The sequence below is a fragment of the Nocardia sp. NPDC019219 genome (assembly GCF_040632645.1).
In the GTDB taxonomy this organism is placed as follows: Bacteria; Actinomycetota; Actinomycetes; order Mycobacteriales; family Mycobacteriaceae; genus Nocardia; species Nocardia sputorum.
Genome location: NZ_JBEYCG010000013.1, coordinates 137,254 through 218,158, shown reverse-complemented (window position 1 = coordinate 218,158; position 80,905 = coordinate 137,254). Strand labels below are relative to the sequence as shown.

The window sequence follows — 80,905 nt, the reverse complement described above, 5'->3', positions numbered from 1 at the left end:
GGCAGATCATCGTCGTCCTCCCGGGAGAACACCCGGATCCCGATCACCTTGCCGGACTCACCATGGGGCACCTTCAACGAGGTATCACGCACCTCGCGGGCCTTCTCCCCGAAGATCGCCCGCAACAACCGCTCCTCCGGAGTCAGCTCGGTCTCACCCTTCGGGGTCACCTTGCCCACCAGGATGTCACCGTCACGCACCTCCGCACCGATACGCACGATGCCACGCTCGTCCAGATCGGCGAGCACCTCATCGGAGACGTTCGGGATATCGCGGGTGATCTCCTCGGCACCCAGCTTGGTGTCACGAGCATCGATCTCGTGCTCCTCGATATGAATCGAAGTGAGCACGTCCTCCTCCACCAACCGCTGCGACAGGATGATCGCGTCCTCGTAGTTGTGCCCCTCCCACGGCATGATCGCCACCAACAGGTTCTTACCCAGCGCCATCTCACCGTTCTCGGTGCACGGACCATCGGCCAGCACCTGGCCGCGCTCCACCCGCTGACCCTCGTCCACGATCGGACGCTGGTTGGCGCACGTGCCCTGGTTGGACCGAGCGAACTTGCGCATCCGGTAGGACTTGCGGGTGCCGTCGTCGGCCATCACGGTGACGTAGTCGGCGGAGACCTCCTCGACCACACCGGCCTTCTCGTTCACCACGACGTCGCCCGCGTCCACGGCCGCGCGCAGCTCCATGCCGGTGCCGACGATCGGCGCCTCGGAACGGATCAGCGGAACCGCCTGACGCTGCATGTTCGCGCCCATGAGGGCGCGGTTGGCGTCATCGTGCTCGAGGAACGGGATCATCGCCGTCGCGACCGACACCATCTGGCGCGGCGAGACGTCCATGAAGTCGACCTCGGTGGCCGCGACGAGCTCGTTCTCCTCGTTGCCGCGGCGGCACAGCACCCGGTCCTCGAGGAAGCGGCCGTCCGCGTCGACCGGCGAGTTCGCCTGGGCGCGCACGTGGCGGTCCTCTTCGTCGGCGGTCAGGTAGACCACCTCGTCGGTGACCCGGCCGTCGACGACCTTGCGGTACGGGGTTTCGATGAAGCCGAACGGGTTGACCCGCGCGTACACCGACAGCGAGCCGATCAGGCCGATGTTCGGGCCTTCCGGGGTCTCGATCGGGCACATCCGGCCGTAGTGCGACGGGTGGACGTCACGGACTTCCAGGCCGGCGCGCTCACGAGACAGACCACCCGGGCCCAGCGCCGACAGGCGGCGCTTGTGGGTCAGACCCGACAGCGGGTTGTTCTGGTCCATGAACTGCGACAGCTGGGAGGTTCCGAAGAACTCCTTGATCGCGGCGACGACCGGGCGGATGTTGATCAGGGTCTGCGGCGTGATCGCCTCGACGTCCTGCGTGGTCATCCGCTCGCGGACCACGCGCTCCATGCGGGAGAGACCGACCCGGATCTGGTTCTGGATCAGCTCGCCGACGGTGCGCAGGCGACGGTTGCCGAAGTGGTCGATGTCGTCCACTTCCACCGGGACCTCGACGCCGCCGGGAGCGGTCATGGTCTTGTCACCGGAGTGCAGGCGCACCAGGTACTCGATGGTGTTGACGATGTCTTCCTTCGTCAGCACCGAACCGACGACCTGCTCGCCCAGGTGGATGCCCAGCTTCTTGTTGATCTTGTAGCGACCCACGCGCGCCAGGTCGTAGCGCTTCTCCTTGAAGAACAGGTTCTCCAGCAGGGTCTGCGCCGACTCCTTGGTCGGCGGCTCGCCCGGACGCAGCTTGCGGTAGATGTCCAGCAGCGCCTCGTCCTGGCCCGCGGTGTTGTCCTTCTCCAGGGTCGACATCATGATCTCGGAGAAGCCGAAGCGCTCGACGATCTCCTCGGTGGTCCACCCCAGCGCCTTGAGCAGCACGGTGACCGGCTGGCGGCGTTTGCGGTCGATGCGCACACCCACGGTGTCGCGCTTGTCCACGTCGAACTCCAGCCACGCACCGCGCGACGGGATCACCCGCACGCTGTGCAGGTCCTTCTCCGTGCCCTTGTCCACACTGTGGTCGAAGTACACACCCGGCGAACGCACCAGCTGCGACACCACGACGCGCTCGGTGCCGTTGATGATGAACGTGCCCTTGTCGGTCATCATCGGGAAATCACCCATGAAGACCGTCTGGCTCTTGATCTCACCGGTGTTGTTGTTGATGAACTCCGCCGTCACGAACAGCGGAGCCGCATACGTCATGTCCTTGTCTTTGCACTCGTCGATCGAGGCCTTGACCTCCTCGAAGCGCGGATCGGAGAAGGACAGCGACATGGAGCCGGAGAAGTCCTCGATCGGAGACAGCTCCTCGAGCACCTCCTCGAGGCCACCGACTAGGCCGACGTCGCCGCGAGCGGCCGCGCGCTCGCGCCAATCCGGCGAACCGATCAACCAGGCGAACGATTCCGTTTGTAGGTCGAGAAGCCCGGGCACCTCCAAGGGTTCACGGATCTTCGCGAAAGACACCCGCAACGGGGCTCCGGGGATTCCGGCAACTGCCTTGGTCTGGGTGGAGACTGCCAAGATGCGTCCTTCCAGCACCTCATGCGCGTCGCGTGGTGGTCCGCGACCGTCGCTCTGTCTGCTACGAATTCCGCTGGTTACTACCCGAACGAAACTCGAACAGGCAACGACGGAAGTAACACCGGAAGGGTGAACTTACGTGTGCGAATCGAGGTATGGACAGGAGGCAGCCAGCGCAACGTCCAAACCTACACCCAAGTACACGGGGATGTCAAAGTACCACCCGTGTGATCGTCCACATGGCTGGCGCGCCGGGCCGAATTCGCTGGCTGCGTCCTGAGCCGCGGTGCGCTGAGAGCCACTGTGACAGCTGCCGCTGTTGTGAATAGCGTGACGGTTCGGGCGAAACTCGTCAAGTGGCAGGCCCGGCGGGGCACCCGGCGAGATCGCCTGGCGCGCTGTGTCATCCCGGCCGATGTGGTGGCTGTTACTGATCGACGATGTCGCTGGCCAGCCAGCGGCCGTCCACCTTCTGCATGTGCAGGACCACCGGCCCCGCGACGCTCTGCTGCGCCACGCCGTCCTTGGTGGCGCTGACCACCAAGTTGACGATCAGCTCCGCGCGATCATCAGTGAGCAATGTCACAGCAATCGGGTCGGCTTTCGCATCCGCGCTGGTCTGAGCCTGTTTCACGGCCGAGATGGTGGTGTCGGCATACTTGTCCAGGTCGGCGAGCATCTTTCCGGTGAGCACCTGCTTCGCGGTGTCCCGATAGCCGTCGATGTGCTTGACGTCGTAGGCGTAGACGGTCCGCAACGCGTTGTCAGCCGCCGCCCGCACTTCTTGCGTCGCCTCGTTGTCCACGTACGCCTTGTTCGACGTGTCCACCCCCGGCTTCTGCGCGGCGAACCAGGCGAACCCACCGAGCAGGAGCGCGGCGAGCAACAAGGCCGCGGTGACGCCCCAGCGCGGTCGTCCGGTCGTGCGCCGCCGTGGACGGTCGTTGCCGCGCGACACGATCTTGCGCCACGACGAACCGGCCGCGTCCCTAGGACGCTGCTCGGCGGGGCGGGTGTCCGGCTCCGCGGCGGGCCGCGAAACGCCCGCCACGCGCGGTTTGCGGGCTGTTCCTGGCCGTTCGCTGCGCGGGGCGGCGGCGCGGGCCTGCTCCGTGGCGGGCCTGCGCTTGGAGGTGACCCGGTTGACCGGTCGGCGAGACGTCATGGGTTCCTCCTACGATCCCGGCTTCGGCGCGGCCGGCGGCTGGTCGGCCGCCGATGCGGGGGTCGGCGCGGTGGGGCCGCCGCTGAGCAACACCGGCTGGCTCAGCGAGGAGATCTGCTCGGCCTTCCAGACCTCGCCGTCCTTGGCCAGGTCGACCGTCCAGGTGTAGCGGTAGTCGGCGGACGGCTTGTCCTTGCCCTTCTCGGTGACCTGCAGCACGACCAGCGCCGATGCCTTGTCCTGCTCGCTGTTGAGCGAGGTGAGCGCGGCGCCGAGCACCTTCGAGGTCATCCCGACCCCGCTCTGCTGGGCCATCTGCTCGGCCTGGTCCTTGTTCTTCGTGGCCGAATCCAGCAGCGCGCCGGTCATCGAGGTCCGGGCCAGCGCCAGCGAGCCGGGCACGTCGTCGAGGTTCATCGAGGTCATGTTGAGCGCGGCTTGGCGCGCGGCGTCGAGCGCGGTGTCCCTGGCGTCACCGCGCGGGCCGTCGGTGAGCGCGGACCGCACCCAGCCCGCCCCGAACCATGCGGCGTTGATCAACGCGATCACCAGCAACACGGCCGAGCAGACCAAAGCCACTCGGCTCAGCGCGGACGCGCCACCCGGGTGCTCGGTCGCGCCGCCGGCCTGTTCGGCCGTGGCCTTCCGATCACCGGCGGCCGGCTGCGCGGACGACGCGGGCGCGGTCGTCTCGGTATCCGGCGATGCCTGGTCGGATCGCTTGGTCAGGTCGGCGGTCACGACAGCGTCTCGCCGTCGGTCGGCTCGGTCGCGCTCCAGGGCCGGGTGGCCGTGGTTCGCTCGCTCCAGTCACTCACGCGAGACACCCTAACGTCATTGCTCCTGGTCACCGCTTCGGCGTGACCCCCAGCAGGGTCGACAACTGCACAGCGACCGGATTCAGGTTCAGCTTTTCCGGATCGGTCTTCGGGTTGGAGTCCCAGGGCTGGACGATGGCCGGATCGGCCAGCTCGGCGCGCTCGCCACCCCGGACGGCGGTCGGATTACCAAACGGCACAAGACATTTGGCGTCCTTGTTGAACGGGAACTCGTCGCGCGTGTCGTCGAAGTTCGGGTTCTGCGCCTTCATCTGTTCCAAAATCCGGTGCGTGCCCTCGTAGCCCACCGTACAGGCGGGCGGATTGTTGGTCTCGAGCACCAGACCGAAGTGGCTGGTCCCGTCGCCGGGCGCGGTCGAGGACCCGCCCACCGACAGCTGCGGGAGCATCTGCAGCAGCGGCTTGATCGCGTAGAACTTCGGCGAGATCGCCTGCAACAGCAGCCGCAGGTTGGTCAGGTCCTGGGTGAGCGAGCCGCCGCTCTCGTCGATCAGCGCGCCGAGCTGCTCGCCCGCGTCGGTTCCGGTGCCGATGAGCCTGCGCACGTCGGGGTCGCTGGAGCGCAGCTGGGCGGTGAGCTTGTCCAGGCCGTCGCTGAACTCGCGGATGGCCGCGGACTGCTCGGCCTGGGTGCCGAGCGCGACGCGGCCGTCGCGGATCAGCTGGATCGTCTGCGGCAGGGTCGCGTGGAAGGTCTCGGTGAACTTGTTCAGCGAGTCGATCAGCACCTGCAGATCGTCGCCCTTGCCGTCGAACGCCTTGCCCAGCTCGCGGACCGTCGTGTTGAGCGCGGCCAGGTCCACCGAGCCCGCGAAGGTGTCCACGCTGGACACCAGTTCCTCGACCGGCACCGGCAGGGTCGCCGAGGTGATCACCGAGTTGTCCCGCAGATACGGGCCTTCGTCCGAATCGGGCTGCAAGTCGACGTACTGCTCGCCGATCGCCGATCGATTGGCCACCACGGCCTTCGCCGACGCCGGGATCTTCGGCGCGCTCGTGTCGATGACGAGATTCATCACCACGCCCTCGCCGGTGAGCTCCAGTTCACCGACCCGGCCGACCGGGACGCCGCGGTAGGTCACCTCGGCGCCCTTGTAGATGCCACCGGTCTGCGCCGCGCGCAGCTTCACCGTGTACTCGTTGAGCCCGAACATGTGGTCGAGCCGGATGTACTTGCCGCCGACATAGACGACACCGAGCACCGCGATCACCACGAACGCGATGAGCTGCCACCGCACCAGACGGGTCATCGCGGACCACTCCCTACGCCTAGTTGCTCGAGGATCGCCCCGACCGGACCGGGCACGCCGGGTGCGGGCGGCTGCGCCATCAGCGGCGGCAGCGGCAGGATCGACACCGTCGGCCAGCCCGGACGCGGGCCGTTGCCGTTGTAATACGGATTGGTCGGGTTCACCGGCACAGGCGGGCCGACCGGCGGGATGTACACCGGATCCGGTTTGCCCACACCGAGATTGCTCAGCGTGACACCGATCTGCTGGTCCACCGACAGCCAGGTGTTCACGCTGCCGCCGAAGGTGCTCTCCAGCGCCGAGTCGGGGAACGGATAGGTCGGGATCAGCGGGACCGCGGCGACCAGATCCGGCGCCGACCGGCCCAGCTCCTGCAAGGTCGGCCGCAGCGAGGTGAGATCGCGGATCAGGTCGTCCTTCGACGTGTTCAGCACGTCGAAGCCCGCCGCGCCGAGCCGGTCCAGCTGCGCGAGTAGCGCGACCAGTTGCGGGCGCTGCTCTTCCAGGATCTTGATGCCCTGGGGCAACTGGTCGAGGATCTTGCCGATCTGATCGGTCTGCTTGCTCACCCGGCTGCTGAGCACGTCGAGGCCGTCCAGCGCGCGGGTGATGTCGTCCACCTGCTGGTTCAGGCCGCCGATCAGCGTGTTCGCCTGCTCGATCAGCGAGCGCACCCGGTCTTCGCGACCGCCGAGGGTCTTGTTCAGTTCGGTGACGATCGGCTGCAACTGCGCGACGCCGCCGCCGTTGAGCAGCAGCGACAGCGCGCCCAGCACCTGCTCGACCTCGGTGGCGTGCCGGGTGCGGTCGACCGGGATGACCGAGCCGTCGGCCAGCCTGCGGGGCTCCGGATCGGCGGCGGGCTTGGACAGTTCGATGAACTTCTCGCCGAGCAGATTCGATTGCCGGACCTCGGCGCGCGCGTTCGCGGGCAGGTCCACCGACGAGTTGACCACGGTGCGCACCGTGGCGGTCCACTGGTCCTTGCCGATGCTGATCTTCTCGACCCGCCCGACCGGCACCCCCTCTACCTTGACCGCCGACTGCGGCACCAGGTCCAGGACGTCGTCGAACTGGATGTCGATGTGCATCGGGTGCTCGCCCACGTCCGCGCCGCCGGGCAGCGGCACGCTGTAGATGCCGTCGGCGGCGCACGAGGTGACCAGCGCGGCGGACAGTCCCAGCGCCACGGCCGCGCCCAGACCCCGTGCGACGAAACGGATTCGGATGCTCATCGCTCCCCTCCCTGCGACGGCGGAAGCCGGTCCGACGGCGTGCCCGGCACCGTGCCCGGCACCGGGTCACGCTGCTGGTTCTCGCCGCTGAGGATGCCGAACGGCAGATTCAGCGTCGGGGTCTGCACCCCGGCGGTGATCTGGTCGGTGATCTCCTTGCAGTGGTCGAGGATCGGCCGCATCTGCCTGCCGAGCGCCTCGAACTTGGGATCGCCGGGCTTCAGTTTGGACAGGTCGAGCATCTTGCACACCACGCCGAACGGGTCCTGCAGTTCAGGGAAGTTGGCGCGCATGTCCAGCGTGCCCGATTCGGCATTGTGCACGTTGATCAGGTTGCTCAACGCCACCGGCAGGACCGGCAGCAGGGCGGCCACGTCGTTGCGCTGATCGGACAACGTCTGGGTGAGCTGGATGAGCCCTTCGGCATTGCTCGCGATCAGGTCCCGGTTGTCGTCGATGAAGCGGGCGACGTCGCCCAGCGCGATCGACAGCAGATGCAGTGCCGCTCCGAGATCTTCGCGCTCGTCGGCGAGGAACGTCGACAGATCGGCCAGCTGGGTGTTGAACTGCCGCACCTGCTGGTCGTTCTGCGCCAACATGGTGATGAACGCCTGCAGGTTCTTGACCGTGTCGAAGATGTCGCCGCGCGCGTCCGAGAGGTAGCGGGCCGCCCTGGACAACTGGGTCAGGCTGTTGGCCAGCGCCTCGCCGTTGCCGGCCAGGTTCGCCGCGCCGGTGCGCACCAGCTCGTTCACCGCGCCCTCGGCGTTGGCGCCGTTGGGTCCCAGTGCGTCCGAGAGCTCGGTGATGCTCTTGTACAGCTGGTCCACTTCGACCGGCGTCGCCGTGCGCTCGCGCGGAATGGTCGCGTCCCGCGCCATCTTCGGGCCACCGGTGTAGGCGGGCGTGAGCTGGATGTAGCGGTCCGACACGATCGAGGGCGTGATCTGGGCGGCTCGCGCACCCGCGGGCACGTCGTACTTGCGGTCCACGCTCATCACGATCTTGACCTGATCGCCCTGCGGCTCCACCGAATCCACCGAGCCGACCGGCACGCCGAGAATCCGGACGTCCGAGCCCTCGTAGATGCCGACCGAGCGATCGAAGTACGCGGTGATCTTGGTGGTGGTCAGCCGGTTGAACAGCCACCACAGCACCACCGCCACCAGCACGGCGAGGACGAGCACCAGCGCGATGCCCACCTTGGCGCCGCGGCTGGAGCCGCGCACCGCACCGACCGGATCGCTACGCCAGTTGTCCGCCACGTCAGTTACCTCCCAAGGTGCGGATCGGCTGACGGTAGCCGGGGATTTCGGGCAGTGCGGGCGGCACCACGTTGACGATCACCGCGTCGAACCAGCGCCCGGTGCCGAGCACGCTGGCGTAGAGGCTGTAGAACGGCGCCGCGAGTTCGAGCGTCTTGGAGATGTTCTGCTGGTTGGCGTTGAGCAGATCGATGGAGGCGCGCAGATTCGTCAGCGCGGGCCCGATCTGCTGCTCGTTGTCGTGCACGAGCGCGCTCAACTCCGCCGATACCGTTCTGGCGCCCGCCAGCAGCTGCTTGATGGACTGCTGCCGGATGTTCAGCTCGGCCAGCAGCTGACCGCCGTTGCCGAGCAGTCGCTCGAACTGCGCGTTGCGGTCGGCCAGGATCTGGGTGGTCTGCCTGGTCGCGGCGAACAGCTTCTTCAGCTCCTGATCGCGCTTGGCCAGCGTCTCCGACAGCCGGGCCACACCGTCGATGGAGCCACGGATCTCCGGCGGCGTCGTCTCGAACGCCTCCGACAGCACCTGCATGCTCTTGGCCAGCTGCGTGGTGTCGATCTGATCGATGGTGCGCGCGGCGTCGGTGAACGCGTCCACCACGTCGTACGGGGACACCGTGCGCGAGAGCGGGATCCGCGAACTCGGCGTGGCCGGTTTCGAGCCCCTCGGGTCGAGCGCGAGGTACTTCTGTCCGAGCAGCGTCTTGATCTGGATGGACGCGGTGGTCTCGTTGCCGATCCAGGTGTCCTTGGTGCGGAAGTCCACGAGCACCCGGTCACCGTCGAGCCGGACGTCGGAGACCGAGCCGACCTTGACGCCCGCCACCCGGACTTCGTTGCCCTTCTTCAGACCCGCCGCCTCGCTGAATTCCGCGGTGTACTTGGTCCCGGCCCCGATGATCGGCAACCGATCCAGGAAGAAGGCCGACATCGTCACCAACAGCACGACGGCGATGCCGAGCGCGCCCAGGAACGCCGGGCTGCGCTTGCCGAGCAGAATGCGGTCGTCCATCAGCGAGCCTTCCCATGGCAGCGCGGCGCGGCGTTGGTGTACAACGGCTGGTTGATCGTCGGCAGGCCGGCGGGCAGGTTGAGCTGCGGCGCCTCGACGGCGCCCGGACCGACCACGATGTCGATGCCGCACAGGTAGAACTGGAACCAGGAGCCGTAACTCGCGGCGCGCCCGAGCTTCTCCATCTTCAGCGGCAGGTTGTACAGCGCCTCGTTCACCTCGTCCGAACGCTCGTCGAGCGTGCCGGTCAACTGGCTCAGACCCGCGATCGACCCTTGCAGCGTCGGACGCACGGGGACGAGCAGGTCCGAGGTCGCCGACGTCAGATTCGCCAGCGAGGTCACCGAGCGCCCGATCGTGTCGCGTTCGGCGTTCAGGCCGCTGATCAGCGCCTCGGTGTTCACGATCAACTGATCGAACTGGTCGTCGCGCTGGTTCACGGTGTCCAGCACGGCGGTCAGGTTGCGGGTCAGCTCACCGATCACGGCGTCCTTGTCCGCGATCTTGTTGGTCAGGTTCGCGGTGGTCGCGACCAGATCGTGGATGGTGCCCTGCTCGCCCTGGAAGACCTGGATGATCTCGAAGGACAGCTTGTTCACGTCCTCGGCGGTCAACGTCCGGAACAGCGGCCGGAAGCCGTTGAACAGCGTGGTCAGGTTCAGTGCGGGCCTGGTGCGCTCCAGCGGGATGGTGCCGCCCTTGTTCAGCTTGCGGCCCTGCTCCCCGGTCCCCTGCTCCAGCGCGATGTAGCGCTGGCCGACCAGGTTGCGGTACTTGATCGTGGCGGTGGTCGAGGCGGGCAGCCAATCACGGTCGGTGAGGTCGAATTCCACCTCGGCCAGCCGCTTGTCCACGATCGAGACGTCGGTGACCTTGCCGACCCGGACGCCGGCGATGCGGACCTCGTCGCCCGGGTTGAGCGCGGTGACGTCGGTGAATCTGGCCTTGAACCCGGTACCGCCGCCGCCGTAGTTCGCGATGGACAGCGCGAGCACGGTGGTCACGAACAGGGTCACCACGACGAAGATGATCAGCTTGGTCAGCGGACCGCCCAAGCCGCGCAGATGCTGCTTCATCGCACGCTCACCTCGCTTCCGCGGAACGCGGGCGCGCCGGCCCGGGTCACCCAGCCCGGCACCTGATCCGGGGCGACGCCGTTGGCCGCGCCGTAGATCGCGCCGAGCGACTGCTGCTCCATGGGGGAACCGGCGATCGTCGGCATCTTGCTCGCCGGGTGGACGCCGAACTGCGGCGGCTCCAGGTGGCCGGTCTCCTGGTCACCGGGGTTGCGGCTGGGCACGGCGTAGGAGCCGTCGTTGTTCGGGCCGCCGGTGTACTGGCCGGGGTCGACGCCCAGCGGCATCTCGGGGATGCACCACGGCCCCCGGGTGTCCAGCCAGCGCGGTTCGTCTTGGTTGGGCAGGTACTTGCCGCGGGTGTTGACCAGTTCGATGGTCACCCGCGAGCCGGGCAGATCGGTGCCCTTGCCGAAGATCCGGTCGATGCGCGGCTTCAGCTGCGCGAAGTTCGCCAGCGCGCAGGCGTAGTTCGGCGAGTAGTAGGCCAGCTGCTCCAGCGCGGGCCGGGAGTCGGCGGCCACGTCGACGATGTTGTCGCGGTTGGCGATCAGGAAATCGGTGGTGCTGGCCGAGGCCGGCGTGAGCGTCGCGTAGAGGGCGTCGATGTCGGTGCGCCGCTGCACGATCGTGGCGTTGGTCGTGCGCAGGTTGTCCAGAGCCTGGATCAGCTGCGGCGCCGCGTCGGAGTAGGTGGCCGCCACCTCGGCGAAGCTGCGCAGGTCGGCCTGCAGGTCCGGAAGCACGACGTTGACCTGGCGGAAGGCGTCGTCCAGCCTGTCCACGGTCTCGCCGAGCGCGAAGCCCTGACCGGCCAGCGCCTGCGACAGCGCGCCCAGCGTGGCCGCGAGATCCTGCGGCGGGATGGCCTGCAGCAACGGCAGCAGGTCGTCGAGAAGTTTGCTCAACTCGATGGCGTTGCCGCTGACGTCCTGGTGCAGCGTCAGGCCGTCGGTGAGGTGCTGCGGGCTCGGGTTCTCCGGGATCACCAGATCCACGTAGCGCTCGCCGAACAACGTCTTGGGCAGCAGGCGCGCGGTCGCGTTGGCCGGGATCTGCTGCGCCTTGTCCGGATTGATGGCCAGGTCCAAGGTCACCTCGCCGCCCTCGGACCTGCTCGAGCGCACCTCGCCGACGGTGATGCCGCGCACCTTCACGTCCGCGTTGCGGGTCAGCGCGTTGCCCACGCTGTCGGTGATCAGATCGACGTGCACAGTCTTCACGAACTGCTTGTTGTAGATCGCGATGGTGGTCCAGAGGAACAGTGCGACCACGACGAAGAAAGCGATGCCGAGCACTCGGGTTCGCAGCTTCGCGGTCGAGCGCCAGGCCTGCGTGCGGCTCATCCGGCCACCCGCACCGTGGTGGTGGTGCCCCAGATCGCGAGGCTGAGGAAGAAGTCGAGCACATTCACCAGGACGATCGCGGCGCGGACCGCGCGGCCGACCGCGACGCCGACGCCGGCGGGTCCGCCGGTGGCGTGGAACCCGTAGTAGCAGTGCACCATGATGATCACGAACGCGAAGACCAGCACCTTGAGGAACGAATAGAGCACGTCCTCCGGTGGCAGGAACAAACTGAAGTAGTGGTCGTAGGAACCGCTGGATTGGCCGTTGAACCAGATGCTGATCGACCGCGACGCCAGGAACGTGCCGAGCAGCCCGACGATGTAGAGCGGGATCACCGCGAGGAACCCGGCGATCACCCGGCTGGTCACCAGGAACGGCACGCCGGGCACCGCCATCACCTCGAGCGCGTCGATCTCCTCGGAGATCCGCATGGCACCCAGCTGCGCGGTGAAACCGCAGCCGACGGTGGCGGAGAGGGCGAGCGCGGCGACCAGCGGAGCGATCTCGCGGGTGTTGATGTAGGCGGTGAGGAAGCCGGTGAGCACCGAGCTGCCGAGCGCGTCGAGGGCCTTGAAGCCCTGCAGACCGACGACGACGCCGACGGAGCCGGACATGAACACGATGACGCCGATGGTGCCGCCGATCACCGCCAGCGCGCCGGAGCCGAAGGTGACCTCGGCGAGCAACCGCATGACTTCCTTGCGGTAATGCACCGCGGTCCGCGGGATCCACGCGATGGCCCGCGTGTAGAACGACATCTGCTCGCCCGCGCGATCGATGACGTTGAGCGGCATACGAGCGACTTCACCCACCCGGCGCATGGACTTGGCGACCGGGGTCCGGTACGACGTGGCCATCCGTCAGGCACCCTTGGCCGGGACGACCTGTAGGTACACCAGGGTCAGGATGAGGTTCACGAAGAACAGCACCATGAACGTGATCACCACGGATTGGTTCACCGCGTCACCGACTCCTTTCGGGCCCCCCTTGGGATGCAGCCCCTTGTACGCGGCGATGACGCCGGCGAGCAGGCCGAACACCGCCGCCTTGATCTCACCGATCCACAGGTCCGGCAGCTGGGCGAGGGCGGAGAACGACGCCAGGTAGGCGCCGGGCGTGCCGCCTTGCAGCAACACGTTGAAGAAGTACCCACCGGCGATGCCGACCACCGAGACCAGGCCGTTGAGCAGCAGCGCGACCAGCATCATGCCGAGTACGCGCGGCACCACCAGCTTTCGCACCGGATCGATGCCGAGCACTTCCATCGCGTCGATCTCCTCGCGGATGGTGCGCGAGCCGAGATCGGCGGCCACCGCCGAACCGGCCGCGCCCGCGATGATCAGGGCGGTCACGACGGGGGCGGCCTGCTGGACGGTTGCCAGCACACTGGTCGCGCCCGTGAAGGACTCCGCGCCCAGCTGCTTGATCAACGAGCCGGTCTGCAATGCCACGACCGCGCCGAACGGAATCGCGACCAGCGCGCTGGGCAGGATCGAGACACTCGCGATGAACCACGACTGCTCGATGAACTCCCGCCACTCGAACGGACGACGGAATGTCTTCCGCATAACGTCGATGAGCAGCGCAAATATATTGCCGGCCTGGGCAAACCCCGACTCCAGGGGAGTTCGCAATCGCGCCAGGGTCGAATTCACGATCGCAGATGTTACCCGTTAGTTGCGTTGTGCCGCACGGTGGTGTCGTACGCGCCGCCTTGATAATTAGCCAGGTCGCCGCTGTTGTATGCCATCACCTGCGTGTCGTCGTTTTCGGCAAGTGATTCGCGGATCGCGACCTGCGCGGCGTGCGGCAGCGTGTGCATGATCTCGCGGACGCGTTCCTTACGCCGCAGGACCGCCTGGCGCACCGGCATACCCGGGGTCGCGCGCATCTGCGGGATGATGCCTTCGACCTCCTCCGCGCCGCCGTGGTGGTGCCCGGCGTCCACCAACGCCTGCTCGCGCGCCATCTGCGCCTCGTCCTTCTCCTCGGACATGCCGATCGGGCCGATCATGCGGCCGTTGAGGAACTGCTTGACCACCGGCTCCTCGGAGGTGAGCAGCACCTCGCGCGGGCCGAACATGACCAGCTGGCGGCGGAACAGCATGCCGATGTTGTCCGGCACCGTGCGCGCGAGGTTGATGTTGTGCGTGACGATCAGGATCGTGGCGTCGATCTGCGCGTTGATGTCGATCAGCAGCTGCGACAGGTACGAGGTGCGCACCGGGTCCAGGCCGGAGTCGGGCTCGTCGACGAGGATGATCTGCGGATCCAGCACCAGGGCGCGGGCCAGCCCGGCGCGCTTGCGCATACCACCGGAGATCTCGCCGGGCAGCTTGCCCTCGGCCCCGAGCAGACCGGTGAGCTCCAGCTTCTCCATGACGATCTTCTTGATCTCGGCTTCGCTCTTCTTGGTGTGCTCGCGCAACGGGAAGGCCACGTTGTCGAACAGGTTCATCGAGCCGAACAGCGCGCCGTCCTGGAACAGCACGCCGAAGAGCTTGCGGATCTCGTAGAGCTCCTTGTTGGAGCAGGTGGTGATATCGGTGCCGTCGATGAAGATGGAGCCGCGTTCGGGGCGCAGCAGGCCGATCAGCGACTTCAGGAACACCGACTTACCGGTACCCGACGGGCCCAGCAGCGCACTGACCTCGCCCGAGGGCAACGTCAGAGACACATCCTGCCAAATTCGCTGGGAACCGAAAGACTTGGTTACACTCTCGGTCCTGACCTCGACGCCCACGCCAACCTCCACAATTCTCAGCGAGCTGCCCACCGGCGAACCGCGCGCTCGGTCATCACGGTGCGTCACGTGTGGGTTCGGTCACTGTAACTCATGAGCGAGACGGGGCACACCCCTACCTGACTGCGGAGTAACTCCGCAATCCTTTTGGTATCAGCAATAGCGGCGAGATAGCCGGAAAACGCGAACGGGCGGCCCCACGAAGGGGACCGCCCGTTCGGCGTGTTCGGTCGTGAATTACTTGACCGAGACCTTGGCGCCGGCCTCTTCCAGCTTCGCCTTGGCGGCCTCGGCGGCATCCTTGGCGACCTTCTCCAGGATCGGCTTCGGAGCGCTCTCGACGAGGTCCTTGGCCTCCTTCAGGCCCAGGCCGGAGACGATCTCGCGGACCACCTTGATGACCTGGATCTTCTTGTCGCCGGCACCCTCGAGGATGACGTCGAACTCGTCCTGCTCCTCGACGGCCTCGGCCGGAGCGGCGGCACCGCCGACGGCGGCGACGGCGACCGGAGCGGCCGCGGTGACCTCGAACTTCTCCTCGAACTTCTTCACGAAGTCCGACAGCTCGAGCAGGGTCATGTTGCCGAAGGTCTCGAGCAGTTCGTCAACGTTGGCCATTGTTGTTTTCCTTTCGGTAGTTGCTGTCTATGCGGGCGAGTCGTGCCGCACGGAATTACTCGGCGGCCGTTGCGCCTTCTTCGGCCTGCTTCTTCTCCTGCAGCGCGGCGGCCAGGCGGGCCACCTGCGAGGCGGGAGCGTTGAACAGACCGGCGGCCTTGGTGAGGTTGCCCTTGAGCGCGCCCGCCAGCTTGGCCAGCAGCACCTCGCGGGTCTCCAGGTCGGCGATCCGCTCGACCTCGGACACGGACAGCGGAGCGCCGTCCATGTAGCCGCCCTTGATGATGAGCGCCTTGTTGTCCTTCGCGAAGGTCTTCAGGGCCTTGGCCGCGTTGACCGGCTCACCCGTGATGAAGGTGATCGCGGTCGGCCCGACGAACAGGTCGTCGAGGCCTTCCACGCCCGCCTCAGCGGCGGCACGCTTGACCAGGGTGTTCTTGGCGACGGAGTACGTGGCGTCGGCGCCGAGCGCGCGCCGCAGCTCGGTGAGCTTGCCGACCGACAGGCCACGGTATTCCGTGACGACGGTGGCCGTCGAGCTCTTGAACTGCTCCGCGATCTCCTCGACCGCGGTGACCTTCTCGGGTTTTGCCATACTTCGCCTCCTCTCTGATTGGTCGGTTCGTGTACGCGAACTACCGATCAGGGGCCGGCGACAAAACAAACGCCCCGAACGCAGAGCGTTCCGGGGCGCAACAGAAAATCGATCCGGAGCATGCCCGGATCAATTCCCAGCCTCGGCTCTCCCTGCGTGGGCCGCCGGCAATGTCGCCGGACCTTCGACCGAACCCATACGGGATCGGCGACCAACGGTCTTCGGTAGAACGGATTGGGTAGCGATCGAACTCGTCGATAACTGACCTCCAATGTACCCGGAGGGATTCCCATCTGCCAAAACGGCCCCCGCGCGGAGCGCGATTGCCACTTCGCCACACTCTGACAATCGTGTCTGGCATCACATTTTCTGTGGACTGTGGCGGACATCGCCCAAGAATCTGTTACTTCGAGTGACATTTACCGCCTAGGCTTCGGGGCTATGGCAACCTCCATAGTCGATCCACCGATGCTGCTGGAACGACGTACCGCGCGCTTCGTCGCTCTGGCCGTGATCTGCCTGGCGGAACTGCTGGTCGTCCTGGACAACACCATCGTCAACGTGGCGCTGCCCTCCCTGGGAGTCGAACTCGGCACCGGCATCAGCGGCCTGCAATGGGTCGTCGACGCGTACACGCTGAGCTTCGCCGGGCTCTTGCTGGCCTTCGGCAACCTCGGCGATCGCTATGGCCGCCGCCGCGTCATGATGATCGGCCTGATCGGCGTGGCCGTCATGTCGATCGGCGGCGCGCTGTCGGACTCCATGGGAGCGGTCATCGCGGCACGCGCCGCCATGGGCGTCTTCGCCGCCGCCGTCTTCCCCGCGACGCTCGCCCTGATCATCAACGTCTTCACCGACCGCAGGGAGCGCGCGCTCGCCATCGCCGCGTGGACGGCCATGGCGGGCTTCGCGATCGCCATCGGCCCGATCTCGGGCGGATGGCTGCTCGAGCACTTCAGCTGGCACGCGGTGTTCTGGATCAACGTGCCCGCGGCGCTCATCGCCTTCGCGGCCACCCTGATCTGGGTACCCGAATCGCGATCGGATCGGGTGGGACGGCTCGACGTGCTCGGCATCGCGCTGTCCATCGCGGGCATCACGCTGGTGGTCTGGTCGATTATCGAAGCGCCGCGCCATGGCTGGCTGTCGGCGACCACACTCGGCGTCGGGGCGTTCGGCGTCGTGCTGATCGCCGCATTCGTCGCGTGGGAATTACGCACCGCCGCCCCCATTCTCGATATGCGGCTGTTCCGCGACCGCCGTTTCTCGATGCCCGCCTCGGCCATCGCGGTCTGCTATTTCTCGATGTTCGGATTCCTCTTCCTGATCACCCAGTACTTTCAGGGCGTCCGGGAGTACACGCCGCTCGAATTCGGCATCGCCTCTTTACCTTTCGCGTTTTCGGTGGCGATCGGCGCGCCGATCGCCACGCTGCTCGCCCAGCGCCTCAGCACCACGTCCATCATCGTGTTCGGTCTGCTGCTGACCGGTCTCGGCCTGTATCTCGGTGGGCAGGTGACCGTGGACAGCGCCTATGTGACCGATGTGCTGCCGTCCATGGTCTCGATGGCGCTCGGCTTGGCCATCGTGCAGGGCCCGGCCACCGAATCCATCATGGGCTCGCTTCCGCTGAACGAGGCGGGCGCCGGGTCGGCGGTCAACGACACCACCCGCGAGATCGGCGGCACGCTCGGCGTCGCCGTGCTCGGCTCGATCGTTGCCTCGTACTACAGCACCCGGATCGGGCCGCGTATCGATGCCGTACCGGCCGGGCTGATGAACGACACCGAGAAGGGCCTGGTGAAAGCCAGCCTGCTGAGCGTCATCGAAATGCGCAAACGACCGCTGGCCCCGTTCTTCGAGACCCAGCGGGAGAACCTGATCATCGCCATGAAGACGGCGATGCTCCAGGGTTCGCATGCCGCGTCGCTGGTGGCCGCGAGCGCGGTCGTCGGGTGCGCGGTCCTGGTAGCGATCTTCCTGCCCTGGGGCGTCCCGGACCGCGATTCCGTCCTGCTCGGATGGCGCAAATCCGCTGAGCCGCAGGAAGATCCGGCGCCATAGCGCCGACTCGACACCGCCGCCGACCCAGGATGCCGCGCCTGGGCTGGATACGGGCGGCGGGGCGCCGGTACACGGATTGCCCGTCCGTGTACCGGCGCGTGGCGTTCTCAGGACGTTGCGCGCTGCGCATGCCGGACGAGTCGGCGCAGCACCTCGGACGCACCGGACCGGAATTCGGCGCCGGCGATCAGTCCGTCCGGTCCGACGTCTTCACGAAGCACCGGTAGGCGCACGCAGGCGTCGAGATCGATGTCGGCGCCTACGTACCCGAGCACGCTGCGCAGCGTCGCCGACGCGCCCTCGCCCCGGCCGAGCGGCGCGACCGTGAGCCACGCGACCGGCTTCTCGTAGAGGTCACCGGTGCCCACTGTCCAGTCGAGCAGGTTCTTCAGACTGCCTGGCAGCGTGCCCGCGTATTCCGGGGTGCAGAACAGGACCGCATCCGATCCCGAAAGCTGTTCCCGCAGCGCGAGAACCGGCGGATGCGCCGAGCCGTCGTCGTCCGGGTTGAAGGCGGGCAATGCCGCGAGGCCGTCGTACCACCGGGTTCTGATCCCGTCCGGGGCAATCGCCGAGACCGTGCGCAATGCGGCGGAATTGGTGGACGCGGCGCGAGTGCTGCCGGATATCAACAGGACGACTGTCACATCGAACCCAACCACGTTGCCGGGCGAATTAGTCCGGAAACAGCAATGGCGGGAACGCGAAACGCGTTCCCGCCATTGCGGTGGTGCTCAGTCGCTGCTTACGCGTCCTCGTCGAGGAGGTTGCGGGTGCGGTTCGGGTCCACCGGGATGCCCGGTCCGGTGTTCGTCGAGACCGTCACCTTCTTGACGTAGCGGCCCTTGGCGGTCGACGGCTTGGCCCGCAGGATCTCGTCCAGCGCGGCGCCGTAGTTCTCCACCAGCTTGCTGTCGTCGAAAGACGCCTTGCCGATGACGAAGTGCAGGTTGGCCTGCTTGTCGACCCGGAAGTTGATCTTGCCGCCCTTGATGTCGTTGACGGCCTTGGTCACGTCGGTGGTGACCGTGCCCGTCTTCGGGTTCGGCATCAGGCCGCGCGGGCCGAGAACACGCGCGATCCGGCCGACCTTGGCCATCTGGTCCGGGGTGGCGATCGCGGCGTCGAAGTCCAGCCAGCCGCCCTGGATCCGCTCGATCAGGTCCTCGGCGCCGACGGCGTCCGCGCCGGCGGCCTCGGCCTCGGCGGCCTTCTCGCCCGCGGCGAACACGATGACGCGGGCGGTCTTACCGGTGCCGTGCGGCAGGTTGACCGTGCCGCGGACCATCTGGTCTGCCTTGCGGGGATCCACACCCAGACGCACGGCGACCTCGACGGTCGCGTCGGTCTTGGTGGTGGCGGTCTCCTTCGCCAGGCGCGCGGCGGCCAGCGGGGAGTAGAGCTTGGTGCGATCGACCTTCTCGGCCGCGGCGAGGTACGCCTTGCTTCGTTTTGCCATGATTCTCTGTCCTGTTCGATAGTTCAGACGTGGTTATCGGGCCTGGCCGGCCCTCCCACCAGGGAGCGATTCCGCTCAGCCTTCGATGGTGATGCCCATCGAACGCGCGGTACCCGCGATGATCTTGGCCGCCTGATCGAGGTCGTTGGCGTTCAAATCTTCCTGCTTGGTCTTGGCGATCTCGCGCACCTGGTCCATGGTCACCTTGGCGACCTTGTTGCGGTGCGGCTCGGCCGAGCCCTTCTGCACGCCTGCGGCCTTGAGCAGCAGCTTGGCGGCGGGCGGGGTCTTCAGCTTGAAGTCGAACGACCGGTCCTCGTACACCGAGATCTCGACCGGGATGACGTTGCCGCGCTGCGACTCGGTCGCGGCGTTGTACGCCTTGCAGAACTCCATGATGTTGACGCCGTGCTGACCGAGCGCGGGGCCGACCGGAGGGGCCGGGTTCGCCTGGCCGGCCTGGATCTGAAGCTTGATGATCCCGGCGAGCTTCTTCTTCTTGGGGGGCATCTTTCTTTCCTAGGTGTTGGTGTCCCTTGCTCTTTGCAAGTCTGCTGACTCGACCCGCGGCGCGGGCCGACTCATCCCGTCGTCGACGGAACGGATCTAGATCTTCGCGACCTGGGTGAACGCCAGCTCGACCGGAGTCTCGCGGCCGAAGATCGACACGAGCACCTTGAGCTTCTGCTGTTCGGCGTTGACCTCGGAGATGCTGGCGGGCAGCGTCGCGAACGGACCGTCCATCACGGTCACCGACTCGCCGACCTCGAAGTCGACCTCGATGACCGGCTTCGGCGCGACCTCGCCGCCCGCGGTCTCGGTGGACGCCGCCGCGGCCGCCGCGGCGGGCTTCTTCTGCTGCTGCGCGGCCGGGACGAGGAACTTCACCACGTCGTCGATGGACAGCGGCGACGGACGCGAGGTGGCGCCGACGAAGCCGGTGACGCCGGGCGTGTTGCGCACCGCGCCCCACGACTCGTCGTTGAGCTCCATGCGGACCAGGATGTAGCCGGGCAGCACCTTGCGGTTGACGTGCTTGCGCTGCCCGTTCTTGATCTCGGTGACCTCTTCGGTGGGCACCTCGACCTGGAAGATGTAGTCCTCCAGGTCCAGGTTCTGCACGCGGGTCTCGAGGTTGGCCTTCACCTTGTTCTCGTAGCCGGCGTAGGAGTGGATGACGTACCACTCGCCGGGGGCGCGCCGCAGCGCTGCCTTCATTTCGGCGACCGGATCGGCGGGCTCGGCATCGATCGGGGCGGCAGGGGCGGACTCAGCGGGCTCCGATTCCTCGACCGCGGGCTCGTCGGTCGCGAACTCCTCGACGGAGTCGGTGGGCTCGGCCACCGCGTCGTCGGCCGGGAACTTGTCGTGTGTGTCGTTCTCCGGGGTGCTCACTGGGGCACTCGCTTCCTGTGTCGTCACGTACATCCTCTGCGTGCCGGGCCGGGCGCGCGGCGACATCACTGCCACCCGTGTCCGCCCCGGGATCGGCTACCGGCGTCGGCGTCGTTCAGCTAGCCGAACAGCCAGTTGACACCCTTGATGAACGCCAGATCCAACCCGCTGATGAACGCGACCATGAAAATCACGAACACCAGAACAACGCTCGTATAGGTGACCATCTGCTTCCGGTTGGGCCAGATCACCTTGCGCAGTTCCGCGATGACCTCACGCAGGAACTTGATCAAACGCTTGAACGGATTACCCGACTTCTTGCGTTCGGCCCGATCGGTCGCCTTGGTTGCCTTCCGCGACGGACGGTCGAGCGTGGCGATAGCGCCCGTGTCGACCTGTGAGGATCCAGTGCGAGTCCGCCGGGCGGACCGCTTTCCGCTCGGTCGTGTCGCTGCGGCGGTGCCATCGCCTTCGTCGGCGGCATGTGCGCCGCGGCGAGTGTCCCGCTCGTCGCTCACGCCTTCTCCTCGCTCCGTTTGGTGCCGTCGTGCGCGATGCGCGCCGTGCGAATTGCTCGCTCGCTCACGTCGATCCTCTCTCGTCGCTGGCATCCAGGGCAGGGGCGACAGGACTTGAACCTGCAACCTGCGGTTTTGGAGACCGCTGCTCTGCCAGTTGAGCTACGCCCCTTCGGTTGGACGGTGTTGGCTGTCCAACCACTGTTCCGATATTCAGTTGTGTCCTGGTGTCACACAACACGCGCGCCGCTCCGGCAGTTGCCGGCCCCGTGGGCGATCCGCGCGGACCGCCTGGAACCAGCCCCTCAGAGCAGCGCGCAGCGGCTGGCGACCCCAGAAACCTGAGTGTACGTTACCGTGCGCGCCATTAGCCAATCCGGGTCGCTGTCCCTGGTCAGGCGAGCTGCACCGTCGCGGTGGCGCGGCCGAAGATCTTCTTCCCCGCCGACTTCGCCACGATGGCCACGACCGCGGTCCGGTTCTCCGGATCGACCGACTTCACCTTACCGGTGTACTCGATTTCGGCCGCCTCCTCGGAGCCCACGTAGACCGGGCTGGTGAAGCGGACGTTGTACTCCTTGACAGCGCCGGGATCGCCGAGCCACGAAGTGACGAATCCGCCGCCGAGACCCATGGTCAGCATGCCGTGCGCGACGACGTTCTCCAGGCCGACCAGCTTCACCACCTCGTCGCTCCAGTGGATCGGGTTGGCATCGCCGGAGACGCCCGCGTAGTTCACCAGGTCGCCGCGGGTGAGCCGGACGATGCGCGCGGGCAGCTCGTCGCCGACCGAGACATCCTCGAACCGGATGGCGTGCTTCGTGCGCACCCCTTCCGCGGGCGGTACGACCGGTGCGGGCGCCTCGGTCACCGCGAGCGAGGTGCGCGGGTGGTGCCCCGGCGCGTCCTCGCCGATGCCGTGCATGAGCACGTTGCGGACGGCGGCGTTGAGGTTCGGGTCGATGTCGCCGCCGCTGCGGCCGACGAGCGTGGTGTAGGTGGTGAGCACCAGTTCGTCGTTCTGCGCGGTGACGATGTTCTTGGTCACGATGATGTCGCCGCCGAAGGCCTGCCGGAACGAATGCAGGTGGACATCGCAGGTGAGCTGGTCGCCGACCCTGATCGGGCGATGGAATTCCAGGATCTGGTCGGTCTGCATGATCTGGCTGAGGTCGTAGCCGGTGACGACCTCTTCGAACAATTTGCGCTGCGCGAGAATCCCGACCAGGGAGATGAAGGTGACCGGCGCGAGCAGGTTGTCGTAGCCGTACTCCTGCGCCGCGTCCTCGTCCCAGTGCACCGGGTGGTAGTCCTGCACGGCGCGGGCGTATTCACGCACCTTCTCGCGGCCGACCTCGTAGTAGTCGTCGACGCGGTAGTGGTGACCGACCATCGCCGCGGCGTTCGCCGCGGGGTCGAGCGTCTCGCCCGCCTGGACCGCTTCGTCTGTACCGGTGTTGATTGTCACGGGAGGACTGTACCTATCTGACCCCGTCACCCGGAGTCTGCGGAGCGCTCACCACCGCACCCACACCGTGAAAATGCGTCAGGGCCGGACAGTTGTCCGGCCCTCGCGGTGCCACGGCCCGAGATACCGGGAGGCGACTCCCGGCGTTAGACCACGCGGTAGTTCACGCGTGGAGGACTAGCGGGATTCGCGGTGCGCCCGGTGCGTGCCGCAGTTCGGGCAGAACTTCTTCAACTCCAGACGATCCGGGTCGTTACGCCGGTTCTTCTTGGTGATGTAGTTGCGGTGCTTGCACTGCTCGCAGGCCAAGGTGATCTTTGGCCGGACATCGGTGGACTTCGCGGCCACGATATGCCTTCTTTCCGGTACCTGATGGGCTTGTATCGGTTGTGGTAGCGATGGCCGGACTTGAACCGGCGACACAACGATTATGAGTCGTTTGCTCTACCGACTGAGCTACACCGCCACGGCGTCGCATTGCCATGGTGCCGAGCCCGCACTACGGGAGCGATGCCGAGTCGGTCACCACCGGCAATCCGGCGAGCCCCCTAACGGAATCGAACCGTTGACCTTTTCCTTACCATGGAAACGCTCTGCCGACTGAGCTAAGGGGGCATGACTACTTCCGCACCGAGCCTCGAACACTCGACCTCAGCGCGGTGAAGTCTTGAACGAGGTTACACACTCACCGGTCTCAGCACCAAACCGGGTGGTCAAAGGCATGTTTTCGGGCGCGTGGCCGCAACTTTCCGCAGCCTCCGGGCCTTCACTCCAGTTCGCCAGCGCAACCCTCAGGTTATCGAACGCGAACGTGGCCGCCCTCGAACGCGAACATGACGTGCAGGCGATCACACGATGCCACGAAAATGCAATACGTCCCGACCGGAAGTCAGACGTCTCGACGAATCGAGCCAGATCGAAGCCAACGAGAAGAAGCTACGGTCCGCAGACCGGACCGATCAGTCGAACCGATCACTCGGTGAACGAAGCGGGTCGATGCAACGACGCGAAGACATGGGACATGCGTCGGGTTGTGCTGAGACATACAACGCGGCCGAGGAAAAAGTCGGTCGATCGCCACCACAAGACGACGCAACAGGCGTGACCGAAGCAACCACCGCGAGGGGGGTCCGGGGGGCGAAGCCCCGCCGGGCGGGGTGTGGGGGTTGCACCCCCACAGAACATTACGAAGCGAGCCCTGTACGCGCTTTTTGCGTACAGGGCTCGCCTGGTGAGCGGAGTGGCAGGTGTAGGATTCGAACCTACGTAGGCTTTCACCGACAGATTTACAGTCTGCTCCCATTGGCCGCTCGGGCAACCTGCCGTTCGCGCATTGTTTCGCGCGCTGAGCAGAATACATCGAACCCGCACCCTGAATGCAAACCGGCTGGCTATCGGCCCTGCGACGCGACTACCCTCGGGTCTCCGGGTAGAACTGACGGTGGCTGGAAGCATCGGGCTCAGCTCACCCGTCGGACTGTCAGAACAGGAGCGCAGCGTGGCTGATTCGTCTTTCGATGTTGTGAGCAAGGTCGACCGGCAGGAGGTCGACAACGCTCTGCATCAGGCGGAGAAGGAGCTCAACACCCGCTACGACTTCCGCGGTACCGGCGCGTCGATCGAATGGTCCGGCGAGGACAAGATCGTGCTCACCGCGGAGGCGGAGGAGCGTGTGAAGGCCGCGCTGGAGGTGTTCAAGGAGAAGCTGATCCGCCGCGACATCTCGCTGAAGGCGTTCGACGCGGGCGAGCCGGTCTCCTCCGGCAAGGTGTACAAGATCACCGGTTCGCTGGTGCAGGGCATCGATTCCGAGCACGCGAAGAAGATCTCCAAGAAGATCCGGGACGAAGGCCCCAAGGGCGTGAAGGCGCAGATCCAGGGCGACGAACTGCGGGTGAGCAGCAAGAAGCGCGATGATCTGCAGGCCGTCATCGCCCTGCTGAAGGGCGAGGATTTCGGCATCGCGCTGCAGTTCGTCAACTACCGCTGACCGCCGGCCCGCAGCGCGGCGGGATCGGTCGCGTTCAGCGTGTCCACGAGGGTGTCCTCCTCATAGGTGAAGTGGGTCTCCAGTTCCGTCGCGAGGCGATCGAAGTCCGCGCGCAGCCGGGCCGGATCGCCGGGTTCCGGCGCGTCGAGGAGTTCCCGTAGCTCGGTCAGCGCGGTGGCGACCACACCGTGCTCGCGGTTGAGCCGGTCGATCACGGGCGCGAGTTCGGGATGCAGCCGGACAAGGGCGGGAAAGACGCCGTCCTCGCTGGTGTGATGTTCGCCGAGCGCGCCGCAGAACGCGAGGCAATGGGCGCGTAGATCCCGCGGCAGCGCCGGTTTGCCCGCCACGCCCGGTGCCCGTACGTATTGCTCGAGACCCGTCCGGACGGTGGCGAGGTCACGGCGCAGCTGGGCATGCACGTGCCGGAGGTGATCGCCGACGGCCGCGGCGCGCTGCCGCGCGGGCGTGGCCCTGTCCGGCGATCCGGTCAGCGCTGTCGCACCCGCGACGCCCGCCACGGCGCCGGCGGTGGCTCCCGCTGCCGCCAGAAGGCGGCGCCTGCCGAGCCCAGGACGCGTGACCGGCTCCAACGCTACGACGGGGATAATCCGGTCGGTCGCCGCCTGATAGGCGGCGAAGGCGGGATCGTCGCCGGCTTGGGCGGCATAGTGCCGGTCCCGCTCGCCGCCCTCGAGCACTCGTGCGTTCGCGAGGTAGGTCTCGATCCGCTCCCCCGTGCCGATCTCGACGGTCACCTCGGGATTCGCACGCATGTTGTGGAACCAGGCCGGATGGGTGTCCGCGCCCGCGTTGGACCCGAACACCAGGACGCGCGCACCGTCGCGGCGGTAGACGATCGGCACCGTGTGCGCGCGTCCGGTTCTCGCGCCGACGGTGGTGAGCAGGAGCAGCGGCGCTCCCTCGAACATTCCGCCGACGCGGCCGGCGTTCGCGCGGAACTCCGCGATGATCGCCCGGTTGAACTCCTTCGGCCCGCTGCGCTCCGGATCAGTCATATCCGACACCCCTTCCGCGGCACGACGCAAACGCCGCGACCGCTGGTTATAGCCTGATGACGATGTGCGAGTTTTGCTTTGCAAGCAAAACTATTTTGTAGACAAAGGCTATTGGGAGGCGGTCGGCATGTCAACCGAGGAGCGGCCGGGACTCGGCGTGGACGAGGGCATCCGCACGCTGCTGCTGCTGATGCCGCGCGTGGTGGGACGGGCCAAGAAATTGGGCGTTCCGAAGGAACTGGAGTCGTTCTCGCTGGCGCCTCGGCACCTGTCGCTGCTGGCCAATCTGGTGTTCGACGGACCGACCACGGTGACGGATCTCGCCGCCCGCCTGGAGGTGGCGCCGACGACGGTGAGCCTGATGGTCGGCGAACTCAGCAAGCAGGGTGTGCTGGAACGCGGCGCGGACCCGGACGACCGCAGGCGCACCATCGTCGCCATCGCACCGGCGCACGAGCAAGCCGTGCACAAATGGCTGGGACGCAGCGCTCGCGCCTGGCGCACCGTGCTCGAGCCGCTCACCGCGCAGCAGCGGCAGTTGTTCGTCGAGACGTTTCGCGCCTACGAAGACCAGCTGGCCCTGGACGATTGAGCGTTCCCGGGCTCAGTGCCGGCGCGGGCCGCCCGCCATCTCCTCGAGCCGGGCGATGCGTTCGTTCATCGACGGATGCGTGGAGAACCAGCGCGCGACCCGCTCACCCGCACGGAACGGATTGGCGATCATCAGGTGCGACTGCGACGCCAGCCGCGGCTCGGGCGGAAGCGGGGCGGTCTGCACGCCGCGTTCGATCTTCCGCAGCGCGGACGCCAGCGCCAGCGGATCGCCGGTCAGCTCGGCGCCGGACTGGTCGGCCTGGAATTCGCGCGAACGCGAGACGGCCAGTTTGATCAGCGTCGCGGCGATCGGGCCGAGCAGCGAGACCAGCAGCACGGCCAGCACGTTCGGACCCTCGCCGTTGCGGTTGCCGCCGAACATGGACAGGTACATGGCCAGGTTCGCCACGCCGGAGATGACGGCCGCGAGGGCACCCGCGATCGAGGAGATGAGGATGTCGCGGTTGTAGACGTGCGAGAGTTCGTGACCGAGCACGGCCCGCAATTCCCGCTCGTCGAGGAGCTGCAGAATGCCGCTGGTGCAACAGACCGCGGCGTGACGAGGATTGCGTCCGGTGGCGAAGGCGTTGGGCGCGTTCGTCGGGCTGATGTACAGCCGGGGCATCGGCTGCCGCGCGATGGTGGCCAGCTCCCGCACGATCCGGTACATGACCGGGGCCTCCAGCTCGCTGACCGGCTGGGCGTGCATGGCCTTCAACGCGATCTTGTCGCTGTTGAAGTACGCGTAGGCGTTCATGCCCACCGCGAGCAGGATCGCGACGACGAGGATCGTCGGGTTGCGGAACAGCGCGCCGATCACCACGATCAGGGCCGACAGGCCCACCATCAGCCCGAAGGTCTTCAGCCCGTTCGCAAACCCGTGCCCGTGCATACGTCTCCCTTGCCGCTCCCCCGTTCACCGAGTCGCCTTACAGCAGATAAACGATAGAAGCTCCAGGCAAAGTTCCGGTGCATCCCCGCCGCGCTCACCCCACGCGTTCGATGGTGTAGCGAACCAGCCGCTCGAGCGCGTCGTTGGCGGGGCCGCCGGGCAGGGCGGACAGCTCGGCGTAGGCGAGGTCGGCGTAGCCCTGCAGTTTCTCCTTGGCCAGCGTCATGCCGCGCGAGTCGGCGAGCAGGGCGAGCGCCTCGTCCACCTCGTCGTCGGTTTCCAGCGGACGGGCCAGCAGCTTGCGCAGGCGATCGCCGTCGGCGCCCTCCTCGCGCAGCGCGTACAGCACCGGCAAGGTGTGCACGCCCTCGCGCAGGTCGGTGCCGGGAGTCTTGCCGGACTGCTCGGAGGCGGAGGAGATGTCGATGATGTCGTCGGAGATCTGGAAGGCGGTGCCGACCGCGTCACCGAGGCGGGCCAGACGCTCGACGTGCTCGGGGTCCGCCCCCGAGAAGGTGCCGCCGAAGCGGCCGGAAGCGGCGATCAGCGATCCGGTCTTCTCCCACACCACGCGCAGGTAGTGCTCGACCGGGTCCTGCGACTCCCGAGCGCCCATGGTCTCGCGCATTTGACCGGTGACCAGTTCGGCGAAGGTCTCGGCGATGATGCGCACCGCGTCGGGGCCGAGGGTGGAGGTGAGCCGGGACGCGTGCGCGAACAGGTAGTCGCCCGCGAGGATGGCGATGTTGTTGCCCCACCGCGAGTTGACGCTCGGAGCGCCGCGGCGCATGGGGGCCTCGTCCATCACGTCGTCGTGGTAGAGCGTGGCCAGGTGCACGAGCTCGACGACGGTGCCCGCCGTGATCAGCGCGGGGTCGGCGGGGCGCGGGCCGAGCTGCCCGGTGAGGATGGTGAAGAGCGGGCGGAAGCGCTTGCCGCCGGCCTTGGCCAGGTGCAGCGCGGCTTCCTGGAGGAATTCCGCACCGTCGGAGAGTTCGTCGACGAGGAGTCTCTCCACTTCGGCCAGCCCGTTGCGCACGGTGTCGGCCAGCGCGCGGTCACCGAGGTCGACTCCGGCCACGACCGTGCTCACGTCGCTCCCGGCTCCGCCGTGCGCCGTGTCCATGATTCGCTCGCTGCGCTCGCTCATGGCCGATGTGCTCATTTCTTCTCCCAGCGATGCGTCCGACCCCACGGTAGAGAACCTAGCGTGTCACCGCCGGATGGCCCATGAACACCGTCACTCTGTGGTGGATCGGCCACGATCGCGGCGCGTCGGCGGTGATCGTCCACGACGCGAGCGCGACCGCCGTCGACATGGGTGTGACGGCCCTGCGAGTATGGAGCGCATGGGTTCACCGGAAGCGAGTCCCGCGAGCGACGAGGACGCGTTGCCCAGCCGGGCCGAGGTGCTGGTCGTCGGCGCGGGCCCGGCCGGATCGGCGTCGGCGGCTTGGGCGGCTCGGGCGGGACGGGACGTGGTGCTCCTCGATTCCGCCGTCTTTCCCAGGGACAAGACCTGCGGCGACGGGCTGACCCCGCGCGCCACCGCGGAACTGGAGCAGCTCGGTCTCGGCGAGTGGGTGCGCGCGCACATCGTCAACCACGGCCTCCGGATGACCGGCTTCGGCCGCGAGGCGCTGCTGAGCTGGCCGGGCGGGTCCTTCCCGACGTACGGAAGCGCGGTTCCGCGTACCGAACTCGACGACAAACTGCGCGAAACGGCGGTCAAGTCCGGTGCGCGCATGGTGGACGGCACGAAAGTGGTCGATGTCACCCGCGAGGGCGACCGGGTCACGGGCGTGACGGTGCGGACGGCCGACGGCACGCGCGCGATCGCCTGCCGAACGCTGGTGGTCGCCGACGGCGTGCGTTCACCGATCGGGCGGCTGCTCGGCCGCGTCTGGCATCGGCAGTACGCGTACGGCACCGCGGCGCGGGCCTACATCCGGTCCGGCCGCAGCGACGACCAGTGGATCACCTCGCACCTGGAGTTGCGCGATGCCTCCGGCGAGCTGGTTCCCGGCTATGGCTGGGTGTTCCCGCTCGGCAACGGCGAGGTGAACATCGGTGTCGGGTCGCTGGCGACGGAACGCAGGCCCTCGCATATCGCGTTGAAGCCGCTGCTGGCGCACTACACCGCGCTGCGCAGGGAGGAATGGCAATTCGAAGGCTCGCTGCGCGCGGTGGCCTCGGCCCTGCTGCCGATGGGCGGGGCGGTCTCGAACGTCGCGGGCCGCAACTGGGTGCTCATCGGTGACGCCGCCGGGTGCGTGAACCCGCTCAACGGCGAGGGCATCGATTACGGCTTGGAGGGCGGTCACATGCTGGCCGACCTGCTGGACGAACCCGACCTCGGCGCGATCTGGCCGCAGGTGCTGCGCGCCCGCTACGGACGCACGTTCTCGGTCGCCCGGCGGATCGCGGGTCTGGCCACGCATCCGCGCATGGTGCCGCTGGGCGGCCCTCCCGTGCTGCGGTCGAAGTACTTGCAGCGCACGGCCGTCCGGGTGATGGGCAACCTGGTGACCGACGAGGACGTCGACCTGACCGCGCGCGCCTGGCGGATGGCGGGCCGGGCGTCGCTGCGCTTCGACGAGCGTCCGCCGTTCGCCTAGGCACGGGAGGCGCGATGAGCGGAGGACGAGCGCGCGGATCGCCCGCGCTGTATCTGCTGCCGCATCTGCGCCGCGCCAAGGACCTGGCCGACCGGCACTACGCCGACCCGCTGAATCTGGACGGGCTCGCGGCGGCCGCCGGGGTGTCGAAATACCACTTCCTGCGCGCGTTCGCCGCCGTCTACGGCCTGACCCCGGCCGCGTATCTGGCCGAGCGGCGCATCGAACGCGCCCAGGACCTGCTGCGCGCGACCAATCTCACCGTCACCGAGGTGTGCATGCTGGTCGGCTACAGCAGCCTCGGCTCGTTCAGCAGCAAGTTCCGGCAGCTGGTCGGCGTCACGCCGTCGGACTACCAGGCGAAGTTCGCCGACGGCGCGCCGCGCATTCCCGGCTGTTTCGTCTTCATGCACGGGCTCTCCGACCGCAAGCCGCGCGGCTGAGCAAACGGCGCAATTTCGGAGAAGCCGGTGCCGGGGCGGCCGCCATAGCCTGGCCCGCATGACGACGATTACGAATGTTTCCCTGGTCACGGTGTACGTCACGGACCAAACCGCCGCGAAAGAGTGGTACGTCGACAAGCTCGGGTTTGTCGAGACCAGCGACGTCACGATGGGCGACAACGGTTTCCGCTGGGTCACCGTCGCGCATCCCGCGCATCCGGAATTGGAGATCACCCTGATGCTCCCGGGTCCGCCGCTGGATGAGAACTACGCCGACGCCGTCCGGCGCGCGCTGGCCAACGGCACCCACGGCTCCCTCGGCCTGCGGACGGAGAACTGCCAGAAGACCTTCGAGGAACTCACCGCCAAGGGCGTGGAGTTCGTCCAGCCGCCCGCCGAACGGCCCTACGGCACCGAGGCGATCATCCGGGACAACTCGGGGAACTGGCTGGTCCTGGTCGAGCCGAAGGAGTACGCGCCGCAGGACTTCGCTTAGGCCCGACGGCGTTGCCCCGGCCGGGCCGGGGCAACGTGCGCTCAGGCGGTCGGCTTCGCCGACAACCACTCCTCGATGAATTTGCGCTCGCTGTTGAGCACCCGATGGTGCAACTGCTCGGCGAGCGGCTCGATCGCGCCGCCGACCACGGGCACCTTCACCTGCACGGTGCCCGCCACCTCGAGCTCGGATCCCTCCGCGGTGGAACGGATCTCGTAGGACCCGGACATCGCGGTGTTGATGCCGCCGGTGCTTGCCTCGAAGGTGCCTTTTGCGACCTCGCCGACCAGCGCCTGCCAGTTGTCGGTGCGGGAGAAGGTGAGCTCGCTCTTGAGCACCTTGCGGACCAGCGTGGGTACCTTGTCCTCGGCGGCCTTTTCGGTCATATGGATGCGAATGGTGCCCGCGCCGTCCGGGTGCGACAGATCCAGCGTCGCGGTCGGTGCGTCGGCGAAGCGGGCCCGCCAGACGTCGTCGGTGGTGAGTGCCCGGTGGAGATCTTCGACCGGGACGGTATATGGCACGGTGAAGCTGAATTTTCGGGACATGGCCGCCACCGTAGCCGAGCCGGTCGGTAGCCTGTGGCGGTGTCGGAAACCAGCCAGTCCACGGGGCGGCCGATCCGCCTGCGACGGGCCGGGATCGGGGTGCTGATCGCCGCGACGGCGGTGAGCGTACTCGTCGGGCTGCTGGTGCTGGCCGCGTGGCGCAACGACTACCTGATCAGCTCGGACAAGGGCAGCACCACGGCCGAAGTGCTCTCGGCGGGGCGGCTGCGCTCGGCGGTCATGTACGTCACACCGGACGGCGAGACGCACAATCCGAAGGTCGGCGTGCTGTACCCGACCAACCTGACCGCGGGTGAACGGATCCGGGTGGAATACAGCCGCAGCGACCCCGACCTGGTGCGCGTGGAAGGCCGCGACGTGCGCGTCGCGATTCCGCCCGCGCTGTCGGTCATCGTGGTGGTGTGGCTGCTCGCGCTGCCCACGCTGTGGTTGCTCTCGCGCGGGAACCGTCGTCCCGAGCCGGTGGCTCGGCCCGCGCCGCAGGCCTGAACTACCGTCGCGCCGACCCGCGGCGCCCCGACAGTTCGCCGGATCTTTCCGTGCGCTTCACTTCGGTGTGGCGGCGCGGCGCGGTGCACCGGTCAGGCTGAGGACGTGCGTGTAGCGATCGTCGCGGAGTCGTTCCTGCCGAATATGAACGGCGTCGTCAACTCCGTGCTGCGGGTGCTGGAGCACTTGGACCGGCACGGGCACGACGCGCTGATCATCGCGCCCGACACCCCGCGTGGTCAGCCCGCCGCGCCGCGCGAGTACGAGCGTTTCCAGGTCCATCGGGTGCCCGCGGTCATGGTGCCGAAGATCAGTTCGCTGCCGGTCGGGCTGCCGCAGCCGGGCATCGTCTCGGCCATCGAGGACTTCGACGCCGACGTGGTGCACCTGGCCTCGCCGTTCCTGCTCGGCGCGGGCGGGCTGGGTGCGGCGCTGCGGCTGGATCTGCCGACCGTCGCGGTGTATCAGACCGACGTCGCCGGCTTCGCCAGGAGTTACGGGCTCGGGCTGGCCGGTCGTGCCGCGTGGGGTTGGACCCGGCGTATCCACGAGGGCGCCACGCGGACGCTCGCGCCGTCCCGGGCGGCTGCCGAGGATTTGGCCCGGCACGGCATTCCGCGCGTGCACCGGTGGGGACGCGGTGTCGACACCGCGCGTTTCACGCCCGGCGCTCGCTCCGCCGAGCTGCGCGACGCCTGGCGCGCGGGCCGGGACCGGCTGCTGGTCGGCTTCGTCGGGCGGCTGGCGCCGGAAAAGCATGTCGAGCGGCTGGCGGTGCTGGGCGCCGACCCCGATGTCCAGCTGGTGATCGTCGGCGACGGGCCGGAACGCAAGCGGCTGGCACGACTGATGCCGACGGCGGTGTTCACCGGCGAACTCGGCGGCGACGAGCTGGCGCGGGCGTACGCGAGCCTGGACGTGATGGTGCACGCGGGCGAGCACGAGACGTTCTGCCAGGGCGTGCAGGAGGCCCTGGCGTCGGGTGTCCCGGTGATCGGCCCCGACGCGGGCGGTCCGCGCGACCTGATCGCCCACTGCCGCAACGGCTACCTGCTTCCGGTGGAACGCTTCGGCGAGTTGCTGCCCAGTGCCGTCGGGGCGCTGCACGATCCGGAGCTGCGCAACCGCTTCGCCGCTGCGGCCAGGAAGTCGGTGCTGTCCCGGACCTGGCCCGCCATCTGTACCCAGCTGATGGGCCATTACGCCGAAGTGACCGGCTCGCGGATTCGGTTGCCGCATACGGCCTGAGGCCGCTCCGGCGTGACGGAAGTATCCACGCGCCGCGCTCGGTTCGTAACAGACCGCGAGTTAGGGTCTTGGCGTGGCGAAAACGCAATCGAACCGGGCCTCGCTGGACAAGCAGCCGCGCGAAGTCGCGGCGATGTTCGACGGCGTCGCCCGGCGATACGACCTGACCAACACGGTGATCTCCGCGGGGCAGGATCGCTACTGGCGCTGGGCGACCCGCAGGGCGCTGTCGCCGCGGCCGGGCGAACGGCTGCTCGATCTCGCCGCTGGCACCGGTGTATCGACGCTGGAGCTGCAGAAGTCCGGCGCTTGGTGCCTGGCGGCCGACTTCTCCAAGGGCATGCTCAGCGCGGGCCGTTTCCGCGACGTGCCGATGGTGGCGGCCGACGCCATGGCGCTGCCGTTCGCCGACGACTCCTTCGACGCGGTGACGATCTCCTTCGGGCTGCGCAATGTGGCCGACACCGACCTCGCGTTGCGCGAGATGCTGCGGGTCACCAAGCCCGGCGGCAGGTTGGTCGTGTGCGAGTTCTCCGCGCCGGTTCTCCCGCTGTTCCGCACGGTGTATCTGGAGTATCTGATGAAGGCGCTGCCCAAAGTGGCGCGCGTGGTGAGCAGTAACCCCGAAGCTTACGTCTACCTGGCCGAATCCATCTCGGACTGGCCCAATCAGCGCAGGCTGGCGATGCGGATCGCGGCGAACGGGTGGTCGTCGGTGAAGTGGCGAAACCTCACCGGAGGCGTCGTCGCGCTGCATCGGGCGTACAAGCTCGGCTGAGCCGGAGACCTCGGTCACACCTCACCGCCGATTTCGAGCACGGTGAGGTGGAATGTCACCTGGCGATAACGCGGGGTAAATCCCGCGCAATCGGCGGTCCGCATGATCGAAGGCATGTCCGACCCAGTGACCGGCCACAGCGACGGCATCGCCCGAACGGCGTGCTCGTACTGCGGCGTGGGCTGCGGGATCACGGTGACGACCGCGCCGGATGGTGCGGGGAAGCCGGTGATCGCCAAGGTCAGCGGCGACAAACTGCATCCGGCCAATGCGGGCAGGCTGTGCACCAAGGGCGCGACGCACGCCGAGTTGACGCGCACCACCGGTCGGATGGAGACCGCCTACCGGCGTTCGGAACGCGGCCAGGTCCCGGTGCCCTTCCCGGTGGACGAGGCAGTGCACGAGGCCGCCACCCGGTTGCGCGCGATCCTGGACGAGCACGGGCCGGACGCGATCGCGCTCTACGTCTCCGGGCAGATGTCGCTGGAGGCGCAGTACCTCGCGACCAAGCTGGCCAAGGGTTATCTGCGCACGGTGCACATCGAGGCGAACTCGCGGCTGTGCATGGCCAGCGCGGGGACCGGATACAAGCAGTCGCTCGGCGCGGATGGGCCGCCCGGCTCCTACGACGACTTCGAGCACGCCGACCTGTTCTTCGTGATCGGCGCGAACATGGCCGACTGCCATCCCATCCTGTTCCTGCGGATGGCCGACCGGCTGAAGGCCGGGGCGAAGCTCATCGTCGTGGACCCGCGACGCACCGAGACCGCCGCACGGGCGGACCTGTTCCTGCAGATCGCTCCCGGCACGGACCTAGCGCTGCTGAACGGGCTGCTGCACCTGCTGGTCGCGAACGGCCACATCGACGAGGAGTTCATCGCCGAGCACACCGAGGGCTGGGAGGCGATGCCGGAGTTCCTCGCCGACTATCCGCCGCAGCGAGTGGCGGAGATCACCGGTCTGGCCGAAGCCGACATCCGCACCGCCGCGCGGTGGATCGGTGCAGCCGGCGAATGGATGTCGCTGTGGACGATGGGACTCAACCAGTCCACGCACGGCACCTGGAACACCAACGCGCTGTGCAACCTGCACCTGGCCACGGGCGCGATCTGTCGTCCCGGCAGTGGGCCGTTCTCGCTCACCGGGCAGCCGAACGCGATGGGCGGGCGCGAGATGGGGTACATGGGTCCCGGCCTGCCCGGTCAGCGCAGCCTGCTCTCCGCCGAGGACCGCGCGTTCGTGGAGACCGTGTGGGAACTGGAGCCCGGCACGCTGCGTGCCGAAGCCGGGCCCGGCACCGTGGAGATGTTCCGTGAACTGGCCGAAGGGACGATCAAAGCGGCCTGGATCATCTGCACCAACCCCGTCGCCACCGTGTCGAACCGCAAGACCGTGATCGCGGGTCTGGAAGCGGCCGAACTGGTGATCGCCCAGGACGCCTACACCGAGACCGCGACCAACGCCTACGCCGACCTGCTGCTTCCCGCCACGCTGTGGGCGGAGGCGGACGCGGTGATGGTGAATTCGGAACGCGATCTCACCCTGCTGCAACAATCGGTGCCGCCCACCGGCGACGCGCGGCCGGACTGGCGGATCATCGCCGACATCGCCACCGCCATGGGCTTCCCCGGCTTCGATTTCGCCTCCAGCGCCGAGGTGTTCGACGAGATCACCCGGTTCGCGAACCCCGCCACCGGCTACGACTTGCGCGGTGTGAGCTACCAGGCGCTGCGCGAAGGGCCGATGCAGTGGCCGTGCGCGCAGCCCGAACGCAGGCGCAATCCGATCCGCTACCTCAATGACGGCGTCAGCCAGACACTGTTCGTCGACGAGTACGGCCACCGGCCCCGGCTGGCCTTCGCCACGCCGAGCCGCCGCGCGGTGTTCTGGCCGCGGCCGCACATGCTGCCGGAGGAGATGCCGGACGACGACTACCCGTTCCTGCTGAACACCGGCCGCCTACAGCACCAGTGGCACACGATGACCAAGACCGGCAAGATCGACAAGCTGACCAGGCTGAACGGCGCGCCGTTCGTCGAGGTGCACCCGGCCGACGCCGAGCGTCTCGGCCTGCGCGCGGGCGATCAGCTCGAGATCGCCTCGCGCCGCGGTCGCGCTGTGCTGCCGGTGCAGGTCAGCGATCGGGTGCGGCAGGGCGATTGCTTCGTGCCGTTTCACTGGAACGACGAGCAGGGCGAATACCTGACCATCAACGCGGTCACCAACGACGCGGTCGATCCGGACTCCCTGCAACCGGAGTTCAAGGCGTGCGCGGTGGCGCTGCGCCGGGTGGCCGCGGTGCCGCAACCGGAAGTTCCCGCCGCGTTGCCCGCGGCGCAGACGGCGCACCCGCTGGCGGCCGTGCTCGGTCTCGACAGCGGCACCGCGCCCACGCTCAGCGAGACCGAGCGGATCTACTTGAGTGGTTATCTGGCGGCGCTGCAGGCGCTCCCGGTGACCGGTCAGCCGGTGCTCCCGGACTCGGCGCCGATGTCCGCGCACAGCAGGCTGTGGGTCGACGGGCTGCTGGCCGGGATGTACTCGCGTGGCGCGGCGAGCACCGCGCCCGCGGTGGACGAGGGTGTGGTCGCCCGCGCGATCACGGTGTTGTGGGCCTCGCAGACCGGCACCGCCGAGGAATTCGCGGCCACCGTCTCGGCGCATCTGGCCGGGCACGGCTTCGCGCCGCGACTGCTGGATCTAAACTCCTGCGACCTGAACGCGATCCAGGGCGACGTGCTGGTGGTCAGCAGCACGTTCGGTGACGGAGGGCCGCCGGACAACGGAGCCGACTTCTGGGATCGGCTGGCCGGCGCCGTCGTCCGGCTGACCGGTGTGCGCTACGCGGTGTTCGCCCTCGGCGACTCCTCCTACGACGACTTCTGCGGTTACGGCCGCAAACTCGACGAGAAATTCGCCGAGCTCGGGGCGACCAGGTTGCTGCCGCGCGTCGACAGCGAACCCGACTACGAAGACGCGGCGCAGCGCTGGCTCGACGACGTGCTCGCGGCGTTCGGCGACGCGGAGCCCGGCTCCCCCGCCGATCCGCCGGTGCGCGGCGGAACCGGTCCGGGTCGCTCCACGCCCCGCGGCGGCGTCGCGACGCTGGAATCGCCCGCTGCCGCACCGGCGCTCGGACGTACCCGCACGGCCCCCGCGCCGTTCACCCGCGCCGCGCCGCTGCGCGCTCCGCTGCTGCGCAACGAGTTGCTGTCGGCCGCGGGATCGCCGAAAGAGGTGCGCCGCTTCGGGTTCGACCTGCGCGGCCTGGACGGCGGGTACGAGGTGGGCGATTCCCTGGGCGTCTGGCCGGTGAACAGCGACGCGCTGGTCACCGAATGGCTGGCCGCCACCGGGCTGGACGGTCGCCGCGCGGTCGAGGTGGACGAGCGCGAACTCACGCTGGCCGACGCGTTGCGCACGCACTACGACATCACCAAGGTCGGTCACGACCTGCTCGGTTTCCTGGCCGAGCGCAACCACAGCGGCAAACTCGCCAAACTGCTGCGCCGCGACAACCGCAACGAGCTGGCGAACTATCTGTGGGACCGGCAGGCCGTGGACGTGCTGCGCGACTTCCCGGTGCGGGCCGATTTGGTGGAGTGGCTCGGCACGCTGAAGAAGCTGCAACCGCGCCAGTATTCGATCTCGTCGAGCCCGCTGGTCAGCCCGGATGAGGTGGAGCTGACCGTCGGCGTCGTGCGCTACGGCGACCCGGCCGCCACCGGGTCGGCGGCGCGGCGCGGCGGAGTGTGCTCGACGTTCCTCGCCGATCGGGCGGGCGCCGACGCGGCGGTGCCGATCTTCCTGCAGCGCGCGCCGCATTTCCGTCCCCCGGCCGACCCGACCGCGCCGATGATCATGGTGGGCCCTGGCACCGGCATCGCGCCCTTCCGCGGGTTCTTGCAGGAGCGCAGGGCCCTCGGCTGCACGGGGCGCAACTGGCTGTTCTTCGGCGATCAGCATGCGGCGCAGAACTTCTATTACCGCGCCGAGTTGGAGGACATGTTCCGTTCCGGCTTCCTGACCCGGCTAGACCTGGCCTTCTCCCGGGACCAGCGCGAGCGGATCTACGTCCAGCACCGCATGATCGAGCACGGCGCCGAGCTGTGGTCCTGGCTGCGCGACGGCGCCCACTTCTACGTCTGCGGCGATGCCAGCCGCATGGCCGCCGACGTCGACGAGGCCCTCCTGCGCATCGCCCGCATCCACGGCAAGCTCGACGAGGACGGCGCCCTGGCCTTCAAAAAACAGCTCGTCGCCGAAAAGCGCTACGTCCGCGACGTGTACTGATCCCTACACCGCGGGCGGGTTCAGGCGGGTGAAGTCCGGGAGGCGGTAGTACGGGTAGTAGGGGTAGGGCGGGGTGGTTTCGCTTGCTTTGTCCAGGCGGGCGATCTGGTCGGCGTCGAGTTCCCAGCCGATCGCGCCGAGGTTCTGGCGCAGCTGCTCCTCGTTGCGGGCGCCGACGATGACGGTGGCGACGGTGGGGCGGCGCAGCAGCCAATTGAGGGCGATCTGCGGGACCGTCCTGCCGGTTTCGGCGGCCAGCTCGTCGAGGACGTCGACTACGTCGTAAAGCTTTTCGTAGTCCACCGGAGGACCGGCCTCGGCGGTCCGGTGCAGACGGCTTCCTTCCGGAAGCGGCTGCCCGCGACGGATCTTGCCGGTGAGCCTGCCCCAGCCGAGCGGACTCCAGACCACCGCGCCGACGCCTTGGTCGCGGCCCAGCGGCATGAGCTCCCACTCGTAGTCCCGCCCGACCAGCGAGTAGTAGACCTGATGCGCGACATACCTGGTCAGACCGTTGCGATCCGCCACGGCAAGGGATTTCATCAGCTGCCAGCCCGCGAAGTTCGACGCGCCGACATAGCGGATCTTGCCCGCGCGCACCAGATCGTCGAGCGCGGCGACGACTTCCTCCACCGGCGTGGCCGCGTCGAAGGCGTGCAACTGGAACAGATCGATGTAATCCGTGCCGAGTCTGCGCAGCGAACCCTCCACCGCGCCGATCAGCCTGGCCCGTCCGGAACCGGCGTCCGCCGGGCCGGGGCCGGTGGGCAGCGTCGCCTTGGTGGACAGCAGCACCCGATCACGCCTGCCTTTCACGGCGGCGCCCAGCACCTCCTCGGACGCACCGTCGGAGTAGACGTCGGCGGTGTCGAACATGCACACACCCGCGTCCAAGCTGATGTCGACCAGTCGTCGCGCCTGATCGGCGTCGGTGTCGCCCCACGCGCCGAACAGCTCGCCGCGACCGCCGAAGGTGCCCGCGCCGAAGCTCAGGGCCGGGACGTGCAGCCCCGATGCGCCGAGCCGCCGGTATTCCATTTGCGCGTCCTCCGTCCGAACGTTCACTGGACCACACTCCTAAAGGGTCTATAGTTCCGTTAACAATTCGGACAGTACACCCGTTCGCGCACAAATGAAACTGGAGTTCCGTTATGGAGTCGGAAGAAGCCACCCCGGGATCGGTTCGCCCAGGTGGACGCACAGCGCGCGTCCGCGCCGCCGTCCTGCGAGCGGCGGGCGACCTGCTGGCCGAACGCGGCTTCGCCCACCTCGACCTCGGGGAGGTCGCCGCGCGCGCCGAAGTCGGCAAGACCACCGTCTACCGCCGCTGGCGCACACCCACCGGCCTGATCGCCGACCTGCTGGTCGACATGGCCGAGCAGTCGCTGCCGCACGCCGACACCGGCTCCCTGCTCGGCGATCTCAGCGCCAACGCCCGCCTGGTCGCGAGAACACTGTCCGACCCCCGCCAAGGCAGGCTGTTTCGCGCCGTTATCGCGGCCGCCACCTGCGACGAGTCCGCCGCAACCGCACTGCGCCGCTTCTACGACGTGCGCCTCACCGAATGGTCGGCGTGTGTGGCGGCCGCCGTCGCGCGCGGCGAAGCGCCGGAGCACACCGACGCGCGCGCGGTGCTGTCGGCGGTGTCGGCCCCGCTCTATTACCGGCTGCTCGCCAGCGGCGACCCGATAGACGACGCCGCGGCGGATACGGCCGCCCGCGCCGCCGTCGACGCCGTGGCCGCGGGCACGTTCGTGCCTACGGGCTCCCCGCCGGTCGCCTAGCCGAGCACGGCCGCCGCGTTCCAGTCCGCCCGGCGGCCGGTGAAAGCGAGAACCCGCTCCAGGGCCGGCGCTTCCGCCGCGACCGGCACCACCGGGCCGAACAGCCCGGGCACACCCTCGGCCGGGGTGGCACACAGCATGTCCAGCAGGACGGCCAGATGGCCGGCGTCGCAGGTGAAGGGCTGACCGGTTGCTTTCGCGAGATCCCAGCCGTGCACGACCACCTCGTCCAGGGCGATCCTCGCCATCACCGGCGCGGGCTCGCTCACTCCGCCCGCCTCCGTCACGCCGTCCCAGGCCGTGGGCTCCCGCCACGCCGCCACCAAGGCGTCCAGCTGCGCCGGAATCCGCGCGCGCCAATCTTCCGGCAGGACGCGATCGGCAGGGGGAGGCGGCGCGACCGATCCGCCGACGGCCTCCTTGGTGGCCGACTGACGGAATGCCTCGGTCAGATCGATGACGTGCGCGAGCAGATCGCGGACCGTGGTGTCGGCGCACGGCGTCGCCGCCGCGAGCTGATCGTCGGTGATGCCGCCGACGACGCTCGCCAAAGCGGCGGCCGCGGGATCGAAGTCGAACTCGGGATTCATCCGGCCTCCTCGGGGTGTGTGAAGTCTCCGGGAATGCAGACGAAACGAGGCGGCGAAAGTAAGCGGCGGGTCGTTCCGCAACCAACTCGTAGCGGCGAAAAGCCCTGGATAAGCGGATAATTGAAAGATGAAGGGTGATCGAGTGGAGATCGTCGTCGACGTCGGCGGCGGGTCTCGCAATTACGAGATCGCGGCTACCCGGGCGGGGCGGCGGGTCGAGGTACGGATCGCGCGCGGCGTGGTGGAAGTCAGCGAAGTGACGCGATCGGGGGTGGCGGTGCGGACCGCGCGGTTCATGGCCGGGCGCACCCTCGCGGTGGTCGAGCACCCCGCGAACGGAACCGCGCCGCAAGCCGGCGAAGAGCGGCGAACATGACCGGTCCGATGCTTGCCGTAGGTGCGGACCACGGGCATCCTCGATCCAGTCGAAGTTGATCGTCCGCCTCGATTGCGGCGTCCCGTGACGGGTATGCCGATCGAGAGGCCCACGCGGAGAGGAGCGCACGATGTCAGATCCCCTTGCCGACGCGGTCCCGGAGGCCGATCTCGCCGAGCAGTCGGTTCCGGCGTACCCGGAGGAACCCGTGCTCGCCGACGACCTGCCCGAGCAGGACGACGCCGTCGGACGAGCGGTTCTGGAGCGCGACGTCTTGGAGGCGAACCCGGCGGACGTGATGGAGCAGTCCATCGCGGTTCCGCTCGACGACGACCCCGAGGACGAATTCGGCTACTGACCGGGCGCGCGCCCGGTCAGGGCTGGATCTTCGCCCGCACCGCCGCGTGCAGTTCGCGCAGGCTGGACCGCTCGGTGGCCACCTCGAGCACCCGCATGCCATGAGCACGCCCGGTCAGCTCGACGGCCAGCTGCTGCGGGTCCACCTGCCGGTGCGGGATGCGATAGGCGGCGCACAACGCGGCGAGATCCATGCCGTGCGGCGTGCCGAAGACCCGCTCGAACACCCCCGCGTACTGCGGGTCGCCCTGCTCGAGCAGTTCGAAGATGCCACCGCCGTCGTCGTTGGCGACGACGATGGTCAGATCGGCGGGCCGCGGTTCGCCGGGCCCGATCAGCAGGCCGGACGCGTCGTGCAGGAAGGTCAGGTCACCGATCAGAGCGATGGTGCGCCCGTCGTGGTGCAGCGCCGCGCCGACCGCGGTGGACACCGTGCCGTCGATACCGGCCACGCCGCGATTCGACAGCACCTTGATCCCCGGACGCGGATGCGACACCAGCGCGGCGTCGCGCACCGGGTTGGAGGCGCCGAGCAGGAGTTGATCGCCGTCGCGCAGCGCGTCCATCACGACGGCGGCGACGTGCAATCCGGTGGGTTTGGGGTGCCGTGCGAGTTCGGCGCGCACCACCTGGTCGGCTTTCGCGTTCAACTCGCGGCAGTGTTCCAGCCATTGCGCGCTGGGAGCGCCGGTGGCGACGGCGCGCGTCCCGGTGCCGACCACGTTGCCGGATACGTCGGGCCACCGCGGGCCGGTGGTCAGCGCGTAGACCCGCACGTCCGGGTCGGCGAGCACCTTCGAGACCTGCCGGTGCAGGGTGGGGCGGCCGGTGATGATCGCTTGCTTCGGCCGCAGCAGCGGCAGCGCGAGCGGATGCAGCGCGGGGCCGTGCATGGGGGCCGTGGGCTCGGCGACGGTCGGCAGTTCCGCCAACTCCGGCCGCAGCCCGGCGCCGTGTCCGGAGATCACGACCGTGTCCGGCGTGAGATCGAGATCGAGCGGGACGTCCAGGGTCGCGTACTGCGTCTCGGTCCAAGCGCACTCGCCCGCGCGGCCCGCGGGCGCCGTCTCCCCCGGCCTCAGATCCGGAACCAGCGGCTCGCGCAGCGGGACGTCGAAGTGCACCGGGCCCGCGTTGCCGGAGCGGGTGCCGCGGGCCGCGGCCAGCACCCGGCAGACCGCGGAGCGCCACTGGCTGTTCTGCTGGCCGTAGGGCGGGTGATCGGCGTCGCCCGCCTCCTCCTCCGCGAGACCGAGTGAGATGGTGGCCCGGACCTGGCTGCCGAACAGGCCGAACTGTTCCACGGTCTGATTGGCGCCGGACCCGAGCAGTTCGTAGGGCCGGTTGGCGCTGAGCACCACCAGCGGGACCCGGGCGTAGTTCGCTTCCAGCACGGCAGGCCCGAGGTTGGCCACCGCGGTCCCCGAGGTCATCACGACCGGGACCGGGAGCCGGCTCGCGATCGAGAGCCCGACGGCGAGGAAGCCCGCCGTGCGCTCATCGATCCGCATGTGCAGCCGCAGCCGCCCGGCCGCGTCGGCGGCCTGAAGGGCGAAGGCCAGCGGAGCGTTCCGGGAGCCGGGGCACAGGACGACATCCCGCACGCCCCCGCGCACGAACTCGTCGACGACGACCTGCGCTTGTGCTGTAGACGGGTTCACGCCTCCAGACTGGCAGACAGCCAACGAGAAGTCCCCGCCGGGAGGCTCGCAATCACACTGTGTCCTCGCCCACTGCCGGCTCACTCCCCGGCAGCCGGGCCCACGACGAAGCGATCGGCGACGGCGGCACCGTATCGCCTCCCGAAGCAAAGCAATGCCGGGCTCGGCGCCACTCGGCCGGCCCGCCACTCGGCGGCTCGCGGCGAAGTGTCCCGCCTCAGATGACCCACGCATACTGGGCAGCTTCACTTCAACCGCCGCACACCGAGCACTTCGCGCCGAGCCGGAACCCGGTACTCCGCCTACGCCACGCAGGATCCCGACAACCACGCCAACGACGCACCGGCCGACAGAGGACACACGGCCGCGACATCCCGGAAGCAGGCCCCATGTCGTCGCCCTACCTACTCACCCGATGGCACCGGCTCGACTCCCGGTTTCGAGCGAAGCGAGACCGAGCATCCGCCGTTCGCGCGCTGGCAAACCAACACAGCCCGGCTCACGTCCGAGCAGCCGCTGCGCAGGCGACGAAGTCACCCACCACGGCGCACGCGACGCACCGGCCGATGTCACGCGACCGCGATGCCCCGGAGGCAGAGCAGAGGTCGTCGCCCTACCTCCTCACCCGACGGCACCGGCTCGACTACCGGTTTCGAGCGAAGCGAGACCTAGCATGTTCCGTTCGCGGCCCGGCTCGCGTTCGAGTGGCCGCCGCGTCCGCGACGAAGTCGCAAGCGGTGGTCGCTCGAACGCGAGCCATAAGGGGGCCGCGAACACGCAGCGCCGCAGGCGCTGCAAGAAGTTACTTGGCGTGCTTCTCGATCAGGTCGCCGACCCGCGGCAGCGCCTCGACGACGTTCTTCTTGGCCGAGGAACGCATCGAGGAGTAGACCTTCTGCAACGCAGGGCGGCTGGAGGCCTCGGCCCGGGCGTCGGTGACGGCGAGCAACGCCTCGGCGACCTCGTCGGACTTGGCGACGAGCAGGTCGGCGAACTTGCCGTTGCCCGACGCGGTGTACTCCTGCCAGAACGGCTCCAGCTGCGCGACCAGCTTGGGCGCCAACGACTCCAGCGCATCGGGGACGATGGACGGGCTGATCTTCTTGACCGCCGCGTAGCCACCCTTCACAGCCAGGCCGGACGCACCACCCTTGTCCGACACCTCGGCGTCGAGAACCTCGACGGCATCGGCAAGGAAAGCCGGGCGCTTCGCGTCGTCGAGCAGGGATTCAGACAGTGCTGCAACCACTTTCAGGTTCCTCCGGATCGGTATCGATGAACGAGCGAGGGCAACTATACGCACCCGCGCCAGCATTCACCCGGCTACGGCTGCCACGGAAGCAACTCGACCATCAGACCTTCGCAGTCGGCGAGCAGATCGCCCTGCTCATCGAGCAATTCGGCGGTGATGAAAGTTTTTCGTCCTTCGATCCGGTCGACCCGTCCGCGAACCGTCAGTTGCGTTTCCAGCGGAGTGATCTTGCGGTAGTTCACGTGCAGGTACGCGGTGCGGCTGATCGGCCGTCCGGCGTAGTGCACGATCATGCCGAGCAGGTCGTCGAACAGCAGCGGCAGCACGCCGCCGTGCGCGGCGCCGTTGCCGCCGAGATGGAAGCGGCGGAACACGCCCGTCATCTCGATGCCGTCCGGCCCTGCCGCGACCACCTGCCACGGCAGCAGCAGGAGGCTTCCCCGTCCCGGCAATTCGACGGCGCGGCCCGCGGGCCCCTGCAGCTCGGGGGCGCGGTAGGGCTCCAGCAATTCGATCAGCTCGCGGGCTTTGGCTTGCGCGGCCCCGAAGACGTCGTCCGGCGCGTCCACGGACACCGCGAGATCCTGCAACGTCCGCATGGCTTCCACGAACCCGCCGAAGTCGGGCCCGACCTTCGCCGGCCTGACCTTCGGGAACCCGCCGTGCTTCTCGTACCGAGACCCGTCCACCGCGCTCCGGTCTATAACCGGTTTCACTCGCTCGCTCATACCTGCACGGTAACGCGTAGTTTTACACCGTCAAATCGAGGTCTCGCCGATCCCGGGGCGAATAGCCGGGGTTCGTGGCGACCGCACCGCATTGCCGACTTCCGGGGCCGAGGCGCTCGCACCCGGGATAGTCGCGGCTCACGGGCCCGACCACGACTTTCGAGCCGCGCGCGACCTAGCATTGCCCGGTGACGTTCAATCCGAAGCTGTGGCGGCCCGTTCCGGGATTCGAGAACCTGACCGACATCACCTATCACCGGCACATCGAGCAGGGCACCGTGCGAGTGGCGTTCGACCGGCCGGAGGTGCGCAACGCGTTCCGTCCGCACACGGTCGACGAACTCTACCGGGCACTCGACCACGCCCGGATGACAGCGGATGTCGGCGCGGTGCTGCTCACCGGCAACGGCCCCAGCCCGAAGGACGGCGGCTGGGCCTTCTGCTCCGGCGGTGACCAGCGCATTCGCGGCCGTAGCGGGTACCAGTACGCCAGTGGCGAGACGGCGGACACGGTCGACCAGGCCCGCGCGGGCCGCCTGCACATCCTGGAGGTGCAGCGGCTGATCCGTTTCATGCCGAAGGTGGTGATCGCGCTGGTGAACGGTTGGGCCGCGGGCGGCGGCCACAGCCTGCACGTGGTCTGCGACCTCACCTTGGCCAGCCGCGAGCACGCGCGTTTCAAGCAGACCGACGCCGACGTGGGCAGTTTCGACGGCGGTTACGGCAGCGCGTACCTGGCCAAGATGGTCGGCCAGAAGTTCGCGCGGGAGATCTTCTTCCTCGGTCGTCCGTACACCGCCGAGGAGATGCACCAGATGGGCGCGGTGAACAAGGTCGTCGATCACGCCGAACTGGAGGACGTCGCCCTGGAGTGGACCGCCGACATCAACGGCAAATCGCCGCAGGCGCAGCGCATGCTGAAGTACGCGTTCAATTTGCTGGACGACGGGCTGGTGGGCCAGCAACTGTTCGCAGGCGAGGCGACCAGGATGGCCTACATGACCGACGAAGCCGTCGAAGGCCGCGACGCGTTCCTGCAGAAACGCAAGCCGGACTGGACCCCCTACCCCTGGTACTTCTGACATGGACATCCTCAGCAGCCGGATCATCCTGCGGCCCGCCGACTACGAGGCCACGCTCGCGTTCTATCGGGACGGGCTGGAGCTGGCCGTCGCGCGGGAGTATCCGGGCGGCACGGTCTTCTTCGCCGGACAGTCGCTGATCGAGGTGGCCGCGCACGGCGGGTCGGGCAGGTCGTCGTCGTTCGAGGGCGCGATCTGGCTCCAGGTGCGCGACGTGTCGGACGCCGCCGCGGAACTGGCGCTGAAGGGCATCGCGATCGATCGGGCCCCGGTCGAGGAGCCGTGGGGTTTGCACGAGATGTGGGTGCGCGATCCCGACGGTGTGCCGATCGTGTTCGTTGAGGTTCCGCCGACCCATCCGATCCGGCGGGATTCCCGCTGGCCGGCGTCGTAACAACGGTTCCGTTCGGTAGTTGCGCGGGCCGCGCCGAGTTGCCAACGTGTCGACCGGCGAGGACGATAACGCTCGGATGGCCACCCGACCGCCGACGTTTGGGCCGGCTGTGTCCGTGTCCCGTCCGACGAGTGAATCGCAGTCTCGATGTCTGTCGTATCCGAGCCCCGATCCGACCGGGTGGCCGCGCCGCGGGTGCGCCACTCCGGCAGACCGACCCGTTCCGCACGCGGCGACGCGGGCATGACACGATCCCTACCGTGAGGGAGTGCAGCGAGCGAGCCATGGGCACTGCGGCTCTGGGCACCACCGAGTCCGGCGAGCGGCGAGGCACGGCATGACCAAGACACTGCGTACCTTGCCGATGCCCACCGGGTCCGGTCTCGGCGACGTCATGCCCCACCTGCGAGAGGCGCTGGAAGGTAGCGGGGCGGCGTGGCTGCCCATTCCCACCAGCGATCGGCGTGAGGCCAGACGCCTGAGCGACGCCTTGTCGCCGGGCGAGCCGATCGATGAGGACATCGCTCTGGTGGTGACCACCTCCGGCACCACCGGCGTGCCGAAGGGCGCGATGCTCAGTTCGGCCGCCCTGCGCGCCAGCGGCACCGCGACCCACGACCGGCTCGGCGGCCCCGGCAACTGGTTGCTGGCCCTGCCGACCCATCACATCGCCGGCATCCAGGTGCTGTTGCGCAGCATCCTGGCGGGAACCGAGCCCACCGTGCTGGACGTATCCGGCGGGTTCCTGCCGGAGGCTCTTGGTGGCGCCATCTCGGGTATGCGCGGGGAACGCCGCTACACCGCCCTGGTGCCGACCCAGTTGATCAAGGCGCTCGAGTCGCCGGTCGCCACCACCGCGCTGGCCGAGCTCGACGGCGTGCTGGTGGGCGGCGCGGCCACTCCGCTGCCGGTCTACGAGCGCGCGCGAGCCGCGGGCATTACCGTGGTGCGCACCTACGGCATGAGCGAGACGTGCGGCGGCTGCGTGTACGACGGCGTGCCGCTGGAGGGCACGAAGGTCCGCATCGAAGAGGGCCGGGTCGTGCTGGGCGGCGCGATGATCGCCTCGGGTTACCGCAATCAGCCCGACCATCCCGCCTTCGCCGAACCGGGCTGGTTCCGCACCGAGGACGCGGGCACCTTCGACCACGGCGTACTGAGCATCACCGGACGGCTCGACGAGGCCATCACGACCGGCGGCTTGCTGGTTATTCCGCAGGTCGTCGAGGCCGTGCTGATCAATCACCCGGCGATCCGCGAGGTGGTCGTGCTCGGCCTGCCCGACGAACGACTCGGCCAGCGCGTCGCCGTCGCGGTGATCCCCGCACCCGGCGCCACACCCGACCTGGCCGAGCTGCGCGAGTACGTCGCCGACGAACTCGACTCCATCGCGGCCCCCCGCGAACTCGCCGTCCTCGACGAGTTCCCCCTCCGCGGCCCCGGCAAGCCCGACCGCGCCAAACTCCGCGAATACCTGCTGGCCGACTCGAGCCGCTAGCGGATCACCGAGCAGCGCCCACGACTCGCGCTGCCCACAGCTACGACCGCTGACTCCATGCGGCTACCGAGTGGCAGCGGCACTTCGATGCTCGCTCGATCCGAAACCGGGCATGGATCGAGCGAGCTGGTTCTCAGGGCCGGTCACTACAGCCGGACGCCGTTGACCACCAGCGCGACCCCGCAAGGCCGCATCCTGAGAACTCGGCAGTCGACGACTTCTGCGCGCAAGCGACTGAGGGCCGCCAACACGCCGCGACGCAGTCGCGGCCGATGTGACAGCGCTGTGCAAGAGCCGTGCAAGTCGGGGTGTCCACAGTTGTCCACATGACTTCTTTCGCACCAACTTCAGCGCTCGCCGTCGAGGCGGACGGCCTGGTCAAGGTGTTCGGGGAACAGCGAGCCGTCGACGGCGTGAGCCTGGCGGTGCCGCAGGGCTCGGTGTACGGCGTGCTCGGTCCGAACGGCGCAGGCAAGACCACGACCATCCGCATGCTGGCGACCCTGCTGCGACCGGACGGCGGCAGTGGCCGCATCTTCGGCCACGACGTGGTCGCGGAGCCGACGGCCGTCCGTTCGCTCATCGGCGTCACCGGGCAGTACGCCTCCGTCGACGAGGACCTTTCGGCCACCGAGAACCTGATCATCTTCTCCCGCCTGCTCGGCCTGAGCCGGATCGATGCCCGTCGTAAGGCGGCCGACCTGCTGGAAGAGTTCGACCTCACCGAGGCGGCGGACAAACCGCTGCGGAACTTCTCCGGCGGCATGCGGCGCCGGCTGGATCTGGCGGCCAGCCTGATCGCGACACCGCCGCTGCTGTTCCTGGACGAACCCACCACCGGACTCGACCCGCGCACCCGCGCCCAGATGTGGGAGACCATCCGCCGCCTCGTCCGTGCAGGCGCGACGGTGCTGCTCACCACGCAGTATCTGGACGAGGCCGACCAGCTGGCCGACCGGATCGCGGTGATCGACCGCGGCAAGGTGATCGCCGACGGCACGGCCGACGAGCTGAAGGCCTCGGTGGGCGGCTCGTCGCTGCACCTGACCCTGATCGATCGCGGTCAGATCGACGAGGCGCGCCGCATCATCGGCGATTTCCTCGGCGTCGAAGCGCAGATCACCCCGGAGGCCGGGCGGCTCACCGCCCCGCTCACCGACGCAGGCGTCACCGCCGACCTGCTGATCCGCCTGCGCGAGTGGGAGATCGGCGTCGACGAGATCACCGTGACGAAGCCGAGCCTGGACGAGGTCTTCCTCACCATCACCGGCCACCCCGCCGACGACACCACCGACGAATCCGAGAGGAGCGCGGCGTGACCACCACCACCACCATCACCGCGACCGAGACACGCCGAGCGGCGCCGACGAGAATTCCCGAAGTGAGCAACCGCGTTCCGCTCGCCCAGGCGGCGGCGAACTCGTTCACCATGGCCTACCGCGGTCTGCTGAAGATCAAGCACAAGCCCGAGCAACTGTTCGACGTGACGGTGCAGCCGATCCTGTTCACCGCCTTGTTCGCCTACATCTTCGGTGGCGCCATCGGCGGCAGCGTGCGCGACTACCTGCCGGTCCTGATCCCCGGGATCCTGGTGCAGACCGTGGTGCTCACCTCGGTCGTCACCGGCACCCAGTTGCGCGAGGACATGGATAAGGGCGTTTTCGACCGGTTCAAATCCCTGCCCATCGCCCGCATTTCCGCGCTGGCGGGCGCGCTGCTGGCGGACATGGTCCGCTACGTCATCGCGACCGTGCTCACCATCGTCGTCGGGGTCGCCATCGGCTATCGCCCGGAGGGCGGCGTGGTCGGGGTCGTCGCGGCGGGCCTGGTCATCGTGATCTGCTCGTTCGCGATCAGCTGGATCTGGGCGCTGGTCGGGGTCACCGGCAAGAGCGCGGCGGGCGTGCAGGGCATCTCGATGATGATCATGTTCCCGCTGACCTTCATGTCCGGCGCCTTCGCGCTGGTGAGCACGATGCCGGGCTGGATGCAGGGCCTCAATCACGTGAACCCCGTGTACTACATGGTGAACGCGTGCCGCGGCTTGATGAACGGCGCCGGCTTCGGCGGCGACCTCGCCTGGTCGCTGATCGGCGCGGTGGTCGTCATCGCGATCTTCGCTCCGCTCACGGTCAAGGCGTACATGCGGCGGGCGTGAGCCATCCGCACATGGAGCAGGCCGGGTGACCACGGTTACCCGGCCTGTTTCCGCGGATCAGCTCGATCCGCACGCCGGTGCCGTTGTGGCGGACGAGTGGTCAGCGGGCGGCGCTCAGGCTTTGCAGCATCCGCATGATGCGGTCGGCGGAATCGTTCCGGCGAAGATGGCCGAGGCGGCTGCGGGCTTCCGCGACTTGGGCGGCGCCGAGTATCGCGATCGCCGCGTCCAGGTGCCGTTGCCAGCGCATCGAGGGAAAATCCTGTCGGCAGAACACGTTCGGGGCCAGCACCAATAAGTCGAGACCGATGCTCGGCTCACGGTCGGCGGCGACGAGGTACGAGCCGATCGCGCACGCGACGGCGCCGATCTGCGGCAGGTCTCGATATTGGCTCATCGTCGGCACGGTGAGCTCGGCCAGCTGTGCCGACAGGACCGCCGCTGCGCCCGCCTCGCCGTGCAGTACCTGCGCGCCGAGCGCCGCCGCGGCGAGCATGAGGGCGCCGGGTCCGGGGCCGAGGGCGTTGTCCGGCCAGCCGAACAGCTCCAGCGCGCGCTCGTAGCGAGCGGATCCGCCCGCGATGTCGCCCTCCGCGTACGCCAGCTCGGCCGAACTCTGCATCACCGTGGACAGCAGCCGATTCCGTCCCAGGGACGAGCTGTCCAGGTCCGGCGTGCCGAACGCGAGGTCGAGTTCGCGCCGGGCCTGCTCCAGCTCGCCGATGCCGACCAGCGAAGCCACCAGCAGGCTGCGGATCTCCACGGTGTCCTCGTAGGCGCCGAGCCGTTGCAGCACGTCGAGCGCGCGGCGGTAATAGGTCGCGGATTCGGCGTACTGGGCGATCTGTCCACAGACCTGTCCGAGGTGCCTGCTCACCATGGCCACGCTCCAGACGTTCTCGCGCCCGAGCACATCCAGCGCCTTGATCGCGTCGATCGTGGAGCCGCGCACGTCGCCGAGGTTCTCTCGCATGTTGGCCCGCAACAGCAGCGCCGAGGCCCTGGTCTCCGGATCGTCCGTGCGGACCGCCTCGGCGAGCAGCCTGCCGATTCCGCGTCCGTCGGCCCTGGTGAGCACGACCCGGCCGATGAAGCGGCTGTTCTCGGTGAGTTCTACGCCGGGGCGGAGCAATCGGCGCACGCGCAGGCGCAGTTCGGCGAGTGCCCGGGCGCTGCCGTTGGTGTAGGCGAGATGCAGGAACATCATCTGATAGGTGACGAGCACGAGGTCCGCACGCGGACCTTCGCGCCCGAGATCGGCCGCATCCAATTCGATGACCCGCTGGGCCCACGCGATCACTTCCGTATGCGATCCACGGATCACCCACAGCGTGCCGACGACGGGGAACACCGTGTAGGCCGTCGCGGCGTCCCTTCGTTCGATGGCGCAGCGCAGCGCGGCGAGCAAGTTGTCCAGTTCCGCCGCCACGGATAGCGCGAGGTGGAACTGATCGCCGGTCGTGTACCGGCTCGCCACGTCATCGGCGTAGTTTTTGGCCCACCGCAGCATTCGGGTATCGACCGCTTCCGGCTCCCCCGCGGCGGCGGTCAGCTGCTCTTCGCCGAATTCCCGCACCGTCTCCAGCATCCGGTAGCGGGTGCCGAGCGCCGCGTCGTCCAGCACGGTGAGCAGCGATTGATTGACCAGGCCGTCGACGGCCGCGGCGACATCGATCACGTCGGCTCCGCCCGCGACCGCCTCGGCGGCGGACAGCGTGAAACCGGCCGGGAACCGGCACAATCGGCGCAGCGTCGCCTGCTGTTCGCGGTCGAGTAGGTTCCAGCTCCACTCGATCACCGCGTGCAGGGTGCGATGTCGTTCGGGCGAGCTGCGGTCGCCGTGACGCAGCAGCGCGAATCGGTCGGCCAATCGCTCGTTGATCTCCTCGACGCTCATCGCCCGGACCCGGGCGGCGGCCAGCTCGATGGCCAGCGGCAGCCCGTCGAGCGTGTGGCAGAGCTGGGCGACGATCTCCGGGTCGAGCCGGACCGCGGGGCGCACGGCCCTGGCGCGCGCGGCGAACAGCTCGGTGGCGGGTGAGCCCGCCGGGTCGATGGTCAGCGGCGGCAGCGGATACACGGTCTCGGCGGTGATCGCTAGCGGCGAGCGGCTCGTGGTGAGCACGGTCAGCCGGGGCGCGAGGCCGATCAGGTCGGCGACCACCACGGCGACGGCGTCGATCAGGTGCTCGCAGTTGTCCAGGATCAGCAGCATCGGGCGCGCCGACACCGCGTCACGCAACCGCCTGCGCAGATCGACGGACTGCCCGGAGCGCAGCGTCGCCGTGTCGAAGGTGACCTCGCTGAGGCCGAGCACCGCGGCGATCGCCGCCTCGATCTCGACCCCGGCGTCGCCGCCCTCGGCCCGCACCGAGGCCAGCTCGACCAGGGCCACCGGGCGGGTCCGCGCCACCCGCGCGCCGAGCTCGTTGGCGACTCTGGTCTTGCCCGCGCCACCCGGTCCGAGCACGGTCACCACCCGGCAGGTGTGCAGCAGGTCGGTCAGCGCGGCGAGATCGTCCGTCCGGCCGAGCAGCGCGTTCGGGGCGGCGCGCAGCCCCATCGCGACGGGCGGTGGGTCCGCGGAGGTGGAAGCCTCGGTCGGGGGCAGGAAACGGGCCGCCGACCCGCCACGCGAATTCCCGTCCGCCACCGGCGGCACGGTGAGCCCGGTCGGCTCGCCGCGCAGGATTGCCGTGTGCGCCGCGGAAAGCGCGGGCCCGGGATCGGCGCCGAGCTGGTCGACCAGCCGGGAGCGGAAGGCCGCGAACGATTCCAGCGCCTCGTTCGCCCGTCCCGCCGCGGCGAGCAGACGCATCAGGGTCACCTGCGCGGGTTCGTCCAGCGGATCGGCGGCGGCGCGTCCACGAGCCAGAGCCAAGGCCCCGTCGACGTCGCCGCCGGCTTCACGTGCGGCGAGTTCGAGCTCGTCGAGTTCGGCGAGACGCCGCCCGGCCGCGACGCGCAGCTCGTCGGCCAGATCACCCGGCGGCAGATCCGCACCGGGATCCCCGCGCCACAGCGCCCGCGCCCCCGCGATCTCCGCCAGGCAGCCGGCGAGATCACCTGCGGCGTGCAGCCCGCGTGCCCGCGTCACACGCACGCCCACCGACGACAAATCGACCTGTTCGGCGGCGAGCGTCAACCGATATCCCGCCGGGCCGATCTCCAGCGCGCCCTCCGGCAGCGCCGACCGCAACCGGGACACCTGGGTGTGCAGCGCGTTCATCGGCGCCCGCGGCGGCTGTTCGCCCCAGACGTCCACGATCAGCGCTTGCGCGCCGCGACTGCGGCCGGGCCGCAGGGCCAGCGCGGTGAGCAGGAGCCGGGAGCGCGCGCCGGGCAGCGGCGTCAGCGTCCCGTCGCGACGCAGCGCGACCTCGCCCAGCAGGGCCACCACGACCGATTCGCCTGCGGGCGTCGTCACTACTCGACTGTGGCCGTGCGGGCCGCTGTGCTCCGGAAACATCCCGCGGTCATCGTAGGCGAGCGGGCCGGACGGAGCCGACACGATTTCTTTGCCGCGACTGTGAGCGATCGGTCGCATAGTCTGACCCCATGGCTGAGTTCGAGGTGGTCCGATCGGCCGTGATCACGGCCGACCCCGCGCGTGTGCACGGGCTGATCAACGACTTCCACAAATGGGTCGAGTGGTCGCCGTGGGAAGATCTCGATCCCCAGCTGCAGCGCAGTTATTCCGGCGCCGACTCCGGTGTGGGTGCGCGCTATGCCTGGAGCGGCAACCGCAAGGCCGGCGCGGGCAGCATGGAGATCATCGGCAGCGCCGACCGCGAGATCGGGGTGCGCCTGGAATTCCTGAAGCCGATGAAGGCGACCAATATGGTGACCTTCCTCCTGGCCCCGGTCGAGACCGGCACCGAGGTGACCTGGCGTATGACCGGGCAGCAGACCGGCCTGATGGGCGTCATCGGCAAGTTCATCCCGATGGACAAGTTCGTCGGCCGCGACTTCGAGAAGGGACTCGCGCGCCTGCAGGAGGCGGCGACCGCCGAAACCGCCTGATCGCCGCGCGCGCACCAGGCGGTAGCTCCGCCTTCGCTCCGGCCGTGCGCGGGCTGAAGACGGACCGCGTCCGACTGCGCCCATTATGCTGCGAATATGGCTACTGCAGCGCAATGGATCGAAGGCGCGCGTCCTCGCACCCTGCCGAACGCGATCGCCCCGGTGCTCGCCGGGACCGGCGCCGCCGCGTCCGTCGACGGTGCGGTGTGGTGGAAAGCGATTCTCGCGCTGCTCGTTTCGCTGGCGCTGATCGTCGGCGTGAACTACGCCAACGACTACTCCGACGGCATCCGCGGCACCGACGACGTCCGGGTCGGCCCGCTGCGTCTGGTCGGGCAGAAGCTGGCCTCTCCCACCGCGGTGAAAACCGCGGCCATCGTCAGCCTCGTCATCGGCGCGGTCTTCGGTTTGGTGCTGGTGCTCACCAGCGCGTGGTGGCTGCTGCTCATCGGTGCTGCCTGCCTGGCCGGCGCCTGGTACTACACCGGAGGCAGCAACCCGTACGGCTACAGCGGGTTCGGCGAAGTGGCGGTGTTCGTCTTCTTCGGCTTGGTCGCCGTGCTCGGCACCCAGTTCGTGCAGGCGGGCCGGATCGACTGGGTGGGCGCGCTGCTCGCGATCGCGGTGGGCGCGTTCTCCAGCGCCGTGCTGGTCGCGAACAACCTGCGCGACATCCCCACCGACACCGGCTCCGGAAAGGTCACCCTCGCGGTGAAACTCGGCGACCCGCGCACCCGCACCCTGCACCTCGCGCTGCTCACGGTGCCGTTCCTCGTGACGTTGGCGCTGATCGCCCGCACGCCGTTGGCCCTGGCCGGACTGCTCGCGGTCCCGCTCGCCGTACGCGCCAACGCGCCGGTGCGCGGCGGCAAGGGCGGCTTGGAACTGATTCCCGCGCTGCGGGACTCCGGCCTGGCTCTGCTGGTGTGGTCGGCCGTCACCGCGCTGGCGGTCGGGCTGGGCTAGCGCCCGCAGCCTTGCACCGGCCGCGGGCCGCCGCGCCGACCCGCTGACGGCCTCCGCGCGGAACGTGACCACGCGTGCGCCGGCGCCGCGAATCAGTCCTCGTCCGGAACCAGGATGCCGAGCACCCAGTTCACGATCGAGACGATGATGCCGCCGACCACCGCGGCCCAGAAACCCTCTACGCGCAGGCCGTATTCGGTGAACGCCTCGGTGATCTCGGCGGTCAGCCACAGCATGAGCGCGTTGATCACCAGCAGGAACAGGCCGAGCGTCACGATCACCAGTGGTAGCGACAGTAACTTCACGATCGGCTTCACCACCGCGTTCACCGCCGTGAACACCGCGGCCACCGCGAGGACGACACCGATCTTCGCACCGTTGCCGCCTTCGGGAGCGAGGATGTCGATCTTGTCGACCCAGAAGGCGGCCAGCCAGATGGCCACCGCGTTGATGATCAACCGAATCACGAGCTGCATGGCCCAATGCTAGGCGTCCGACGCGGACACGCGCCGCCGGAAAACCCGAACTCCGGCAGCGCATCCCCGCCGGCTCAGGCCGCACGGTCGAGCAGCGCGTGCACTTTGGGCCGCAACTCCTGGATCACGGTGGGGCCGCCGAACAGGCGCACCGTCGTCTGGTTGGGAGCGCGCAGGATGCCGAGCAGCACGTGCCCGGATTCGATCGTCTTGTCCTTGCGGCCGAGCGCCTCACGCAGGGAGAGTTCGAGCACTTTCTTCGCTTCCTTCGTGAACGGAATGTGCCCGTAGTAGCCGCCGCGGCTCCAGGGGAACGGCCCACGTCGCGGGTCCGGTGCGGCGCGGTCGAGCGCGTCCTCACCGAAATTCGCTTCCAGCGATTCCCGGACGGCGTCCAGATCGATGCCGATGGAACGCAACGCCTCGGCGTCCTCGGGACCGAGCGGCACACCGTTGCCCTGTTCGGCCAGCGCGCGGCGCACGCCGTCGCGAGTGAGTCCCGCCTCCGCGAGCAATTCCGTCATCGCCGGCTCGGCCTGCGCGAGCAGTCCGAGCAGCACGTGTTCGACCTCGATATTCGACGCGTGGAGTTCGCGCGCGTCCTCCTGGGCGGTGACGATCGCCGTGCGCGCCGACCTGCTGAACCGTTCGAACATCAGCGGCTCCTGCCTTTCCGGTTGTATTTCTGGTGGACCGCCTGCTTGCTGACCTCGAGCGCTTCCGCGATCGCCTGCCAGGACCAGCCCTGGGCACGGGCGTTGGCCACCTGGATCGCTTCGAGACGTTCGAGCAGCCTGCGTAGGGCGAGCACCGCGCGCAGCCCGACCTTGGGATCGGGGCTGCCCGCGGCGGCCGCCAGAGTGGTTGCTTCCGTCATGCCGTCAATTTTGATTGACACCGGCGCGCGGTGTCAACAAAAATTGACGACACAAGGCACGGCAGCGCCCCGTTCCGCTTTCGGCGAACAGCACCTATGCGAGGCGCGAACCGATCAGGCGTCCCAGACCCCGGTCGCCATGAACTTCTCCAAGACCGCGATGGGCGCGGCGAGATCCAATCCCTGGCGCGCAACCCACGCATCGTCGAAATACGTTCCCGCGTAACGATCTCCGCCATCGCACAGCAGGGTGACGACACTGCCGCCCCGGCCTTCGGCGAGCATCTCGGCGATCAGGGCGAAGACGCCCCACAGGTTGGTCCCGGTCGATCCACCGACTCGGCGGCCGAGCCGCGCGCTCGCGAACCTGGCCGCCGCGATGGACGCCGCGTCGGGCACCTCGAACATGCGGTCCACCACCTGGCCGACGAACGAGGGCTCCACGCGCGGGCGGCCGATGCCCTCGATCCGGGAGGGCATTCCGGTCTGATAGGCCGCGTCCCCGGTCTCGTAACCGCCATAGAAAGCGGAGTTCTCCGGATCGACCACGGCCAGTTTCGTCGCGTGCCTGCGGTAACGGACGTAGCGGCCGATTGTCGCGCTGGTGCCGCCGGTGCCCGCACCGACCACGATCCATTCCGGCACCGGGTTGGTCTCCAACGCCATCTGCTGGAAGATCGACTCGGCGATGTTGTTGTTGCCCCGCCAGTCGGTGGCGCGCTCGGCGTGGGTGAACTGGTCCATGTAGTGACCACCGCACTCGGCGGCCAGCCGCGCGGCCTCGGTGTACATGTCCGGCGGGCGCCGCACGAAATGGCAGTGTCCGCCCTGCGCCTCGATCAGCGCGATCTTCTGCGGGGAAGTGCTCGCCGGCATCACCGCGACGAAATCCAGGCCGAGCAGCTTCGCGAAGTAGGCCTCGCTGACCGCGGTCGAACCGGAGGACGCCTCCACCACGGTCGTCCCCTCGGTGACCCAGCCGTTGCAGATCGCGTACAGGAACAGCGAGCGGGCCAGGCGGTGCTTGAGGCTGCCGGTGATGTGGGTGGACTCGTCCTTGAGATAGAGCTGGACGTTCCACCCGGCAGGCAGCGGATAGCGCAGCAAGTGGGTGTCCGCGCTGCGCTGGGCGTCGGCGTCGATCAGCCGCACCGCGTTGTCGACCCAATCTCGCGGTGCGGTGTGATCACAGGACTTCACGAAGAGGTCCCCGCCTCCGGCGGAGTGGGCGGCTCGTCGCCGCGCAACCTGGCCCGAAGCTCGGCCTTGTCGCGTCGCCTGCGCTCGTCGACCAGGGCGATGTCCTCGTTCACCTTGGCCCGCAGCCGCTTGAACAGGGTCAGCGACAGCGGCATCGCGATGATCAATGCGAACAGGGCCGCGACCACCAAGGGGATGTCCACCGACACCAGCCGCGCGGCCAGCACGATCAGCGCGGTGAGCACTACCACGAGACCCAACCTGGCGACGGTGTAAAGCGCCAGATTGCGGGCCAACCGACGACCTGCGCCAGCCGTTTGCTGTCCGGAAGCACCTTTTGGTGGAGTTGCGTCACGCACATCCCTCAGCCTATGCGAAGCTGTTGCCCGCCCCCGGTGCACGCCCAACAGCCGGGGGTGGGGCGCACATCCGTTTTGTCTATTACCTCCCCTTTACCAACTGTAGGTGGTTCGAGTACCTAGGGGTTTCAGTGCGACGATGGCGCCATCTGATGAGGGAACTGTCGAGAACGGAGAGGTTTGCTATGACTGCGATCACCGTCGGCGGCCAGGACACCCTGCTGACTCCGGGCCAGGTTGCTGCCCTGTTCCACGTCGACCCCAAGACCGTGACGCGCTGGGCCCACGCCGGGCGCCTCGGGTCGCTGCGCACACCGGGCGGACATCGCCGGTTCCGCGAATCGGAAGTACTCCAGCTGCTCAAGTCGCTGACCACCGAGGCGACCGCAGCACGCTGATCGCAGGGCGCGCGGACCTGTCGTGCTCGGGTCCGCGCTCGCCCGCAGACCATTTTCGCGTCTGCGGTGCGCGGGAGTCACGTCCGCGGCTACCCTCGTAACCAGGAGGTGAGCGACGTGACGTACTTGTTGGCACTCATCGCGGTGGTGGCGATAGCGGTGCTGTGCTGGAAGGCGTTCGGCCCCGAGCGGACTGGACCCACTGCCCCGCAGACGCGTTCACCACAGCGCAAGCGCGTCATCGGACCCGACGACGACCCGGAGTTCCTCTGGCGACTATCTCGCCAGCACCGTGACGGCGAGTCCGGTTCCACCGAGCGCTGATCGTTTTCGCGTCACCCGCGCGATAGCACGCGTCCAGCGGCATCGGGCGTTCGCGCGTTTCTTCGCTCCACAGCCGTGGCGTCCTGACCGAACTCCTGTCAGGCGGCCACGGCGATCGGCAAGCCGGTCCGGGTACGGCAGGCGCGCTGCGGTGCGCCTGCCGCCTCCGTTCCGTGCGGTACCGATCAGGGTTCGCCGTTGACGACCGCCATCAGCGCGTCCATGAACGGCTGCCCGCCCTGGATGGCTCCGCCCGCGATCGCGCCGACGACCAGACCGATCGGGCCGGTGATGATGCTGAAGAAGCCCAGACCGATCAGGGCCCCGAGCAGCCCGCCGAGCAGCGCGCCCGCGACCACGCCGACGACGTTCTGGTTCAGTTCGGCGATGAGGCGGTTCATCGAGCTGATCGGCTGCATCTCGCCGATCTCCTTGGCGCCGGCTGTCGGCGTGAGCGCGAGACGCCGTCCGCCGTCGCTGATTTCGTGCGCGACCGAGAGTTTGCTGCCGGAAACCTGGAAGGTCAGCGGCACTTCGGCGACCACGGCTCCGGTATCGGAGGTCAGTTTGATCTTGGTGCCGTCGTCGGCCACCGCGAAGGTGCCGTGCTCGACGGCGGTCGTGATGGCCCCGGTCTCGCGCGAAACCGTGGTGCGATAGTCGACGCCCTGCTCGACGCCCGCTGTCGTGGTCTCCCGCTCCGGTTCGATGGGTTTCGCGTTCGCGGCCCCCGCTGTGATGCCCACTGCGGCAACCGCACCGAGCGTAATGGCGGCAATAGTGCCGAACTTCATTCTGGAATTCCTTCTCACCGAGACACCCGGCTCCGGAGGCCGGATGGCGTGTGACTGTACAGCGCCCGTGACTTGTTTCCAGATCTGGCGGTCGGCACACATGATCACGAAGTTCGTTATCCGATCGTGATCACTGCTGCCCCGGATGCCGGGACGCAGGTGAATTCCCAGGACGGATCGCTCCCGTGGGAAGCAAAACTCGACGCGGACGTGCCGCGTAGTGTAAGCATGGCGTGGTCTTCAATCCGCAAGATTCACAACTTCGGGTCGCTAGGTGGGTTCGAAGGGTTCAGAGCTCTGGAGGACGTACGTGTCGCGCCAACGTGTCCGCGCCGGTATCACCCTGGCCGCCTTCATGGTCGGGACCGGACTGGCGGCCACTCTCGTGGTCGTCGCCGCGCTATCGATGTCCGGCCCCGCCGACGAGCCGGCCAAGGCTGCCGCGCAGGCCGACAACGCGGCAACGACATCCGCGCCGCCGACGACCACCGAGGAGCCGCTGCCGACCACCACGGAGGCACTGCCGACCACGTCGGCGCTACGCGGCGCGTCGAACAAGAGCGCCACCAGCTTGCAGGTGAACATCGGTGACTGCGTGCAGCTCGGCGGCGCGGGCGCGATCGACAAAACCGCTTGTGGCAGCCCGAACTCGGTCTACAAGGTCGTCGAGAAGGCCCCGGCCAACGCCACGTGCCCCACCGACGCCGACCACACCTACAACGAAACCCTGCACGGAGCGACACAGGCCGCGCTGTGCCTGGACATCGACTGGGTGGTCGGCGGCTGCATGGAACTCACCCCCGGCAGCCCCAAGCGTCTCGACTGCGCCGCCCACACCCCGGGCGCGGTCCGCGTGATCGACATCAAGCAGAACACCGTCGACGTGAACGCCTGCGGCTCGGCCGACAGCGGAATCGTCTACCAGCAGCGGCATTTCGTCGTCTGCGTGGCGCGACTGTAGGAACGCCCCGCATGGCCGTCGTGCTCGTCGGCCGTCCCGCAAATAGCCGCTTGGTCGCCCTCCTTAACAGACATGCGAAGTCGCGTGTCCCTTAAGGCAGCGGGACTCGAGGCGTTATTGATTCTGCCGGTAGATATTTCGGCCCGTTGCGAACTCGCGTCGCGTACCGAAGGCGGTCTCACATAATTCGGGCCGCACAATCTGAAACGTTCGCATTCAATCTTTCTTTGTATACGCACCAATAAAAACCCTACTATTCCGCCAAATACTCGCGGCGTGCACAGGTGAGCGCCGGTAGCGCGCTGTATCGACCCATGAACACCGCCCCACAGCTCGATGCTGCGGCGCCGGGAATCACCTGGCAACCACGGACAGTGCACTCGGTGGTGTTCACTCATGTGCGGTTCGTCAGGAGTGAGCCCACGATCGCGGCGGAGGGTCGCCGACTTGCTCCGGGATCACCAGCACTGATGTCCACCTACCCCGCCTCGTCAGCAGTTGCTGGGCGCGGGCTCGCCGCGAACCCGCGCGTCGAGCCACAACATCGCGGCTGGTGCGCCTAGTACCGCTGTGGACAGATGCTCGGCTCCGGACAGCGGCTCGGCTTCCGGCAGCTGGTCGATCGCGGGCACCCGTAGTGTCTGCACGCGCACCCCCGCCGCGCACCAGCGGCGGACGGTGTTTTCGACGGCTTCGATCGGAATCTGCCGGTCGTCCGTCGAATGCCATTCGAGAAGTGGTGTTTCCGGTACCCCGCCGTAGAGTTCCAGACTGTTCTCCTCCACCACCGATCGCGCTTCACGGCTGTCGAAGATCGAGGGATCGGCGATGTATTCCCGAGCGCTGCCGCCGATGCCCGCGGTGAGGATCTCGTTGCTACAGCTGTCGGCCATGGCCTCAGCTACCTCGCGACCGCGCGGAGTGAGATACGAGCTGATCGGCAGCCGGTCCGGATACTCCCGCTCCAGTCCGATCGCCGCCGCCATGGCCAACCCGAACGAGGGGTGCGGATTCAGACCCAGCGCCTCTGCCATCGTCACCAGGTTCATCGCGACACCGCCGATGGCGGCGCCCGCGAGCTCGAGTTCCGGTGCATACGTCGGCTGCAATGCGGCCGCCCACGCGGTGGCCAGGCCACCGCCGGAGTACCCTGCCATGACCGCTGGGCTGTGCGGCACGGCGAGCGCGGGCAGGCGCCGCACCGCCCTGATGCCGTCCAAGACGATCTGGCCGCCCAAACGCGCGGCCCCCAACGCGAACCGCGGTCCGAGATGATCCGGCAGCGCGACAGCCCAGCCTTTGGCCAGCGCCACGTTCAAGATCGGTGTGGTCACCCTCAGGTTCAGATCGTCGCCGTACAGCTTGTGCGACACCGCGCAGCCGGTGCCGAGCGCGTTGATGAAGTGCTGATACGACAGCAGTGGCCCATCGGGCCGACGGCCGAAGGGTGCGAGCACCGTCGTCGTCGCCGCGATCGGCGCTCCATGCGAGTTGGTGGACCGGAATTTGACCAGCGTGACGGTGGAGCCGGGGAACATCGCCAACGGCGGCAGCGCCCGCACGTCGAGCACATCCCCGGGGTGGTGTGCCGCCAGATCCGCTGGGGCAGCGTAGAAAGGGTCCGGATCGGGGCGCGGATACAGCGGTTCTGCGGTTGCCGTCGTCGCGAGAAGCAGCCCGAGGGCCAGACAGCCGATGGCGCCGAGGGTCCTAGCCACACCGCGCCTGCCGCCAGGGGACAGAAGAAGCTGCCTGACCACGACTTCGACCTCCACGGATAGTTGGCGGCATTCGTCGACCAGCCAGCCTGCATTCAAATCCGATTCAGTGAGCAAACCTTCAGCGACACGCCGGGACAGGGAGCCGAACGCAAGGAAATCTCAGTCGTCATCCGATCCAGGCAACCGCGACCGCGTACGGAGGATGACAGCGAACACATCCGTCAGTATTCGAGTTCGGTCCACGGAATGCTGATCGGGAAGGGGAAGTCGAACTCGATCCCGTCCGGGTTGGCGTCGGTCCACTCGGCGGCGAGGATGTAGTTGGCCGCGCGCAGTGGGTGGACCCCCTCCGGCAGCTGCGCATGGCCGATATCGAGACCATAGGCGCGGACGGTGGCGATCGCGCTGACCTCACGGGCCAGCGTCACTTCCCAGTACCACGGGATGCCCGCGCTGGCATAGCGTCCTTTTTTGGCTTCGATGTCCATCTGCGTGTTGCCGGGCGACAAGACCTCGCCGACCAGGACGACGTCACTGCCGCGCACATCCTGATAGGCGGAACCGAGGCAGCGGTGGACCAGGAAGTCCGGCGTCAGGAAGTTGGACTTGCCGGTGTGACCCAGAAATACGTTCGTCTCGGTGGTGACGCGCCAACATTCTTCGGGATTCTCCGACATGTCCTTGCGCGCACAGCGCTCGAGCGTGGCCCAGAGCCGGTTGGAGAAGGTCTGATGCTCGGCCGGACCGCGGCGCATCCAGACCACATGACCATCCCACAACTCGATCTGCTGCGCGATCTCCTCAGGAAGCCGCTCCAACTCCTCCCACGTCATCGATTCGGGAAGGTCCGGCTGCTCGATATGTGGCACCACCGACATGCCGCAATCGTAACGGCCGATGCGGGTGGTCAGAACGCCTTAATTCAACCCCGCATACGAGTGCAACCCACTGATCACCATGTTGATGATGAACAGGTTGAACAGCATCGCGACGAAGGCGGCGATGTTGATCCAGGCGGCCTTGGTGTCGCGCCAGCCGGAGGTGGCGCGGGCGTGCAGGTAGGCGGCGTAGAGGACCCAGGCGATGAAGGAGCAGGTTTCCTTCGGGTCCCAGCCCCAGAAGCGGCCCCAGGCGGCTTCGGCCCAGATGGCGCCGAGGATGACGCCCGCGCCGAACAGCGGGAAGCCGATGATGGTGGCCTTGTAGGCCAGGCGGTCCAGGGTGCGGGCGTCGGGCAGGCGACGGGCGACGGTGCCGAGGACGTTGTTCGACTCCTGGCCGTCCGGCTGACGCAGGCGGTAGAGGAACAGCATGCTGGCCACACCCGCGAACAGGAACACGCCGCTGCCCACGCTGACGATGGTGACGTGCACCGGCAGCCAGAACGACTTCAACGCGGGCACCACGGGCGCGGCGTCGGCGTAGAGCACCGTGCCCGCGAGGAACAGCAGGATCAGCACCGGCACCAGCAGGAACGCCCACATGGCGCGGTAGCGCTGCTCCCGCAGCAGCAGGATCCCGACCAGCACGGCGGCGGCCGTGGCCATGGTGACGAACTCGTACATGTTGCCCAGCGGGAAGCGGTGGGTCGCGAAGCCGCGCAGGACGATCGCGCCGACGTGCAGCGCGATGGCGACCATCAGCACCGAGAACGCCATGTTGCCCAGCCGCTCCGACAGCGGCCGCCGCGTGGGCTCGATGACCCGGCCGGGCCCCTGCGGGGTCGATCCGCCGCCCACGGTCACCAGTTCGCGCTCGCTGACCTGGCGGCTGCGGGCCGTCGCGTACTGCCAGATCAGCAGCACCAGCACCAGCGCGTACACCACGATCGCCGTTTTGAAGGCGAAATCGCTGTACCTGGCGATGGTCTCGTCGATCGGCATGGTCACTCTCCCGTGGTCGCGGCGTGCTCGTCGAGCAGGCGGGCGCGCAGCCGATCGAACTCGCCGCCCCAGCCCGCCTGGTCGGTCCGGGCGAGCCCGCCCATCTCTACTACAGTGCGTCGTTGGTCAACGGTACCGGCTGTGTCCTCGGCCGGGTAGACCCGCACCCAGATCCGGCGACGCTTGATCAGCAGCGACACCAGCAGTCCCGCCATCATCAGCAGCGCGCTGACCAGCACCCACTGCTGTGCGGGGTCGTGCGATACCTGGAGGTTCACGAACTCCTGCGCGCCGTCGAAGGTGACCTTGGTGCCGTTCGGCAGCGTGGTCGATTCACCGGGCCGAAGATTGACCCTGGCCTCCTTGGTCAGCCGGCCCTGCTTGACCTGCTCGGGATCAAGGGCGAACAACGACTGCGGTTTGCCGGTGTCCAGGCCGGTGTCGCCGCGGTAGACGTCGACCGCGACGGCGGGATCGTTCATCGCGGGAAACGCCGAACTCAGCAACGATCCGTGGAACAGCGCCGTGGGCGCGAACAACCCTTCGATCGCGATCTGGTTCTTGCGGCGCTCCTCGTCGGTCGCGTACATGCCGCCGGGCGGGTCGATCCGCAGCACGCCGCTGGACAGGAACGTCGACGCGTCGTCCGGACGCCACTGGATGGACTCGGTGCGGGTCCGGCCGTTCGGGAAGGTGACGGTGAAGGTCGGAGCGTAGCCGTGTCCTTGCAGGTAGAGCCGGTCACCCGCGACGCGCAGCGGGTGGTTCACCTGTACCTGGGTGTCGCGCCAGGTGTTCGTCCGCAGGTCGTCGCCCGCCTGGTAGGCGAGATCCGCGGTGAACATCTCGGCCTGTCCGTTGGTCAGGTAGTCGGCCCGGAAATCCTTCACCCGCACGCAGAGCGGGGTCATGCCGGTGCCGTCGTTGACATTGCCCGCCTTGAACGAGTCGAACACCGCGGGCGAGGTGGTGCAGAAGCCGGGGCCGTTGTTCGCCAGCACGATGACGCTGCCCTCGTAGCCGAACAGCTTGCCTGCGGCGATGGCGATCAGCAGTCCGACCAGCGCGAGATGGAACACCAGGTTGCCGAGCTCGCGGGTGTAGCCCTTCTCCGCCGACAGCGCCAGTTCCCCCTCGCGGGGGCCGGGGCGGACCTCGCTGCGCCACCCGCGCAGCTGGGCTCGGGCGTGATCGATCAGCTCCTGCGGCGAGCGCTCGACCCGTCCCGAGTAGTGATGCGGCAGCCTGGTCAGGTTGCGCGGCGCGCGCACCGGCGGGGTGCGCAGCGCGCGGTAGTGATCGAACGTGCGCGGCAGGATGCAACCGACCAGCGAGATGAACAGCAGCACATAGACGGCCGTGAACCAAAAGCTGGAGAACACGTCGAACAGCTCGAAACGGTCCATCCACGGGCCGAGCGTGGGCCGGTCGGCGATGTACTGCTCGACCTTCTGCTCGTTGAGGTTGCGCTGCGGCAGCAGCGCCCCCGGAATCGCGGCCAGCGCGAGCAGGAACAGCAGCACCAAGGCGGTGCGCATGCTGGTGAGCCCGCGCCAGGTGTTGCGCAGGAACGCCCACGCCCGTCCGGCGGCGGATTGACGCGGCGGCTGTTCGGGGCTTTCGATCGCAGGCTGATCGGTCACGGTCATATCGGCAAGGTCACCTCGGAGACGAACGCGTCGCGCACCCAGGCGACGAACTGGTCCCACGCCCCGGTGACCAGCGCGGCGCCGACCGCGACGAGCAACATGCCCCCGATGATCTGGATGGTGCGGGAATTGCGGCGCAGCCAGCCCACACCGCGCAACGCGCTCGCCGACCCGAACGCGAGCACGACGAACGGCAGACCGAGCCCCAGACAGTAGGCGACGATCAGCGCGACCCCGCGCACCGCCGTTGTCCCGTCGGTGCCCGCGGCCACCGCCATGACACCGGACAGCGTCGGCCCCAGGCACGGTGTCCAGCCCAGCGCGAACACCCCGCCCAGCAGCGGTGCGCCCATGAGGCTGGTGAGCCTGCGCGGCTCCATCCGGGTGTCGCGCTGCAACGCGGGCACCAAGCCGATGAAGACCAGGCCCATCAGGATCGTCACCACGCCGCCGATGCGTTGCAGCAGTTCCCGATTGACGTTCAGGGTCTGGATGACGCCGAACACGGTCGCGGTCGCGAGCACGAAGACCACCGTGAAACCGGCGACGAACAAGCCGGCCGCGCCCGCGACCCGCATCCGTCCGGAGCGCGGTCGGGGTGCTGTGGCCACGGTCGCGCGGCGAGTCCCGGTGGCCTCCGCGACGGTGGCGGGCGGCGCCTCGGCGCCGACCAGTCCGGCCAGGTAGGACAGGTATCCCGGCACGAGCGGCACCACGCACGGCGAGGCGAACGACACCAGACCCGCGAGCAGGCACGCGCCGAGCGCCAGCAGCAGCGGCCCGGAAGCCGCCGTCTGCTGGAACGAATCACCGACTCCGGCGAGCACCATCACAGGTCCTCCCCGGTACGCGGCGCGGTGCGCGCGAGGGTCACACCGAATCCTCCCGCGCGTCCTCGGGCGCACGTCCGGCGCCACGGCGCGGCGCCACCGTCCGCTCGGTGGCCTGGGGTTCCTCGAACACGGCGAAGTCCAGCAAGGACTCCGCCGCGACACTGCGCGGCACGGTGGCGATGCCCGCCCACCGGTCGTCGACGGCCCATCCGCCGCCGATGCGTCGGGCGCCCTGCCGTGGCCGACAGGCACGCAGGTGGCGGGTACGGCGGTCGCGATTCACTGTTCTTCCTCCGCGGCGATACTTTCCACCACTGGCTGCAGATCCTCGGCGAGCAGGGACCGCAGGAAGACCGCGGCGACCCGGTGTTGCCGGTCGAGGACGAGAGTGGTGGGGATGACACTGGTTGGGAAATTCCCGCCGAGCGCCAAGAGCGTGCGCATCGACGGGTCGTAGATGGACGGGTAGCCGACCTTGTTGTCGACCACGAAATCTTGGGCCTTGTCCTGTTGCGGATCGCGGACGTTGATCCCCAGGAAGGCGACGCCTTTGTCCTTCGTCGCCTCGTAGACCTGCTCCAAGGCGGGTGCCTCGGCGCGACACGGACCGCACCACTGCCCCCACAGGTTGAGCACCACGACCTTGCCCGCGTAGTCCTCGACCGAGGTGGTCTTGCCCGCCGTCATCAGATCCGGACCGGCCAGTTTGCCGATGGTCCCGCGCGCGGCGGGCGGGTCGTAGCGAATGTCGGTCTTGCCGCCGGGCGAGACGAATTCGAAGGTGCCGCCCGTGGCCACCGCGTCCGAACCGGTCGAACAACCCGCGAGCGCGGCGATCAGCGCCACGCACGCGAGCAGAACCGGCAGCACCCGCCCGGCGCGCGCCGAGGGCGGGAAGGAGAACGCGGTGCGGTGCGTCATGCGCCGTGTACCGAGGGGTCCGAACCGCCGGCGGGCTCGGAGTAGACGATGTCGACCAGCGTGTCGCCGTGGTAGACCAGCGAGGTCAGCGACGCGAGCGAGCACTGCCGGTGGCGCGGGTCGTGCCAGAGGCGCTGGCCCTGCAGGAACCGCCGCAGCGTCCACACCGGTAGCTGGTGGGAGACCAGCACCGCCTCCCGCCCGGCAGCTTCGACCCTGGCTTTGTTCACCGCCGCCAGCATGCGGTGCGCGATCTGCAGATAGGGCTCGCCCCAGGACGGCGTGAAGGGATCGCGCAGTTTCCACCAGTGCCGTGGCTTGCGCAGCGCGCCGTCGCCGACCGAGACGCGCAGGCCCTCGAAGGTGTTGCCCGCCTCGATGAGGTTCTCGTCGGTGCGCACGATGACGTCGTGCTGCGCGGCGATCGGCTCGGCGGTCTCCTGGGCGCGCTGCAGCGGCGACGCGATGACCAGCGCGATGTCGTGATCGGCCAGGGTGCGCGCGACCGCGGCGGCCTGCGCGCGCCCGGCCACCGAAAGGCTGAAGCCGGGCAGGCGGCCGTAGAGGATGCCGTTGGGGTTGTGCACCTCGCCGTGCCGCAGCACGTGCACGATCGTCTCGACGGGAGCCGTGCCGCCGTCGTGCACCCGCTCGGCGTCGGCTCGGCCGTCGGCGCGCTCAGCCGGGTCGGGCGCGGCGGCCTCGTTCTCGCCGGGGGTGGCCTCGTCGGCCTTGCGGGCCTGCGCGCCGGCGGCCGCGGCGAAGTGAGCGCCCGCGTCGACCAGGCTGGACGCCACGGCGTCGGTGTTCGCGGACCTGGCGGCGCTCGCGGCGGCGAACTGCTCGCCCGCGTCGATCACGGTCGCCTCGGCGACCGGGGCGATGACCGACGCGACAGCGGCCGCGCCGTTCGTCGCGATCACGTCCGGCTCGGCGGACGGCTGGGCCGGCTCGCGCCGGTCGGCATCGGGCTGATCGAGGTCGGAGGTCACGCGCGGGATCCTTCGGGGGTGGCGGCCGCCGCCGCGTGCGCGGCGGCGGGCAGGGCGGCAGCGATACGGTCGAACGCGTCCTCGTCGAGCGCCGCGGAGACGAACCACGCTTCGAACGCGCTCGGCGGCGCGTACACGCCACCGTCGAGCAGGGCGTGGAAGAACGCTGGGTAGCGCCAGGTCTCGCTCGCCTTGGCGGCGGCGTAGTCGGTGACCGGGCGTTCGGCGAAGAACACGCTCACCATATTGCCCGCGAACTGAACCTGGTGCCCGACCCCCGCGGCGGTCAGCGCCGAGGAGAACAGTTCGCCGAGCCGTTGGGCGTTGCGATCCAGCGCGGCATAGACCGCCTCGTCGGCCGCGCGCAGCGTGGCCAGGCCCGCGGCCACCGCGACCGGGTTACCGGACAGCGTCCCGGCCTGGTAGACCGGCCCGAGCGGCGCGAGGTGGTTCATGATCTCGGCGCGTCCGCCGAACGCGGCCGCGGGCAGCCCGCCGCTCATCACCTTGCCGAAGGTGTAGAGGTCGCCCGCGACGCCTTCCCGGCCGAACCAGCCCGCGCTGCTGACCCGGAAACCGGTCATCACCTCGTCCATGACCAGCAGCGCCCCGTGCTCGGCGGTCAGCGCGCGCAGGCCCGCGTTGAACCCGGGCAGCGGCGCGACCGCGCCCATGTTGCCCGCCGCCGCCTCGGTGATCACGCAGGCGATGTCGCCGGGATCGGCGGCGAACGCGGCGGCGACGGCGTCGAGGTCGTTGTAGGGCAGCACGATGGTGTCGGCCGCCTGCGCGCCCGTGACGCCCGGGGAGGTGGGCAGTCCGAGCGTGGCGACACCGGAGCCCGCGTCCGCGAGCAGCGCGTCGACATGGCCGTGGTAGCAACCGGCGAACTTGATGATCTTGGTGCGCCCGGTGAAGCCGCGGGCCAGCCGGACCGCGCTCATGGTGGCCTCGGTGCCGGAGTTCACCAGCCGTACCCGCTCCACCGGCGCGACCCGGCGCACGATCTCCTCCGCGAGTTCGATCTCCGCTTCGGTCGGCGCGCCGAAGGACAGGCCGCCGCTCGCCGCGCGGCGCACCGCCTCGACGACCGCGGGGTGCGCGTGGCCGAGGATCATCGGCCCCCAGGAGCAGACCAGGTCCACGTACTCGTTTCCGTCGGCGTCGACGAGCGTGCAGCCGTCGGCCGAGGCGATGAATCGCGGTGTGCCGCCGACGGATCGAAATGCCCGCACCGGGGAGTTGACACCACCCGGAATCACCGAACTCGCCCGGTCGAAGAGCTGAGCGGAAACCGGCACGGTTGCACTGGTCACGCGCGGAGAAGAACTCACGCGTTCCAGTCTCTCAGCACCGAAAAATCCGTTTGACGACAGGGTGTAGTGCAGTGATGCAGGCCGCAGCCGCCCGGCAACACGCCGAGGTGGGGTTCGCGCGGATTTCGATCGCTGGACGGTTGCCGGTGCGTAGTCTCAGCTCACATTCGTCCATCATTCGGGAGGGTCTGCATGCGGATTGCCATCGTCAGCGTGGGTGTGCTCGCCGTCGTCGCGGGAGCCGCCGCGGCCCTCGGCGCCGGGTCCGCCGCCGCGCAGCCACTCGATCAACTCGACGAGGCGCGGCTGGCCATCCCGCTGGACCACACGATGACCACCGCGCTGGCCGGCGGACCCATTCCCGCCGTGGTCACCATGTTCGTCCCGCCCAACCGGATCGGCGCCGGGCTGAAGAGCGACTCCGAGATCTATCGCGATGACCGCGGCGCGGTACACGCGACGCTGCGCCAGGTGGTGCTCGAGGCCGCAGGCCATCCGGATGGGACGGTCACCGTCTACCTGAACGCGCCCGGCACCCGAAACGGCCGTGTGCTGGACGTCTACCAGCACTGGAACTGACCGGGCGCGGGCCTGGAGATCAGGCGTACATGCAGGGGACCTGCGCCGACATGGTGTGCAGGACGCACATGAACCCGTTATAGGGGCCCGCGGAACCGGAATCCGGCACGAGGATCGGCGCGTCGACCGGGCTCGCGTCCTCCAACGGCAATCCCGGGGTCGCACCCGCGGGCGCGGCTCCCATCCCGAGGGCGGCGGCCACGGCAAACGCGGCACAGATCTTCACGGCGAACCGGTTCATCGAACACTTTCCTTCATCGACACACATTCCGAACTACGGCCGAAATACTAACGGCCCCAGGGCCATTCCAGCCAAAGCGCGCGGTCGGCGGCATCGGGCCGGACGGCGCGCGGTTGCACGGTAACGCGTTCGCGCGCCGTCCGCAGCGGTTCGCAGGCAATCCGTGGCTACGTCAGGCCGAGGCAGAACTTGGCGAACCCGGTGGTCACCAGGCACGCCAACGGCGTGGGGAGCGCGTGCAGCAACGGCGCGGGCGGAGTCGCCGCGAAAACCGGTGTGACCGGAACAGGCGTTCCCGGAACGGCTTCGGCGGACGCGGTGGCTGGTACGGCCGCGGCCGCGCCGATCACACCGGCCGCCACCGCACCGAAAAGTGTTCGCTGGACAGTTGGTTTCATGTGCTGGGCGTTCCCGCGCGCCGCGAGGTCAAACGGCCGCAAGCGGACTCGCGCCGGTCAGCGCCCCGCCTCGGCGCTCCGGAGTCCGCACACGAGCCGGGCCGCGGCGTCGATGGCGAGCACGCCGGCCACCGCGACGAGCACCGCGGCCAACAGCCACCAGGGTCCGGCGTAACGGGTGGCGGTGAAGCCAGGGGCGTCACCGGAGGGCGGGAAGTCGGTGGTGCGCACGCCCGCGTGCGCGCTCAGCGCCGCCCCGACCAGGGCGAGCACGAACAGGTCCACCTCCACGAGCACCGCGACGATCCAGCGCCTCAACGGTCCACTCCGTCCGAACTGCGCTGGACGGCTTCGGTCAACGCCGTGCGCAGCGCCTTGTGGTCTCTGGCCCAGGCCTGCACCAAGCCACCGTCGGCCAGCCGTAACCCGATACCGGTGCGGCGGCGGGGCACGCCGGTCAGCTCACCGAGTGCCCTGGCCGACTCCCACTCCTCGTCGTCCCAGGAGTCCTCGTCGCGTTCGGGAAGGACCTCCGCGATCGAGCTCAAGGGCAGCGACTCGGTGCCCGAGCGCAGCGTCTGCGAGGTCAGCTCCACGCTGACGTGCCGCTTGCCCGCCACCACCTGCAGCGCGACGAAACCCGCGATCAGCGCGGCACAGAACACCAGGGCGAACCAATGCACGTCCCCACCCGTGACGAGTTCGAGGACGAGAACGGCCAGGCACAGGATCGGCCCGTAGGCCACCGCACGCCACCGGGCACCCGGTTCGGAGAACAAGACGGCCGCTGCGGTCACACCGGGCCCCCCACGGCAGCGCGCGCCGACACGGCCGCAAGCGGAATCAGTGAATCGCGCCGGGCAGCAGCAGCACGGCGACGGTCAGCACGGCGAACAGAATCAGCAGGCTCAAGACGGCCAGATCTCGCCGAATGCTGTGCGGCTGCTGGATCACCACTCGCATCGTTGCCTCCGATCCTCCGGAGCCATTTGCCGAGTTCCCGCGGGTAATCCACGAAAACGGACGACCAGTAGCTTCCGGTTCCCACGTCCACTGTGACAACCCTCACCATACATGCCGGAATGTCTGGGACAAATTGGCAACGTGTTCCATCGGCGCCTCAGCGCCCGCCCGGCTGGAAGTAGGCGGTGGACTCGGGCCGGTGCGACAGATAGATGGCGCCGGCCGCGAGCACCGCCTGCACGATGGAAGCGCCGCCCGCCACGAGCGACGCCGTCCCGTTCACCGCGTCGATCGCCAGCAGCGCCCCGACGCCGATCACCACCACCCACGCGCCGAGCACCGTCAGTACGGTGCGCGCCCACGACTTGCCGCGCCCGAACTGGTGCACGATCACCGACGCCAGCGCCGCCACGCCCAGCCCGATCAGGACCACGACGATGTAGACCAGCGACACCATCAGCTCGGCACTAGCCATCGTGACCTGCGGATCCTGCACTCTGGCCTGTTCGAAGACCTCCGCGGCGAAGGTGCGCCGCTGATCCAGCGCGGCGAGGATCGAGGCGATCAACTGCACGACGCCGAAGCCGATGACACCCCACCACAGCTGCCGCGCGGTGCCGACGTCCTCCGGCATCGGGGGCCGGGCCGGGCCCGCGGCGAACGGTCCCGCCATATTCGTCACGACAGCCAGTTCGCGGCCTCGGTCGCCCAATAGGTGAGCACGATGTCCGCGCCGGCCCGGCGGATACTCAACAGCGACTCGAGGATCGCGCCGCGGCGATCGATCCAGCCGCGCTCGGCGGCGGCGGTGATCATCGCGTACTCACCGGAGATCTGGTAAGCGGCGACCGGGACGGTCGAGCGGTCGGCGACCTCGCGCAGGATGTCCAGGTACGACATGGCCGGTTTGACCATCACGATGTCCGCGCCCTCGGCCAGGTCCAGTTCCAGTTCGCGGATCGCCTCGCGGCGATTGGCCGGGTCCTGCTGATAGGTGCGCCGGTCGCCTTCCAGCGAGGAACCGACCGCCTCCCGGAACGGGCCGTAGAACGCCGAGGCGTATTTCGCCGAGTAGGCCAGGATGCCGGTGTCGATGCGCCCGGCCGCGTCCAGGCCGCGCCGGATCGCGCCCACCTGGCCGTCCATCATGCCGCTGGTGCCGAGCAGGTCGGCGCCCGCCTCGGCCTGGGCCAGCGCCATCTCGACGTAGCGGTCCAGCGTCGCGTCGTTGTCGACCGCGCCGTCGGCGGCCAGCACACCGCAATGGCCGTGGTCGGTGAATTCGTCCAGGCAGGTGTCGGCCATGACCACGGTCGAGTCGCCCACCTCGTCGGCGAGCGCGCGCAGGCCGCGGTTGAGGATGCCCCGTGGATCGCTGGCCGCGCTGCCGACGGCGTCCTTGTCCTCCGGACGCGGCACACCGAACAGCATGATGCCGCCGACCCCCGCGGTGACCGCCTCGACGGCCGTCTTGCGGAGCGAGTCCAGCGAGTGCTGCACCACGCCCGGCATGGAGCCGATCGGGCGCGGCTCCGCCAAGCCGTCGGCCACGAACATCGGCAGTACCAATTGCCGTGCTTCGAGAGTTGTTTCGGCCACGAGACGACGCATAGCCGGGGTACGGCGCAACCGCCGTGGGCGGTCCATTCCGGTCATGAATCGCACGATACGCCCGGTGCGATCCGCTGTCGCGAGCGCCCGTTGGCTGCTCGCGGGTCCCGGGCCGTTATACGGCGATCGCCATGTCATCCGACTGATAACGGTGTGTGAAATCTCACCTGGTTCCGCGCCCGAAGGCGCATACTCCGACTAGGGGCGAGACCCGCTGGGGGACAGCATGACCGATCCGCACATCGATATCTCGCTGGCCAGAGCCGCCGACTTCGAGTCGTGGGTGGCGGTACTGCTGTCGGATTGGTGGCCCGCGCTGACCGACAACCTGCCCCCGCCCGCGTCGGTGCTGCGCATCTGGCGCGCCGTCGACGCCACCGGGCGGAACTTCAGCGTGGAGTTCGTCGCACGTCAGTCGGCCGCGCCCGGCGTGATGCCCGGCGCGCACGTCGCCTTCGCCGCGCTCGGCATCCGTCCCGACGAGCCGGAGTGGGTGCGCAGCCGGGGGACGCACCTGGTCGGCGGCACCGAGGACGCCACCGTCCAGCTGCGCTTCTCCGACACCGCCCGCAGCGTCTTCCTGCGCCTGCAGAGCAGGCCGTGTCAAGTGCTGGAAGAGGCCGGCCGGCTGCTGCGCCCCGGGGCGGAGATCAGTCTGCGGTTCCCCTGCACGATCTCGGGCCCGCTGGACGTGCGGGTGGCCCGCAACAGCGCCCGGCACCTGCTCGCCCAGCACAGCGCGCGGCATGCCACCCCCGCCGACCCCTTACAGCTCGGGCCACCGCAACGGGTGGCCGACATCGGCTGGGCCTACATCTTCCCGTGGTCGACCACGAGCTGGTACCTCGACGGCTCCGTTCCCACGCTCCCGCCGGGCAGCCGCGGGCCGATCGTGGTCGTCAAGGACACCGGACACACCTGGTTGCTGGACAGCCTCCGCAACTACGACGAGCAGCTGACCGCGTACGCGCGGGCGAACGGATACCGCGCCCCGCTCGAACAGGCGCGATGATGGACCGCGTGTTGTCCGCGCGATACCGCCAGGCCGGGTGCTGAGATGAGCGACTCACCGAGCGAGGTGGAACTGCTCGCCATGCAGCGGCGCGCCGAAGCGCTCTGGGACGCCGGCGACGCGGCGGGCGCCGAGCACTGGCTGCGCCGGGCCGCCGCGGGTGGCAGCGCGCCCGCCATGGGGATGCTCGGCGCGCTGCTGGGCGCGGACGGCCGGATCGGCGAGGGTATCCGCTGGCTGGAGACCGCCGCGGCGCGCGGCAACGAGGCGGCGGGGATACAGCTGGGACTGCTGCATGTGGAGCGCGGTAATTTCGATGAGGCCGAGCGCTGGCTGCGCCCCGCCGCCGAGCGCGGGTTACCCGAAGCCCTCTGCAACATGGGCGTTCTCGCGAATCGGCGCGGCTGTGACGAGGAGGCCGAGCAGTGGTACGAGCGCGCGGTCCGCGCCGGAAACCCGACGGCCATGCGCAGTCTGGGTTTGCATCTGGCCCGCCGCGGCGAATTCGACCGCGCGATCGAGCTGCTCACCGAGGCCGCGCGCCGCGGGCGAACGGATGCGATGGCGGTGCTGGGCGCCTTGCATCTGGATCGCGGCCGGCACGTCGAGGGTGAGCAGTGGCTGCGTAAAGGCGCCGAAGCGGGCGACCCCGACTCGATGTTCCACCTGGCATTGTTGCTGCGCGCGTCGAATACTCCGTACGTGGCAGGAGATTTCGCCGATCCGGAGGTGCTGCGGACCGCCGCCGCCATCGCGACCGGCCGCACACCGGCGCAGCGGGAAGCCAGGCAGTGGCTCGAACGCGCGGCCGCGCTGGGGCATCCACAGGCGTTGCGGCTGCTGCACGATCTGTGAGCCGCTGTCCCAGAGGGTGTCTGAAAGCCCTTGTGGCCAGCGAAGTTTGTCGGTGCCCCGAGGTAGAATCGAAGGTACGTTCGAGGGGGCTCGCCCGCCCCCGATCGCCACGGGAGGGATGCCAATGCGCACACCGCAAACCGTTCTCATCGATCGCCCCTACGCCCCGCTGCAGAAGCGTCCGCTGCCCGCGGGCCGCCCACGGGCCTGGTACGTCCTGCACAACCGGCGGCTGAAGGCGATGCGCCTGGCGATCGCACTACTCGACTCCGGCGTCTACGCACCGAGTTACGCCACGAACAAGCGGATCAGGCACACCGCCGAGGTGATCGGCATCCGTCCCCCCTCCGACGCCACCTGCTCCATGGTCCGCACCTTGATGCGCAGGCGGTACTGAGGCCCGCGAAGGGCGCTGTCCCGCGCTGATCGCGACATCCGGACCCGGCACAGCGCACACCGCGGCGTGCCGGTCCAGCTCATCTCGGGCCGACGCGCGGTACAGCGCCCTACCCACTCGATCCCGGATGTCAGGCCGATCGAACCTGCGGAACTCGGGGGTACACGGCGAGTTCGCACTCGTGCAGCGCCTAGTTCAGGAGAGTTGCCACGGCCCCCTCCGAGGAACCAGAGCGGCAGGGCTGATCCGTGGCAGCGGAGCTGTGCTCAATTCCGGTCGATGACCGGCCGTTCCTCGGCTGCTGATTGCCAGATTCGGCTGCGCAGGTCGCGGCCGCGGATCACCTGGATACGCCAAGGATCGAGATTCAGCACACGCAGGCTGGGATCAGCCGGCGACTTCCAGAAGTTGCCGAGGTGGTACCCCGCGCCCCGGGGACTCGTTCTGCGGTAGAGCTCCCAGACGTGTTGCTTGGTCGAAAGCGAATTGTCCCACACCGCAACGGCTTCGACCGGCACCGAGTTGTTTCCCGGCGACCAGTAGGAGAAGCTGGTGTGCGGGTTGCGGGCCAGATGCGCGGCCTTCACCGGTGTGCGATAGGTGGCCAGCCAGCCGACGGGCCGACCGTCGACGTTCTCCCAGACCGGGATGAGGATTCGGGTGCGGGGGCGGTTCTCGGCGTCGACGGTGACCATGGTGGCGTAGTTGATGGCGCCGACGTAGCTGTTGAATTCGGATTCCGGCTCGGCGAATTCGTGAACCCTGGAGCTCACCGGTCGCCCCGCAGCGTTTCGATGACGGCAGCGAAGCTGTCCGAGCCGTGCCCGGCGGCGTGTGCGCGTTGCATGGTGGATTTCAGGAGTTCGGGCAGGGCGTTGTCGAGACCGCGGGCCGCGGCGGCGTGCAGGAGGTGATCGATGGCCGCGATCTGGACGTCGATGGTCGCGTCGTCGCCCGGGTAGCTGCCCTCGTCGACCTGGTGCGAACACCCAGCGCCGCAGACGCGGGGTGTTCGAACACAGCTCACCTGCTGCGGCGGCTCTTCTTGCGCGGCGGCGGCAGCAGGCCCTCGGCGCGCAGCCGGGCCGCGTGCTCGGCCAGAGCCTCGACCAGCGGACCGACCTGGGCCACGTCGGGCTGCACGTCCACGCGCAGGCCGAATTCGATGGCGGTTTCGGCGGTCTTGGGGCCGATGCAGGCCACGATGGTGCGCGCGTGCGGCTTGCCCGCGATGCCGACCAGGTTGCGGACCGTGGAGGACGAGGTGAACAGGACCGCGTCGAAACCGCCGGTCTTGATCATCTCGCGGGTCTCCGCGGGCGGCGGCGAAGCGCGCACCGTGCGATAGGCCGTGACGTCGTCGATCTCCCAGCCGCGGTCGCGCAGGCCCTCGGCCAGCGTCTCGGTGGCGATGTCGGCACGCGGCAGCAGCACCCGGTTGACCGGGTCGAACACATCGTCGTAGGGCGGGAAGTCGGCCAGCAGGCCCTCGGAGGACTGCTCACCGCTCGGCACCAGTTCGGGGTTGATGCCGAACGAGCGCACCTTGTCCGCGGTGGCCTCGCCCACGCAGGCGATCTTCACGCCGGAGAACGCCCGCGCGTCCAGGCCGAACTCGGCGAACTTCTCCCACACCGCGCGCACCGCGTTGGTGGAGGTGAACACCACCCACTGGTAGCGCCCGTCGACCAGGCCCTTGACCGCGCGCTCCATCTGGGCGGGGCTGCGCGGGGGCTCGACCGCGATGGTCGGCACCTCCATCGGGATGGCGCCGTGCGTGACGAGTCGTTCGCTCATCTCCGCGGCCTGGTCCTTGGTGCGCGGCACCAGCACGGTCCAGCCGTACAGTGCGCGCGACTCCCACCAGGACATCTTCGAGCGCTGCGCGACCACCTTGCCGATGGTCACCACGAGCGGCCCGACCAGTTCGGAGGCCGCGCTGTTCAGCGTGGCCAGGGTGGCCTCGATGGTGCGCTGCTGGCGGGTGGTGCCCCGCACCGTCACCGCGACCGGCGTCTGCGGCGCCATACCGTGCTCGACCAGGGCACTCGCAGTCTCGGCGAGATGCCCCGAGGTCGCGTGCAGCACCAGCGGGCCCGGCGCGGCCGCCAGGGCGGCCCAGTCGACCTCGCCGCGCACATCCGCCTCGGTGTGCCCGGAACCCAGCGCGATGCCCGCGTAGCTGGGCACCGCGGAGCCGTTGGGCAGGCCGGGCAGGACCTCGAAGACCATGTGCGAGCGGGTGACGGCGTTGACCTCGGCGATCACCGAGTCGGTGGTCAGCGGGTCGCCCGCGACCACACGCACCACGTCGTGCCCGGCGCGCGCTTCGGCGATCAGCGTCTTGGCCACCTCGGCGGGCTCGCCGAGCGCGGGCCGCACGTCGACGGGACGTTCGCCGTCGGGGCCCGGCTCGACGGAGGTGCCGATCAGGGCGAGCACGCCTTTGTCGACGTCCGGGTCGGTGAACGCCAGCGTCGCCCGTCCGATCACCTCACGCGCACGCACCGTGAGCAGCGCCGGGTCACCGGGACCCGATCCGACGAAAAGGATGCGACCGGGGTGCTTCTTCGCGGCTCGGCTCATGCCTGCACCTCGCTTGCGCTCGGCTCCGGCAAACCCGAGGGCACGGTGCCTGTCCTTCGCTGGCTCATCGGCTGTTCTCCATTGGGCTGGGGTTGGGCAAGTCTGTGGCGGGCGAATTCACCGCCCGGGTGGGGGAACCGTCGTCCGGTTCGGTGGCGAGCAAGTCGCGCGCACCCATGTCGAGCAACTCGCGGGCGAGCGCGCGGCCGAGCTCCGCCGCGTCGGCCGGGGCGCCGACCACCGACGCCCGCAGCACGTCGGATCCGTCGACGGCCGCGGCGCACGCGCGCAGCGACAGCTCGTCCACGATCCGCCCCTCGTCGTCGAGCGATTCGACGACCTCGGCGAGCGCGCCGATCGGCGCGGTGCAGCCCGCTTCCAGTTCGGCCAGCAGGGACCGCTCGGCGATCACCGAGGCCCGGGTGGCCGCGTCGTCCAGGCCGGACAGGATCTCCACCAGGGCGGCGTGGTCGCTGCGGCATTCCACCGCGAGCGCGCCCTGGGCGGGAGCCGACAGCATCTGCACCGGCTCCAGCGCCTCGGTCACCGCGTCCAGCCGGTCGATGCGGGCCAGTCCGGCTCTGGCCACCACGACGGCGTCCAGTTCACCCTCGCTGACCTTGCGCAGCCGGGTGTCCAGGTTGCCGCGCAGCGGGACGACGTCCAAGCCGAGTCCGAGCGCCCGCAGCTGGGCGGCGCGCCGCGGCGCGGAAGTGCCCACCTTGGCGCCCGCGGGCAGCTCGCCGAGCACCAGCCCGTCGCGCGCGACCAGCGCGTCGCGCGGGTCCTCCCTGGGCGGGATGGCGGCGATGGTGAAGCGCGGGTCCTGCGCGGTGGGCAGATCCTTGTAGGAGTGCACGGCGATGTCGATCGCGCCCGCCGCCAGCTCGTCGCGCAGCGCGGAGGTGAACACGCCGACGCCGATCTTCTGCACCGGGTCCGACGACAGGTCACCGGCGGTCTTGATGACGACCAGCTCGGCCGGCTGCCCGGCCGCGATCAGCGCGTCGCGCACCGTGCCCGCCTGGGTGAGCGCGAGCAGGCTGCCGCGGGTGCCGATCCGCCACGGGGCGCGGGTGCCGTCCGCGGTCGTGCTGCCTTCTTGGTGGACCATGGTCATGCCGTCTGCCCCTGTTCCTCGCCGCGATGGCCTGCGGTGAAATCGTCGGCCAGCGCGATCTCCCCGTCGCTGAGCTCGGCGTGATCGCCGGCGAGCGTGGTGATCTCCATCGGCGCGGCGACCGCCTGGGCCGCACCGGGCTTCAATTCGAACAATTCGCGCAGCGCCTCGGCGTAGCTGTCGCCGCCCGGCGTGGACGCGAGCTGCTTGACCCGCACCGTCGGCGCGTGCAGCAGCTTGTCGACCACCCGGCGCACCGTGCGCGCGACCTCGTCACGCTCCGGGTCGGCGAGGCCGGGCAGCCGCGAATCCAGCCGGAGCAGTTCGGCCTCGACCACCTCGGCGGCGCGCTGGCGTAGCGCGGCCACCGTGGGGGTGACCTCGGCCATCCGCTGTCCGGCCAGATATCTGGCCAGTTCGTCGGCGACGATCGACCGGGCGGCCGCGGTGTCGTCGGCGGCGGCGCCCGCGGCCGGATCGCGCTGCAACGTCTCGATGTCGATGAGCGTGACACCGGGCAGGCCGGCCACAGCGTGCTCGACGTCGCGCGGCAATCCGAGATCGCAGAACACCAACGGCCGCTCGACCGTGGCTTCCTCGCCGCGCTCGCGGTCGGTGAGCGCGCGGTGGGTGTCGGCGAGCGTCACGACCGCGCCGACCGCACCGGTACAGGTGACCACCACGTCGGTGGCGGCCATCGCCTCGGTGAGCCGCGACAGCTCCATCGCCTCGGCCTCGACGCCGTGCGTGCGCGCGGTCTCGGCGAGTCTGCGGGCCCGCTCGATCGTGCGGTTCACCACGATGATCCGGCCGATCCCGGCGCGCGAGAGATGCGCGACCGCGAGCCCGCCCATCGCGCCCGCGCCGACCACCGCGGCGGTCCGCCCGGCCAGCGGGCCGAGCACCTGCTGCGCGCGGTCCAGCGCGACCGACACCACCGACGCGCCCGCGCGGTCGATGCCCGTCTCGGCGTGCACCCGCTTGCCGACCCGCAGCGCGTGCTGCGCCAGCTCGTGCAAGGTGCGCCCGACCGCGCTCTGCGCGTCGGCGGAGGCGTAGGCGCCGCGGATCTGGCTGAGCACCTGCTGCTCGCCGACGACCATCGAATCCAGGCCGCTGGCCACCGCGAACAGATGCTCGGCGGCGGCCTCGGAGTAGCGGACGTAGGCGTGCTTGGTCAGATCGGGCATCGGCAGGCCGGAGTGCTTGGTCAGCAGGTCGCCGATCTCGGCGAGACCGCCGTGGAAGGCGTCGACCACCGCGTAGACCTCCACCCGGTTGCAGGTGGACACGATCATCGCCTCGGACACATGGCTGGAGGCGATCAGCCGGTCGATCAGCTTCGGCCGATCGGCGTCGGTGACGGCCACCTTCTCCAGCACGGGGACCGGCGCGCTGCGGTGCGAGATGCCGACGAGGAGAACGCTCATGCTGTGTCCTTTCCGGCATGAGCGGGGCCCTGCGTGGTCACGCTCCGCTGCCGCCTCCGGGCCTGACCGCTCATGCTGTATCCGTTTCCGGCATGAGCGGGGCCCTGCGTGGTCACGCTCCGCTGCCGCCTC

The 80,905-nt window shown here is 68.8% G+C and carries 84 protein-coding genes and 4 tRNA genes; 27 read left to right on the top strand and 61 right to left on the bottom strand.

Annotated elements, in window-relative coordinates; translation table 11 throughout:
- The 14 genes from rpoB to rplJ form a co-directional block, all read right to left on the bottom strand.
- The coding region (rpoB, locus tag ABZ552_RS23965) for a DNA-directed RNA polymerase subunit beta (protein WP_357439811.1) at positions 1-2,546 on the bottom strand (2,546 nt) is incomplete at its 3' end.
- A 409-nt stretch (positions 2,547-2,955) separates the two neighbouring features.
- On the bottom strand, positions 2,956-3,693 hold the full coding sequence (locus ABZ552_RS23960) for a hypothetical protein (protein ID WP_281875719.1): 738 nt from the start codon (positions 3,691-3,693) through the stop codon (positions 2,956-2,958).
- 9 nt (positions 3,694-3,702) lie between these two features.
- Positions 3,703-4,434 carry a hypothetical protein gene (locus ABZ552_RS23955; RefSeq protein ID WP_281875720.1) on the bottom strand — a complete coding sequence of 244 codons (732 nt, stop codon included), beginning with the start codon at positions 4,432-4,434 and terminating at the stop codon, positions 3,703-3,705.
- A 106-nt stretch (positions 4,435-4,540) separates the two neighbouring features.
- Entirely contained in the window at positions 4,541-5,782 is a 1,242-nt protein-coding gene (locus ABZ552_RS23950) for an MlaD family protein (protein ID WP_281916499.1), read from the bottom strand.
- A complete protein-coding gene (locus ABZ552_RS23945; RefSeq protein WP_281875725.1) occupies positions 5,779-7,017 on the bottom strand; it encodes an MCE family protein in 1,239 nt (412 codons plus the stop codon). Before ABZ552_RS23945 ends, ABZ552_RS23950 begins: the two co-directional genes overlap by 4 nt.
- Complete coding sequence (locus tag ABZ552_RS23940; RefSeq protein WP_281919447.1) at positions 7,014-8,246, bottom strand: MCE family protein; 1,233 nt, start codon at positions 8,244-8,246, stop codon at positions 7,014-7,016. Before ABZ552_RS23940 ends, ABZ552_RS23945 begins: the two co-directional genes overlap by 4 nt.
- Before the next feature lie 37 nt (positions 8,247-8,283).
- Positions 8,284-9,294, bottom strand: a complete 1,011-nt coding sequence (locus ABZ552_RS23935) for an MCE family protein (RefSeq protein ID WP_281875726.1) — start codon at positions 9,292-9,294, stop codon at positions 8,284-8,286.
- The gene (locus ABZ552_RS23930; RefSeq protein WP_281875728.1) at positions 9,294-10,370 is read right to left on the bottom strand and encodes an MCE family protein; all 1,077 of its coding nucleotides are present in this window, start codon (positions 10,368-10,370) and stop codon (positions 9,294-9,296) included. The genes ABZ552_RS23935 and ABZ552_RS23930 overlap by 1 nt, the downstream gene beginning before the upstream one ends.
- Positions 10,367-11,716: an MCE family protein gene (locus ABZ552_RS23925; RefSeq protein ID WP_281875729.1), complete on the bottom strand. Its 1,350-nt coding sequence runs from the start codon at positions 11,714-11,716 to the stop codon at positions 10,367-10,369. Before ABZ552_RS23925 ends, ABZ552_RS23930 begins: the two co-directional genes overlap by 4 nt.
- Positions 11,713-12,576, bottom strand: a complete 864-nt coding sequence (locus ABZ552_RS23920) for an ABC transporter permease (protein ID WP_159841734.1) — start codon at positions 12,574-12,576, stop codon at positions 11,713-11,715. Before ABZ552_RS23920 ends, ABZ552_RS23925 begins: the two co-directional genes overlap by 4 nt.
- Before the next feature lie 3 nt (positions 12,577-12,579).
- Complete coding sequence (locus ABZ552_RS23915; RefSeq protein ID WP_228829281.1) at positions 12,580-13,287, bottom strand: ABC transporter permease; 708 nt, start codon at positions 13,285-13,287, stop codon at positions 12,580-12,582.
- A 98-nt stretch (positions 13,288-13,385) separates the two neighbouring features.
- Positions 13,386-14,462, bottom strand: coding sequence for an ATP-binding cassette domain-containing protein (locus tag ABZ552_RS23910; RefSeq protein ID WP_281875733.1), 1,077 nt, complete (start codon positions 14,460-14,462; stop codon positions 13,386-13,388).
- 237 nt (positions 14,463-14,699) lie between these two features.
- Positions 14,700-15,080 carry a 50S ribosomal protein L7/L12 gene (gene rplL, locus ABZ552_RS23905; protein ID WP_281916498.1) on the bottom strand — a complete coding sequence of 127 codons (381 nt, stop codon included), beginning with the start codon at positions 15,078-15,080 and terminating at the stop codon, positions 14,700-14,702.
- Positions 15,081-15,135: 55 nt separating this feature from the next.
- Entirely contained in the window at positions 15,136-15,675 is a 540-nt protein-coding gene (rplJ, locus tag ABZ552_RS23900; protein ID WP_195084069.1) for a 50S ribosomal protein L10, read from the bottom strand.
- A gap of 441 nt (positions 15,676-16,116) precedes the next feature.
- Here rplJ and ABZ552_RS23895 point away from each other — a divergent pair, with 441 nt between their 5' ends.
- Positions 16,117-17,739 carry an MFS transporter gene (locus tag ABZ552_RS23895; protein ID WP_357439802.1) on the top strand — a complete coding sequence of 541 codons (1,623 nt, stop codon included), beginning with the start codon at positions 16,117-16,119 and terminating at the stop codon, positions 17,737-17,739.
- A gap of 107 nt (positions 17,740-17,846) precedes the next feature.
- On the opposite strand, the gene ABZ552_RS23890 is transcribed toward ABZ552_RS23895, so the two are convergent.
- The 11 genes from ABZ552_RS23890 to ABZ552_RS23840 all read right to left on the bottom strand — a co-directional run bounded on the left by ABZ552_RS23890 (position 17,847) and on the right by ABZ552_RS23840 (position 23,903).
- On the bottom strand, positions 17,847-18,386 hold the full coding sequence (locus ABZ552_RS23890; protein ID WP_357439800.1) for an NAD(P)H-dependent oxidoreductase: 540 nt from the start codon (positions 18,384-18,386) through the stop codon (positions 17,847-17,849).
- Positions 18,387-18,484: 98 nt separating this feature from the next.
- Complete coding sequence (gene rplA / locus ABZ552_RS23885; RefSeq protein WP_063017222.1) at positions 18,485-19,198, bottom strand: 50S ribosomal protein L1; 714 nt, start codon at positions 19,196-19,198, stop codon at positions 18,485-18,487.
- A gap of 75 nt (positions 19,199-19,273) precedes the next feature.
- Entirely contained in the window at positions 19,274-19,708 is a 435-nt protein-coding gene (gene rplK / locus ABZ552_RS23880; RefSeq protein WP_040783829.1) for a 50S ribosomal protein L11, read from the bottom strand.
- Positions 19,709-19,804: 96 nt separating this feature from the next.
- On the bottom strand, positions 19,805-20,593 hold the full coding sequence (gene nusG / locus ABZ552_RS23875) for a transcription termination/antitermination protein NusG (protein WP_281881163.1): 789 nt from the start codon (positions 20,591-20,593) through the stop codon (positions 19,805-19,807).
- Between the two features lie 119 nt (positions 20,594-20,712).
- Positions 20,713-21,111: a preprotein translocase subunit SecE gene (secE, locus tag ABZ552_RS23870; protein ID WP_281875739.1), complete on the bottom strand. Its 399-nt coding sequence runs from the start codon at positions 21,109-21,111 to the stop codon at positions 20,713-20,715.
- 99 nt (positions 21,112-21,210) lie between these two features.
- Positions 21,211-21,283: transfer RNA gene (locus ABZ552_RS23865), tRNA-Trp, on the bottom strand.
- A 222-nt stretch (positions 21,284-21,505) separates the two neighbouring features.
- A complete protein-coding gene (locus ABZ552_RS23860) occupies positions 21,506-22,573 on the bottom strand; it encodes a fused (3R)-hydroxyacyl-ACP dehydratase subunits HadA/HadB (protein ID WP_357439831.1) in 1,068 nt (355 codons plus the stop codon).
- Positions 22,574-22,756: 183 nt separating this feature from the next.
- Positions 22,757-22,927, bottom strand: a complete 171-nt coding sequence (gene rpmG, locus ABZ552_RS23855; protein WP_011211653.1) for a 50S ribosomal protein L33 — start codon at positions 22,925-22,927, stop codon at positions 22,757-22,759.
- Positions 22,928-22,969: 42 nt separating this feature from the next.
- A tRNA-Met gene (locus ABZ552_RS23850) sits at positions 22,970-23,045 on the bottom strand.
- A 76-nt stretch (positions 23,046-23,121) separates the two neighbouring features.
- Positions 23,122-23,194, bottom strand: a tRNA-Thr gene (locus ABZ552_RS23845).
- A gap of 626 nt (positions 23,195-23,820) precedes the next feature.
- Positions 23,821-23,903: transfer RNA gene (locus ABZ552_RS23840), tRNA-Tyr, on the bottom strand.
- A 174-nt stretch (positions 23,904-24,077) separates the two neighbouring features.
- Between ABZ552_RS23840 and ABZ552_RS23835 the strand changes: the two genes are divergently transcribed.
- A complete protein-coding gene (locus ABZ552_RS23835) occupies positions 24,078-24,569 on the top strand; it encodes a YajQ family cyclic di-GMP-binding protein (protein WP_039802015.1) in 492 nt (163 codons plus the stop codon).
- On the opposite strand, the gene ABZ552_RS23830 is transcribed toward ABZ552_RS23835, so the two are convergent.
- Positions 24,560-25,588, bottom strand: a complete 1,029-nt coding sequence (locus ABZ552_RS23830; RefSeq protein WP_357439796.1) for a nitroreductase/quinone reductase family protein — start codon at positions 25,586-25,588, stop codon at positions 24,560-24,562. The two genes, ABZ552_RS23835 and ABZ552_RS23830, sit on opposite strands and share 10 nt — an antisense overlap.
- 127 nt (positions 25,589-25,715) lie before the next feature.
- Between ABZ552_RS23830 and ABZ552_RS23825 the strand changes: the two genes are divergently transcribed.
- Complete coding sequence (locus tag ABZ552_RS23825) at positions 25,716-26,180, top strand: MarR family winged helix-turn-helix transcriptional regulator (protein WP_281875742.1); 465 nt, start codon at positions 25,716-25,718, stop codon at positions 26,178-26,180.
- A gap of 12 nt (positions 26,181-26,192) precedes the next feature.
- On the opposite strand, the gene htpX is transcribed toward ABZ552_RS23825, so the two are convergent.
- Positions 26,193-27,074 (bottom strand): zinc metalloprotease HtpX, encoded by an 882-nt coding sequence (htpX, locus tag ABZ552_RS23820; protein WP_281875743.1) that lies wholly within the window; start codon positions 27,072-27,074, stop codon positions 26,193-26,195.
- 94 nt (positions 27,075-27,168) lie between these two features.
- Entirely contained in the window at positions 27,169-28,200 is a 1,032-nt protein-coding gene (locus ABZ552_RS23815) for a polyprenyl synthetase family protein (RefSeq protein ID WP_281881165.1), read from the bottom strand.
- 223 nt (positions 28,201-28,423) lie between these two features.
- On the opposite strand from ABZ552_RS23815, the gene ABZ552_RS23810 reads away from it, so the two are divergent.
- From ABZ552_RS23810 to ABZ552_RS23800, 3 genes are read left to right on the top strand one after another with little or no spacing between them, the layout of a single operon-like run.
- Positions 28,424-29,692 carry a geranylgeranyl reductase family protein gene (locus ABZ552_RS23810; protein ID WP_357439792.1) on the top strand — a complete coding sequence of 423 codons (1,269 nt, stop codon included), beginning with the start codon at positions 28,424-28,426 and terminating at the stop codon, positions 29,690-29,692.
- Between the two features lie 14 nt (positions 29,693-29,706).
- A complete protein-coding gene (locus tag ABZ552_RS23805; protein WP_281875746.1) occupies positions 29,707-30,135 on the top strand; it encodes an AraC family transcriptional regulator in 429 nt (142 codons plus the stop codon).
- Between the two features lie 58 nt (positions 30,136-30,193).
- Positions 30,194-30,631, top strand: a complete 438-nt coding sequence (locus tag ABZ552_RS23800) for a VOC family protein (protein ID WP_281875747.1) — start codon at positions 30,194-30,196, stop codon at positions 30,629-30,631.
- 41 nt (positions 30,632-30,672) lie between these two features.
- Here ABZ552_RS23800 and ABZ552_RS23795 read toward each other — a convergent pair whose 3' ends face one another.
- Positions 30,673-31,179, bottom strand: coding sequence for a DUF2505 domain-containing protein (locus ABZ552_RS23795; protein WP_281875748.1), 507 nt, complete (start codon positions 31,177-31,179; stop codon positions 30,673-30,675).
- 39 nt (positions 31,180-31,218) lie between these two features.
- Between ABZ552_RS23795 and ABZ552_RS23790 the strand changes: the two genes are divergently transcribed.
- The 4 genes from ABZ552_RS23790 (at position 31,219) to ABZ552_RS23775 (ending at position 38,008) form a co-directional block, all read left to right on the top strand.
- A complete protein-coding gene (locus ABZ552_RS23790; protein WP_281875749.1) occupies positions 31,219-31,689 on the top strand; it encodes a DUF3592 domain-containing protein in 471 nt (156 codons plus the stop codon).
- A 105-nt stretch (positions 31,690-31,794) separates the two neighbouring features.
- Positions 31,795-32,937, top strand: coding sequence for a glycosyltransferase family 1 protein (locus tag ABZ552_RS23785; RefSeq protein ID WP_357439787.1), 1,143 nt, complete (start codon positions 31,795-31,797; stop codon positions 32,935-32,937).
- 73 nt (positions 32,938-33,010) lie between these two features.
- The gene (locus tag ABZ552_RS23780; RefSeq protein WP_357439784.1) at positions 33,011-33,715 is read left to right on the top strand and encodes a demethylmenaquinone methyltransferase; all 705 of its coding nucleotides are present in this window, start codon (positions 33,011-33,013) and stop codon (positions 33,713-33,715) included.
- Between the two features lie 114 nt (positions 33,716-33,829).
- The gene (locus tag ABZ552_RS23775) at positions 33,830-38,008 is read left to right on the top strand and encodes a bifunctional nitrate reductase/sulfite reductase flavoprotein subunit alpha (protein WP_357439781.1); all 4,179 of its coding nucleotides are present in this window, start codon (positions 33,830-33,832) and stop codon (positions 38,006-38,008) included.
- 3 nt (positions 38,009-38,011) lie between these two features.
- Here ABZ552_RS23775 and ABZ552_RS23770 read toward each other — a convergent pair whose 3' ends face one another.
- Positions 38,012-39,046, bottom strand: coding sequence for an aldo/keto reductase (locus ABZ552_RS23770; RefSeq protein ID WP_357439828.1), 1,035 nt, complete (start codon positions 39,044-39,046; stop codon positions 38,012-38,014).
- Between the two features lie 113 nt (positions 39,047-39,159).
- Between ABZ552_RS23770 and ABZ552_RS23765 the strand changes: the two genes are divergently transcribed.
- Complete coding sequence (locus ABZ552_RS23765; RefSeq protein ID WP_281875752.1) at positions 39,160-39,792, top strand: TetR/AcrR family transcriptional regulator; 633 nt, start codon at positions 39,160-39,162, stop codon at positions 39,790-39,792.
- Here ABZ552_RS23765 and ABZ552_RS23760 read toward each other — a convergent pair.
- Positions 39,789-40,382 (bottom strand): TIGR03086 family metal-binding protein, encoded by a 594-nt coding sequence (locus tag ABZ552_RS23760; RefSeq protein ID WP_281875753.1) that lies wholly within the window; start codon positions 40,380-40,382, stop codon positions 39,789-39,791. The genes ABZ552_RS23765 and ABZ552_RS23760 overlap by 4 nt on opposite strands.
- A 127-nt stretch (positions 40,383-40,509) precedes the next feature.
- Between ABZ552_RS23760 and ABZ552_RS23755 the strand changes: the two genes are divergently transcribed.
- Both ABZ552_RS23755 and ABZ552_RS23750 read left to right on the top strand, forming a co-directional pair.
- Positions 40,510-40,758 carry a hypothetical protein gene (locus tag ABZ552_RS23755; protein WP_281875754.1) on the top strand — a complete coding sequence of 83 codons (249 nt, stop codon included), beginning with the start codon at positions 40,510-40,512 and terminating at the stop codon, positions 40,756-40,758.
- Between the two features lie 130 nt (positions 40,759-40,888).
- Complete coding sequence (locus ABZ552_RS23750; protein WP_281875755.1) at positions 40,889-41,116, top strand: hypothetical protein; 228 nt, start codon at positions 40,889-40,891, stop codon at positions 41,114-41,116.
- 16 nt (positions 41,117-41,132) lie between these two features.
- Here ABZ552_RS23750 and menD read toward each other — a convergent pair whose 3' ends face one another.
- From menD to ABZ552_RS23735, 3 genes are all read right to left on the bottom strand, one after another.
- Entirely contained in the window at positions 41,133-42,776 is a 1,644-nt protein-coding gene (gene menD, locus ABZ552_RS23745) for a 2-succinyl-5-enolpyruvyl-6-hydroxy-3-cyclohexene-1-carboxylic-acid synthase (protein WP_281875756.1), read from the bottom strand.
- Between the two features lie 802 nt (positions 42,777-43,578).
- Positions 43,579-44,025 (bottom strand): hypothetical protein, encoded by a 447-nt coding sequence (locus ABZ552_RS23740; protein WP_281875757.1) that lies wholly within the window; start codon positions 44,023-44,025, stop codon positions 43,579-43,581.
- 74 nt (positions 44,026-44,099) lie between these two features.
- Positions 44,100-44,756 carry a PaaI family thioesterase gene (locus tag ABZ552_RS23735; RefSeq protein ID WP_281916488.1) on the bottom strand — a complete coding sequence of 219 codons (657 nt, stop codon included), beginning with the start codon at positions 44,754-44,756 and terminating at the stop codon, positions 44,100-44,102.
- 188 nt (positions 44,757-44,944) lie between these two features.
- On the opposite strand from ABZ552_RS23735, the gene ABZ552_RS23730 reads away from it, so the two are divergent.
- The 5 genes from ABZ552_RS23730 to ABZ552_RS23710 all read left to right on the top strand — a co-directional run bounded on the left by ABZ552_RS23730 (position 44,945) and on the right by ABZ552_RS23710 (position 49,888).
- Positions 44,945-45,838, top strand: a complete 894-nt coding sequence (locus tag ABZ552_RS23730) for a 1,4-dihydroxy-2-naphthoyl-CoA synthase (RefSeq protein ID WP_063017262.1) — start codon at positions 44,945-44,947, stop codon at positions 45,836-45,838.
- A 1-nt stretch (position 45,839) separates the two neighbouring features.
- Positions 45,840-46,232: a VOC family protein gene (locus ABZ552_RS23725; RefSeq protein WP_281875759.1), complete on the top strand. Its 393-nt coding sequence runs from the start codon at positions 45,840-45,842 to the stop codon at positions 46,230-46,232.
- Between the two features lie 337 nt (positions 46,233-46,569).
- Entirely contained in the window at positions 46,570-47,730 is a 1,161-nt protein-coding gene (menE, locus tag ABZ552_RS23720; RefSeq protein ID WP_281875760.1) for an o-succinylbenzoate--CoA ligase, read from the top strand.
- Positions 47,731-48,056: 326 nt separating this feature from the next.
- Entirely contained in the window at positions 48,057-49,049 is a 993-nt protein-coding gene (locus ABZ552_RS23715) for an ATP-binding cassette domain-containing protein (RefSeq protein ID WP_281916487.1), read from the top strand.
- Positions 49,050-49,102: 53 nt separating this feature from the next.
- On the top strand, positions 49,103-49,888 hold the full coding sequence (locus ABZ552_RS23710; protein ID WP_281881170.1) for an ABC transporter permease: 786 nt from the start codon (positions 49,103-49,105) through the stop codon (positions 49,886-49,888).
- A 100-nt stretch (positions 49,889-49,988) separates the two neighbouring features.
- Here ABZ552_RS23710 and ABZ552_RS23705 read toward each other — a convergent pair whose 3' ends face one another.
- A complete protein-coding gene (locus ABZ552_RS23705) occupies positions 49,989-53,315 on the bottom strand; it encodes a BTAD domain-containing putative transcriptional regulator (protein WP_357439772.1) in 3,327 nt (1,108 codons plus the stop codon).
- Positions 53,316-53,446: 131 nt separating this feature from the next.
- Here ABZ552_RS23705 and ABZ552_RS23700 point away from each other — a divergent pair, with 131 nt between their 5' ends.
- Together ABZ552_RS23700 and ABZ552_RS23695 are read left to right on the top strand one after the other, a co-directional pair.
- Positions 53,447-53,911: an SRPBCC family protein gene (locus tag ABZ552_RS23700; RefSeq protein WP_281875764.1), complete on the top strand. Its 465-nt coding sequence runs from the start codon at positions 53,447-53,449 to the stop codon at positions 53,909-53,911.
- Positions 53,912-54,007: 96 nt separating this feature from the next.
- Complete coding sequence (locus ABZ552_RS23695) at positions 54,008-54,877, top strand: 1,4-dihydroxy-2-naphthoate polyprenyltransferase (RefSeq protein ID WP_357439767.1); 870 nt, start codon at positions 54,008-54,010, stop codon at positions 54,875-54,877.
- A 92-nt stretch (positions 54,878-54,969) separates the two neighbouring features.
- Here ABZ552_RS23695 and ABZ552_RS23690 read toward each other — a convergent pair whose 3' ends face one another.
- The 5 genes from ABZ552_RS23690 to ABZ552_RS23670 form a co-directional block, all read right to left on the bottom strand.
- On the bottom strand, positions 54,970-55,353 hold the full coding sequence (locus ABZ552_RS23690) for a phage holin family protein (RefSeq protein WP_281875767.1): 384 nt from the start codon (positions 55,351-55,353) through the stop codon (positions 54,970-54,972).
- 74 nt (positions 55,354-55,427) lie between these two features.
- Positions 55,428-56,009: a Clp protease N-terminal domain-containing protein gene (locus ABZ552_RS23685; RefSeq protein WP_281875768.1), complete on the bottom strand. Its 582-nt coding sequence runs from the start codon at positions 56,007-56,009 to the stop codon at positions 55,428-55,430.
- Positions 56,009-56,230: a helix-turn-helix domain-containing protein gene (locus tag ABZ552_RS23680; RefSeq protein WP_040870358.1), complete on the bottom strand. Its 222-nt coding sequence runs from the start codon at positions 56,228-56,230 to the stop codon at positions 56,009-56,011. Before ABZ552_RS23680 ends, ABZ552_RS23685 begins: the two co-directional genes overlap by 1 nt.
- A 114-nt stretch (positions 56,231-56,344) precedes the next feature.
- Positions 56,345-57,430, bottom strand: coding sequence for a PLP-dependent cysteine synthase family protein (locus tag ABZ552_RS23675; RefSeq protein WP_357439763.1), 1,086 nt, complete (start codon positions 57,428-57,430; stop codon positions 56,345-56,347).
- Entirely contained in the window at positions 57,427-57,789 is a 363-nt protein-coding gene (locus ABZ552_RS23670; protein ID WP_281875770.1) for a DUF4229 domain-containing protein, read from the bottom strand. Before ABZ552_RS23670 ends, ABZ552_RS23675 begins: the two co-directional genes overlap by 4 nt.
- Positions 57,790-57,974: 185 nt before the next feature.
- Here ABZ552_RS23670 and ABZ552_RS23665 point away from each other — a divergent pair, with 185 nt between their 5' ends.
- Positions 57,975-58,187, top strand: coding sequence for a BldC family transcriptional regulator (locus ABZ552_RS23665; protein WP_039802103.1), 213 nt, complete (start codon positions 57,975-57,977; stop codon positions 58,185-58,187).
- Between the two features lie 117 nt (positions 58,188-58,304).
- Complete coding sequence (locus tag ABZ552_RS23660; RefSeq protein WP_084488442.1) at positions 58,305-58,511, top strand: hypothetical protein; 207 nt, start codon at positions 58,305-58,307, stop codon at positions 58,509-58,511.
- A gap of 185 nt (positions 58,512-58,696) precedes the next feature.
- Here ABZ552_RS23660 and ABZ552_RS23655 read toward each other — a convergent pair whose 3' ends face one another.
- Positions 58,697-59,305 carry a hypothetical protein gene (locus ABZ552_RS23655; protein ID WP_159841670.1) on the bottom strand — a complete coding sequence of 203 codons (609 nt, stop codon included), beginning with the start codon at positions 59,303-59,305 and terminating at the stop codon, positions 58,697-58,699.
- A 310-nt stretch (positions 59,306-59,615) separates the two neighbouring features.
- On the opposite strand from ABZ552_RS23655, the gene ABZ552_RS23650 reads away from it, so the two are divergent.
- A complete protein-coding gene (locus ABZ552_RS23650) occupies positions 59,616-60,266 on the top strand; it encodes a hypothetical protein (protein ID WP_281875771.1) in 651 nt (216 codons plus the stop codon).
- Between the two features lie 491 nt (positions 60,267-60,757).
- Here ABZ552_RS23650 and ABZ552_RS23645 read toward each other — a convergent pair whose 3' ends face one another.
- The 9 genes from ABZ552_RS23645 to hemL form a co-directional block, all read right to left on the bottom strand.
- Positions 60,758-61,984, bottom strand: coding sequence for a lipase family protein (locus tag ABZ552_RS23645; RefSeq protein WP_357439825.1), 1,227 nt, complete (start codon positions 61,982-61,984; stop codon positions 60,758-60,760).
- A 224-nt stretch (positions 61,985-62,208) separates the two neighbouring features.
- The gene (locus ABZ552_RS23640) at positions 62,209-62,865 is read right to left on the bottom strand and encodes a Uma2 family endonuclease (RefSeq protein ID WP_281875773.1); all 657 of its coding nucleotides are present in this window, start codon (positions 62,863-62,865) and stop codon (positions 62,209-62,211) included.
- Between the two features lie 39 nt (positions 62,866-62,904).
- Positions 62,905-63,870, bottom strand: coding sequence for a c-type cytochrome biogenesis protein CcsB (gene ccsB / locus ABZ552_RS23635; protein ID WP_357439758.1), 966 nt, complete (start codon positions 63,868-63,870; stop codon positions 62,905-62,907).
- Positions 63,871-63,872: 2 nt separating this feature from the next.
- Entirely contained in the window at positions 63,873-65,519 is a 1,647-nt protein-coding gene (locus ABZ552_RS23630) for a cytochrome c biogenesis protein ResB (RefSeq protein ID WP_281875775.1), read from the bottom strand.
- Complete coding sequence (locus ABZ552_RS23625) at positions 65,516-66,349, bottom strand: cytochrome c biogenesis CcdA family protein (RefSeq protein WP_281875776.1); 834 nt, start codon at positions 66,347-66,349, stop codon at positions 65,516-65,518. The genes ABZ552_RS23630 and ABZ552_RS23625 overlap by 4 nt, the downstream gene beginning before the upstream one ends.
- A gap of 40 nt (positions 66,350-66,389) precedes the next feature.
- On the bottom strand, positions 66,390-66,635 hold the full coding sequence (locus ABZ552_RS23620) for a hypothetical protein (RefSeq protein WP_281875777.1): 246 nt from the start codon (positions 66,633-66,635) through the stop codon (positions 66,390-66,392).
- Positions 66,632-67,273, bottom strand: a complete 642-nt coding sequence (locus tag ABZ552_RS23615) for a TlpA disulfide reductase family protein (protein WP_281875778.1) — start codon at positions 67,271-67,273, stop codon at positions 66,632-66,634. Before ABZ552_RS23615 ends, ABZ552_RS23620 begins: the two co-directional genes overlap by 4 nt.
- Positions 67,270-67,920, bottom strand: coding sequence for a histidine phosphatase family protein (locus ABZ552_RS23610; protein WP_159841798.1), 651 nt, complete (start codon positions 67,918-67,920; stop codon positions 67,270-67,272). The genes ABZ552_RS23615 and ABZ552_RS23610 overlap by 4 nt, the downstream gene beginning before the upstream one ends.
- 341 nt (positions 67,921-68,261) lie before the next feature.
- A complete protein-coding gene (gene hemL, locus ABZ552_RS23605; protein WP_357439753.1) occupies positions 68,262-69,599 on the bottom strand; it encodes a glutamate-1-semialdehyde 2,1-aminomutase in 1,338 nt (445 codons plus the stop codon).
- A gap of 174 nt (positions 69,600-69,773) precedes the next feature.
- Between hemL and ABZ552_RS23600 the strand changes: the two genes are divergently transcribed.
- Complete coding sequence (locus ABZ552_RS23600; protein WP_281875780.1) at positions 69,774-70,160, top strand: hypothetical protein; 387 nt, start codon at positions 69,774-69,776, stop codon at positions 70,158-70,160.
- A 19-nt stretch (positions 70,161-70,179) separates the two neighbouring features.
- Here ABZ552_RS23600 and ABZ552_RS23595 read toward each other — a convergent pair whose 3' ends face one another.
- The 6 genes from ABZ552_RS23595 to hemB all read right to left on the bottom strand — a co-directional run bounded on the left by ABZ552_RS23595 (position 70,180) and on the right by hemB (position 73,418).
- Complete coding sequence (locus tag ABZ552_RS23595) at positions 70,180-70,401, bottom strand: hypothetical protein (RefSeq protein ID WP_281875781.1); 222 nt, start codon at positions 70,399-70,401, stop codon at positions 70,180-70,182.
- Between the two features lie 167 nt (positions 70,402-70,568).
- A complete protein-coding gene (locus ABZ552_RS23590; protein ID WP_281875782.1) occupies positions 70,569-70,799 on the bottom strand; it encodes a hypothetical protein in 231 nt (76 codons plus the stop codon).
- A 57-nt stretch (positions 70,800-70,856) separates the two neighbouring features.
- Entirely contained in the window at positions 70,857-71,117 is a 261-nt protein-coding gene (locus tag ABZ552_RS23585) for a hypothetical protein (protein WP_357439749.1), read from the bottom strand.
- Positions 71,114-71,596: a hypothetical protein gene (locus ABZ552_RS23580; RefSeq protein ID WP_281875784.1), complete on the bottom strand. Its 483-nt coding sequence runs from the start codon at positions 71,594-71,596 to the stop codon at positions 71,114-71,116. Before ABZ552_RS23580 ends, ABZ552_RS23585 begins: the two co-directional genes overlap by 4 nt.
- A gap of 323 nt (positions 71,597-71,919) precedes the next feature.
- Positions 71,920-72,435: a hypothetical protein gene (locus ABZ552_RS23575; RefSeq protein ID WP_281875785.1), complete on the bottom strand. Its 516-nt coding sequence runs from the start codon at positions 72,433-72,435 to the stop codon at positions 71,920-71,922.
- A 5-nt stretch (positions 72,436-72,440) separates the two neighbouring features.
- Entirely contained in the window at positions 72,441-73,418 is a 978-nt protein-coding gene (gene hemB, locus ABZ552_RS23570; protein ID WP_281875786.1) for a porphobilinogen synthase, read from the bottom strand.
- A 181-nt stretch (positions 73,419-73,599) separates the two neighbouring features.
- Between hemB and ABZ552_RS23565 the strand changes: the two genes are divergently transcribed.
- The 3 genes from ABZ552_RS23565 to ABZ552_RS23555 all read left to right on the top strand — a co-directional run bounded on the left by ABZ552_RS23565 (position 73,600) and on the right by ABZ552_RS23555 (position 75,637).
- Positions 73,600-74,385 carry a hypothetical protein gene (locus ABZ552_RS23565; protein WP_281875787.1) on the top strand — a complete coding sequence of 262 codons (786 nt, stop codon included), beginning with the start codon at positions 73,600-73,602 and terminating at the stop codon, positions 74,383-74,385.
- A gap of 45 nt (positions 74,386-74,430) precedes the next feature.
- A complete protein-coding gene (locus ABZ552_RS23560; RefSeq protein WP_281916474.1) occupies positions 74,431-75,240 on the top strand; it encodes a tetratricopeptide repeat protein in 810 nt (269 codons plus the stop codon).
- 124 nt (positions 75,241-75,364) lie between these two features.
- On the top strand, positions 75,365-75,637 hold the full coding sequence (locus ABZ552_RS23555) for a hypothetical protein (RefSeq protein ID WP_157114571.1): 273 nt from the start codon (positions 75,365-75,367) through the stop codon (positions 75,635-75,637).
- Between the two features lie 266 nt (positions 75,638-75,903).
- On the opposite strand, the gene ABZ552_RS23550 is transcribed toward ABZ552_RS23555, so the two are convergent.
- The 5 genes from ABZ552_RS23550 to ABZ552_RS23530 all read right to left on the bottom strand — a co-directional run bounded on the left by ABZ552_RS23550 (position 75,904) and on the right by ABZ552_RS23530 (position 80,773).
- Positions 75,904-76,410, bottom strand: a complete 507-nt coding sequence (locus ABZ552_RS23550; protein ID WP_357439745.1) for a pyridoxamine 5'-phosphate oxidase family protein — start codon at positions 76,408-76,410, stop codon at positions 75,904-75,906.
- The gene (locus ABZ552_RS23545) at positions 76,407-76,664 is read right to left on the bottom strand and encodes a hypothetical protein (protein ID WP_357439743.1); all 258 of its coding nucleotides are present in this window, start codon (positions 76,662-76,664) and stop codon (positions 76,407-76,409) included. Before ABZ552_RS23545 ends, ABZ552_RS23550 begins: the two co-directional genes overlap by 4 nt.
- On the bottom strand, positions 76,661-78,223 hold the full coding sequence (locus tag ABZ552_RS23540) for a bifunctional uroporphyrinogen-III C-methyltransferase/uroporphyrinogen-III synthase (protein ID WP_281875792.1): 1,563 nt from the start codon (positions 78,221-78,223) through the stop codon (positions 76,661-76,663). Before ABZ552_RS23540 ends, ABZ552_RS23545 begins: the two co-directional genes overlap by 4 nt.
- Before the next feature lie 64 nt (positions 78,224-78,287).
- The gene (gene hemC, locus ABZ552_RS23535) at positions 78,288-79,343 is read right to left on the bottom strand and encodes a hydroxymethylbilane synthase (RefSeq protein ID WP_357439740.1); all 1,056 of its coding nucleotides are present in this window, start codon (positions 79,341-79,343) and stop codon (positions 78,288-78,290) included.
- Positions 79,340-80,773 (bottom strand): glutamyl-tRNA reductase, encoded by a 1,434-nt coding sequence (locus tag ABZ552_RS23530; RefSeq protein WP_281875795.1) that lies wholly within the window; start codon positions 80,771-80,773, stop codon positions 79,340-79,342. Before ABZ552_RS23530 ends, hemC begins: the two co-directional genes overlap by 4 nt.
- Between the last annotated feature and the right edge of the window lie 132 nt (positions 80,774-80,905).

What these genes read in the sequence shown, in the direction of transcription:
- ABZ552_RS23960 (WP_281875719.1), bottom strand. Translation starts at nt 3,693, where the DNA reads ATGACGTCTCGCCGACCGGTCAACCGGGTCACCTCCAAGCGCAGGCCC.
- ABZ552_RS23950 (WP_281916499.1), bottom strand. Translation starts at nt 5,782, where the DNA reads ATGACCCGTCTGGTGCGGTGGCAGCTCATCGCGTTCGTGGTGATCGCG.
- ABZ552_RS23945 (WP_281875725.1), bottom strand. Translation starts at nt 7,017, where the DNA reads ATGAGCATCCGAATCCGTTTCGTCGCACGGGGTCTGGGCGCGGCCGTG.
- ABZ552_RS23935 (WP_281875726.1), bottom strand. Translation starts at nt 9,294, where the DNA reads ATGGACGACCGCATTCTGCTCGGCAAGCGCAGCCCGGCGTTCCTGGGC.
- ABZ552_RS23930 (WP_281875728.1), bottom strand. Translation starts at nt 10,370, where the DNA reads ATGAAGCAGCATCTGCGCGGCTTGGGCGGTCCGCTGACCAAGCTGATC.
- ABZ552_RS23925 (WP_281875729.1), bottom strand. Translation starts at nt 11,716, where the DNA reads ATGAGCCGCACGCAGGCCTGGCGCTCGACCGCGAAGCTGCGAACCCGA.
- ABZ552_RS23920 (WP_159841734.1), bottom strand. Translation starts at nt 12,576, where the DNA reads ATGGCCACGTCGTACCGGACCCCGGTCGCCAAGTCCATGCGCCGGGTG.
- ABZ552_RS23915 (WP_228829281.1), bottom strand. Translation starts at nt 13,287, where the DNA reads ATGCGGAAGACATTCCGTCGTCCGTTCGAGTGGCGGGAGTTCATCGAG.
- rplL (WP_281916498.1), bottom strand. Translation starts at nt 15,080, where the DNA reads ATGGCCAACGTTGACGAACTGCTCGAGACCTTCGGCAACATGACCCTG.
- rplJ (WP_195084069.1), bottom strand. Translation starts at nt 15,675, where the DNA reads ATGGCAAAACCCGAGAAGGTCACCGCGGTCGAGGAGATCGCGGAGCAG.
- ABZ552_RS23895 (WP_357439802.1), top strand. Translation starts at nt 16,117, where the DNA reads ATGGCAACCTCCATAGTCGATCCACCGATGCTGCTGGAACGACGTACC.
- rplA (WP_063017222.1), bottom strand. Translation starts at nt 19,198, where the DNA reads ATGGCAAAACGAAGCAAGGCGTACCTCGCCGCGGCCGAGAAGGTCGAT.
- rplK (WP_040783829.1), bottom strand. Translation starts at nt 19,708, where the DNA reads ATGCCCCCCAAGAAGAAGAAGCTCGCCGGGATCATCAAGCTTCAGATC.
- ABZ552_RS23830 (WP_357439796.1), bottom strand. Translation starts at nt 25,588, where the DNA reads ATGACTGATCCGGAGCGCAGCGGGCCGAAGGAGTTCAACCGGGCGATC.
- ABZ552_RS23825 (WP_281875742.1), top strand. Translation starts at nt 25,716, where the DNA reads ATGTCAACCGAGGAGCGGCCGGGACTCGGCGTGGACGAGGGCATCCGC.
- htpX (WP_281875743.1), bottom strand. Translation starts at nt 27,074, where the DNA reads ATGCACGGGCACGGGTTTGCGAACGGGCTGAAGACCTTCGGGCTGATG.
- ABZ552_RS23815 (WP_281881165.1), bottom strand. Translation starts at nt 28,200, where the DNA reads ATGGACACGGCGCACGGCGGAGCCGGGAGCGACGTGAGCACGGTCGTG.
- ABZ552_RS23810 (WP_357439792.1), top strand. Translation starts at nt 28,424, where the DNA reads ATGGGTTCACCGGAAGCGAGTCCCGCGAGCGACGAGGACGCGTTGCCC.
- ABZ552_RS23805 (WP_281875746.1), top strand. Translation starts at nt 29,707, where the DNA reads ATGAGCGGAGGACGAGCGCGCGGATCGCCCGCGCTGTATCTGCTGCCG.
- ABZ552_RS23800 (WP_281875747.1), top strand. Translation starts at nt 30,194, where the DNA reads ATGACGACGATTACGAATGTTTCCCTGGTCACGGTGTACGTCACGGAC.
- ABZ552_RS23795 (WP_281875748.1), bottom strand. Translation starts at nt 31,179, where the DNA reads ATGTCCCGAAAATTCAGCTTCACCGTGCCATATACCGTCCCGGTCGAA.
- ABZ552_RS23775 (WP_357439781.1), top strand. Translation starts at nt 33,830, where the DNA reads ATGTCCGACCCAGTGACCGGCCACAGCGACGGCATCGCCCGAACGGCG.
- ABZ552_RS23770 (WP_357439828.1), bottom strand. Translation starts at nt 39,046, where the DNA reads ATGGAATACCGGCGGCTCGGCGCATCGGGGCTGCACGTCCCGGCCCTG.
- ABZ552_RS23765 (WP_281875752.1), top strand. Translation starts at nt 39,160, where the DNA reads ATGGAGTCGGAAGAAGCCACCCCGGGATCGGTTCGCCCAGGTGGACGC.
- ABZ552_RS23760 (WP_281875753.1), bottom strand. Translation starts at nt 40,382, where the DNA reads ATGAATCCCGAGTTCGACTTCGATCCCGCGGCCGCCGCTTTGGCGAGC.
- ABZ552_RS23755 (WP_281875754.1), top strand. Translation starts at nt 40,510, where the DNA reads ATGAAGGGTGATCGAGTGGAGATCGTCGTCGACGTCGGCGGCGGGTCT.
- ABZ552_RS23750 (WP_281875755.1), top strand. Translation starts at nt 40,889, where the DNA reads ATGTCAGATCCCCTTGCCGACGCGGTCCCGGAGGCCGATCTCGCCGAG.
- ABZ552_RS23735 (WP_281916488.1), bottom strand. Translation starts at nt 44,756, where the DNA reads ATGAGCGAGCGAGTGAAACCGGTTATAGACCGGAGCGCGGTGGACGGG.
- ABZ552_RS23725 (WP_281875759.1), top strand. Translation starts at nt 45,840, where the DNA reads ATGGACATCCTCAGCAGCCGGATCATCCTGCGGCCCGCCGACTACGAG.
- menE (WP_281875760.1), top strand. Translation starts at nt 46,570, where the DNA reads ATGACCAAGACACTGCGTACCTTGCCGATGCCCACCGGGTCCGGTCTC.
- ABZ552_RS23715 (WP_281916487.1), top strand. Translation starts at nt 48,057, where the DNA reads ATGACTTCTTTCGCACCAACTTCAGCGCTCGCCGTCGAGGCGGACGGC.
- ABZ552_RS23700 (WP_281875764.1), top strand. Translation starts at nt 53,447, where the DNA reads ATGGCTGAGTTCGAGGTGGTCCGATCGGCCGTGATCACGGCCGACCCC.
- ABZ552_RS23695 (WP_357439767.1), top strand. Translation starts at nt 54,008, where the DNA reads ATGGCTACTGCAGCGCAATGGATCGAAGGCGCGCGTCCTCGCACCCTG.
- ABZ552_RS23690 (WP_281875767.1), bottom strand. Translation starts at nt 55,353, where the DNA reads ATGCAGCTCGTGATTCGGTTGATCATCAACGCGGTGGCCATCTGGCTG.
- ABZ552_RS23685 (WP_281875768.1), bottom strand. Translation starts at nt 56,009, where the DNA reads ATGTTCGAACGGTTCAGCAGGTCGGCGCGCACGGCGATCGTCACCGCC.
- ABZ552_RS23680 (WP_040870358.1), bottom strand. Translation starts at nt 56,230, where the DNA reads ATGACGGAAGCAACCACTCTGGCGGCCGCCGCGGGCAGCCCCGATCCC.
- ABZ552_RS23665 (WP_039802103.1), top strand. Translation starts at nt 57,975, where the DNA reads ATGACTGCGATCACCGTCGGCGGCCAGGACACCCTGCTGACTCCGGGC.
- ABZ552_RS23655 (WP_159841670.1), bottom strand. Translation starts at nt 59,305, where the DNA reads ATGAAGTTCGGCACTATTGCCGCCATTACGCTCGGTGCGGTTGCCGCA.
- ABZ552_RS23640 (WP_281875773.1), bottom strand. Translation starts at nt 62,865, where the DNA reads ATGTCGGTGGTGCCACATATCGAGCAGCCGGACCTTCCCGAATCGATG.
- ccsB (WP_357439758.1), bottom strand. Translation starts at nt 63,870, where the DNA reads ATGCCGATCGACGAGACCATCGCCAGGTACAGCGATTTCGCCTTCAAA.
- ABZ552_RS23630 (WP_281875775.1), bottom strand. Translation starts at nt 65,519, where the DNA reads ATGACCGTGACCGATCAGCCTGCGATCGAAAGCCCCGAACAGCCGCCG.
- ABZ552_RS23625 (WP_281875776.1), bottom strand. Translation starts at nt 66,349, where the DNA reads ATGGTGCTCGCCGGAGTCGGTGATTCGTTCCAGCAGACGGCGGCTTCC.
- ABZ552_RS23615 (WP_281875778.1), bottom strand. Translation starts at nt 67,273, where the DNA reads ATGACGCACCGCACCGCGTTCTCCTTCCCGCCCTCGGCGCGCGCCGGG.
- ABZ552_RS23600 (WP_281875780.1), top strand. Translation starts at nt 69,774, where the DNA reads ATGCGGATTGCCATCGTCAGCGTGGGTGTGCTCGCCGTCGTCGCGGGA.
- ABZ552_RS23595 (WP_281875781.1), bottom strand. Translation starts at nt 70,401, where the DNA reads ATGAACCGGTTCGCCGTGAAGATCTGTGCCGCGTTTGCCGTGGCCGCC.
- ABZ552_RS23590 (WP_281875782.1), bottom strand. Translation starts at nt 70,799, where the DNA reads ATGAAACCAACTGTCCAGCGAACACTTTTCGGTGCGGTGGCGGCCGGT.
- ABZ552_RS23575 (WP_281875785.1), bottom strand. Translation starts at nt 72,435, where the DNA reads ATGGCGGGACCGTTCGCCGCGGGCCCGGCCCGGCCCCCGATGCCGGAG.
- hemB (WP_281875786.1), bottom strand. Translation starts at nt 73,418, where the DNA reads ATGACCGGAATGGACCGCCCACGGCGGTTGCGCCGTACCCCGGCTATG.
- ABZ552_RS23565 (WP_281875787.1), top strand. Translation starts at nt 73,600, where the DNA reads ATGACCGATCCGCACATCGATATCTCGCTGGCCAGAGCCGCCGACTTC.
- ABZ552_RS23560 (WP_281916474.1), top strand. Translation starts at nt 74,431, where the DNA reads ATGAGCGACTCACCGAGCGAGGTGGAACTGCTCGCCATGCAGCGGCGC.
- ABZ552_RS23555 (WP_157114571.1), top strand. Translation starts at nt 75,365, where the DNA reads ATGCGCACACCGCAAACCGTTCTCATCGATCGCCCCTACGCCCCGCTG.
- ABZ552_RS23540 (WP_281875792.1), bottom strand. Translation starts at nt 78,223, where the DNA reads ATGAGCCGAGCCGCGAAGAAGCACCCCGGTCGCATCCTTTTCGTCGGA.
- hemC (WP_357439740.1), bottom strand. Translation starts at nt 79,343, where the DNA reads ATGACCATGGTCCACCAAGAAGGCAGCACGACCGCGGACGGCACCCGC.
- ABZ552_RS23530 (WP_281875795.1), bottom strand. Translation starts at nt 80,773, where the DNA reads ATGAGCGTTCTCCTCGTCGGCATCTCGCACCGCAGCGCGCCGGTCCCC.